Genomic DNA, 115343 nt, shown 5'->3' with positions numbered 1-115343 from the left:
CGACGACACCACTCAAGCAGGTGAAGCCCTTTCGCGGACGTGGGACTGAGATCTTCTTCAGGCCAGACAAAGAAATCTTCACTCGAACAGTCTTTAATAGCGAAACCATTCGCGCGCAGCTGGAAGACATTTCTTATATCCATGCTGGCTTGAAAATTGTATTTATTGATGAAGCCAAGAAAGAAACCCTGGTACTCCATCATCCCGATGGACTTCAGACCTATTTAGCTCGGCTGATGGGTGAAGGGCAGCGTAAGCCGATCCATGAGAATGTCTTTGCATTTTCCAAGGATGATGGCGCCTATAAAATTGAATGTGTTTTTCGCTGGACGGAATCAACCGACGAGCATATCCGCAGCTATGTCAACGGCATTCGGACTCACGCCGGGGGGACGCATGAAAGCGGATTAAAAGGGGCGATCGGGAAAGCGGTGCGGAACTACATGGAAGTCCATGATATTAAAATCAAAGGACTGACTATCCAGAATGATGATATTCGTGAAGGGATAGTAGGTTTGCTTTCGGTGTTTCTGGGAGAACCGATGTTCCAGGGACAGACCAAGGAAAAGCTGAATAACCCGGAAATGGTCAGTGTGGTGGAAGGGCAGGTTCGGCCCGCGATTGAAAACTGGCTCTCTGGTAATAAGACGACGGCAGATGCGATTGTGGGGCGGATTGTGCTGGCGGCCCGCGCGCGGCAGGCAAGCCGGGAGGCCGCGAGTGAAGTGCGCCGCAAGTCACCTGCGGCCCGCCGGCTCAGTCTGCCGGGAAAACTGCTTGATTGCCGGGCGACGAATGCTGCAGAGTCAGAACTGTTTATTGTCGAAGGATTGTCGGCCGGTGGCACCGCGGGCATGGGGCGCGATAGTCGGACTCAGGCTGTCTTGCCACTTCGCGGCAAAGTGCTAAATACCGAGAACCTGAGCACGGCGAGAATTCTCGATAATCAGGAAATTAAAGATCTCGTCGAGACGTTGGGGACAGGCATTGGCCCCAGTTTTGACGCTCATCGTTTGCGCTATGGAAAAATCATCCTGATGATGGATGCTGACTCCGACGGCTATCATATCAGTACATTACTGCTGACATTTTTCTTTCGGCATATGCCTCAATTGATTTCGCAAGGACGGCTCTATCTGGCGCAACCGCCGCTCTATCGCATTCAGTCGGGTAATCAGATTTTCTATGCCCGTGACGATCTCCATAAAGAAGAGATTCTTGAGTCGTTGCCGTCGAATCGTAATCCGGATGTTCTTCGCTTTAAGGGGCTGGGGGAAATGACACCTGCTCAATTGAAGGAGACAACGCTTCATCCCGGAACAAGGATCTTGTTGCGGATCGATGTTGAGAACGCTTTGGAAGCCGACCAGACCTTTCAAAAGCTTCTGGGGAAAGATCCTGCCGAACGATACAAACTGATCATGGAACAGGCGACACAGGTTGACGACCTCGATGTCTAATGTTTGAAGTCTGTTCTTACAAAAATCTCGCAGTAGAAATGATCCCGGCTTTATGTCGGGATCATTTCATAGATACGGTTAGAGAAAATCAGCAGCGTGATGATTAAGCCGCCAGCGATGGCCATGAAACTTGCCGCATAGCACAATGATTCACATTGTCGCACGATCATGTCGGCGTCGGAATGATCTTCGATTTTAAGGCGTTCGAGTGCTGCGAGATGTCGAATCGCCTGGCTGACCAATTCAATGCTCAGCACTGCTGACAGCGTGCCAATCAGCACAACCCATTGCCAGGTGTGCAGGCCAATGACAGCAGCGACGGCAAGAATCATGGAGTCGGCGAACAGGTGCATAAATAGCGTACTATCTGTGCGAAGGCCCGTCGCCAGCCCTTTCTCAATATCGACCAGCCATTGGCGCCATTCCGCCCGACTGGATGCAGGGCGGTGAATCCGGATCGTGGGTGAATCATGACCTGGTGCTTCGCTTTTCTCTGGATTGGCAGAGAGGACTGGCCGCTCGGAGAGTAGCAACAGATTCGGTGAATCGTTGGTGCATTCTTTGCTGGAGTCAAATCCCAGCGTGGCTGGTAATGGCGTCATCAATTCGTTTCCTGATGGCCCGGCACAAAGAGAGCGTGAGAAGTCGATGGGAGAGTGGAATCTTAGGAAGGTCGGTGCTGATGATAAAAGACAGGTGTTGCCAATGAGGTGAGATATGATTTTGCGAGATCGAAAGAATAAAGAAGACTATCTATTTAGAAGCCGGCTCCCATCAGTGGGCTGACCATGGTGGGGGATGTTTTGCGGTTGCCTAATTTCGGTTCAATGGAAATGGCGATGCCGGGATTGTTCTTACTGGCGTCGTAGCTGGCTCCGAAATGGAAGAGGAACGATTCCCCCACGCGGGTGACGGTGAGTGACTGGCCGCGATTCTGTCCTTCCCCGACATCGTAGGCTGTGCCAAAAGTCGAAATCCACTTGGGACTCATCTGATAGCTATAGCTGGCGGTCAGAATCTGACTGAGGAGCGGGCCACCTTCAATCTGGCGGAAGCCCAGGTAGGCGCTGCCTCTCACGCTTCGTTGAGTCAGCAGGCCAATGTTATAGATTTTCTGTCCTTCGTCGAAGAAGTCGAGCAGAGTGCTGGCATGAACGCTGGTGCGATCGCCAACATACCAGGCGTAGCGGGCGCTAAATAATCCGAAGCTTTCGCCGAAGTTGTCGCGGGAGGCTTCGGGGTAGTAATTGACTCCCAGATCAAGGGTCATCCAGTCTTTAATGCGTGTTCGTTCTGGTGGGCCGACTTTTGTTTGCAGGCGATGTGACCAGTTCAATGCTAACATCTGCTGATCATCGACGAGTTCATGATAAGGGTCGCTGACCCCTGTGGCTGCGCCAGATCGAACTGCGTAGTTTCTCGGTTCAAAGACGTTGGGAAGAATACCGCCGAAGGTGTTGACAACCAGTCGTTCGCGGAATCGTTCTTGTGAGTTGTCGTCGAACTCATTCCATTGCGAGATCTCGCTCAGATCGCGACTACTTGCTGCGTAACCATAGTCGGCCCCTAATGTCATTCGATGAGCCAGGCCATTCAGGTTGTAAAGGTCGCTTTGTACATAGGGGTAGACCTTCCACATCTGCACGCTGGCCCGAATGCCTGCTCGCCCGTAAAGACGATCAACAGATTCGTCAGTAAAGCTTTCGCTCCAGTAGGCCGCTTCGCCCATGGCATAGGGAGTGACTTTTACTTGTCCCAGATTAAATGGCATTTCGAGGGAGTGCCGAGTCATCGCAGCTAGTCCGTTGGAACTGGCGTAGTATGGCAGCGGTGTGAACAGATCATTGGGGTCTGTGGGTGGAGACGCCTGATTGACTTCTCCGTAGCCGACAGAAGTGTGCGAACTGTAGCTGAGCAGATTTGATAGAAGAGGCGTTCCAAGAATATAGAGGTCGCCTCGTGGCAGCCATTGTGTGGTATATTCAAAGTCGTTGACCTTGGGGCGACCGATGACCGACCAGGCCATCTGATCGTATTGCTGGGTCAGTGCGAGGTATGTTTCGAGGTCTTTGCCGCGATCAAACTGTTGTTCGTAATACTGTTCGCGGAAGTTTCGATCGCTGGCGTAACCGGCTTCTCCCTGAAGCTGCATGCCATTGAGAAACTGGTGTCGGTGGTGAGCATCAATGATTCCCCGATTGTCGTTAGGGAAAGTCAGATCACGGCGTCCCAAGCCCAGGTTGTCCAGGCCATGGTCGTTGATGTAAGAGGCCAGGCCGTCGCCGAAGAATGAGTTTCCGTATTGATCGATTCCTTTGTAATAGCCATCGGTTGCCAGAAATGCCCCTCGCGCAGAGAGATAATCGGCTTCCAATGTCCATTTGGTGTCGGCCGGCTTCTGGAGGCCAAAGATTTGAAACGCATCCCAGCGTGTGCGGATTTGTGAGCCGAAGATGGAATCCTGACTGAACGTCAAACCCTGCACGGGAATGTTGGGATCTTCTGCCGGCCCGGAAATGACTGGGGCATAAAAGAGGGGCACACTTCCGAACACAAAGGCGCTGTTCTGAGCAGTGATCCAGGGCGTGGTGCGGTATTTCGTTTGCCCGGTCTGAGGATCAATGGTGGGTTGTGACCAGGGAGACCAGGTTCGTTGATCAACGAAAATGTCGCTGGATTGAATTCGATAGATTGGCTCACCCATCTGGCTGGTGGTGACCCAGGCATTGCTGGCGTGAAATGAGTCACGCGATAGCTGACGAATGGCTTCAGCCCGGACGCGGACGGTCAAGCCATGTTGATCGGGGATGACGCTTCGCAGTTCGGCGTCGAGGATAATGGCCCGGTCTTCGCGCGCATCGTAGAAGGCTCGTGATGCCGTCACGACGTTTTCGCCCTGACGAATGACAATGTTTCCTTCGAGATAGACCTGATAAGGAGTGTCGCGTGTCTGGATTGATTCTGTGGAAAATTCACCGCTGCCCAGTGCTGTTGTCCAGATGACGGCACTGTCGGCAGAGAGGTCGACCACTCCCACTTGCTCGACGCCGTCCATGATAATGGTCACGCCACCGGTGAGTTGCACGACCTGCTCGGGAGGAAGCGTGTTTTCGTTGCGGAAGCTGCGGACGTCAAAGGGGAGGGCACTTCGCGGAAACACCCGGACACGCCGCATGGCGGCCGGCGGTGGAGATGCGGTGGGGTTAATTCCCGGCTGAGGATTGAATGTGCCCGGGAAATTTCCGGCAGGGGGGAAGGCCCCAGGATTTCCGGGATTGCCGGGTGGCAACATTAACGCTGGCTGGTCGATGGTCAGTTGGGTTTGAATTAATTCACTGCGGGTGCGGATGGTTTCTGAGCTTTGGGCGTGTCGCTGCTTGAGCGCTCTTAAATAGAAGGCATCCTGAGGCGAGGGCGAATCGCTGTCTCGACCACGGACTGAGAGATCGACCCCCTGAATGGTGGTCAATTTGAGAAGACGCGTGGAATCGGAGCGGTGGCCGGACTCCGAGGTTTCCTGGACGTTTCCTTCCATCCAGATGGTCAGGCGATCTTCGGTGGTGGTTACGTTGATATCAGCGCTCTCCACCCAGACCACCATTTTGTCAGCTTGCCAGGTTGTGGTTCCTTGGCGAATCCGGCAGGTTCCCCGGAAGAGGCCGATGTGTTCGCGACCCTGTTCCCATTCCTGAAGCCAATCGGCGGAGAGGCTGATGGCATTTTGAGGCAAGGAATTCTTGGCCAGCAGGCGCGCACCGCCCCCGAAGCTCGCGGCTGCTATCAGCAGTCCAACGAGTCCCAGAGAGACCCAGATAGTTGGTCTTTGGTAGCCCTTCACGGGCGCTCCTGTACTGTCACATTCATCATGAATGTGTCACCGAAAGAACTCGGCGATGACTGGCAAGAGCTGCCAGCCCATTACCTTCCTTGGAAATATTGCAGGGAATCGCTTCCGTCCCGAAGCCGGAGACTTCAAGATTTGGCAATGCTGCAACGTGCGGGAGTATATGTCTGGCTCAGAAAAAGGGTCAATCTGGGTTCCGGACAGGAAATCAGGTTGGAAAAAGATCTGAAAAAAGTTTGTAACCGACTGAAATGTCTGTGGTTACGAAACGGAACGTTTGCTGACTGCGACAGGAAACTGAGGCGAGATGGCGACCTCTTCTGGTGGAAACGAGGACAAATCTTCAATGAGTGACTTCCCGACGACCGGTTGTCTTCTCGGGGTCGACTATGGCCAGAAGCGGATTGGATTGGCCTTGACAACTTCTGAGCAGTCGATGGCCATGCCGCTGGAGGTCTATCTGCGGAGGAACGAGCGTCTCGACGCGCAGTGGTTGAAAGAACTGTGCGTCGACTACCGGATTGTGGGGTTGGTTGTGGGCTTGCCGCTGCATACCAGTGGAGAAGAAAGCGAACTGTCTGGCGAGGCCAGGGCATTCGGCAACTGGCTGGCAGAGCTGACCAGTCTGCCTGTTCGCTTCTGGGATGAGCGATACACCTCAGTCTCAGCCGAACTGTTGCTCTGGCAGGACGGCGTTCACCCACGTCCTGGACAAAGTGCGGCTTCCTCCAAAAGTTCAAAGAAGCCGAACTCATCGCCGAATCGTGCGAAGAAAAAAGCGGCGATCAGCCCGGTGGATAAGCTGGCCGCCCAGATGATCCTGCAGGCGTTTTTAGCGTCGGGGGATCGTGATCAATGGACGCCCCTTCGTCCGAAGAGTGACGAGCAATAATGCGATTTCGCGCAACAAAGGGCGTTAGGGTAGAGAGGCTTCGTTTTGGGTGCACCTCGCAGGTTGAGGTCTTTTTCGCCTGTGATTCCGGACAGAAGGCTCTCTCTCGGCTCGGTCAGGGCCACCCTTTGCCAATGGGGAGTCATTCCTATTGGCGGAAGCGCCGATTGTGGACGCTTCCCTCGAATTCGAGACTGACAAACAGTTCATCAAAGGTGAGTTGCTCACGCAAAACACTTCTGATCAAAACTGAATGTTTTTTATTGGCACTTATTCATTCGCCACTTCTTGTGACGGGGGAATGCCAACACAATCACGTTTGATTCAGCCAAACACTGAATCAGACAGGCCGACGGAATGTTTTTCAGCGAGGGTAACTTCGTGGAATGATGTTTCGTGGATTGGCCCTGATCGATGCTGGAATTTTCACGGCCCCCGACTGCTCGCAAGAGTAGTCGGGGGCCCCCTTACGGGGTTTGGGCCTATCGGCCGGGTCGTAGGCTAAAGATCCGCGGCCCCGTTGTGGCCGCTCTTTCCTTGCGCCTTATGGGGTTTGGGGCGGCGTATGAGGCCGGTTGTTGATATACGAATGGGTCTTACGCCGCCAGGGTGGTAGTGTTTTTTTGCGGGGGCGGTCGTGGTTGGTAGGTGTCTTAGTAGAGATGGTGGGTTGCGCAGAGCCTTAACCCACCCTACCGTTTAATAACGGTCTCTGGATACTTGAACATTGGGAGTTGGTGCATTGCGCTGCGCTTCATGCACCCTACGTAAATACATAAGATTTGATTTTCAGTAGATAGCTGGCGTGTGTTCGTAGTAGGTGCCGCTAATATCTTTTGAACGGCGGCTCGCCCTCACCCCAGCCCTCTCCCATCGGAATCCCCTTGCGGGGTTTGGGGCGGCGTATGAAGGCCGGTTGTTGATCCGAGTTTGGGGCTTACGCCGCCAGGGAGATGGTGTTTTTTTGCGGGGGCGGTTCGTGGTTGGTGGGTGTTTTAGTAGAGCTGGTGGGTTGCGCAGAGCCTTAACCCACCCTACTGTTTAATAGCGGTTGCTGGCTACTTGAACGTTGGGAGTTGGTGCATTGCGCTGCGCTTCATGCACCCTACGTAATTCAAATGCGTTTTCTGGGGTGGTTGATATTCCTGCTCTCCACCTTGCTATCGCTGGTCTTTCGGCTTAAACACCCACGGGAATCGCATGTCGGCCTGAGGAATTGCCAGCGGGTTTATCGCTCGTCTTGATGGGTTCCTGTGGCGCTTCTTCTCCCAGCACTCTCGCTACATGCTGCTCGCTGACGCCCATGGAAAGTGTCATGCCGTTGCCGCCAATGCCGGTGAGAATTTCGACGTGCGGCTCGGCTGAGGTTTCAAACCACAGCTTTTTCGGATGCTTCAAATAAACGCCAAACCAGCGCTGGGCGATTTCCAGATCCGGGGCGACCATGATGGTTCGCAGGTAGTCCATGATCAGTTGATCGATGAGCTGCGTATTAAAAGGAGAGATGGGGCCGAAGGGTTCTTCCGGCGGGTTGTATTCGTGAGAGTCTCCAATCGTCAGTTCGCCACGTCCATTTTGTGAAGCCATGACATGGATGCCGTAGGTATCCATCAATGGCATTGTGCGGCTGACTCGCTCCTTCAATGCCGCCAGTGTGGGGCAACTGGCGAATGAGGTGTAATGGCGAAGAGTCAATCCGCCAGCCAGATGTGGCCCGATCTTCCATCCTTCCGTCTGAGCCACGGTGCGCAGCATTTGAAGCTTGCAGGGAAACATCCCCTGCTGTGTCAGAATCTCGGGGTAGAGAATCTGGGTTTCATCGCCACTGCAAATCCACACCCGGCGAGCCGTCCATTCTCCGGCGGAAGTTGTGACGCGATGACCATCGATGCTGCGAACCATCTGGCCAAATTCAAAGCGAACGCCCCAGGCCTTTTGCAGATATGCCGGCAGTGTGGCGATGACTTCCCGGGGATCGACGGCTGCTTCATGGGAACTATAGAGCGAGGCTTGTAAGCCTGTTGCGTTGACGGCTGATGAGTGGCGGAGGGTTTCAGCGGCGTCGAGCATTTTCAGGTCATAACCCTGCTCGATCGCCTGTGCATGAAACTCCTTCAGAATCTGGGCTTCATCCTCATGATGAGCCACATGCAGCGAGCCGCCAGCATGGTGCCAGATGTCCGCGTTGCGGAGTAGCTCCAGCCAGATGTCCCGGCTGCGCATTCCGAGGTTCATATTGGTGCCGAGCGTCTGACCGATTGGCCAGATCATTCCGAAGTTCCGCACCGAGGCACCCAGCGCGCGGGCGTGCCGCTCACAGACAAGCACTTTACGACCACGTCTGGCCAGGGCATAGGCATGTGCCAGACCAATCACGCCCGCTCCCACAACGAGATCGTCGTATTGAGCCGACGCTGAAGAAGTCGCAGTTGGGGATGAGGACTGTTCTAAACGCTGGGGATCAAAAATCACAAGGTCACCTGTGCAAGAAAAGGATTCACAGTTTAATGCGATCAGTTCAATGCGATCTGGTCAATTGGCTCTGCCGGGAGCTGTTTCAGTCATTCATGCTAATTCCGTCATCTGGATTGATCATTGACGTAATGCGCAGTTTGGTTGACTGTGGCCGGAATTTTTTTGCTGGCCGGGAGGATCGCCTGCGTTGGTTAACCTCAGATTGTGAGAGAATGTCCGTCGGGAAATTGGCTCTGTGATTTTGTGCTGACGTTGTACTGCCTCCTTCCCAGGAGAGCCAGACTCGAATGAAGCGCATGGAACACCAGAGTTTCGTAGGATGAATAGGTGGGGCTGACGGCCAATTCACTCGATGGTTCATTCTGCGGTTGAGGTTTCCATGAGTTCACAAGGAGCCACCCGACTCACTAACACACGCCTGATTCGGGCCAGCATTGCTCACTATTGGCGCACGTCGCTGGCTGTCTGGCTGGGTGTCATTGTGGCGACCGCGGTGATTACCGGTGCCTTGTTGGTGGGAGATTCCATGCGTGGGAGTCTTCGGGCGATGACGCTCCGCCGGTTAGGACAGGTGGACGCGGTGATTACCGGGCCACGGTTTGTGCGCGAGCAATTAGCCGCCGGTCTGGAAATGGCGCTGACGTCTCAATCGTTGAGCGTGGCTCCGGCACTCGTTCTGCGGGGCGGTGTGGTGCGGGAAAGTTTTTCGGCCACCGGCACTTCTTTAGAGACGGCCACTTCTTTAGAGGCTGTGCAAAAACTCTCAAATCCTTCTCTCCTTTTGGGAGAAGGTGGCCGCAGGGCGGATGAGGGGTTGCAAGTTGCCGGAGGAAATACGGCTGGTTCATTGGCCCCCTCATCCCGGCCCTCTCCCACGAGGGGAGAGGGGGAGTTTCCGGACAAGCTTTTAGAGACTGCCACTTCTTTAGAGGCTGTGCAAAAACTCTCAAATCCATCTTCCCTTGTGGGGGAAGGTGGCCGAAGGCTGGATGAGGGGTCGCAAGTTTCCGGAGGAAATACGGCTGGTTCATTGGCCCCCTCACCCCGGCCCTCTCCCACGAGGGGAGAGGGGGAGTTTCCGGACAAGCTTTTAGAGACCGCCACTGCTTCGGATAGCTCCACGGTAACGGCCAGTTCCAGTTCCTCTTCCAGTTCCAGCCCGTCTGTCAGTTCCTCTTCAGTGTCCCGTTCTTCCGCACGTCGGGCGGGAAATGTGATGGCCTATGGGGTCGATGAGCGTCTGTGGAGTTGGCTCACCGTTCCCTCTGAGCCGCATCCTTCGACCTTTGAAACACTACCGGTCTTGCCGCCGCAAGGTCGTGAAGCACTACTGACACACGCCTTGGCGGACGCATTGGATGCACAGGCTGGTGATCAGATCACGCTCTGGATCGAACTGCCTTCCGCTGTTCCCCGTGATACGCTGCTGGGGCAAAAAGATCATGATTCGCAGGAGGTGACGCTCACCGTTCGTGAGGTTCTGGATGACCAACTGACAGCCGCACATTTTGGGCTGTCTCCCAGTCAGTTGGAACCGATGAGCCTGTTTGTGAATCTGCAAACGCTCCAGAGCGATTTGAATCTGGCCGAAGTCCGTCCCAACCGCCGGGATCCACGGGGTGCTCCCGCACGCGTGAATGCTCTCTTCTTTCATCAGTCGGGAACGGATCGATCCAACGCGGTTACTATGGAATCGATTCTGGCCAGTGATGATTCTCTTGAAGCTGTGAACGCGGCTCTGCGTGAGTCGCTCACGCTGGCTGATCTTCAACTGCGTCTTGTCCCTGATCCTGTGGTCAAAGGTCTTTCTCTTGATAGCGAGCGAATGCTGCTGGAACCTTCGCTGGTCACGGCGGCTACCAAAGCTAGTTCCGACCTTCAGGCTGCGGCCTCGCCTGTGATGGTCTATCTGGCCAATACGATTCGCAAAGCGGGGGGGACGCCCCAGCAGTATTCCATGTACTCGACGGTGGCGGGGATCGATCTGGAAGCGTTGTCGCCTCCTTTCGGCCCCTTCCCGGTGATGCCCCCTGAGTCAGAATCAGGGAAAGAAGTGTCGACTTCTCCGCTGAAATTGTCGCCGCGTGGGGTGATGATCAACGAGTATCTGGCGACTGACCTTGATGCCAAAGTCGGCGATGAACTGGAACTGACCTGGCACAAAGTGGGTTCTCATGGAGAGCTTCCTGAAGAGACGGGTCTTTTTCGAGTGGAAGCGATCACCCGGCTGGAAGGTGTCGCTGCGGATAAAGCTCTGACGCCGGAAGTCAAAGGGATCACCGATGTCGATTCGCTTTCGGATTGGGATCAGCCGTTCCCCATGAAGCTCAATCTGGTCACGACTCGCGATGATGAATATTGGGACGAATACAAAGCACTTCCAAAGCTCTTTCTGCCATTGAGCACGGCTCAGGAACTCTGGCCCAATCGGTATGGGACACTCACGTCGATTCGTCTGGCGCCGCCGGAAGGTGAGTCGCTGGAGAGTTTCAAAGAAGTCTTCGAACAGGGGTTGATCTCGCGGCTGGATCTCAGTGCGGCGGGGTTGTCGCTTCAGCCTCTGAAAGCTTATGGCTTGCGTGCGGCTGCCGGTGCCACCGACTTCAGCGGGCTGTTTGTGGGATTCAGTTTCTTCCTGATTCTGGCTGCCTTGATTCTGATCAGCCTGCTTTTTCGTCTGGGGGTTGAACAGAGAACGCGAGATCTGGGATTGCTGGCTGCGACCGGTTTCTCCCCCGTTTCCATTCGCTGGCTGTTGCTCAGTGAAGGGTTCTGGCTGGCGATTTCAGGATCGATCATCGGTGTGCTGCTGGGGATTGGCTATGCCCAGGGAATGATCTATGGGCTGACCAACTGGTGGCAGGCCGCCATTCAAACCACGGCTATTGAACTGTATGTCACGCCAACGAGCCTGGTACTGGGGGCCGGCATCGCGGTGTTCGGGGCGATGATCAGCGTCTGGTGGGCTTTGCGAGACCTTCGGCAATGGGAAATTCGCGAGCTGCTGGCTGGCCAATCCAACCTGCAGGAGAGCCAGCCTTCACGCTATCAATGGTCACGGGCCAAGGCCCTCTTCGGGGGAAGTGCCGCCCTTTTGTTCGTGGCATTGCTGGCCACGGGATGGGTTCCCGCCAGTGAAGCCTTTGGTGGTCTTTCATGGCAAATTGTGGGGTTCTTCCTTTCGGGGATCCTGTTGTTGATGACCTCGCTGTGGTCGCTCAGTGCGTGGCTGGAACGCCCTGTGATCAATGCTCTTGTGGGTCATGGGTTCGTGGCGACGACGCGGTTGGCAGAACGGAACGTGACACGTGCGCGCCGCCGCAGTGTGCTTACAGTGGGGATGATCGCCTCGGCGATGTTTGTAATCACAACGGTCGCTGCTGGCCAAAGAAACCCGGTGACTGATCGGCTCGACAAGTTCAGCGGCAACGGCGGCTTCACGCTGGTGGGGGAATCGGCCAGTCCCATTCTCTACGACTTCAATACCGTTGAAGGTCGCAACTCACTTCAACTGACGCCTCCCGCAGGTTCACCCGAGGCGGATCTTCTGGCCCAGACAAGGGTCTTTCAGTTTCGCATGAAGCCGGGCGAAGAAGCCAGTTGCGTCAATCTCTTCCAGACGACCGCTCCCACGATCCTTGGCGTCCCACGAGATTTCCTCGAACGGGGGGGATTCAAGTTTGCCGGGATGTCAGCGGCCAAGCCCTGGAGCCTGCTGGAAGCTCCCGCTGAAGACGGAACGATCCCGGTCTTTGGTGATGTCAACACGCTGATGTTCAGCCTGAAGAAAGGGCCAGGAGCGACATTGGCCGCTCCGCAAACTGCGGATGATGCACCACGTTTGAAGGTCGCCGGCATGCTCGACGGAGCCGTGCTCCAGGGGGTGCTCCTGATGTCCGAAGAGAACTTTCTTCGGCTCTACCCCGAACAGAAAGGGTTCCAGTATTTTCTGATGGAACTGCCGCTGGCTGACACGCAGGCCGCGATCGACTTCTTTGAATCCCGGCTTACGGAATACGGCCTCGACCTGGAACCGGTCGGCGTGCGGATCAGCCGGTTTCTTGCTGTCCAGAACACCTATCTGGCGGCCTTTCAGGCGTTGGGGGGATTGGGCCTGTTGTTGGGAACCATCGGTCTGGCCACCGTGATGCTGAGAAATATCTGGGAGCGGCAAGCCGAACTCTCGGTGATACGAGCCATCGGTTTTGGGAACCGGCAGATCACAGAAATGATTCTCTGTGAGAACGCGCTGCTGTTAGGGTGGGGGTTGTTCTTCGGCACAGTCTCGGCTCTCGTGTCGATGCTTCCGCAACTTCTCTCAACCGGGGCCGATGTCCCGTGGCTGGCAGGCGCCTTATGGCTGATGGTTGTCTTCGCTGGCGGGATGCTGTCTGCTGTCGCCGCAATTCGGCTGGCCCTTCGCTTGCCACTCCTCGTAAAGACGTGATCCACTGCCCCTCTCAAAAAATGGGGTGTTGAAGCCAGATGGTAAGTGGTACGTTGAATGTCAGATTCTTCTTGCCTTGGGAACGGGGTGCCTTGGGAACAGTGATCATGGCGATTGCAGAGCATCCTCAACGTCTCCAGAAACTGATGACGGCCGGTGAGTTCCTGGCTCTCCCGGAGGAGATGCGCTGCGAACTGGTGAAGGGAGAACTTATCGAAGTGAATCCACCATCTCCGCGCCATGGCATCGTTGTGTCAAATCTCTTTTTCCTGCTGAAGCTCTGGACTCGAGAGTTTCAGTGTGGGATTGCTGGTGGTCATGAGACGGCACTCCAGACGTCGTCCCATCCGGACAGCATTCGCGGTGTGGATGGTTACTATATCTCCTTCAAGCGGTTGGGAGGGGAAGTCTCTCCTGATGGCCCGTTGCTCCCCGTTCCGGAACTGTGTATTGAGGTGCGCTCGCCGGGTAACCGCTGGTTAGATCTTCTCGAAAAAGCGGTTGAGTATCTGAAGGCCGGAGCGGAGGAAGTCTGGCTGGTCGACCCGACGTTGCCTCCTGCGGAACGTTTCATTGAGTCGCATCGGCTGGATCGCGACCCGATCCGTTTTTTGCTTGGGGATGAAATCACATCGCCAAGTCTCCCCGGATTTCACGGGCAGGTCGCTGACGCATTCTTGGGAGTCTGACCACCTCTGTCTTGACGACGCCTTGACGACACAGACTTCCGCGGATCAGTTCCACGTGGAACTCATCCGCACAGGTTGGGGTTTCTAAACCCACTGGTCAGTGGTACGTTGAATGTCGGATTCTTCTTGCCTTGGGAACGGTGAGCCTTGGGAACAGTGATCATGGCGATTGCAGAGCATCCTCATACTCTCCAAAAACTGATGACTGCTGGCGAGTTCCTGGCTCTCCCGGAGGAGATGCGCTGTGAACTGGTGAAGGGAGAACTTGTCGCAGTGAATCCACCATCGCCGCGCCACGGCCGTGTCATTACCAATCTGATTATCTTGTTGGAAGCCTGGGCCGAGGCCCATCAGTGCGGAATGGCGGCAGCCTATGAGACGGCACTTCAGACCAGTACCAATCCGGACAGCATTCGCGGGGTGGATGGTTACTTCATCTCCTTCAAACGTCTGGGAGGGGATGTCTTTCCCGCGGGGCCGCTCCTCCCTGTCCCCGAGCTTTGCATTGAAGTCCGCTCGCCGGGTCATCGCTGGTTAGATCTTCTCGAAAAGGCGGTTGAGTACCTGAAGGCAGGAGCGGAGGAGGTCTGGCTGGTCGACCCCACGTTGGCTCCCACAGATCGTTTCATCGAGTCCCACAGGCAGGATCGCGACCCGATCCGTTTTTTGCTCGGGGATGAAATCACATCGCCAAGCCTCTCCGGATTTCACGCCGAGGTAGTGCGAGCTTTCCGTGGAATCTGATCTCGGCGTTCCACGTGGAACTGGCTTGGGGATGACGCCGGGCGTTTACTGTGCCTAGAATCTTCTGGTGGGGCTTCCATTCTCATCTGACGGGTTAAGTCATGATCCGCGAGCAGGCCAACGAGCCTGCGGGTGGGTTCAACAACCTGTCAGGACAGAGTGGTCGTACCACGGGTTGATTCAACGCAGGTACGAGAACACATCATGGTCAGTCATAATCAGCAAACGACAGCCCGCCCCGATGACCCACGGTTTCTTGAGATCGTCCGCAAGGTCAGGCAGAAAGAACGTCTGACTCTGGAGGATGGTCTCTTCCTCGACCGCGAGGCCGACCTGCTGGCCATGGGGCGATTGGCGAATGAAGTGCGCGAGCAGCGGCACGGGAACGCGACTTACTACAACACCAACATTCATCTGAACCCGACGAACGTCTGCGTCTACCGTTGCCGGTTCTGTGCCTTCCGATCTGATCTGCGGGAAGAAAAGGCGTATGCCGTTTCCGATGATCAGGCCCGCGAGCGGATCCTCGAAGCCCGTTCTCGGGGAGCCACCGAAATTCATGTTGTCGGTGGTCTGCACCATCAGAAGAAATTCGACTGGTATCTCAACCTCATCCGTGTGCTCCATGAGACCTGCCCCGAGATTCACATCAAGGCCTGGACCGCGGTGGAGATTGCGTGGTTCTCATTTCTCACCAAGCAGCCGGTCGACTGGGTGCTGTCCGAGATGAAGGCTGCGGGGCTGGGGAGTATGCCGGGCGGTGGAGCCGAGATCTTCCACGATGACGTCCGCCCGCAGATCTGCGAGCACAAGGCCGATGGCGAGAACTGGATTCACATCCATCGCGAGGCTCACAACCTGGGCTTGCGATCCAACGCCACCATGCTCTATGGCCATGTCGAGAAGGCCGAACATCGACTCGATCACATCCTCAGATTGCGGGCGCTTCAGGATGAAACGGGCGGCTTCCAGACCTTCATCCCGCTGGCCTTTCATCCTGACAACACGAAGCTGGCACACATCCCCAAGCCCACCGCACGGATGGATCTGCGGATCGTGGCCCTTGCCCGGCTGATGCTCGACAACTTCGACCACATCAAGGCTTACTGGATCATGCTGGGTGAAGAGACTGCTCAGGTGGCTCAGAGCTTCGGGGCCGATGACCTGGATGGCACCGTGGTGCATGAACTCATCTATCACGACGCGGGGGCCAAGACGCCTGAAGGGCTGACCGTTTCCAAACTCCACCGCCTGATTCAAGAGGCGGGGCGAGTGCCTGTTGAACGCGACACACTTTACCAGCGTGTCGTTCGGGAGGGAGCCAAATGGTGGGTGGAAGGAAATGTGTCCACACAGGTTGGTGCTTGAGAACTTGCGGATTCGCCCTCGCCGGTAAAAGCCGGAGAGACGCATCTCAGAGTCTATGCGGAAACTTTCCAATCCTTCTCCCTGAGGGAGAAGGTGGCCGAAGGCCGGATGAGGGGGAGTGGGTGACTATTGGTGAGAGGTTGTTGATGGCCTATAGAAAACGGCTGGTTCATCAGGCCCTCACCCCAACCCTCTCCCGCAGGCGGGCGAGGGAGCATTCTCAGGCAGGCTCTAACACCACCAATCCTCAACCTGCAACGGACAACTCCCAACCAACAACTGACCAATGACAACTGACCAATGAGAAACCCAACCTCCCCATTCCACGTGAAACAGATCGACCATGTCACCATCGTTGTGAGCGATCTGACAAAGAGCCGCCGGTTCTACCGCGACCTCCTCGGGATGCAGGAGGTCGCCCGGCCAAACTTTTCGTTTCAGGGGCAATGGTTCCAGGCCGGCTCCACTCTCATTCACACCATCCTTGAGTTTGAAGGTTCCGGGCCAGCCGGCCAAAGTGGGGGCTTCTCCTCCCGGGGACACCACATCGCCTTCACCGTTGAAGACGTCCGGGCAGCCGAAGAGTTTCTTCAGATGGAAGGAGTCCCTGTAGTCGTGCCCTGTAAGCTGCGGCCAGATGGGGCGCTACAGTCGTTCGTTCATGACCCCGACGGTCACCTGATTGAATTGACCTCCCCACCAACTTAACCGCATTCCACGAAAGTGTTGCGTCCTGGTGGCATAAGATCCCATACTCTTCAGGACAACTGACGCACCTTCGACACCACAATGTTCTACGCCACCAAGTGATCCGGAACCGGATCTGAAGGCCCTTCTCATGAGCAGTACGCCAGAAGAACCCATTGCGGAAACGGCCACTGCGTCCACTAAAACCGGGATTGTCGGGATCGTGGTCTCTGCGCTTCTTCTGGTGTTGTTGGCCGCAGTCTTCATTCAGACGGTCTTTATTGTGACCGCATTAACCGGCGGCCCCCTCGATCAAAGCTATCTGCTCCTGATCTCGACTCTGTCCCCGGTCGTTGTGGGTGTCTGCATTGTGACCTCACTGATCAGTTTCCTGCTCCCACCTTCGCGGCTCCGTTCCTACACGCCCAAGGCCTGTTCGGTTCTGGTCTTCATTCAGCTTGTCCTGGTTCTGGCGGGCTGACCCCGTGGTACGCCCCTCTCTCCTGACAGGTTGTTGAGCTTGTCCGCAGGCTCGTTGGCCTGCTCACAACTCTTTGCTGAACCTGTCAAATCAGAATTGAAACTCCACGAGCCATGAACGGCTCGTCATCAGATTCTTGTTGAAGGCATGTCCCCGGTCGGAGTAGTCTGAAGCTTCCATTCAGACGCCCACCTTGAAACACTGCCGACGAGATTCCGATGACGTTTCCGCACTTTCTGAAAATCTCCCCACTGATCACGGCCGCTCTGCTGCTGGTCGCATCCCCTTTAACCGCAGCCGATGCTCCCGCACCGAAAAGTATTTCCGGGATCTATCCGCACCTGACCATGTTCAACGATGAAGGGGAATGCGGCACCGGGGCCGTCGTTCCCTTCGCCGGAAAACTCTGGGTCATCACCTATGGCCCTCATCTCCCGTTGGCTTCATCCGATCGACTCTACGAAGTCACTCCCAACCTTCAGCAGATCATCCGGCCAGAAAGCGTCGGCGGTACGAACGCCAACCGCATGATTCATGAGCCAACCAACCAGCTGGTCATTGGCAGCCATGTGATCGACTCGGACGGGAAGGTTCGCACCATTCCGCGAAAAGCCATGCCCGGCCGCCTGACAGGAAACGCCACGCACCTCACTTGTCCCGATGGAAAAATCTACTTTGCGACCATGGAAGAGGGACTCTATGAAGTCGACCTCAAGACGCTGGATGTCAACTGCCTCATCCGCGATGGGAACAGTTTCAAACCGGAGCAGCTTGCCATTGACCTGACGAAAGCGGTTTCGTCAAAGCTCCCCGGCTATCACGGCAAAGGGTTATTCACGTCGCAGGGAATCGTCGTCTATGCCAACAACGGTGATCACGATCCACGCGTCGTCAAAGACCCCACAGTTCCCAGCGGCGCTTTGGGGTTCTTTAATGGTGAAGCCGGCACCGATTGGAAACTGATCCGCCGAAATCAGTTCACCGAAGTGACCGGGCCATCGGGCATTGTCTCAGCCGATCCGAATTCCAGACAACCCATCTGGAGTCTGGGCTGGGATGCCAAGTCGCTGCTGCTGATGGTTTACTACGAAGGGACGTGGCAGGCCTACCGTCTTCCCAAAGCCTCTCACAGTTACGATGGTGCCCATGGCTGGAACACCGAATGGCCACGTATTCGCGACATCGGCGAGGACTCATTGCTGGCCACCATGCACGGCACCTTCTGGAAATTCCCCAAAAACTTTTCTCCCAAATCTTCCGCCGGGATCTCGCCCCGTTCCAACTATCTCAAGGTCGTGGGTGACTTCTGCCAATGGAACGGTCAACTGGTGCTGGGTTGCGATGACACCGCCAAGAGCGAGTTTTTGAACCAGCGCAAAGCCAAAGGGAAAATTGCCGGCCCGGGTCAATCGCAGTCCAATCTCTGGTTTATTGATCCGGCACAGCTCGACCACTTCGGCCCTGTGATTGGCCGGGGTTCGGTCTGGCTCAATGAAGACGTGGCTGCCAACACCCCCAGCGACCCCTTCCTCTTCGCGGGTTACACTCACCGCCAACTGGTCGTCAAAGGGACGAGTTCTCAGCCTGCAAAGATCACCCTGCAAGTCGACAAGCTGGGTAATGGGGAATGGGCAACGCTCAAGGAGATCCCGCTTCCCGAATCTGGAATTCTCGTCGAGACCTTTTCCCCCGAAACTCAGGGCGTCTGGCTGCGGCTACTTTCCGATCAGAAACTGGCAGCCGCCACAGCCAGTCTGAATTTTTCCAACCCCTCTCCAGCCATTGATCCTGCCGCAGCCCAGATCTTCAGTGGGCTATCCCCCCAGGGAAATAACAAACGTGCGGGTGGCCTGATTCATTCCCGAGGAGGCCAGCTCAAGACGCTCAGGTATGTCGCGAAGACTTCAGACGGAGCCACGGGGTGCTATGACCTGACGACCAACCCCACGACTGGCAGCCTCACTCTGGCCAAGGTTGATGACCCCCATGGCCTGGAATGGACAGCCACGAATGTCGCCGTTCCCGAGAATGTGATCTCGCGAGATGATGCCTCAATTCTCTATGAGGATGGCTCAGGCCGATGGCGGCTCCCCGTAGGAGACTGGACGGTTCCTCTGGCTCAGGGGTCATTTGGCCCACAGCGTGTTTGCCGGGAAGTCTGCACTGAACGGGATCTGTTCCATGCCGGCCAGACCTTCTTTGAGCTTCCCGCTGAAAACGCCGCCGGGATCTCGAAGATCCGCCCGATCACTACGCACTCCTACAGCATTGACGACTACGCCAGCCATCGCGGCTTGCTGGTACTCACCGGCGTGCTGGATGGAACTGAAGGAGGGCACCACCTGATTCGCTCAACAGACAAGGCTTGCGCATTGTGGGTGGGCGCTGTTGACGACCTCTGGGCCATGGGCCGCCCTCACGGAACAGGCGGGCCATGGAAGAACACCGCCGTTGAGAAGGGCGTTCCCAGCGATCCTTATCTCTTCACGGGCTATACCAACAAAGTGGTGGAACTCTCCCACGATCAGCCACACGACGTGAAGATCACGCTGGAGATCGACGTGACGGGGACAGGAACCTGGGTGCCATACCACTTCACCGTACCGGCTGGAAAAACACTCCGTCACGAGTTCCCCGATGCAACCAGCGGCTACTGGATCCGTGCCACATCAGACAGCAATGGCCGGATGACCGCCTGGTTCACCTACGGCCCCTTTCGGGGTTTGGGCCTATCGGCCGGGTCGTAAACTAAAGATCCGCGGCCTCGTTGTGGCCTCTCCTACCAGCGGGTAGCCCAGGTTGCTTTGCAACCTGGGCCGGCAAAGCCGGTGAGAGGTCGCAGTTTGAGTCAACCTAGCGAGACCGTACCCGGTCAAACAAGAAACGTTCTGCCTCGCGCTAGCCTGGATGATTCATACTTCTCCGGAATTTCGACATAACCCCTTTGTTTCATTAACGCCTTCTGGAGACAACCTCCTACGGCAGTGCCAATTTCATGCTACGGTTCAGGTGGCAAAAAGTTGTGTGTAAAAGACAGCTCAAAGCCGCAAATATGGCACACAAAACGCCGTGAAATCATGGCTTCCTCTCACTCAACTCGCTCATCATTATGGGCGAGGAGAGGTTGGTCTTCGTCCGCCACCAGACTCGCGTTCTGATTTGGAAATCCCATGCACCTGATGATCGTCTTCCGGTGTTTTCCCCAGCACCATGTCAAACTTGGCGGCCAGTTCGCCAATCGGTGAATCCGGGATCCTGGCAAAATCGGCCATCAGCAATTCTCGTTCGGCTTCGTTGCGAACGCTACGGAACACGCCATCCCGATCATTCTGGGGATGTCCCTTGATCAGCAGTTGCGTTGTCAGCACTCGCTTGCCTCCCAGGCTGACACCGAAATGAATGTGCGGCGTACGGCCAGGGTAAGGGACAGGCTTGAGCGTACGGAAATAATAGCTTCCATCGCTGCCCGTCAAGAACCGGCCGTATCCCTGAAAATTCTTATCGTACGAACCATGACGGCTGTCGCCCGAATGGAGATAGGCCCCGTTGCCATCGACCTGCCAGATTTCAATGAACGCATTGCGGATGGGTTCGCCAGCAGCACTGAGCAGTTTGCCGGAAAGGTGCGTGATCTCGCCAATCGCGGGAGTCAACGAGTTGTTCATCACCAGCAGATCATTGTCGGTATCGAGTGGCAGTTTGTCGGGATAGAACGGCCCTTCGGTCAAGGCGGGCGTTCGCATCAGTTCTTCCGCCAACACTCCTGAAACTTGCATCGCAGCAGCAGCGAAGCCCGTTGCCCGTAAAAACGACCGTCGATTGATCACATGGCTCATCGGATGTCCTCTCGTGAATGCTGCCTGGAAGGTTGCGTCTGAGACAGATCCCAGGATCTAACGGCGCGTTGTGTGCCAGGCTTGCGGCTTTGAGCCAGCATCCTTTTCTCACCTCTCAACGCGCTGTTGATTTCTGGAAAGCGTCTTATTCCATTGAACACGAGCGGTCAGGAATTGCGTTCAAACTTCATCGGGAATTCAGGGAAATCTGAAAAGATTCGTCGTGTTAAGCTCCTGAAACTCAGCACGACGAATACCTTTTTTTAGAAGACCGATTGCGACAAAGTCGCTATTCACTGGCCCACGGACTGGACGGAAGTTCGATGCTTTGAGTCAGCCGGTCGATCATTTGAAGTTCTTCCCGGGTGAACGTGAGATTTTTCACGCAGGCGACGTTTTCCGTCACTTGTTGGGGAGAACTGGCCCCGATCAATGCCGTCGTCACCCGGTCATCGCGCAGAACCCATGACAGTGCCATCTGCGCCAATGTCTGACCACGTTCAGCAGCAATGCCGGCGAGCTGACGGACGACATCGATCACTTCCGGACGCAGGTCGCCTTCTCGCAATAATGACCCTTGCACAGTGGCCCGCGAACCCGCAGGAATCCCTTGAAGATACTTGTCGGTGAGAAGTCCCTGATACAGCGGACAGAAGGCAATCACGCCCAGTCCCTGTTCCCCCGTGACATTGAGCAACCGCTTTTCAATCCAGCGATTGAGCAGTGAGTAATTGGGCTGATGAATAATCAGCGGCTGAAAGTTTCTTGCGGTACACGTTTGGATCGCTGCGATGGTCTGATCGGAGGTGTAGCTGCTGATTCCTGTGTAAAGCGCTTTCCCCTGGCGGACGGCGGTTTCTAAAGCCCCCATGGTTTCTTCGAGGGGCGTCTGGCCATCGAAACGGTGACTGTAAAAGATATCAACATAGTCCATCCCCAGCCGTTTCAGGCTTTGATCCAGGCTGGCAAGGAGGTATTTGCGAGACCCATATTCGCCATAAGGCCCCGGCCACATGAGATAGCCCGCCTTGGATGACACGATGATTTCATCGCGAGGCAAGTCTTTCAGCAGTTTGCCAACGTTGGTTTCCGCAGAGCCTGGCGGTGGGCCATAATTGTTGGCCAGATCAAAATGAGTAATGCCCGCATCAAATGCGGCATGAATGATGGCCCGCTGAGTGGCGGTTGGTTGATCACCACCAAAGTTGTGCCAGCAGCCCAGAGTGATCGCCGGCAGCTTGAGTCCCCAGCGGCCACATTTACGATAAGGCATCCGTCCGTCGTAGCGATTCATTTCAGTCATCTCAGCAGCCTGTTCATGGAGAATGGACAAAGGGAATCTGGTTGATTCAAGGTGTTTTGATGGGAGCCAGTGTGCCGGCGCTTCCCGCTCCAGACCCCGGTGCATCAGGACGAAAACCGAGCGTGGCCCGTTCAATGCGTGAGCGAGTCCCCGCATCGCGCTGCATGCGTTCGGTGGCCAGTTCCAGCCCTCGCTCCATTTCCTGACGCAGGGTGAATCGTGCGTCACCCCAGGTCAATAAAATCACCACGAGACTTTTCGGCTGATCGATCGACTTGAAGAGACCATACAAATTCTCAGCAACCTGATCGGCGCTGGTGACACGAATCATCGACGGAGGCTGGCCCTGCCCGGTCTCCACACTCAACACGCCATCGCTGTTCATATGCAGTTGCCAGAGATCGATCCGCTTGCGCATTTCCTCATGAGTCAGCAAATGCCGGATGACACCTTCACGCAGGCGTTGTTCTTCACGGGGAGTCCGCGAGAGGGAATCGGTCAAGTCAATCAGCGGCTGAAGTTCAGGAGGAGCCAGCTTTTTCAGATCGTCAGGAGCAAGGTGAAAGATCTCCGAGACGATATTGACCAGCCGTTGAAACTGCTGCCGTGAGAGTGACGCTTCTGTGGAACGTTGCCAGATTTCCCGTTCAAAAGCCTGCTTCTGAGCGGACATCGACGCGACCAGCTCGTCTTCCTGAACACGCATTTCCAGATACTGGGCGAACATGACGATCAGCAGCAGGTCAAGCAAAGAGGCCAGTTGAAACACCATTCTCCGGGGAGTCATGACACCACTCCCGACGTTCCCGGTGTCTGCTTGATCTCTGCCATAGTGATGGGCCTGGCTGGCTCACCGGGAGAGATTGTCAGTTCGCGACGGGCCAATGCGACAGTTTCCCGAGCCGCCTCGCGATTTTCTGTCAGCCGACGAAATTTGGTTTCCAGCATGCTGTTGATAAACATCAGAATGATCGCGGCACTGAGACCGGCAAATGTGGCCCAGATGGAATTTCCAAAAAACTGGACAATCGCCTGGATCGTTTGTCGTCCATCGCCATTGGTGGTTTGTTGCAGAGCACAGCCAATCGCGATCACCGTCCCGAGAACACCCGCCATCGGATAGGCTTCGACCATGTTGCGAGCCACGTTATAGACAGTCTCAAAGCTCTGGGATTGGAGGTATTTACGATGTTCATCCAATGTCACCAGCCGATCGAGCAGCATTCGCCGCTCACCGGTTCGCGCAGGGTTTTCCAGCACATCGCGTACATCGGCCAGAAAGGCGTCGATCTGATCCGACAGACTCGAATAAGGTTCCAGAACACTGCGATGATTAAGCCCTCTCGTAAATCGATCAAACTCCGCCGTAATGCGACGAAGGTCACGATTCGACCAGGCATTGAGATAGAGGAACACCAGAAAATGCAGGACAGCGGCCCCACAGATAAACGGGGTCGATAACCGGGAAATTTCTTCCAGAACTTCAGTCGGGAACATTCAGGTGCCTTCGGAACTCTGCATTTCAAACGCGGCGTTCGGAGATCACGATCTGGCGAACAAATGACCAACGCCAGTCTATGCTTGCGGGACTCTTGAATCGAGAGTTGAAAGGATGTTCTTGGAGAGGATTGCCTTTCACACAAGAAATCAGCAACCTCGATCAATAAAAGATCATCAGGCTTTATTGCCCGGAATGTCACAGATCCCTGCGGAAAAAAGATCAAATACGCTCTCTTCGTGCCCTGCTCACGGCTCTGAGATGTCTTTTATACACAACTTTTTCGCCACCTGAACCGCACCATGAAATTGGCATGGGTGGCCCATAGCACCTTGCAGCCTTTACCTCAACATCTGGCACACAGCCCAGTGAATTCATGGGGTTGATACTGTCCAAAAGTCATAGGGCAGGCTTCCGCCCCATACCGTTCGTCTCCCTTCGATCTCTTCCGAATTCCTTCGCGCTCTTCTTTTCTTCGCGGTAAAAATTCTTTGACTCACCGCAAAGGCGCGAAGAACGCAAAGGAGTCATTCCGATGAGCAGGTTTATCCCAGGCCGGAACTCCCGTGGGTTGATCTGGTCATCACCCCTTGATGGTGTCAATGCCGTGCCGCTTGCTCAAAGGAATAAGAAATTTATGTATAAAAGACAGCGGCTCTGAGTGAGCATGTCGGATGTGCGTTTGACGCTCCTGTCAACCACAGAGCATGCTTGCCTCAAAGCCGCAAGCATGGCACGAAGGCCGCTTTGGGCAAGCATGTTTTTGAGATCATCAACGCGTCATTTCAAGTTGCGATTCGTCAAAGAGGGATTGATGACGACTTCGGAAAATTCACCCGCAGGCCTGATCTGGCGGATTGCCGTTACTTCGCTGCTCTGGCAGGCGGGCAGCACATTGACCAGTGGTGTCTTTTTCAATTGGTTTGTGCAGGAGGTCGGCGCGCAGGGACTTCTCTTTGGACTGATTCTGGCCCTGCCCGATCTTTGTGGAATTGCCGGCCTCTCGGCGAGAACAGCATTTTGTCATGGTCTGGGCCGCAAGCGAATCTGGTGGGTTGGCACACTCCTTTCCCGTGGTGCTTTTCTCGCCGTCCCGGCTATCGCCCTGAGCATGCACGCCTTTTCTCATGAGTCGTTAGCCCTCTGGCTGATTCTGTTGACAGTCTCATTAGCCAGCGCGTTTCAGGGAGTCGCGTTTGCGGCCTGGAGTGACTGGGTCAGCATCCTGGCTCCAGCGAAGGTCTGGGGACGCATGCTGGCCGTTCGTTCCATCGCCATGGTGGCCACACAACTTCTGGTGCCCATGGTTGCCGGTGCGATTCGTGATTATGCGCAGTTCCAATCCCGAACGACCGGCTCCAACCAATGGCTGATCACCATCTATGGTGGAGTCTTTATTGTGGGCGTGGGATTTCAACTGGCTTCGCTGCTCCCCATGATTTCCTTAAATGAGATCAAGCTTCCCCACGAGCGGCGAGGCCTTTCCCTGGGGCGGGTTCTGAGCGAGACGTTTCATCAGCCGGCATTTCGATGGCTGGTCGCCCATGCCTGGTGCCTGGGGGCTGCGAACGGACTGACACAAGCCGTCCTTTCGCAATATCAGTATCAAATTTTGAAGCTAAACATCGTGCCGATGCAGTTAATGTTCACCACGATGTATCTGGTGCAGATTCCTTCCGCCTGGCAGGGAGGCATGAACTCTACTCGTCGTCGCGAAGGACTGGTGCTGACGTTCGGAACCGCGATCACCGCGTGCTCAATGCTGTTTTTCTATGCCTCAACACCTTCCACCTGGTGGCTGCTGTTCGGAGCTTATCTTTGCTGGGGAGCCTTTGGTGGAGTGAATGTGGCAGGGCCGCATTTGGCTTTGCGATTAAGTCCTCACGATGACCGCAGTCTTCCCTTTGCCGTGTTCCGATTGGGCGGGGGTGTGGCAGCCGGCGTGGCGGGAATTGTCGGAGCATGGTGGTTGAGCCATCTGCTGGCAGGGCGTCCCGCTCAGGAAAATGTCTGGGCGTTTCAGTGGCTCTTTCTATTTTCATTCGCTGGCCGTCTGATGGCCTCGCTCCTGGCGGCAATGGCGTGGCGCGCCGATGCTTCCCGCGTTTGAATTATCTCTGCACCTCAACATGGCCGCGTTGCGAAACCGAGACGCCCCGGGAAGCTCCGTGGAATATTGGCCACATGAGGTTTTACGTCAACAATCCGCGTCGAGCAGATGCACCAGTGTCGTCACGACCCGACGATTTAACGCAAGGGAAAAATTTTTCCCGGCACATCCAGTTTGACTCTAGGAAAAACTGACTTAGGTTTCGGATGTAACCGTCAATCTGGCCGCTGAGCCAGTTGGGGGGGTGTGAATGCGACATCCAATGGCCAACTACAGATTGCCGTCTGGGTCTTTGGAGATTGCAAGCCGGTGGTGTGGGATCGAAGACTCTTTGGCTGTAACTCAGGTGAGTTCAGTGGGTCATCCGACTACATACCGGTCAATGTCATTCTTTCATAGGGTGTGTGGAAATGCAGATTCTCAACAGCGTTAAGAAATTCATCGTCTCGGAAGATGGCCCGACAGCCGTGGAATACGCGGTCATGCTGGCCCTGATCGTGATCGTTTGCCTCACCGCCGTGCAGGCCATCGGCACCAACGCCTCGACAAAGTTCCAGGAAGTTGCTGACAAGCTCGCCGAGTAATTTCAGCGAAATCCGATTTCATCGCCAGCCACCGCAAGGCCATCAAGGTCTTGCGGTGGCCTCGATGCGTGTCATGTCTTGTTCTTTTTTGACAGTATGAAACAGGCTTTCCTTCATGTTCCCATTCTGGATTGAGTTCACCGCTTCCGGAGCGACCGAAATCGTCACCACCGCCTTAGCTGGCCTGATGGTGGCCATCACCGTGCTGATGGGGCGATAAGAGTCTGTTCGGCAACTCTCAAACCATTTTCCCTGAGCGAGCAGACAGCGCGACAGGTCAGATGAGGTCGCGCATTCGTGCCAAGCTTGCGGCTCTGAGGCAGAGCATGCCTTGCACATCTCTCAACGCGCCGTTGTTTTCTGGAAAAACATAGTCAGGCAGATTGAGTCGCCCGCTTTTCTGTGCCCTGCATTTTCGCAGCCCCATAAATGGCAAGAAGCCCACATTTCCCGAAGGAGATGTCGGCTTCTTTGCAATGTTGTTTCGTCGACGGGGATCAGTGAATCAGCACTGATCGAGAGTTGAACCACCGGGGATCTGCCAATTGCACGAAGTCTGCCGCACGAGTCGGCAGCTTGCAACGACTGGAGCTTCCATTCTGTTTTAAGAGGTTAAGCAAAGCGTTGTGAGCAGACCAACGAGCCTGCCGACAAGCTCAACGACCTGTCAGGACAGAGTGGTCGCAACACTACTTGGCAGCCTTAGGGGCTGCTGGCTTGGCGGCCTTCGGAGCCTTGGCTGGCTTGGCAGCAGGGGCAGCCTTGGGCTTGGTGGACTTCGCTGGCTTCACAGCAGGTTCAGCCTTGGCAGCCTTTGGTGCTTTGACAGCTTTAGCAGCCTTAACAGCTGGCTCGGCCTTAACTGGCTTTTCAGCCTTGGGCTTAGTCGACTTCGCTGGCTTGGCTGCTGCGGTCTTGGCGGCGGCGGGAGCAGCCTTCTTTTCAACTGGCTTCTTCGCGGGAGCGGCCTTCGTCGTCGTTTTTGTCGCCATGCTCATTAACTCCTGAAACGTCTGGACGCCCTGATCTCACACATGGAGTTCGCTCTTGCGTCCCTGGAGCGAGTTTTGCGTCAAACAATCACACTCCATCCGAGGAGTGATGTTCATCCTTGAAAACTTAGAACGTACCGACAACTTCTTTTTTAGGATGCTTCGCGAAACAGGTCAATCGGAATCTGTTCCATTGCAAGACTTTGTTGCCAATAGACCGGCCGCAACTCCCTGATCAATCAACAATGCGGGTCGACGTAACTCAAACATCAACTTTCTTTGACCAGTTCTATCGGCTATTCTGGCTGGTGAGGATTGGGCGATCTGTAGGGGATTTACAGATTTTCCGGAAGATAGTTAGCTGAGAGCTTGCAGGGGGAGTATGGAATTAAGGCTCCATGGGCCTTTTCCCCCACAATGGCGCGAACATCTGGTCGCCAACAGCGTCCTGCTATAACCGTCCCGAATTCTTTTCTCAAAGATTCCCTCAGTGCATTGTCAAAGGATAAAATTCGGGTCTCTTCTGTTGTTAAGCCCGGCAACGACGGGCGCTTTCGTCACAACGTACCCGTGGATAAAGCCCTGACAGGGCACTTAGAAGCATTTGCAGCCAGAAATTGTCGCCATGAAACGCCTTTCCTTGACGCTGGCACTGACACGGCTGACAATTCCATTGAGTGCTAATTTTGATCGACCTATGGAAATATGCCTGCCATGCCTGCCATGACCTTGTCGCCGCTTGTTGAAGCCCTCAAGCCTTCTGCTACTTTGGCCGCCGCTGCAAAAGCGCGGGAGTTGAAGAATAAGGGAATCAAGGTTCTCGATTTCACACTGGGTGAACCCGACTTCAACACCCCCGAGCACATTCAGGCCGCCGCGATTACTGCCATGCAAGCGGGCAAAACGCATTACACACCATCTGGCGGTATTCCCGAGCTGAAAGAAGCCGTCTGCCGCGCGTACAAACGCGATTACAATCTCGACTACACCCCCGCCCAGGTTTTGATCTCCAACGGTGCCAAGCACTCCATTCATAACGTCCTCGCAACGCTCTGTGGCCCCGGCGATGAAATCATTATCCCCACACCCTACTGGGTCAGCTATGGGGCGCTGGTCGAACTCACTGGTGCCACGACGGTGCTCGTCGACACCACCGAAGCCAGCGGTTTTGTGATGACCCCCGAGCAGTTCCAGGCCGCCATTTCGCCGCGAACAAAACTGCTCCTCCTCAACAATCCCAGCAATCCCACAGGGGCCGCTTACACTCCCGCACAACTGGAAGCTTTGGCAAAGGTGGCCGTCGAGAACAACATCCCTGTCCTCTCCGACGAAATTTATGAAAAGCTGATCTATCCCGGCAGCGAATTCCGCTCCTTCGCCAGTTTTGGCTCTCAGGCCAAAGACCTGACCATCATCATCAGTGGTGTCAGTAAAGCCTATGCCATGACCGGCTGGCGAATCGGCTGGACAATCGGGCCGGCTCCGATCATCAAAGCCATGGATAACCTGCAAAGCCAGGAAACATCCAACCCCTGCAGCATCAGCCAGTACGCAGCTGTGGCGGCTCTCGATGGCCCGCAGGAATCCGTCGAAGCCATGCGGGTCGTGTTTGAACGACGCCGGGAATATGCGTTGAGCCGCTTGCGCCCTTGGCAGGAAAAATTTGGTGTCACCTGTGCCGAGCCAGGGGGCGCATTCTATCTCTTCTTCAATGTGTCATCAGTTCTCGGGAAGCAGCTTCCCGGCGGCACAGTCGCCAAAGACGCCTCCGAGTTCTGCACCATTCTGCTGGAACAGGCTCACGTGGCCCTCGTCACTGGTGATGCTTTTGGTGCTCCGGGCTTTGTTCGGCTTTCCTTTGCCACCGACGATACAACTCTCAAGCTGGGATTTGATGCCATAGAACAGTTTCTGGCCACGACCGTCTAACCAGTGCCGTCTAGCCACTGCCACTGACCAGACCCGTCTGAACAGGCATTGGCTTTCCAACGCCTGAGTGCCATGTAAGAATTAAGAAGACCCGCAACGGGTTAATCAATGGGCTTTTGCAGGGGATCTTGATGCTCCCGAACAAAAACCTGCCCCGATTCATGTCGGGGAAATCGAATTTCCTTAGTCGGGGTGATCAGCCCGGCGCAGTTGAAGATGTGGGGCGGTTTGCTCTGCATCAAAGAATGTCAACGTCATGCAACCGCTTCAAAACGTCAACATCCGGGATACTGTGCCATTGATTGCCCCCCGTTACCTCATGTCGGAAGAAACCATTTCCGACGCCGCCATGCGCACGGTGGTTGAAGGCCGTGAGACGATTAAGCGCATCCTCACGGGCGAAGACACGCGGCTGTTCGTCACCGTCGGCCCCTGCTCCATTCATGATCATGTGGCCGCTCTCGATTACGCACGCAAACTCCGTAGTCTGGCCGAGAAGGTCAAAAGCCACATCTTCATTGTTATGCGGGTTTACTTTGAAAAACCTCGCACAACCGTCGGCTGGAAAGGTCTCATCAACGATCCCCATCTCAACGAAACCTTCGACATCGCGACGGGTCTTCGGGCCGCACGCCGCATTCTGCTCGAAGTCAATGACATGGGCTTGCCAGCAGCGACCGAACTGCTGGAATCGATCACACCGCAATACATTTCAGATCTCATCTCATTCGCAGCAATTGGTGCCCGGACAACCGAATCACCCACACACCGCCAGATGGCCAGTGGGTTATCCATGCCCGTCGGTTACAAAAACGGCACCGACGGCAGCCTGCAAGTCGCTTTGGATGCCATGCAGGCGTCACGGGCATCGCATAGCTTCCTGGGGATTGATGCCGAAGGAAAAACCTGCATCATCAATACGGCAGGGAACTCGTGGGGCATGCTCATTCTTCGCGGCGGTCGCACAGGCCCGAACTACGCTTGTGAATACGTCGATGAGGCGGTCAATAAATTGCGAAAGCTCAACCTGAGTGACCGCCTGATGGTCGATTGCAGCCACGCCAATTCAAACAAGGATTTCACTAAGCAGCACATTGTCTGGAACGACATTATCGAACGGCGTTTAGCAGGGGAAACCGCGCTGGCCGGCGCCATGGTGGAAAGCAATCTGCTTCCCGGTGCCCAGCCACTGACAGATCCCACCCAGTTAAAATACGGCGTGTCAATTACCGATGGGTGCATCGGCTGGGAAGAAACTGAAGAACTCATCCTTTCCGCCTACGAAAAAATGAACCCCACCCCCGCCGAAACCCTCGCCTGAACCAACTCCCCATCATAACACACCCCATCTGCCAAGCAACCCGGTAGCTCGGCAACCCGGTAGGGTGCATGAAGCGCAGCGCAATGCACCAATTAATATGCCTAATTTAATATATATGATTGTTGTGTATTCGAGTGACTTTGTAGTCTCTGCGTAGGGTGAGCTAACACACCCAACTTCAAACATCTATATGTCTACGTGGTTATGATATATTCGCGTCTGTATGTAGTCTCTATGCAAGGTGGGTTAAGGCCCTGCGCAACCCACCAGCCTTGCTGTTTCAATAACCGAAGAGCCACTTGTGTCGCACTTTCTCTTTGACAATTGTCACCGAGAGCCATCGGCCATCCTGGCCACTGATACCGGCAGGCACTGCTGTCGCCAAGCCTCCGCAATGTTCAATAGAAGTAGCCTTCGTGCCATGCTCTCGGCTCTGAGTAAGTGGGCGGCCCAGATTCTGGGCTACCAACAATACCTATACGGAAAAACGCATCTAAATGGGATCGAGCTTCAGCTTGCGAATGGCGTGCATTGGCAGGAAGAGATGGCGGGGATCATCCAGGAGGGATTGAAACCCGAACTTCAAATAGAAGTTTCGGGCAATGTCATCCATTGCATCCACTTCCACAGCCCGAATTCCGATTTGTTCGGAAATATGTACTGATCTCCGCAAGGCGTCAATCAACAGTAACGCCCCCAACCCTTGCCCCTGTAAGTTCTGATCGACGGCCAACCGACCAATCAGCACCACAGGAACATCTATCCGAGGCAATCCCTTGGCCTCGACACCAGGCAGCGCATCGTAGGTGACTCGATGCGTGGAGATGGCATAATAACCAAGAACGGAGACTTCATTGGGGCGAGTGGCAACAAACGTGCGGGAGAGATCACGACGGTCGAACTGACCGGCCCGCTCCTTCAGCCACTCGTTTAAAATCGGTTGGCCGCAATTAAACGCCGAACGCTCATGGTTTTTATCCAACCGACAGATCGCCTCAGGTCATCATCAGTGAACCTGCTTCTTGTACCGCTTGGCCGCATTAATGAGAGCATCATTGGGCTTGATTGACTTGTTATCCACAATCGCCATGAACAGTTGCCTATCCTGTTCACTGAGTTGGGTGACTTGCTGCTCATGAAGAATCTTGCGAGCCGTCTGTACCAAGGTGGAAATGGCAAAATCACTGATAGATTGCCCCATTTCTGCAGCAGCGTCTTCAATCGTTTTTTTCAGGTCACTGCTGAGTCGAAAGTTGATCCGGGCGTCGCTATCGGTTGTTGCCACGACTTGGCCTCCTCACATGTGTGCGGCAGTATAACACAATATTGTACGTCATATTGCCACATTAAGAAAGACGGAATTTCGAGGGGCGTCACCTCATGGTCTGCTTTTTTGATCGGCAGCGAACCTTTGAAAGCTGGGTAGCCCCGGTTGAAATTCCGATTTCTACCGGGGTGGCAACGCCATGAGAGGTTTTTACCCCTTGGTCGACACCGATTCTGATTCAACCCGGTAGGGTGCATGCAGCGCAGCGCAATGCACCAACTAACACACCCATCTTTAAGCGTCTAGATGTCTGCGTGGCTATTATGTATTCGCGTCTCTATGTAGGGTGGGTTAAGGCCCTGCGCAACCCACCAGCTTTGCTATGCCAGTGACCGAAGAACCGCTAGTGTCGAACTTTCTCTTTGGCAGTTGCCACCGCTGGGTAGCCCCGGTTGAAATTCCGATTTCTACCGGGGTGGCAACGCCATAAGAGGTTTTTACTCCTTGCTCGACGCCGGTTCTGATTCAGTCTTGTGTAGGCTGGGTGATCCCGGATGGCTAGCTAGATCGCAAGTTTTCATTTACCTGTACGCATGTGCTTGCTTTTCACAAGCGTGCCCCAGGCAACGTCGCATATCTGGCCACAAACCACAACACCCTGTGCGATCCAAATGTAAATAATTAAAAACGCACCTTGAGCATCATGAAAAACCTGAGGCAACAATAATTCTCCTGCCCCAAGCAACGCCACAACAAAACACATAGTTGCCTGAGGAAGAACCGATCGCCTTATTGTAATAGAAGCCAGCAACATGATGAATGAGGCAACATACCGTCCACTATGATTGAATATCGCTGAAACGGTCAGATTGTCGGCATCTCCATATTCAATAATGGATATGGTTGATATAGAAATGTAAATAAATGCCACCACAAGTAGGGCAATCATTTTGTGAGCAAATTCGCTTGATTCATGGGCAGGCACACTGTTCCCTCTGAGAATCGTTCCATCTGGGTAGCCCCGGTTGAAATTCCGATTTCTACCGGGGTGGCAACGCCATAAGAGGTTTTTACGTCATGGTCGACACTGATTCTGATTCAACCCGGTAGGGTGCATGCAGCGCAGCGCAATGCACCAACTAACACACCCATCTTCAAGCGTCTATATATCTGCGTGGCTATTATGTATTCGCGTCTCTATGTAGGGTGGGTTAAGGCCCTGCGCAACCCACCAGCTTTGCTTGGGACAACGCCTGCCAATAGCCCGGAGACGGAACTCGCATCTCTAGCGAATGTGTAGAACTGTGTTTTTTCAGAATAGAGGTGGGTTGAGCAAAGCCCTTGCGCACCGTTGTCTACCTATTTGGTTTTCAGTGCAAAATCGACAGTGTTGGAGCCGCCTTTAATATCTGCGGTCAACTCTGTTTTAGCATGATACTTGGCGGGTAATAATTCTTTTCGCTCTTCGATTTTTGGCTGTGACCCCTCGCCGCCGCTTCCGAGCCGAGCAGACGTGATTCGTACTTTATGAGGGCCGATTTTGGCTCCATTTTCACTCATTGTATAAGCCAGTGTGTAGATCCCTCGAGAGTTTGTTATTCCTGAGGATGCTCGGCCGTCAGCAGGTTGAAAGATGACCTCAGCGCCTTCGAGTGGATTGCCGTCTATAGTGACTGTCCCTGAGACGGTACCTAACGGAGGAGAATTACTACCGCCACCACAGCCTGTGATCACTAGGAATACTGTGGAAAGGCAGCCCCAACTCAACCATGTTGCTGACAATTGACGGACGATTGATGCTTGTTTCATAATTACAGCCCTTGTCACTTGGTGGATAATAAATCCCGAACAGACCTGCGTGTTGTTGGCGTGCAGGTCTGGTCGGGAAGCGAGCACAGCGAACAGGGGTTTCTGAAAAGAAAAACCAACATGCTGGTGCTGACGAGGATGTTGAGTGTAGATGGCAACGCGTGTAGCCGAGGGCGTGTTCACGCTATCTCCTGCCTCCACATTCCCCGGAAATCACGATTAGTATTCACCAATCACGCCGCCATCTGAGATGGAGACTAATCGTTCCAGAGTGCTATCTGTGCCGTTTGACTGATCGTTATTGATGTTTTCACTGATAAACTTGACTGCCCCATCTGCCATTACAAAATGAGCACCTCCGGTATGTAAGCTGCTATATGACGGCATGCGATCATTGTTGTTGCTGGTTGTCAGTACGGCATTAATACCCCAATGACAACTGGCAGAAATAGTGTGAAGCCCGCGATCATAATAGCGGGTGGATGACGCGTGAACCTGATGCTCAGGCCCCAGCATATCACGATCCCGAACGGCATAAAGCGTACCAGCCCTTTGGATAAATCCATTCCGAATGTGCGCTTTCTCGCCAGCCAGAATGGTGTTGCTGGAACCATCTGTCAGGTCTGACATTGAGATACGACTGTCTCTAAAAAACATGCCCGTCGCTCCTGTCGTTCCATCCTGTGGATTCACCGCACGGTTTTGACGCACCTGCTTGGTGTTTCCTGAAACCAGATAGTTGGACAATGGAAGACCTCGCTCGGTACCGCCTGTGTCAGTAATACAATATCCCGCCGAATCTGTCGGATTATACAAGGTCGGCCCTGTGTCTGATGGACATCGAAATGCCGGCAAGCTGGTCTGCATGTTTGCCAGTTGATTAGTCATGGCTTGCGTGGCCGACTGCGGCCCGGGATTCAAGCGTGAGTAGAGAGGCGTTTGATCGACGAATGGCAACAGAAACACTGACCATGCCCAATGGCCATGAGTGTCGGCCAGTGTCGCTTGTGAACCAGTGTTTCCACGAAGATCAACATAAGCTGGCGGGAACACCCGATGAGTATCGAGATAGTTATGCATCGCCAAGCCAATCTGCTTGAGGTTGTTCCGGCATTGTGTCCGACGGGCAGCTTCTCGGGCCTGTTGAACAGCAGGAAGTAGCAACGCAATCAGAATGGCAATGATCGCAATCACCACCAGAAGCTCGATCAGTGTAAACCCTGGGCGACACATGTTTGGTTGCCGAGGCGCTGGAGATGGCATTGTTCAATTCCTTTAAACGTGGCGGAGAAAATTAGGAAAACTTGATTTGCCAATCCCGCCATGAGATGGGCTATATAATGATATGAGATTCCCTGGATGTTTCCATTGGTGGATCCCCCCCCTTTCCGTGAGTGCATGCACCTTTCTAAGGCTCTTGGAGCATGTCTGTTGGCATGATCATTGCCTATTGACAGCGATTTCTGCTTCCCAAATTTCAATGTGATTTCTCTGTTCACTTGGACGACCTGAAGACTGACGATTAGACTTCCGCTTAGTCTGTCGGGCGTTGTGGTTGCTTTCTCAAAGGAGCGACTGCAACAGGAAGCTGGTGAAATTCCGGCACGGGACCGCCGCTGTGAACAGGGAGGTCTTCGGACAGAGCACGTTCGCTCAAACATGAGTCGAAGGTGTTCAGCCACTGTGAAAGTTTCTTGCAGCCTTTAAGGGATGCGGGAAAGGATCGTGGGAAGGCGTCTGGAGACTGTTGATCTGTGAGTCAGAATACGGCCCGACATGACCATCCCATGATGCTTCGGCCTTAAAGCATCTCGGTGAGGCATGTTTCGGCGTCCGGTGTTGGTGCCGATGTCTTTCCGCGCGGCCGTCGCCATGGGCCAGCCCAGAAAGCCCGCCCAATGCCTTTGATCACACCCCGCCTTTGCCCGCTTCAGACTTCGCAGCGAACTTCTCGCAATGGCTTCACGCTCATTGAATTGCTGGTCGTTATCACGATCATCGCCATTCTGATCGGCCTGCTCCTCCCCGCCGTTCAACAAGCCCGCGAAGCCGCCCGCCGCACACAGTGTAAAAACAATCTCAAACAGATCGGGCTGGCCACCCACAATTATCATGACGTCTATCAGGTGTTCCCCAAAGGAGGACCGGGACTGGGCTCAGCCCCTATAGCTACGACCATTGCGATCGGTGGCAAATTGAGTTGGGGAGCTGCACTCCTTCCGTTCCTTGATCAAGCAGGCATGTACACAGCTTTTAATAAGGACGAGTGGTATACCTCTCCCACGAACATGCCCATTGCGCAAAAGAACCTTCCGTTTTTTGTTTGCCCCTCCAATCCGGATTCCTATTTGCCAAAGCCGGAAGGGATTTCCCCCACTGCCGCGACCCCTGCGACAGTCCTCTATGGTCGGAATGATTACGGAGCAAACTATGGGGATGAAGGACTCCGGTGCGACCCTTCTCCCGTAGGATCTACTAATCGTCCTTGTAGCAATAACCCACCCCGTGGGCCCGCCGTCATCGGCAATAGCAAATGCCTGGGGATGAAACACATCACTGACGGGACAACCAATACGATCTGGATTGGTGAAGCTCCTCGCGCCTGGTTTGGCCTGTGGGCTGGCGTCAAGAACATGCATGCCCAATCGGTGCCGCTAAATGCACGCCGGGGATTTATTGATATCCAGGCAGGACGTGCCTGGCAGGGGTGTGAGGTTCAAACCAATGCGGTCCAACTAAGAAATCTTCCCACTGGAATCGCAGCCTGTGACATCGGTGAACAGGAATTCCATTCTCACCATGAAGGCGGTGTCCACTTCCTCTTTCTGGATGGCAGCTCTCGTTTTGTTTCAGAAAACATTGACCACAAACTCTACGCCGCGATTCTCTCCTATCAGGGCGGAGAGGTTGTCGGAGAATTCTGATCGGTCTTGGCAGCTTGCCTTATGATTCAGCAGCGAATTTATGTAGGGCGGGTTAAGGCTTTGCGCAACCCGCCTGTTCACTAGCAACCGGGCCCTCAAAAACAGATTGTCTTTTATCTGTTCGCTGAGGCAGATGGCAATTGGGGATCGTAGCCATACTTGTCAAAGAAGAATTTCACCCGGTCATAGATCGTTTTCCGGGTCGCTTCATCGAGAGTAAATTTGTTCTTCTTATACTCAGACATCGCGATGGCTTCGTGTTCAAAAACCGGCTGCATGCGATCCCAACCCTCAAAGCCCAGTTCGTCATAGACCCGTTTCATTTGCTCGACCGGATTTTGTTCCAAGTCGGTGTAACGAATTTCGCAGAGTTGACCAGCAGGGATCAGACTTCGCGTTTCTTCGTAAGTTTTGAAGCAGACACCCAAAGTTTCCAGCGTGTCCTCATATAAAGACTTATCGCTGGGAGCAAGGAATGAATTCTCCATAAACATCGTTCGCCGGAGATGGAGGCTTGACGAATAGACCGCGTAAGGATCACGATGGATGTAAACAAACTTCGCGTTAGGGAATAACTCGAGAAGAGTCGCGATACGGAACGTGTGCGTCGGAGACTTCATCACGATCGGTTTGTTTGAGCGAACGGTCAGTTTCTTCATGAAGTTGACCAGGACTTTTTTCCACCGGGCCTGTTTCGGCGGCGACATGTCGCGAATATCGAAGGTTTCGCCGTAATACTCCCGTTCATTGGGAAACGCGACCATGAGATATGGCGAATCCAATGTTTCCAGCAGGAGAGCGACTTCATCTTCTTGTGGAAGCTTCCACCCCGCAGGCATATTGTCCATGGGACGGGTCTTTGGAAGAAAGGGTTCCATCAAGCCGGAAATCAATCGTTCCGTCAGGAGGAAATGCTGAGGATACATCACCTGATACAGATTCGGATAAGTGAACTGCGAATCCATGGTCATCAGGTTGTGAAGCAGCGTGGTTCCACTACGCCAATGGCCCAGAATAAACACCGGAGGGTGGGCGATCTCTGTCTGTCGAACTTTGCCACCAAAGATCAGACCAGACCAGAAGGCATAAAAGGAGTTAAATGGACAAATCACAAACAAAGACAGAATTCTTAATGTGCGCGAATAGTGCATTCGCGGACGCATCCACATCAGTCGCAACAACTGACCGAATGTCAGGCCGTGCCAGACGGTAAATAGACCTTGCCCGGTCGATTTCAGTTTGGTGGTCTCTGCTGGCTTGGAAGCCGCAAGCGGCGAACTGGTGGTGCTTTTTTCCACGCTCGAATTCAATGTTTGAGTCTCAGCGGAGAAGGCAGATTTCTGGCTCTCGTTGTTGCCAGAACCATCATGGGTGGTCGTTGAAAAAACACGAACCTGGGGAGTTGTCGTCACTCGTTCATGTCTCCTGGCCCTTGGGAAAAGAGGTTCCCACAGCTTCCGGTATCGTTCAAAAAAACTCGCTGATGTGGCCCACCATAAAAACTATCCAGCTTACGGTATAAGTCAGTTCTGCTCTCACCGCAACCGCAACTCAAGGGGCTTTTAGCAACGCAATGAAGACGGCATGCAACTTGCCATTAGGAGAATGACCGCCACACGAGGCGGACTCAGTTGCAAAAACACCTCATTTGAGGAATTAACGGCAACGACTGTTGTAAGGAGTCAACGTCATGTCCACGAAACATCCCTCTCTCAGTCAATCGCACACGCCGATTTTTCTTACCAGGAAAAAGAGCGCTCACTCGATTTCAGCAGGCAGACTGAAAAAGGATCGGGGAGGAATCTTCTCCCCGCAAAGCAAAATTTTGGGCCTCATCGCTCTGGTAGCCTTTTGCCTGATACAAAGCCAAACCGTAATGGCCGAAGACTGGATCTTCAAAAGGTCTTACTTCAGCCATACCCCACCGGAAGGCGCGGCTGCTGAACCATGGCTCCCCAAAAGCCGCTCAGCCTACCGCACGGCCTATTATGGGGAAATCCCCTCGCTGAGCTTCCGTAGCGAACTTCGGATCAACAATCGGGTTCTACGAAATGGCCCTCGAACAGATCATTCGATCCAGGCCGAGGGCTTTATTCAGTTCCAACCATAAGAGCGCGAGCACCGCATCCCGACGGGTTGTGTGTCCCGCCGGGTGGCTTGAACTCGTCCTCAGACGCTGGAATCAAAAGCGGCAGCCTTTTCACCAAAGCTGACAGGCCACCGCTGTTTCATTGAGATGCCAGAGTTTCGTTGAGATATCAGAGATTCGATTAGACACCTGAGAACGGGTGCTTGGCGGTATCCTTCTTGGCAATCATTTCATCCGCGCTGGGTTCATTCTTCATGGCGCGGGCAATAGCAAGCTTTGTCGCTTCGTAGTTGTACTCGACGATCTTCTTGTCGTCAGCAGCTTCCCAGTGAATAAACACGCCACAAACAATGACCAGCTTCTCAGCCTGATCCTTGGGAATCACGCCTTCAGCAACGGAGTCTGCCACAGCCTTGGCCACAGCATACTGGGCTGGGCCGAACATCTGCACCGCTTGACGGGCACCTTTGATCGTGACCTTGGTGATCATCACCGTCGCAGGTTTAACGGCCAGGTTCGGTGTAAGCACGGCCAGCAGATTGCTATGGCCAGCCTTCTGGTCAGCCAGCGCATTGGCAAAGGCAATCCCTACTGGGCCTGACTTCTCACCGATCATCAGATCGATGTGGGCAATTTCATTTCCTTCACCAGCCAGTGCTTCACCGATGTAGAACGACATATGACAAGCCTTTCGTCTCTTCAAATTTCCACAAGCATCAGGAAAGCAGGTCGGTTCCGGGGAGCTGGTCACATTCGCCCAAGCGGACATGCCGAGAATTCCGTTGCCGGAAACCTCCCGTCAATACAATTACAACCCGCCGTTGTGAATCTGATGCGTTGAGTTCAGTTGTACCAACCGAATTTCAAACGAACTCAGCACGAAAAATGCGTGCGAAATTCTTCTGATGATCCATCCGCTTTCTATCACAGCCCTCTGTTAAAAACCAGTGGGCACAAGTCGTGACCTTGCGACACAGCCTTCTCCAAGGGAGATCCAGCTTTCTCCAAGAGGAATGCACCGAGACCTTCTCACACCCCTGCTGATCGTGCCAATGAGATCGGCAGGGCTGTTTTGCTGGCCTGATGGGGCAAGATCAACGTCATTTACTTCCAGCGGATCTTGTCGAAATTCTCAGCAGCCGCCGTCATGGATGCCGCTTGTGACTGATGCCCCAGCACAATGAGATCGTGCTTTCTCAAAAATCGTGGAAAGCGGTGAAGAATGGTCACGTCCTGCGGCAGCGCCTCGATCATGCTTTCTAACCGATCAGCCCGCGTAATGAGATACGCCTCGGGTGACTTCTGAAAGAATTGAGTCACATCCTCTGGCGTCCTGAGACCTTCAATGCGTTGCTTCGCATAAAAAACCAGGTTTGGTGCAGAATAACTGTGAGTGGCAATCCGTACGGGGCGGTCGCCGGCCTGCAATCGAATCAGCTTTGCCAGATAAGGCGAATCCTGATAGCGACTGATCCGGGGAGCCGCAACGCCCATCATCCCTAGCGAAAGTAATAACGCGGCAGCACAACAGACCATAACTGCACGCCGCCGCTTGGCATTCTGGGCAGCACTGAATGCCAGAATCCCGCCAATCAATGGAATCAGCCCCAACCCACCCAGCCAGGTTTCATCCGGTAAATAGATGCTGGTGGCATAGAGGAACCCCGGAATCGCAATCGCACCGACAATTGCCAGCATACGGCAGGCATGGCGAAAGCCCAGTGACCGCAGGTTCGGTGCCTCGGCCATCCACTGACTTAAGTAGCTGGCAACCAGCAATGCCAACGCCGGATAACTGGGCAGGACATAGTTAGGCAGCTTCGTACTCGCCAGCGAGAAGAAACCGATCCAGACACAGGCCCAGGTCGCCAGAAACGTCGCGGCGGGTCGATCCGTCACACCAGGCCTCAGGCTTCGCATCACCTGAGCAATCCCGGCCGGCAAAAAGACTGACCAAGGAAAGAACCCCAATGCAATCACAGGAATGTAATAGATGAATGGCCCCGAGTGATTCTCCATCGGTCGCATGAAACGGTCGACATTGTGGCCACCCAGGAATCCGGCAAGCCACGCGCCGTTCGTCGCCACTCCCACCGTCACATACCAAGGCAGCGCAACGAGGGCGACGATCAGGATCCCCATCGGAAATCGCATTTCTCTCAATGCGGCCCAGAACGCTTGAGGATGATAGATATCCCAAAGTGTCAGAAAATAGCGACTCAGCCAGTGCTGAGCCGGATTCACCACGCTATTTCCCCGCTCGGTTCGATCACGATGCCGCTGGAGCAGCAGGAACTGACCCCAGATGGCGGTTGGCAACAGAAAACCAATCGGCCCTTTGGCCAGAACAGCCAGGCCCATCGCACCATAGATCGCAGCAAACCCCAGACGGGTCTGAGGGACATATTCACTCCAAAGCCGTTCGGCAACGGTGGTTCCCTCCATATCGGGCAGGCCGAAACGCCCGCCATGTCGACGAGCCACCGTCGTGACATAGGCAGTCATCGATAGCAGAATGCAGAAAATCAGCGTGGCATCAGGCGTGACGGATCGTCCCACTGCGGCAAACATCAGGCTGGTGCCAAGAATCAATCCCGCCAGCAGTCCGGTCTCCGCACGAAACAGCGATCGACCCATCTGCCAGACCAGCAGGACACTTCCCAGAGAAAGAATCGAAGAGTGCAGTCGGGCCGTCAGTTCCGACACGCCAAACAAGTGAAACGAGGTCAGCATCAACCAATAGATCAGGATCGGTTTGTCGGTTCGCAACTCTTCGTTGAATGTCGGTACGAGCCAGTCGCCGCGAACAAACATTTCGCGGCCGCACTCGGCATTCTTGGGTTCATCTTCATCAAATAGCCAGGGGCTGCCCAGACCGGCAAAAAAGACCAGGCCAACAGCCACCAGCAGCCCGAATTGTTGTCGTAATGTCAGCGTCATCAGGCAGAATCCATTCCGCGCAGACGGGAAAAAAAGCAGTCATGAGCAACAGAGCATCTTAAAGCCGTCATCTTCAAGGCACTCTGAGACTGAATAAGCCGCAGAATGTATCTCGACGCCCGCTTCAGGAGCAACGGCACTTTTCCTGAGGACTGCTTCTATTCCTGAGAGATACTCTCCGTGATCCCGCTTCTGGCATCCTGAAAGGCTGTCCGAAAACCATCAAATCCTTCTCCCTGAGGGAGAAGGTGGCCGAAGGCCGGATGAGGGGGGAACGCGTTGCTCCCGATGAGAGATCGTGCATTGCCATTGGAAACGCGGATGATTGATCAGCCCTCACCCCGACTCTCTCCCGCAAGCGTGTCTTCTGGCGGCGTAAGCCCTGTCTTTTATACACAACTTTTTCGCCACCTGAACCGCACCATGAAATTGGCATGGGTGGCCCATAGCACCTTGCGGCCGTTACCTCAATATCTGGCATACAGCCGAGGGAATTCAAGGGGTTGATGCTGTTCAAAAGTCATAGAGCAGGCTCCCGCCCCATACCGTTCGTCTCCCTTCGATCTCTTCCGAATTCCTTCGCGCTCTTCTTTTCTTCGCGGTAAAAATTCTTTGACTCACCGCAAAGGCGCGAAGAACGCAAAGGAGTCATTCCGATGAGCAGGTTTTTCCCCCAGGCCGGAACTCCCGTGGGTTGATCTGGTCATCACCCCTTGATGGTGTCAATGCCGTGCCGCTTGCTCAAAGGAATAAGAAATTTATGTATAAAAGACAGGGCGTAAGCCTCATTCGTGGATAAACAACTGACCTTCATACGCCGCCACGAACCCCGCAAGGGGGGCACGCCATCGACGAAGTGCTAATTGGTATCTCTCTGAAACACAGATGCCTCAATACCCCTCACCCCGATTCTCTCCTGCAAGCGTGTTTTCTGGCGGCGTAAGCCCCATTCGTGGATAAACAACTGACCTTCATACGCCGCCACAAACCCCGCAAGGGGGGCATTCACGAGATTGCGTCGATCAGCAATCTTTGCCGATATTTCTGCTCAAGTTCCTCTTGTCCGCAGCGTTCTGGTGAATTACATATCACTTTGAAGTCGGGTGATCTGATGAAAGAAAACCGGCTTCTCCTGCCTCACACCCCGCCCGTTTGCGACATTCGCTCGCACAAAGCCTTGCTGATCCCTTTCAGTGGCTTCTGTCCTGTCATTCCAGCCTTTCCATCTGCATCCCACCTCAACGCAGAGTTCTCCGGAGTTTTCCGATGCCAGTTCGTACCTTCAATGTACGCCGCTATGCGCTTGCGGCCGGTTTGGCCATGACTTTAGGCACAGCTGTGGGTTGTTCTCCCGTCCATGGCTGGGTCATGAACAGTTCAGGGGCGGCGTACTACCAGCGTGGCGAATTCGATATGGCTCGCAACGAGTTTGCTCGAGCCGTTTACGATGATCCCTCAAATCCCGACTACCGCTTTAACCTGGCTATTGCCCAGTCTCGCCTGGGGCAGACGGCCGAAGCTGAGCAGATTCTTCAGCACAATCTGACTATCGATCCCGCACACGAACCGACCTACGATGCCCTGGCACGACTGATGATCGACTCAGGCCGATCCGGTGAAGCCGTTGGAGCGATGCAAACCTGGGTGGGTTCACAGCCTTACAGCCCGGAAGCCTATGTCGGGTTAGCCAAAGCCCAGCGAAAAGCCGGCGATACCGCTGCCGCCGAACAGTCATTACAGCAGGCTCTGCGACTTCAGCCTCAACAGCCGAAAGCCCTGGCCCAACTGGGAGAAATTCATCAGGAACGAGGCAACATGACAGCTGCCACACAGATGTATCAGCAGTCGTTGGCCGCTCAAAGTCACCAGCCTGATGTCCAGGCCAGACTGGCATTGGCCAACAATCAGATTGGCCCCAAAGCCAACATGCAGAATCTCCTGAAGTCTGCTCCGCACACTCAGGCAACTCAGCTTCAGCCTCTGGCCGTTGCTGGTTCTCCTGCCGTCATCGCACGGAATGCACCACGACCGGTTCCTCAGAATGCTCATCAGGCCGTGGCGATGCACGCCGTCGCACCGCAGCAGCAAGTGGCTCAGCGGGCACCCGCTTTGCAGCCAATTCCTGCTCGCCAGCCAACACCACTGGCAGTTCCCCAGTCTGCACAGACCATCCAGCAGGTGGCCTATGCCCCTGTTCCAGCGGCACCAGCCCCACGTCCTGTTCAGTCAGTGCAGATGGTTGCCCAAGCCCCGGCTTATCAGTATGCCGTGGCTCCACAGCCCACACAGATGATGATGCCTCAGCAGTATGTTCGAGTCCAGCCAACGGCTCCTCAGCAGGTCATGACGTCGCAGCCTGTGGTCTATTACATGCCCGCTCCTCAGCCACAGGCCATTCCTCAACCACAAGTAGCTCCTCAGCAATACACCTGGGGGCCACCGGTTTATCAGGCACAGCCAGCTCAGCCTGTCACCGCTTATTCACAGCCAGTGCAACACATGTTGCAGCAGCCTGTGATACAACAGCAACCCATGATGCAGCAACAAGTCGTCATGCCACCAGTGCTCATGCAATCGGTGTCGGCTCAGCCAGCGGCGACTCAAAATCACGCCACCACATTCACACCGCCACTTTATCAGCAGCCAGCAGCTCCGGCCGCGATTCAAGCCGCATCGCAGGCCTCGACTGCCACCGTCTTCCCCATCAGCTATCAGCCACAAGCTGAGATGAGCGGACGCGGACGTCAGGTGGCCTCACCCGCATCAAATGTCGTCCAGGCTCCAGCTGTCTCGCCATCCGTCGCAAAATTCACACCACCGCTCACCGAGCCAACCATTGTCAGTGCGGCTCACACGTCCATGGCACCCGCCAATACGGTTGAGAAGTCACCCGCTTCCGTTCAGGTTCTCTCCGTCCCCACAGAAACTCTGGTTGTTCCTGGAATGATCGACGCCCTCCCTCCGGTCAATCCACCGCTGGAGACCAGCTCAAACAACACAGTCATTCCGCCCTCTCCCGTGAGTGCCTTGCAGCCTTCGCCAGTCCCACAGGCAGCGTCGCTGGTCAGCCAGACAAATACAGAACTTCCCGCAGGATTCTAATTCTCACAGAGCCTGCGACCGTCTCCAAAGACTCTGTTCTCCAAGGCTCTTTTTTGTAGGAACGGTTGATCCTGACCGTTCAAAAACTTGATAGCCCGTTCGATTGGCTCAAAGCCTTTTGAACGGGCTGTCTGCATTTTCTGTGAAGGTTTGATTATGCTCAGTTCAGGTTTTGTTTGAGGGAATGATGGACAAGAACGGAGAGAAACTTGTCGGCTGGCGAATTACCGAAATTGACTGTGTCGCAACTCTCTGATTGCCTGCGGGAAATTGTTGAGCTTTCGTTTCCTCGTTTGATTGTCACGGGGGAAATTTCAGGGTTAACCCGCGCCAGTTCCGGCCATCTCTATTTCACGCTCAAGGATGACGCGTCTCAGATCAAAGCCGTCATGTGGCGGTCTTCTGCACAGAAAATGCGGTTCGATCTCAAAGAAGGGTTAGCAGTCGACGCCATTGGCGGCGTCGAAGTTTATGCCCCGCGTGGTCAGTACCAGCTCATGGTCGAGCGGCTGATTCCCCAGGGGATTGGGCCACTCGAACTGGCGTTTCGTCAGTTGCAAACCAAACTGGCAACGGAAGGCCTTTTTGATCTGGCACGCAAACGGCCGTTGCCAGCCTTGCCAAGACGGATTGCCTTAGTCACCAGCCCGGCCGGTGCGGCTTTGCATGACATGCTGCAAATTCTTTTGAGGCGTTGGCCAGGCGTACGTGTGATCATTCTGCCTGTTCCCGTTCAGGGGTCAGAGGCAGCTCCAAAAATTGCTGCTGCTCTGAAAATGGTGCATCTGGTAGACGACGTGGATGTCGTCATTTGTGGTCGCGGTGGCGGGAGTCAGGAGGATCTCTGGGCGTTCAACGAAGAGGTTGTGGCCCGTGCGATTGCTGACTGCAAGGTTCCCGTCATCAGTGCCGTGGGACACGAGACCGATGTCACGATTGCCGATCTGGTGGCCGATCAGCGAGCTTTGACACCCAGCGAAGCGGCCGAACGGGTGGTTCCTGTCAAAGCCGAGTTGCGGGCACGCGTGGAACAGTTAAAGCAACGACTCTCCCTCAGTTTGACCGGACGAATCACACAAAGTCGAAAGGAGCTGGAACGCTGCGCCAAGCGGCGACCATTAGCCAAACCTCTGGAGACGATTCACCGCTTTTCCCGACAACTCGATGAACTGGAAGTCCGCTTAAGGCAAGGCTGGGGACGAAAGCTGGAGCGGTCTCAGGCCGGGCTGGAAAGCCTGGGACGGGCGCTCCAGGCCCTGAGTCCTCTGGCAGTTCTTGAACGTGGCTTCTCAATTTCCAAAAAAGTTCCTACAGGTGAATTGATCAAGTCGGCCTCTCAGCTGAAAGTGGGAGATCGTCTGGCCACCCTGCTGGCTGACGGTCAAGTTCTCAGCCAGGTCCTCGAAATCGATGACGGCAGTGATGACTCAATGTCAGACACACCACACGAGTAACAAAAGCAGCGATTTTAACGATTGTGCCGACGGAGCTTTCCCACCGGTGACAGGAAGAAGCGATTGAGCGTCGATCCGGGAAACCACCCTCTCCCGCTTGCGGGAGAGGGCCGGGGTGAGGGTCTGATGAATCACCAGCGTAATCCCTGGCAACGTTCGTCCCCACAACCGAAGAAAGATCGAGAGGTGGCGGATTTCACTACCAACCCGAGAAACACTTTGTCCACCTGATCCTTCGCCCCTCTTTTGCGTTTGCGCCTGGGAACACGGACTTCCCGTTGGACGACATCACAAACGTGACCTACGGTTCCATTGCTTCGAGAGTTGTTGCCTTTTTGCCACGAGCAAAGAGCAATGACATTGGAGCTTGAGCAACGTGGGTTTTGATTTGCATGAGGTTGTCCGATGTCGAACTCCAATCCCTCTCAGTCATCGACTCGCCTCCTGCAACTCATGCGGGGAGACCTTCCCGCGCTTGATGCTCGTCTCAATGCAATTTCGAGTGAAATCGATATCCCTCCCGAAAAGAAGCCCGGTTCACCCAGCCCGTCTGAAAAAGGGAAAGTGGCGCCGGCCCGAGCAGAATCTTCCTCTCGAACAGAAGCCGTTGCCTCAGAAAAAAAGCCCAGATCAAGTGCTGCCGTCGCGGCTCCGGCCAAATCGGATTCGACAATCAGTAAGTTGATTCCTCGTGATTACCAGGCTCATTATTCTGTCCTGCTGCCACTGATGATTCCGGTGGCAGTCTTTGGTCAGACTGCAGTTCTGCTCTGCATTCTGCTGTTTGGGACACCCATTAGTGCACTGATCGTCTTTTTCTGCTGTCTGGGTGGCGTGCTGATTAGCGCCATGATCGCGGCTCGCCACGAGGCGGATGCTGCCAGGCGTTTGGGACAACCCGAATCTCGCCATCAATTAACCGCAGACCTGGTTCTGTTCCGGAATATCATTTCCGAAGCCAATCATCTGCTTCAGCAGGCAGAAAAACGAACTGAAGAAGCCGTACATGCCCGGGCGACTGTCGAAGCGAGGTTCAAAGTTCAAAAGCGACATGTCCGCCGTCTGGAAATGGCGTTAGATGATGTCGAGCAACCGATTCTTGTGACAGATACCAACGGGCATGTGCTGTTTCAGAATGCTTTGGCAAAGCAGCTTTCCCAGAAAATGATCGCGAATCCAACGGTGGATGCGTCGGAATCGGGCCTGCTGGATTCATTGGAAGGAATCCGGTCGCTGCTCAACGAAACGTTGTCCCGCCGTGTGGCGAGTGACCGTCGGACGGCGGATGTTCCTTGCCTTGCCACCACTTACCGAATTCATGCACATAATTTGAAAGAAGGTGACAGCGTCCTTCTAGGGGCAACCCTCGTGCTTCAGGACGTGGGTCGGGAAGTTCAGGATCGCAGTCGACATGCGGAGTTTGTTTCCTCGGTCTGCCATGAGTTCAAAACTCCCATGTCGAGTATCAAAGCTTATGCCGAACTGCTCCGGGACGGGGAAATTGAAGAACCAGAAGAACAGCAGAAGGTGCTGACATTCATCGATGCTCAGGTCGATCGTCTGGTGCGACTGGTTGATAACATGCTCAATCTCGCCCGCATCGAAAGTGGCGTGATCCGGGTGCAGCGAAAAGATGTCGAAATCAACAAGCTCCTCAAAAGTGCGATGAAAGTCGTCACACCCCAGGCGGGAACCAAGTCACAGACCGTGATCTCGGAACTGAGCGATCTTTACATCCCTGGACATGTGGATGAGGATCTCTTCAGCCAGGCCATCGTGAATCTCTTGTCGAATGCCGTCAAGTACACACCTTCCGGCGGCAAGATCACCCTGAAAAGCCGCCTTGAAGAAGACCGCGTAATCATTGAAGTTCGGGATAATGGCATGGGGATTCCTGCCGCCAGTCTTCCCCGACTCTTTGAGCGATTCTATCGCGTGCCGGAAAACATGCAGGCTGCGGCTGGCACCGGGCTGGGTCTGGCCCTTGTGAAATACATCGTCTCCAGTATTCATGATGGATCGATCAGTGTCGCTTCGACACACGGACAGGGAAGTTGTTTCACGATCAGTATCCCCGCTGGCCACCGCGTTCGCAAATCGCAACGTGTTAATGACCATGTCCTGCTGGATCATTGAGAGTGGTTGCGTCTCAACACTTCTGCCTGTCCTTCTGTCGGATCTGATTTTCCATGACCTATCAAATTTTGCTTTGTGATGATGAACCCCACGTGCTTTTGCCACTGTCGTTGAAGTTCCGGAAATCGGGCTTTGATGTCATTCTGGCAGAACATGGGGCGGATGCCTGGGCAAAGATCATCGCATCAGTCCCCGATATGGTGATTACTGACTGCAATATGCCTCACATGAATGGGTTGGAACTCATTGAGAAAATTCGCACAACACCAGAAACAATGCACTTGCCAGCCATCCTGCTAACGGCCAAAGGCTATGAAATGGATGAACTCGACCTGCAGGAACGCCTGGGAGTTTCTGCTCTGGTGGTGAAACCCTTCAGTCCCAAAGAAGTCGTTCAGACCGCGCTGCGACTCCTGAATATTAACGAACATGATTCGGTAGAGGTTCAGGATCTGACGAACTACATCCGCCCTGAATAACCCGCCATCTGGAGAATTTGCGGCGTTCTTAATGGACTCTCTTCAAGTAGTCGATTTTCAGTAAACGGCAGACCATGCAAGTGAATACCGAGACCTTTGGTGACGTTCTGGTTGTCCACACTCCCGAGGATCTGACGGAAGAAACAACCCGCATGTTTCATGAAGCGATTGAGACGCACCTGGATACAGGCCTCAATCGCATCGTCCTGCAAATGGATCGCAGTGAAACGCTGGATGGAGCAGGTCTGACAGCACTGGTCGATCTCCATGAGAAGCTTCGCACACAGGGAGGCAATATCAAGATTTGCGGCTTAACCGATACTGGTCGGAAGATCTTCCGTGTCACCCGACTGGATGAAGAGTTTGATCTGTTTGATTCCATGATCGATGCGGTCGGCAGTTTTCAATAATCGTTCCAAGAGTCTGGCTTCTCCTATAAAGATTCATTCGTCATGGCTGGCCTCCTTCTCAATAAGCCCAAACTCGGTGACCTCCTGGTTCAGAAGGGATTTCTGACCGGAGAAGATCTGGATGAAGCCCTGGCCATGCAGCATGCCAGTGGTGGTGAGCAACTACTGGGCGAGATCGTTGTCGCGCGGGGATTATGCACCGAAGACCAGGTGCTGGAGTGCGTCGCCGCCGATTGCCAGATTCCCTACATCCGCCTCGACAGCCGCCTCTTTGATCCGCGTGCAGTCGAGCTCATTCCACGTGAGTTCCTGGAAAAAAACTGCGTCCTGCCACTCTTCAAAGTGCGGCAGACGCTGACAGTGGCCACGTCTGAACCATCGAACATTTTTGTCATCGACCAGTTGCGGCAGCTCTCGGGCTGTGAAGTGCAACTGGCAGTCGCGAACAGTCGCGATATTCGCCGCACGTTTCAGATGTATCTCCCGAACACCAAAGTGTTCGTCATTGATGACATCATCGACGATGTGAACACGGAAGCGGTCGAACTGATCGAGGAGTCGATCGACGACATTTCGTTTGACATTGATCTGGCCGGCCAGAGTCCGATTATCAAGCTGGTGAACTACATCATTTTCAGTGCCGTCCGCGATGGTGCCAGCGACGTGCATATTGAACCCACCGAGCGACAGATTCGCGTCCGTTACCGGGTGGATGGTGCGCTACATCAGGCCCTCGAACTCCCTCTGCACATTGCGCCCGCAATTTCTTCCCGCATTAAAATCATGGCCACGCTGGACATCAGCGAACGCCGCTTACCACAGGATGGGAGGATTCATGTGCTCATGGAAGGTCGGCCAATCGACCTCCGCGTCAGCACGCTTCCCTTACCCCACGGCGAGAAGGTCGTCATCCGGATTCTCGACAGCCAGAAGATCAACCTGACGCTTTCCCAGCTTGGTTTCAGTGCTGAAGTGCTGGATAAGTTTGTCGCCCAGATTCATCAGCCCAACGGGATTGCATTGGTTACTGGCCCGACAGGAAGCGGCAAGAGCACCACGCTATACTCAGCGATCAATGCGGTGACAACGATGGAAAAGAACGTCTGCACGGTCGAAGACCCTGTGGAATTTCAGTTGCCGCTGGTGAATCAGTTTCAGGTCAATGAAAAGATCGGACTATCGTTTGCCACGGTCTTAAGAAGCCTGTTGAGACAAGATCCCGACATCATCATGGTCGGGGAAATTCGAGACAACGAAACGGCTCGTATTGGTATTCAAGCCGCGTTGACAGGGCATCTGGTCTTCAGCACCCTCCATACCAACGATGCCTGCTCAGCGGTGACGCGTCTGATTAACATGGGGATTGAAAGTTATCTCCTGGCAGCCAGCTTGAATATGGTGCTTTCACAACGGCTTTGCCGCAGGATCTGCACGAAATGCCGGCAAGCGTATGAACCTCCCAAGGCGATGCAACTGGCCATGGGACGGATGGGCATGGAAGTCAAAGAATTTTTCCGGGGCGTAGGCTGTAAGAAGTGCCGCAACACAGGCTTTTCCGGGCGTGTGGCGATCCATGAACTGCTGGTGATTGATGATGGCCTGCGCGATCTGATTTCTCAGGAACCGGCTTTAGGTGAGTTGAAAACCTATGCCCAGAAACAGGGGATGATGCCCTTGCGTTACGATGGTTTTCGCAAAGTGCGCGAAGGCTTGACAACCATTGAAGAAGTCTTCCAGGCGAGCGACGAAGGCTGGATTCCTTTGCGGACATAAAGGGCAGTTCACAAGCACACGCAGGCGCCCTGACGCCATGAGATTGTCATAAGTCCCTCTAAAGAATTCCCCATGAGTCTGGTTCGATGAGCACGTTCACCTACACCGCACGAGACCTTCAGGGAAGTACCCATACGGGGAATTTGCAGGCCGAATCGTCGGCTATGGCAGTTCGCCAATTGCGTGCTGACGGGCTTTATCCCATCAATCTCATTGAAGCGGCGGTGAAGCATCCTTTTCAGGAATGGATGGTTCGTCAGCCCGGTCGTGCGGATGTTGTCAGCATCACCTGCCAACTGGCAGTCATGGTGGATGCCGGCGTCGCACTTTCTACCGCATTAGAAGGTCTGGTGCTGCAAGCCACATCACCCGTGTTAAAGAACATGCTGTCCTCCATTCAGGACAGCGTGCAGGGAGGAGACGATCTATCGACGGCACTGGCCCAGTTCCCCCGCACGTTCGACGCACGATTCATCAACTTGGTTAAAGCAGGAGAAGCGACCGGCGCCCTGGGGCCGATTCTCAGTCGTCTGGCAGAGCAGTTGCAGCAGGAAGCCGAAACACGCCAGCGCGTGCAGGGAGCCATGATGTATCCCGCCGCCATGTTGATCATGTGCGTGGGAGCCTGTGTTTTTCTGCTGGCCTATGTCTTTCCCAAAATCATGCCCATGTTTGCCGGTCGAGGGATTGAACTTCCAACCGCAACACGGATTCTCATGGCCGTATCAGCCTCTTTTACGGGATATTGGTGGGCCTGGATTCTCGGCGTCATCGCGCTGGGGGCCACCTATGTCTGGACAATGCAGCAGGAATGGGGACAGCGGGGAAAAGACCAGATTCTGCTGAAGCTCCCTGTCATTGGAACACTGGTTCAAAAGACCGTGCTCGCCCGCATTGCCAGAACACTCTCAGCCACAGTCACTGCCGGAGTCCCTGTCCTGTCATCACTGGAACTGGCTGCGAAAGTAGCGGGAAACCGGCTGTATCAGGAGGCCATGGAGGATGTGGCTCATCAGGTCACGTCGGGAAAAACCATCGCCAGCGTGATGGAAAGCAATCCCCTCTTTCCCCGCTCGGTCGTGCAGATGATTGGTGCTGGCGAACAGACAGGTCAATTAGGGCCGGTGCTCAAAAAGTTGAGTGACCATTACGACCGCGAAGTCGCCAATGCGATCAAGTCCGCAACCAGCCTGATTGAACCCGTGATGGTCGCCGTGATGGGACTGGTCATTGGCACCATTGCCCTGGGAATGCTGCTGCCAATCTTCAAACTCAGCACGCATCACTAAGACTCTCTCCAGAAAGACTCCCTCTCCCGCTCGCGGGAGAGGCCAAGAATGTGAAGGTGGGGTGAGGGTCTGATTAGCATTCGTGCCATGCTCACGGCTCTGAGAGTGAGCATGCCGGATGTTCATTTGACGCTCCTATCAATTCACATGCTTGCTCAAAGCCGCTGTCTTTTATACACAACTTTTTCGCCACCTGAACCGCACCATGAAATTGGCATGGGTGGCCCATAGCACCTTGCGGCCTTTACCTCAATATCTGGCATACAGCCGAGGGAATCCATGGGATTGATGCTATTCAAAAGTCACAGGGCAGGCTCCCACCCCATACCGTTCGTCTCCCTTCGATCTCTTCCGAATTCCTTCGCGTTCTTCTTTTCTTCGCGGTAAAAATTCTTTGACTCACCGCAAAGGCGCGAAGAACGCAAAGGAGTCATTCCGATGGGCAGGTTTTTCCCCCAGGCCGGAACTCCCGTGGGTTGATCTGGTCATCACCCCTTGATGGTGTCAATGCCGTGCCGCTTGCTCAAGGGAATGAGAAATTTATGTATAAAAGACAGCTCAGAGCCGTGAGCATGGCACGAAACTCCTGCATGCAGCGATTCAGGAAACGAAAAAGTTGTGCATAAAAGACAGCGGCTCTGAGCAAGCGTGCTTTATGAATCTCTCAACACGCCGTTGATTTCTGGATAACGTATTCTCAAGAGCAACGCCATTCCTCCTCATCCGGCCTCCGCCCACCTTCTCACTCAAGGAGAAGGGTTGGAGAGATTCCGGACAGGCAATGATACCGGTGATGCGGTCTGGATTAATGGCCGGATTCCGGTGTCCAATAGTCACCGGTCATCCACTGCACCAGCATTTCCAACTGTCGCGGGGGAAGATCATTGAAGGCCGGCATCGCGTTGTTCTCTCCAAAGAACTCTTCACCACCCGTGGCAACCAGAAAGCGTTTTAACCATTCAGTTCCCGCATAGCCCGTGAGTGTCGGAGCACCCGTCCCCGCATTATCGGCCAACGCCTCGGTTTCTCCGAGAACATGCATCGAATGGCAATCAATACAGCTTGAGGAGAGGCTCCCCTTGGCCAGTTCTCCCGTCGCAAAGACTTTTCTCCCAGCCGCTGCCAACTCGCTGTTAATCGGATTCAAATTCGCCCGGCCACTTTGCTGAGCCATGAACTCGACCAGTGCCTGCAGGCTTTGAGCATTCTCGGGGGCGAGCAGCAGTTCTCGATTTTCCTCTGACCAGCTGGCCATATCTCCTTCAAGAAAATGGGTCGCGACTTGAGGGTTGCCATGATTTTTTAACGGAGAGAAAACGGTGCCGTAATCGACCAGAATCGTTTTCATCCATTCGCGGGAACCAAAATTCGCCAGATCAGCCGCAGTATGTTTTGTCGCATGAGCAGCATCGGAATGAGCCGTTAAAGCGGGATCACTCCAGCCGTGACATGAGGCACAATGTCTGGCAAACAGCTTAGGCCCCTGCGTCATGGGATCATCAGCCAATAGCGAAACAATGCCGGTCGCAGGGATGCCTGAATGAGATGCCAGAGCCACCGCACGATGGCTCAGTTTTTCACTGGCATGTAACGCGGCTTGATGGGATGGATTAGCTGCATCATCTTGCAAGGTGGTAATCGTCAGGTAACTCACCACGCCCAGTACAACCGCCAGGAATCCCACGTTAAAGCGGTGTCCCCACAGCGTTCGGCCAGTCCAGGGCATGAGCGCGATGATCACACCGATTGCAGTGGGAACATAGATGGCTCCAAAGACCAGACCACCTAACTGCTGCACAAACTCGTACTTGAGAAACCGGAACAGAAACAGGAAATACCATTCAGGACGAGCGGCTGCAAAAGACTCAGCCGGGTTCATGGGAGCACCGAACTCAGCCGGAATCGTGAGCGTTAACCCCAGCACAACGCCCACAGCCAGCAACGAAAAAATCCCGTTACGAACAGCCTGTTGTGGCCAGAAAGCGGCACTCTGCAAAGGGTCGGGAATCTCGGCGCGAATCGCACGAGCCGTGGCACGGCGGACAAGTGCCTGGGCCAGCAATGTCCCCAGATAAGCCAGCGGCAGAATACCCACATGGAGCACAAACAGGCGGCTGAGTGTCAGATTTCCATAACGAGGGCCACCCTGAACCAGTTCCTGAAGAGATGGCCCCACCACGGGAGACGACGCCATAATATTCAGAAACACGCCCGATGCCGAGTAAGCACGTTGATCGCCCGGTAGTTGGTAACCCGTATGAGAAAGGCCAAGAATGCACAAGCCGCCCGCAAGAGTGATCCAGAAGCTCAGTTCCCGCGGCGCCGTATACCATCGATCCCAGACCAACTGCAAAACTTGCAAGACCAGCGCCACAATCATGGCCTGTGCCGCATAATGATGAATCCCGCGAACCAGCCAGCCCCAGGTCATCTGGTGCTGAATATAGAACGTGCTTTCCCAAGATGACAAACGGCCGGGGGAATAGGTTCCCGCCAGCGCCAGTCCTGTCACCATCTGCGTTAAAAACAGGATAACCAGCACCGTCCCCCAGGAGTATCGCCACTTTGGCCCGCCCGGAACAGGCCGTGAGCCGACTTCCCGAGCCATGGTGATCAGGCCCGTTCGATCATCGAACCATTGCTTCAATCGCTGCATGTTTCAGGCTGCCTCACGAGCACAACTCTGGGATGATCCGTGTCTGATTCACAGAGGGGCACACTTCATAAACTTCGATGATCATGAATCCATTCGAGAATGCTTCGCTGTGGCTTATACGGGAATCTGTTCGGCAATTCCCGTACGGAATTCCTGATAAAGCACCCAGACCAGCCCCTCAGCATCAATTCTAGCCTGAAGGCGATCCATCGCGCGGGGTGCCACCTTGCCCTCGACCGCTCCATCAAGTGAGAACGCACTCATGTGGCAAGGGCAGAAGAATCGGTGCTTGTCACCTTCGTACTCGACCTTACACCCCAGATGAGGGCAAATGTCACTGAAAACCACAACATTTCGATCCGGAAAACGTCGGAGATAGATCGTTCCCACAGGCTGATTTTTGAAAACCTGCCAGGCATCATGAACATCAGTACTCACCGTCACTCGCACGGGAGTCCCATCTTCAGGAAGTTCATCGAACGTGATGACCGGAAGGAATCCCGCAGGAATCGCGTCCTCATTTTCTGTCGATGGCGTGGAAGAAGCCCCACCGGATGATTTTCGCCTGCGAAGCAACGGATCCAGCGTCATGCCACTTCCCGCCGCCACAGGAATGGCTATGGCAGCCAGCATTGAACCACAAGCTGTGATGGCGGCCAGGGCGTGACGGCGATCGGTTTTGACCGGATGTTCCCCGACTGTTGCCGAAGGGGAGGGAGATGGCAAAGATGGACTGACAGCGGCTTCTGCGGGAACGCGGGGCGCTATCGGTGGAGTCGACATGTCGTTAATCACCAGGTGGGACGTGAGATCACGGAAGCCAGGTTGGTGCCAGGGCCGGGGAAAATAATTATACACCCCATAACGACAAGTCGACACTCTTTGATGGCTGATTGATCGGGAAAACGACACATCCCTGACAGTCACAACTCCTTAAGAGGTTCTAACACAACCTCTGTGCAGACAGATTTTGTCGAACATTCAGGGCGTTTTTAGCAGAGGCAGTCAGGATGTCAGGCATTCCAGAAACTCAGCTCTAAAGGGGAGTTGTCGCATCGGGAAGTGACGCTAATCCCTTGAGCATCGCTTCTTGAACCCGATTGCGGGCAACATCCAGTGGGCCGGGAAGCGTGGCACCCGCCGCCTGCTTGTGTCCGCCACCACCAAACTGCTCCGCAATGGCGGCGACATTCAACGCGCCCCGACTGCGGAAACTGAACTTGATCTGGCGATTCATTTGTTCGACACCGATATAAGCCGCACGTGTCCCCGCAATACGCAGGCATTCATTCACCAGATCTTCAGTGTCCGCAGGAACGGCACCCAGCTCGACAAAGTCTTCCCAGCCCACCGTTGTGGAAGCTAATAGACCTTCAGCGCTCAGTTCAACCCGTCCGAGCACCCGCCCACAAAGGTGAACACGCGAGAGAGTCGACTGTTCGTACAGTTGACGATAGATGTCGGTGGGATTGGCCCCACGTTCCATGAGCGCCCCGGCAATCTGCATGGTCTGTGCATTGGTGGCAGGAAAACGGAACCAGCCAGTATCGGTGGCAATCGCGGCATAGAGTGCTGTCGCTGCGACTGGCGTCAGCGGAGCATTCATGTATTCGCAAAGACGGAAAATCAAAGATCCCGTCGCTTCAGATTTCGTATCTTTGAGTTCCAAAGCTCCCAGATCGTCGCTGCTGACGTGATGGTCGATCACAACGCGGGGAATGGAAGTCGTTCGCATCCACTTGCCAATGTCGCCCAACTGCTGCCACGCGCTGGTATCGACAACAAAATGGAGATCTGTCTGGGCCAGATCGGCTCCAGTAACCTGACCGCCAAAAGTTTCGACCATTTGCTCGGGATCAATCCAGAGCAGGTTGGCGGGGGGGAACGACGGATTCACAATCCGCACAGACTTGCCGAGCGATGTCAGTAGACATGCCAAACCCAGCGCCGAACCGATGGCATCTGCATCGGGGCGGACATGGCTGGAAATCAGAAACCGCTGGTGTTTTTCAATCAGCGGAACAAGGGGTTGCCAGTCGATCGTGCTCATGGCGAGCATCATAAAACGCCAATAGGGCCTCTCACCAGTACAGACTGGTCAGAAATTGATCCTGCGAGAGTTTCTGAAACCACCCAAACGCACGATAGGCACAATCCCACACTTTATGTCGCGGGAAAAATCCCGATAACCCGACGGCCTGAAATTGTCTTTCCCTGTTTTCAGAAGGCCTCCTGTTCACTTGTGGGGAAATGATTGGCCCGGCGACGTTCCCGCTCAGCAGGTGACCATTCCGACTGAATCTGCTGACACATCAAAGAGATCGCTTCAGGAGAAGGGTCTGCCGTCAAAGGAGTTCGTGACGATTCATCGCAGCGTGACCGACGGGGAGATGCTTTTACTGCTGGCCTTTGGATGATGGGACGATCACCTTCTCTGCGATGGCAACCTTCTACAAAGGGCGTCACCTCATCTTCCGCTTGACGAGTCACCGACTCAAATGGGGCGTCGCGAAAGAAATCACGCGATTGAAGGCTTTGTCGACGCTTGCCGGACTTCCCGTCGTCGTAATGATCCTGACGAGCGGGACGCGATCCCTGACGGGTTGAAATCTGTCCTGGCTTTTTTGATCCACTCACAGCTGAAATCATGGGGGAGACCTTCCTGTTCACAATGACAAACGCGAGGGGTGCCAACCTGTTGGCTGGCCACGTGCCTGAATCAATCCCTCGCATGCCTGAATCAACCGAATAGGGAAGCAACCGCCGTGCCGTCACCCTTCACGGATTCTTTCGAGTCGCCATCCCGGATCTTCGTTATCACACGACAGATCAGAATATGCGTGTTTTCCCGCAGATTAAGGGGAGGGTTGATTCGCAGGGCTTATTATCGGGTGTCTGAAATCAGGTCGCGAAAATGTCGCCACCGGTTCAAGCTTCAAGTTTGATGGGTCATCAAGTTCGTGGATTGGTCGATCATCGCTCATTTTTTTACGAAACGTCTGCCAATCCTCCGAAATTCCGGCGGGTGATCGAACGTTTTAGATTCTCCACCCGTTTGGCACGATCCATGCGATAGAGGGATTTCACAAATCGGCAACAACCGTTGCTGAACCTTCCCTTAGAAGTGTTGGAGAGAATCATGTTAAGCTGGGCACTGACTTTTCTGATTGTGGCTTTGATTGCAGCGGCTTTGGGTTTTGGTGGGATCGCCGGTACTGCGGCCGGGATCGCCAAGCTGTTGTTTGTAGTGTTCATCGTGCTGTTTTTGATCAGCCTCGTGATGGGTGGTGTGCGTCGCCCATCGGTTTAGGCCGTGTCGCAGCAACTTGAACAGATCGGCTTCCGTCGTTCGTGTCCTGTGGGGTGCGCCGACGGCTTTCATGAAATCAAAACGGTCTCCGCTGGCTTTAAGTGTGGCTGCCAGACGATCGGAGATCACAAAAAAACAGGTTTGCCGGCGAGCAATATCTGCCCGTCCGACGAACTTAAATTCGAGGGAGCAGTTCAATGATTACTCGTGAAGAAATCCAAGGGAAATGGACACAACTTAAGGGCCAGATTCGTGAACGCTGGGGCCAGATCACAGAAGATGAACTGCAACAGGCTCATGGAAACACCGAACAATTGATCGGTCTTCTGGAGCAAAAGACGGGGGAATCCCGTCGACAGATCGAGCAATTCGTCAATAGCGCGGTGAAGGAAGGGCAAGGGGTACTCGACCGGGCTTCACAAGCTGCCCGTGGCTATGCCCAATCGGCTTCTCAAGTCGCGGGAGATCAGTACCACGCCATTGAGCAGGGACTCGAATCCGGGATCAATGAAGCTCAGAAGATGGTGAAAACTCGCCCCATGGAATCGATGGCCACGGCTTTCGGTGTGGGCTTGGTTGCCGGTGTCCTGGTAACGTTGTTGCTGCGTTCCGACCGGGCATAACTCAGGTTTGAGCCAATCGTTAGAATAATTTCAGAAGCTGAAACGCCTGGCAATTCATCCACTTGTCCAGGCGGGTTTCGACGAAAGCACAGGTTTCTATGTCGACCGAGTCCGAAAGCGAAGCAATTCGCCAGAAGATGCACCGATTGCGACGACGGATCGACCATGACGCCACCCGTTGGTCAGCAGATGCTCATCGCTGGCTGGATTGGAAGTACCATGTCCAACAGCATCCGTTTCTGACGGTGGCGGCTGCTGTCACGGTAGGGTATCTGCTGGTGCCGGGCAGACGGAAAACACCGTCAGTCCGACTGGATCCTCAAAGCCGTGAAGAACTCATCAAAGAACTGGGATCGCGTGAAGCGGCGGAAATTCCGCCTCAACCGTCGCTATTGAGTAACGCGATGAATCTGGCGACCAACCTGGCAATCCGCGCAGCGATCACATACGCGGGTCAACAGGTGGGGAAAGTCATCGGGAAATCCGCCTGGCTGGCCAGTTTTGACCACGAAAATGCGGCATCTCAGACAGCCAGACACAAGGGCGATTGGCATGGCTTGGCAGCCAGTGACCAACAGGTCGCGACGGAAATGCAGGAATCCCCCGGAACCCCTTTCGGGGTGTTTCGGGGTGATTCTTCCGAACGCTTAAAATCTTACGGTGAGTGATAAAGCCAGACTCGACTCGTTCAGGCAATTAGGGCTTCCGTTGAGTCACTTTAATGTCCAAATCGCGAGAAAGAGGGAGACAGTGTGATTAGTACGCAAACCAATGGCTATCGCCTGGTTCCTGAACAACGGCCTGCTGCCAATCGCCGGGATGGAGTTTTATCCGCTCCCTCTGAGATTGCTGCAAACTTACGCGGCCAGGTCTCTCCGCAAGAGGTAGAATCATGGATCTCGAACAACGCCGTACTGAGCGTGGGCCTGGCTTTAGCGATGGGAGTCGGAATCGGATGGATTTTCAAACGACACCTGTAATTGATCGCCAGCCAATGCCAGGATCAAAAGCGAAGCCGATTGATTATCAACGAACACCTTCGCTGGCGAATCTGACATTAGATGGTTTGAAGCTCGCCGATCTTCAATTGCAACTCCTTCAGATCGATGTTGTTGAGTTCTGGCATCGATCACAACTGGCACTGATGCTGCTCACAATTGGAGCGGTGCTGTTTGTCAGTGCCATGCCAGTCGCACTGCTGGGACTGGCAGGTTGGGTTGGTCAGCACACTTCTCTGACGCGTGATGGGGCCATGGTCGTCGTTGGTGGCGTGGTGATCGTCATCGCTTCCGGATTATTGGCTTGGGCGTGTCGGCGAATCGGACGTGCGATCAAGCCTTTAGGTCGCAGCCATGAAGAGTTGAGAGCAAACCTGGCCTGGATGCGACACCTGCTCCACAACCATGATTCAGAGTCCTGATCTGACAACTCAATCAATGAATCTGACGTACGTTCGCTGCGAGTAATCAACCTCATCTCGCGGACGATCTTCAGCAGAAGGTACTGCTGATCCTGCGTCACCAATTATCAATTATCCTGTGAATGAAAGGGAGTTTCTATGGTGACTTCTGCCCCACATGTCTCGTCTTCAGATCGTCAAACGTCATCACCCAACGCGACAGTAACGACACCTGTTGCTACTGAGGAATGCCTTCAGCCGATTGAAGACTTTGGCCAATATCTCAAGCAATATGCCCGTGAAAAGCCCGAAATGGCGGCCCTCTGCTGCCTGGGGATTGGCTTCTTCCTCGGCTGGAAACTACGTCTTTGGTAAGACCGTGATGACTGATACGCGTTTCAATCTGAGATGTCGTTCAGTGCGCCATGCTGATGTGGCACGAAGAGTCGTCATTCCCGAACATGCGACCCCGCCCAAAACCCCGCAAGTGGAGCAAGGAAACCCTCGCCCGCGCAGGCGGGAGAGGGTGGCACGCAGTGCCGGGTGAGGGATTTTCCAATGGACGTTCTCAATAGAGAAGTGTGTCTGGGACATCTATTCGCATCGCAGTGAGAATGATCGCTATTTAAGCATCGGCTCGCCCTCACCCAGCCTCTCCCATCGGAATGGGCGAGTGGCAAATCAATCAATCTCAACAAGAAACCCCGCCATCTGGCGGCGTAAGCCCCATTCGTGAACAAACAATTGACGTACATACGCCGCCCCAAACCCCGTAAGGGGGGGATTAGATGTTGCGAGGGGTCAGCGGGTGAGCGGCGATGACCCGATACATCGGCTTGCCTGTGCGATCTCGCAAATTGGGATCAACCACGCCTTCCACCTGCATTAAAGAACGATCATTCAGCTTGATGGTTTGCGGATCCATCACCAGCGACACACTGCCCCCCAGTTCGTCATCCTGTCCAGGCGCGAGGTTATAGATAATGTGCCAGCTCTGATCGCTCGGCTCATAATCCACGACCCCCCGTAGCCAACTGTATCCCTTGCGATCGAAGTCGTAAGGATGTGGCCGCGCCGGATCAACCACAGGTTGGGGAATCGCACGACTCTCCGAAGCCGCTCGCATCGCACCGCCGGGTGTTGCCGTAGCAGCCATGGTGGGGTTGCCTCTGCTGGCCTCGATTTCCTGACCCAAAGTGACCGGGGCACTTCCCGGAGCAGAACCAAACGCTGGCGGATTCTGAGGGAAAGGTTCTGCCGGCCGATTCAGTCCCGTCTTGGGAAACGGATCCTTACTGGCGCCAGGCGTAATATCGAAAGGCGTGTCAACAGGGTTCGGCACCAGTCGATCCGATGGAGGCGTATTCAACGTCGGATTCGGCTTATAAGGCTGGTTATTAAAGGTCGGCGCACTACCGCCTGCCGCAGGATCAGGCCGCCAGGTGGGCGTTTGATTCAATGGGGTGGGGCCATTCAGTGGAGTCGGGCCACCATTGGGAACCGTTCCTTCAGGGACATAAGTCCCCCCATTTTGAGGAACATACATCCCTCCCGGCGGCGCATAAGTTCCCGAGGGCGATCCAAAAGTCGTTCCCGGTTGAACATACCCTGAAGACGGCGTTCCACCGCTGAAACCCGGAGAATTGTAGTATTGAGGCTGAGGCCCGTAGTAAGGCGAAGAATGGCATCCCGCCAGCAGCGTGAGGCACCCCCCGGCGAATAAGCAAATAATTGTTTTCATGGGTGCCCTTGTCGGATGAAGCAGGAACCACACTGGGGAGGACCAGGACGGTTCATCGCAGCTTCGTCGGCTATTCTGGACGACGCTGGCGGGATTCTTAATCAAGTCGCCAAACGTGTCCAGCCCGAATTCTCTACATCACCCACACTCTATCAGAGCAGCATTTTCCTATAAAAAACGGCATTTTTCGCCATCTCTCGCTCCAGACACGCTGCTGAACGAAAGAAACTCCTGCAAAAAATGCGGCAATCAGAGATTTCCAACAGACCGATTGAGCGTGACACACCGCGCGCTCGCCTCCCATTAATGGGCGATCATTTTTTCGCTCACTCTTAAGCTGTCGGACGATAAACAGCATAGTTTTTGGCGGTCTCCCACAGCCCCACTTCCAGGACAGGAAGCCCTGCGGCAAATGTCTTCTCGTAAATTAAGCGAGCCAAGTTTTCTGCCGTGGGATTGAATGGGACAATATAAAGGGGTTCTCCCGCGTCCCGCAGCAGCTGCACCATGGGGTCGCGTTCACACAAGACCATACGATGATCCAGATTCTCATCGATCCAGGTGGCAACATCCCGCTTCAAATCCCCAAAATCCACCAACATGCCCCGATCATCCAGTTTGTCGCCCGTCAGTGTGATAATCGCCTTTCCGTTATGGCCATGCAGATGTCGGCATTTCCCGGAATAATTGAGCAAACGATGGCCATAACAAAATTGAATTTCTGAAGAGATCTGAAACATCGCTTGTGCCTCTGCTGGAGTGACAAAAAGTTCAAATTCGCTGGTAAGCAACGCGTCCATCGCGTTAGTGCCGTGTTGAGGCTTTTTTTAGAGGTTTGATGCGTAGTAACGTCCTTTATTGTCGGACTTTACAGCCTATTTGACCTGGCTTTTCAAGTGGCATGAACCACGAGTTTCTGAGAGCAATTCTACACTCGCTCTGGTTTGAACGTGAGGTGCCGAGAAATATCTCAATGAATTTGGTGCACACTCACAATTTAACCATTCGCACCAGACACCTCATTTCACGCTGAACACTTATTCCTCGGAAACCATTATCTCGTTGCTGTTCTTCCACGCGCTCGAACAGGGTCTGTGTGTGGGAAAACATGCCGGAATCTAAAACTGCCGATTCTCATTGTGTCTTTTGTTGAGTAGTCTTTGATGCAGGCAGAACTGTTCGCTGCTGATATTGTCTCGTGTGATTCACTTAAAGAGCTTAGTTGGAAAAGTCTCCGGCTGGTCTCCATCGCACCTGACAAGCATGACACCCTTCCGTCATCGCTGAGTTCGTTCCACTGGAGTGGGATCAGACATGAAACGCAGATCAGACTTGGGACAGGATTCCGTGGGTTGGGGCTGGATGAGAACAGCAGGTTGCTGGCTGGCCTGGGGCAGTCTGAGCAGTGCTGTGGTGCTCACTGGCCTGAATGTCACGCTGGCGGCCGGCCCACGAGCGGAAGCTCGCCGCCAGGCGCGTCTGGCGGCTCAAAACGCCGCCCCCGCCCCCTGGAGTTGGGGAGCACCCTACACTCCAGCGACTCCTGTTCCCTGGGGACAGACCATCAATGGACAGCCAATTTATGGACAACCGGTCGATCCTTACACCGGCTATCCTCTGGCACCCTATCCCGCTGGCACTGGCGGCATGATCGGCTCTCCCACAGGTTCCATTTCCGGCACCCAGTACCCGGTAACCCAATCCCCTGCCTCCCAGTATCCCGGCTCGCTTTATCCCCCTTCCGTTGATCCTGCCAATTCTTACACAACACCGGGGGCTGCCCCAGCAAATCCCTCCCCATCATCTGGAACAACGGCCTCGGGCTATCCCTCGCCTTACACGCAGCCAGTGATGATCGATCCCTACACGGGCCAGCCGATTCCAACACAGGTTCTGCCTGTTCAGGGGCAGGCACCAAGTCAGGCTTACGGTCAACGCCAGGGGCCAATCCCCCAAGGACAAATGCAGCCACAGGGACAACCGCCACTCACACCGATTCCTGAAAATCCCGGCTCACCTGCCACCGGACAATCGTCGAATAACAATCGACCGCTCACACCGGCTCAACGACGGCGTCGGGATCGCTTTGGCGATAATGCCAATTCCGACATCGCATCACGTTCAACGGGAGACGGCCTCCCTCCCTTTTCCGCCAATCGCAACTTGAATTCCGGCAATGCGGTCGATGACGGCCCGGCTCTGCCTGGTCTCACCCCAACAGCCAATGGCGGTGGCCTCCCTCCCTTCCCCGCGAATGGCTCATTGCCCGAAGGCGTGGCCAATGTCAACGTGCAAATTGGCCCGTCCGTAGCCGCTCCTTATCAGGTTTATGTACTGATGCAGGAAGGCTTCATCAACCGGTTTGTTTCACAGACCCGGAAAGAACCTGGCAAAGTTCGTGATTTCATCATGGGCGCAGATGTGGTCGGTGAGCGCGAAACCACGTCTCATGCCTGGTTGAATTTGCTGCCATCGGTCGAGACAGCCCGTGGTCAATTTGTGCTGGAAGGACGCGGCCAAAGCCGGACCACTGGCTATACCTCTCAAGCTGCTGTGAATACCCAGGGAGTGCAGGAGTTTCGCGGAACCAAAGATGTCCAATTCGATGGACTCAAGCTCGCCACCCGCGCGGCTGTCATTCAGGCTCGTGCCCGTAATGTGCCCATCAGCGCACAAACCACCTATAGCAACCGACCGTTCATTGGGCCGATTGCTGATCGCATTGCGATGAGCGTCGCGCAGCGGCATCAACCTCAAGCAGAAATCATTGCCCGTGACCGTGTGGCAGAACAGGTTTTTGAAAGCTTCAACAAAGAAGTTGATAATGAACTGGCGAGTGCCAATGCTGAACTTAAACAACTGAAAACCACTCTGGATGACCTGACCTTGATGCCGTCAGTCCAACGATGGTCATCGACCCACCAGCACCTGCAATTTGCCGGACAGTTTGGCAGCGATGCCCCCGTCCTTCAGCCCATGCCGGTGGAGGCACTGCAAGATCATGCCGCCACCCTGTTCCTGCACGAAACGGTACTCAATCGAGCGGCTGAGCGGGCCAATCTCAATGGGAAAGTCACTTCGGATAAGCAACTCAAACAGCTGGCCAAATGGCTGCATGAGATGGTTCCCGGTGCCGGGGAAGTGCCACTGCCTGCGGGAACCAAATTCCCCATGGCCAGTATTGAAACCAGGATCGTCTTTGATGACGAGGAACCCCTTCGATTCAAGATTGATGGCGACAGCTTGCTCATCATTTTGAAAGCGCAATTTCAACCAGGCGGCCAGGCTGTCCTCCCTCAGATGGAAGTCACGATCCCCGCTCATCTGGAAATTGATGAGCAAACGGTTCATCTGGTCTTCGACACTATTAAAGTCGTCTCGCTCACCGATGAAAGAACCGCCACGCTGGGAATGGCGGAAGGGATGGTGCAGCAGTCGATTCAAGCCAACTTCCCGCGACTCTCTCTCCCACGGCAATTACCACCCGAACTCTGGAATCGCAGTGGAACGCCACCATCCTTCAATTACGCCCGAGCTGCTGATGGCTGGCTGGGAATCGGCATCGATTAAAAGCGATCAGCCATTAACCCTCGCCCACGCAGGTGGAAAAGGGTGGCACGCAGTGCCGGGTGAGAGATTTTCCCGGTTGATTTTCTCAATGTCGTAGCATGCACGGCCATCTATCGGCGACATCAACCAGAAGACAAAGCCGTGACACGGCACATGTCTCGCAATTCTTGCGGCGTAAGACCCAAACGCAAATCAACAACCGCCCCTCATACGCCGCCTCTATAACCGCGATAATCACGATAACCGCTAAATAGCGGATTTCAGGCTTGATGAGTTCGGGATGACACCTGAATTTCTTCCGTTCACATGACCGCACCTGACGTAAGTTAGCCGTGTGAGAAAGTGTCGGTTGCTCCCCCTGCGCCGTCTCTGCTCTCCAAACCGGTATTGATCGACACCAGGATGTGTCAATCCTGATCCGGCAGATCGCGAGAGTTTGATAGATTGATTGCAAGGGGCTTTGATTGAAATCTGTTCTCCCATCGATGCCCCGCCACCGACACTCTGTACCTCACTTCCGACGTGGGGCTGCGACAATCGAGCTGGCGATTTGTCTGCCAATCATCATGTTGGTGGTCTTTGGGTCGATTGAATCCGCCAATGCGATTTTTCTGAAAACGACGCTGACACAGGCCAGCTACGAAGCGGCACGCACTGTTACCTCCACCGGAGGGACAATTGAGTCGGCCGAGGCCCGCGCTAAGGAAGTCCTGGCCAGCCGGAATGTGACCGGAGCCAGGATCCGATTTATCCCCACAGTCGATGTCAACACTGCCGCTGGCACGATGATTCGTGTGGAAGTGGAGTCCCCCGTCAGCAGCCTTTCCGGGATGTTTGACTGGTTCACAAAGTTAAACAAGCTTCAGGCTACCACCTCGATGGTCAAGACCTGACCAGAAGGGAAAACATGCGGGCATGTTCCTCAATAACCTCTGTGCTCCGTGTTCGATCAATGTCTGAATTTTCAATCGTTTGCTGATACCGTTTGCTGATACTGAGATCTTTGCCATGCGTCGCTCTTTACTCTCTGAATACCAGCGTTTTTTGATGGTGACAACTCACGGGAATGTCATTGGCAAGAGGAATCGCCGGGGCGCGATGCTGGTGCTGGTGGCTGTCGTCATTGTGGCCTTGCTGGCCATGACGATGTTCACCGTAGACGTGGCCTATATGCAATTGGTGAGGACAGAGCTTCGAGCCGCAACCGATGCGTCGGCCAAGGCCGGGATGGAAGCCCTGCGCCGTACCCAGGATCCCGATATGGCGGTCTCCGTTGCGATTTCCACTGCCGCTGCCAACTCGGTAGGAAGTAAGCCGCTGGCAATCACGGCTGACCAGGTCGAACTGGGGACTGCGGTACGAAACGCTGACAACTCCGTCTTATTTGCCAAAGACCAATTCCCTTACACCGCGGTTCGTGTGAACTCGGCCATGACGAACGATTCTGCCGCCGGCCCCGTCGCCCTCTTTTTTGGTGGTGTCTTCGGCATTAATCACTTTCAACCCACGCGTTCAGCAGTAGCAGCCAGCACCGAAGTCGAAATCTGCTTTGCTATCGACCGCTCGCACTCCATGTGTTTCGACCTCACCGGCATCGACTGGTCATATCCACCCGGAATCCCAAAGTTGCCCGATCCTATCATTTATCCGCCCCACCCCACGTTGAGTCGCTGGGCGTCATTGTCAAAAGCCATGCAATCGTTCGTAAATATCACAGCCACGCATGAACCTAAGCCGCGTGTGGCCATGGCAACCTGGGCTTCCAAAATCACACAAGCCAACTATGAAGGCAAGCTGACCAAAACCAACAGCCCGGAGGTCGCAATTGATCTCCCTCTCACCACGAATCTTGCGGCCCTCAACTCAGCCATCGTCGTTCGTTCTTCCAATGTCATGCTGGGGGCAACCAACATGTCTGCAGGAATTGACGAAGCAAGAAAGATCCTCGTCGCAACCAGAGCCACAAGGCCATATGCCCATCGCATTATTATCCTGATGACGGACGGCCTTTGGAATCAGGGACGCAATCCGTTGCTCGCCGCTGAGGATGCCCGAGCCGAAAATATCGTCATTCACTCCGTCAGCCTGTTGCCTCGTAAAGGTGACATCACGCCCCAAGTCTCGGCCATTACCGGAGGAACTAACTACCCCGCCACCAATGCGGCGGCTTTGGAAGCGGCCTTTGCAGAAATCGCCCGCACTTTGCCAATTGTGCTGACGGAATAGCACGATTTCTGTCTTTGATGGAATGCCGGAACAGGCCCAGACCTCTCAGGATCCTTCCCGAAAATCATGCGCCGCTCACGATTGAATTCAGTACGCACGTTTGAAAACTCACCCGCCCGGCAAGGAGCGCTTTCCGTAGAAATGGCGCTGACAATCCCCATTCTCTTTGCCATCTTCTTTGGATCCGTCGAGATCACACGCCTCAATATGCTCCGCCATACGATTGAGAACGCCGCCTACGAAGGAGCACGGCAGGGGATCGTTCCCGGCGCTTCAGCCGACTCCGCTCAAGCAGCAGCGTTATCCGCGCTCGCAGCCATTGATGTCCGTGGTGCTGTCGTCACGGTCGAACCATCGGAGATCCTGGCCACCACACAGCGGGTCACAGTCAGTATCGAGGTTCCCGTTAATCGCAACAGTTGGGGAACGTCATCGTTTGTTGGGCTGCATGAGTTGAATCGTTCCTGCACCCTCTCAAGAGAAGTTCTGGCTTTTTGATAAGACTCCCCATACTTCAAGCAGCGATTAATACGGCTCCCAGGTTTTAACGACGCGTTGTCTGCCATCGTTGCGGCCTTCGTGCCATGCTTGCGGCTCTGAGCAAGCATGCTTTACGCATCTCCCAACGCGATGTTGATTTCTGGAAATCGTATCGCCCTGCCCTTCTTTTTTACGGAGGTGTTGGCTGAGACGCGGGAGCCAGTGACGATGGCAGCCGTGACTTCTTGCGTGCTGCCAGGGGATGGGCCGAGAAAGGCGTATGATCGTCCAGCCCCATCACCTTTAAGCTCTTTCCCTGCTGTTCACAACTGGCCTCTAATTCTTGCAGTTTCTGCATCACGGAATGATCGACAAACGTCGTCTCGGTCATGTCAAGAATCACCAGATCCGCTGTCGCAAATTGTTCGTGAATGCGACGCTGAATTCGTAACCAGTTGCTGAAAACCACAGCTCCGCTCAAAGCCAGAGTCACCGTTTTTCCGTCACCACAATCGACTGAAAGCTGAGGACTCAGCAGGCTGCGCGGCGACCGGCTATGCCACAGATGCAGCATCAGCTCAAAGGCAATCCCCGTCGCAATCCCGATTAAAAGATCGGTCGCCAGTGTCGCGACAATCGTCACAATAAAGATCGCCAGCTGCTCGCTACCCACGCGATATGTCCGCATGAATGTGGCAGGCGATGCCAGGCGAAATCCCGTATAGATCAGCATCGCAGCCAGTGCGGCCAGCGGGATGCTATGGATCAATCCGGGAAACAACAGCACAAAGGCCAGCAGGAACAAGCCATGCCACATGTTCGCATAGCTCGATTTCGCGCCATTGGCAATGTTGGCAGAGGAACGCACAATTTCGGAAATCATCGGGAGGCCACCGATCAGCGCAGCCAACGTGTTAGCAACACCGACCGACAATAAATCCCGATTAAAGCTGGTCTTGCGCCGTTGAGGATCCAGCAGGTCGATGGCCTTCGCACTCAACACGGATTCCAGACTTCCAATCAGGGAAAACAGCAGCACATATTTCCAGCCGATAAAAGTTGTTAAGCCGCGAAAATCAGGGAAAACGATCGCTGAAAGCGGATCACTTAAAACATTGGGGATCGTCACGAGAAACATCGGCCCGACGACATATTCCTGAACGCTTCCTCCGGCAAACGCACTCAGCGGAAAGAGGTATTTGTGCTCGTGGCCCAAATCAAACCACAACCCCATACCCATCGCGATGACAATGACCACCAACTGGGCCGGAACCATTTTCAGCGGCTTCCAGATTGACCCCAGCAAAGGGAGCGAAAACATGATCAGCAGGCTCACCAGACCAATCAGCAGTATCTCAGGATTGGATTGAGCAATCGATACGGGAATACTGGCCAACAGAGCCAGAGGCGTAGCCGGTTCTCCGCCATGTCCAGCCGGCGCATCCACCCCCATGACGGAAAAAATCTGCTTGGCAATCACAATCAGACCGATTGAAGCCAGCATTCCATGCACTGGAGTGGAGGGAAACAGCTCAGACAATCTTCCCAATCTCAACATGCCAAAAAGAATCTGGATGACACCCGCCGCCACACCGATTCCCAGAGCCAGTTGATAACCCTGCATCAGTCCTTGCGGGCTGCGAATGTCTCCTCCAAAAGCCAGAGACAGTTCGGCAACAGCACCAGCCACAATGACAATCAAGCCAGCCGCAGGCCCTTTAATCGTCATCTGAGAATTGCTGATGAAAGAGCAGATCACCCCGCCGATCACAGCCGTCCAGATCCCCGAAATGGGAGGAAACTGACTCGCCTTGGCAATCGCCAGACAAAGTGGCAACGCGATCAGAAAAACCAGAAACCCCGAGAGAATATCGGCTCGTTGAAAAGGGCCGCCCGACGCGGAGAAATGCGGCTTCATTGCCGAAAAATTTTCATCCGGATTCGCAGGGACACTGGCCATTCCATCGATTCTCTTGATACCTGGGGCTGTCAAACTTGAAAACTGGGGTTAACGACGCCTCCCGATTTGAAGCAGCACTTTGTGTGCCAGCTTTGGGCAAGCATGTTCTGGTGACTTTCAAGGCGCCACCTCAGCACGAACTGTTGATAATGATCTTCAACAAACGCTGAGGACTCTGCGACCCCGCCAGATCAGACCTGACGAACCTTACAGGAATTTGATGTGGCAAATCACGTTAGCATCGCTAACAGTGGGCGCAATCTCGCCCCACATTCCTGCCAGCGGCACACAAGAGAAGGCCGCACTCAGATTTTCAACCAGTGATGAGTCGTTACTCGAGGACTCAATCGACCTTGGCTGATCGGGACTTGCCGGGAATCCACAGAACATCGGCCTTGCCTCCGTCATTGCACAGACGGGCCAGACAGAACAGCAGATCCGACAATCGATTCAAATAACAGACACAGTTAGGGCCGACTGTCTCCTGTTCTGCCAAATCAATCACGCCAATTTCGGCGCGACGGCAGACGGTTCTGGCCACATGCAACGCCGCTGCTGCGGCTGTTCCTCCAGGCAACACAAAACTGGTCAATGGAGAAAGCTGATCAACCGCCTCGTCAATCGCCAACTCCAGACGCTCCACTTGAGCCTCCTTCATCCGTAAAGCGGCTTCCGGTTCTTCCTGCTCCTGAGGAGGAACACACAGATCCGCCCCCAGATCAAACAGGTCGTGCTGGATCGACGTCAAGAGCGTCCGCATTTCCTGAGACATCTCGGAATTGAGTGCCACGCCGATTGTCGCATTCAATTCGTCCACGCCCCCATAGGCCACAATTCGGGGGCTGGTTTTGGAAACACGCTGACCATTACCCAAACTGGTCAGGCCACCATCCCCTGATTTGGTATAGATCCGATGGAGATAAACCATGGGGCAAGACACCTTTCTCTCCCACGATGCTCGCAATTTCTTCCAGAGAAGAAGTCACGTTGACCATGGGGAAATTCTTCAAAACAGGAGCACCACTCGAATCGCAGTAACGGATCATTGCCATCAATGGCGACGCCGGTACTCACCCGGAGTCACGCCCAGTTCCCGACGGAAAGTTCTCACGAGAACTTCCACATGATTAAAACCCGTCAACTGGGCAATGCGTGCCAGCGGAAGTGTTGTTTCACCGAGCAAACGCTTCACGTTTTGCAACCGCATTCGCCGCAGCACATTGGCAGGCGTGTCATCCAGCACCTTATGAAATCGATGCTCAAGAACGCGACGGGAAACATTCAACGCCTTTTCAACGTCGGCAATCTGAATCGGTTCCCCTAGATGGTCACGCATGAACCGGACAGCCAGATCCACCAGCGGATCATCCACCGCGGACGTCTCTGTGGAACGACGCTGCACCACACCCACGGGAGGAACCAGAATCGGTTCTTCAGGAACAGGCTCACCATTCATCAACTTGTCAAGTAACGTGGCCGCCTCATACCCCACACGCACCGGTGCCTGATCGATGTTGGAAAGGGGAACAGGAGCCAGTGCCGAAAGCAGCGGGTCGTTCTCACCAACCAGCAGGGCAATGTCGTCGGGAATCCGGAACCGGCTCAACCGCGCACAAGTCATCAATTCCCGACCGACTTCACCACTCCAGGTAAAAATGGCCGTCGGTTTGGGAAGCATCTTCAGCCACTGAAGAAAGCCCTTGCGCTGCGTCAATAAGTCAGGAACAGGAATCGGAACCGTCGGCTGATAAATACTGGTCTGATGACCGGCCTGCAAAAGAACGTTCACATAGTTCTTCCCCAGCAGATCCTCATACCCGCCACGATGAATCGGACCAATATAAGCAAAACTGCGAAAGGATTGTTCGAGGAAGTGTTCGGCTGCCAAACGCCCACACGCCCCTTCATCGGAAACCACCTTGGGAATACGAGTCGTATGCTGACCCATCCAGGAGACATTCACACAAGGAATGCCGCTCTTGAGGATCTGCTTTTCTAAAGCCGGGTGCGTCAGGCGGGCAATGATTCCATCACCGCTCCATCCCTTGGGAATCAGCAGCTTTTCATCGTGCCCGCGTGGCTCAATAAAGAAATCCCAAAACCCATGCTCACTGGCATATTGAGCAATCCCCCTCAGAACCTGTCGCGTCCAGTCAGAGGAGGTATGAACAATCAATGCCACACTGCGATGCACCGTGGGGGGCATTGATCCCGGAACCGCCAGGTGACGCGCGGGAGCCGAAGAAGAAGTGTCCGGCGAAGAGTTGTCGCTTGTCATGTCGCCTCGACTAAAGATCAACGAATGGAACTGCGTGTCAGTGATTCAGGAAACATTTTTAATTTACAAGGCTTTGTGAGCAGAGCTTCATAAATTCGTGCAAACAGTCAAAATAATTGCGCAAACACTCATTGGAGCAAATCGGCGAGAGGTGCACAATATTCCTCATTGAGACACCTGCGTCAGTGGCCACTGATTCACGCAGACCCTCATTTCTCTGGGAAAAATCGTCTTCTCCCGTCATCTCCCTTACTATTTTTGGGGCAGTGTACAATGAAAATGCGCATTCGCAAAGGGTTTACTCTGATTGAGCTTTTAGTCGTCATCGCAATTATCGCGATTTTGATCGCCTTGCTGCTTCCAGCGGTGCAACAAGCCCGGGAAGCCGCTCGAAGAACGCAGTGCCGCAACAATCTTAAGCAGTTGGGACTGGCGGTTCACAACTTCCACGACCAGTTCAGCAGCCTGCCCCCGGCACTTAACAGTGGCTCAAGTACCGGGGTTGCCCGGGGCGAAGCCTGGTCAGCCTTTCTGTTACCAATGCTTGACCAGGCCCCGCTCTATAACACGCTGGAAACCAGCGCACTGGGAACCAACTACAACAACGGAAATCAATGGGCCAATGGCTCGTCGACCTATGCCGCCACAGGGACATCGCAAACGGATAAGAATATCCGCGCCTGCCGGGCCGTCATCCCCGCCTTCCGTTGCCCTTCACTTCCCGGCCCAACCAACGCTCTCGATCGCAGCACCGACAACTGGTATGTCATCGATCGCTTTATTGCCACCTATATTGCCTGTGCTTCGGGAACCGAACTGAACGATGGCAACCGATTTCTTGATGGCAATGGCATGCTCTTTCCTCGTAACTGGATCACTCCCACAGGAGGCGGTGTCGAGCGAGTCCCAGTCAATAACTTTCGCGACATCACAGACGGACTCTCCAACACCGTTCTTATTGGTGAAACACGCCCGCAAACTGAAGATCTGACAGGCAGCTAGGAACCTGATGACGCGGCAATAACCGGACAGCGATACGATCACTGGATCATTGCTGGCGATGGCGTGGATGCTGGTGGTGTGAGAACCGATGCCTCCGAATTCTTCGGTTCCATGGGCGTGGGCATTAACCTCTGGGATCGTGCAGGCGCCGACAGCCGACAGGTTGAAGTCTCCTTCGGCAGCACACACGAAGGGGGTTGCCACATTCTCATGGGCGATGGCTCTGTCCGCTTTATCAGCGAAAACATCGACAGCGGCATTCGCACTGCCATCGGTACTCGGGCCAATTCGGAAGTCGTCAGTGAGTTCTAATCCCTAACTTCTTCAGCATGAAAAACAGTCGCAGCCATTGCCCGTTAATCTCAAACAGGCAACTGGCTGGCGACTTGCTGGGAAAGTTCAGGCACAACCGATTGCTGCAACGCCGTGCGGCAGATGCGAGAGAGCGGGTAATCATTACGAACACCCAGTCCCATCGCCTGATGGGCCTCATCCACTTTTTGAATAATCTCGGCCAACCGAAATGCCGGCCACTTGGTTTCCAATAGCACCAACTGATCCAGCCCCGAATACTGTTGACGAAGCTGATCTGGGAGCAGCGATGAGATCGCAATCGCCGCGACCGACGTGCGCCGCAAGACGGGATCCGCCAGAAGTCGCAATCCCTGATGATGCAGCAGGATGCCACAGATCAAGTCGTCAGGCAGTTTCCATTGATGAGCTAATCCCGCCGCGATCATGGCATGATCCCAGCCAAACTCCCGTTGTTCAAACTCGTGAAGACCGTCGGGTTGCGCCTTTCGATCATTGATGAAATAGGCATAACGATCGAACAGATCGTTCGTCAAAACGGGCAGCAGAAAATCCTGCATCACCGCGCCAGCAAACGCACCGTCTTCGTCAGTTCCCAGTAACCTGGCCACTTCTCGAGCAAAAAGTGCCCTTTGCAGGCTGGTGTTCCAGAAACTGGCCTGATGGATCAGCCTGGATTTGCGTGACCGGATCGCGGCTTGCGCTCCCGTGGTCAAAACAAACAACTTACTCTGTCGAAACCCTAGAAGTGACAACGCTTGCTCGGTCGACCGTACCTTTGATTTCAAGCCCATAAACGACGAATTGATGTATCGCAGCAACTCGACTGTCAGGCCAGAATCCGTTTCAATGATGGCTGCCAACTCGCGAAGCTCAACATGTTCATCACGAGTCTTTTCCAGAAAAGCAGCGACCGCATGCGGTAGCGCAGGCAACTGCAAAGTTGTGGGTAATACCGACAACCGAAACGGCCCCATCACCCGTTCACGAATGCCCGCCCAATCAATGTTCGACTTACTCATGATCTTATCCGAACACGGCAGTCACTGTCAGTTTTTCCAGACGCCGGGAGAGAGGAAATGGATTCTTCAAGCCCTGCCCCAGATCTGCAAACGATTTCTGCACCGCTTCCGCTGTTTCTTTTAATGAGAACTCAGGGATCAGGCCCTCAAGTTCCAACAATTGTGACACGCCTCCAGGCGATTGCTTCAAAGAATCGGGAATTAACGCAGCAGAAGCCACGACCGCACAGGCGGTTGACTTCAATTGCGGATGTTTGATCAGTGCCAGACCCGCATGGTGCAACAACACGGCACAAACCAGATCATCAGGAAAGTTCCACGCATGCATCATCTGGCCCATGGCCAGAGCATGATCCCAGCCAAATTGCTTTCGCTCGAACTGGATCAGCGGAAGCTGAGACACTTCGGGTAATTCCAAAAACTTGACGTAGGTATTAACCAGTTCATTGCTTAACGATGGTAAAAGAAAATCGGTCAGCATAGAGGCCGCAAAGGCAAGCTCCGCATCGGCTTCCAGCGTTCGCGCCAGTTCGCGGGAAAAAATCGCCCGTTCCAGATTCGCAGCCGAAAATGCTTGAAAGTTGACCAGTTTCGATTGAGACGCTTTCAACGCCCGCTCCACACCTGACGAAATCAGCAGCAGCTTGACGGCCCGAATCCCCAAGACCGAGAGCGCCTGTTTCGCCCCCGTCACTTTGCTCCGCAAGCCCACCGATGCAGAATTCACATGCCGGAGCAATTCACACGTCAACCCCGCATCCGCTTCAATAATGCGGGATAACTCCTGAGCACTGACATCCGGGTCATCCGCTTTACGGCCGAATTCAATCACCGCCGCAGGCAATACGGGCAATTTAATTTGAGGCGGCAAAACCGCTTTCGGTGCCCTACCCAAAAGTGACTGTCGCAGTTCCGTCCAATTCATGATGAATATCTGTCTTCCTGATGTACACCCAGAGAACGTACCGGAAAACTACTTCGCAGAAACAATCAATAACTGGATCACCTCACCTGAGAGATTGATTCTTGAGTGAAAAACCTTAAGAAAATGTTTTGTGACGGTCATAAGTGCTTGGTCACCCTTTTGCGACATGCTCGCTATGGCGGTTCAATGGGGATCTGGCCATTTTCAAGGCGTTGGAATTCGCGAAAAACTCCATCGAATCAATGAGTGAATGTCGTTTCCCGGCTCATCTCCTTGTGCAAAGCCGGTTCAAACACATGGTTTGTTGATGGCTCGCTGGAACGGCTATATTCCGCGTAATAACCCAGTTCTTCGCGATCGTTGGCTTCTACCCCGTTGGCCACAACACCCAGAATCGGGATGTTATGAGACACGAGCAGTTCGCGTGATTTGCGGAGCATCGGACGACGGTTCTTGCCCAACCGGACGGTCAGCAAGTAGCCATCCACATGTTTCCCAATGATGCAGGCATCACTGACAGCCAGAACGGGAGGTGCGTCGATAAGGACAATATCGACCATCTCTCGAGCCGTTCGCACCAGCTGACGCAAGACACCGCTTTCCAACAGTTCAGCCGGATTTTCGGGAGGCTGCCCTGAAGGAAGAATCGTTAATCCTGAAACCACCGTTTCGACAATCGCATTTTCGAGAGCCACGTCTCCTCGCAGAACGTCGACCAGCCCCACATTCTGCCGCATGCCAAACAGGCGCGTGGCCATCGGACGTCTCAGGTCAGCATCGATCAACAGAACCCGTTTCCCCGAACTCGCCAAAGCCAGCGCCAGATTGGAAATCAGCGTGGTTTTTCCATCGCCAGGCTCAGGACTCCCCACCTGAATCACCTGCATCTTGTGGGCATCAGCCGTGACCAGCAACGACGTGCGGATCGTGCGATAGTTTTCGGCTTCTGTCGAGGCCGGTGCACGCAGATATCTCAAGGACGGATTCACGTTTTGCACAGGATCGGTGTGGTTCTTCTCCGGGTTGAAAGTGACCACCGCTCCCAGATAAGCATCGGGAAGCAACTGCCGAACTTCACGCACAGTACGAACCTGATTACTGAGAAGTTCCTTCAGGAAGATCAGTCCCATCATCATGCCAATCCCGGCGGCAATCCCTGCACCAACAATTTTGAGCAGGCGTTTCATCACCCACTCGTCTTTGATCGGCCCGGTTTGTCGCAAGGTGTAGCCGCTCGATTCCTTATCGATTGTGAGCTGGCTCATGCGGTCGACCAGTTGTCCCCATAAAGCACGCAGGCGATTAAGCTCCGCCATCATGGCCTGATCTTCGGCTTGAAAACGGGCGTATTCTTTGGCTTTGGTTGATTCCAGATCAAACAGCACATTCAATTGCTGGGCGCGAATATCCAGTTCTTTCAGTTGCTGATTCAATGTTTCCATATAGTTCTGCACAAGATTGGCACGCTCCCGGTTGATGGGTTTGCCATCCGGCCCGGGAGTCATGTCATCTGGCATTCGCAGACCATGTTTGCGATAAAACTCCAGCGTGGTATCAATCGATTTACGAACCGCCAGCACATCGGGATGATCCGGGCCAAAGTCGCGCGACAGCTTCTCTTCTTCCAGAATCAAAGGGAGCAGGCGGTTTTCAAAAGCCGACATTTCCTGCTGCTGTTGCTGCAGTTCGGCACCTGAACCATCGTTCGCAATAAAACGACGGATCAGCATTTCCATGGTCGCCGTTGACTCCCCACTCTCGATGGCTTTCTGCAAAGCTTCGATGCGGGAGTTGATTTCGGTTTTTCGCAGCAGGTTCAGGCGACGCTGCTCTTCCACCGCAATCACTCGTTCCTGATGAACGTTCGTGGCGCCAGAGGTGCCATCAGCCGAGACCGCTCCAATCGGGGCACGCCATTGTAAAGGAGCCGATTCGCGAAACTTGAGATAGGCCTCTTCTTTCTCTCGTAGCGATTTTAATAACGTGTTATGTGCATCTTCAGCGGTCTTGAAGACCTCAGATGTCTTTTCGCTACGAGAATCACTCAGATAACCCGCATAGGCATCAATCACCGCCTTTACCACGCGGCGGGCGTCCTCGGCACTGGCACTTTGAAACGTGATATCCAGCACATTCAAGTAAGATCGATCCTGCCCCGCCACGCGTTTGACCTTTAAGTCATCCAGCACCATCTGGGTAGGGTCACTCTCACCGGCGAACGTCCTGAGCTTGTCGAGTTGACCAATCCGGACAGCTTCACTGGCAATCATCGGACTCATGATCAGGGCAAAGTGCTCGCTACGCTCACCCCAATCGCCGATGGCGCTTTGCTCTTTTAACGGAACCGCATTGCGACGGGAAACCATGATCTGGCCAATGGCCATGTACTCAGGCCCCAGCTTCCAATAGCCGGCAATCCCTAATCCTAGACCCAGGACAATCCCTGCGCAAAGATACCAGCGATATCGAAAGATCAGATTCATCCAGTCGATCGACAAGCCCCCTTCGGCCTCATTGTCGAACCCTGCTGATGCTCCCTGATCGGTTGGTTGATTCCGCATAATTTCGTCCTGCACGTTCAATGAGAACGCGATGATTCGTCAGTTCCAGTCGATCAATTCCAGTTCCGTCGCCACCATCCGATGGTCAGAACCGTTTCTTTGGCCAGTCACAAATTGCAAAAATCGCCAATCCGGTGAAGCACGGATATGATCCACACGCGACCACGGCCATGTGCCTGGCCAGAAGCTGATGGGACGGCAAGGAGCCGTATGCGAAGGGCCGATGGCACATGTTTCAAACGCCCCCGCCAGATCACCCCAGGCTTCGCGAAATAAATGGCTGCTGGCAGGAGTATTGAAATCCCCCATGACCAACAGCGGCAAGTCACCCCGATGCTGTTCAATAAAGAGCCGGAGTCGCTGCATTTCCTCGCCACGCAGCATGGTCTGGGCATTTAACTCAGCCGGCCCTTCACCAGAAAGAATGGAACCGGGGGACAGCAGTCTCAGGCTGGGCCGTGCTGTCATCAGATGGATATTCGCCAGCACAAACGGTTGTTCGGGATGTTCCACCCGCACCACCAGCCCCGAACTGCGCTCAAAAGGTGAGTCATCACAGTGGCCTAGCACGGTCAAAGGCCACCGGGAAGCCACAAAGAAATATTCAACCTGCACCTTATGCCACTCAGCGAAATAGCTTTCGCATTGCGGATTGATGGAGCGTGATTCCTGAAACGAGACCACATCAGGTGGCAGCAATTCCAGATCGCGAATCACATCACCAAACCGTGGTTGATAATCCTGAACATTGCAGGAAGCCACCCGCAACTTTCGCGGCGCCGTTGTACGGGAACCGGCGGGCAAATTGATCTCCTCACCGGTCGACAAGGTGCCAGCCTCGTCTTCTGTTGGCCCGTTGTCGGATGTCTCGCCCGGCATCAGCCAGGACATGAACCAGCCTGGCGCGCGGGAATCGAGTGCCGGGGCCAACGACCAGTCCACGACACCGACAATCACCCAGAGTACCGCAAAACCATGAAAAAACAGCGACGGACGATGCCACAGGAGGCTCGCCACAGCCAGAATCAATGTCGAAACCAATAACAACTCACGCGGTGCGAATGTGGCCACACTCCCCAGCCACCATGTCTCGGAAACACTCCAGACCAACCAACTGGTGAACACCACCGCCACAAGATTGAGAATCGCCAGAATGGCAACGATTCGCGTTGTCCAGGTCGGGGCAGGATCGGCTGTTGCTGCTCGATTTAACGACGAATGAGCTGCTCTGCGGGGTGAGGAACGGGACGCGTCCCCTTCAGCAATCAATGCCCCGGCAGTCCATGACTCTGTAATCAATGGCCAAACGACCGGAGACTTTCCAACCGGGGGCTGTCCAACCAGTTCTTGTCCAACCAGAGGCTGGACAAGAACTGGCGGGCTTTGCAGTCGTGGGGAATTGGCAACCGGCAACCTGCTCACGCGTAGGCCCAAGGGTGGAATTGTGGCAATCCCGATCCCTGGGAATCTTGCATTCATGTGTGCAGTTTCGCTCAGCAAACCTGCGTATCAGCTACCTTCGACCACTCGAAAATCTCGCTGAAGTGGAACCACCCCGTGTCAGCGATTCCTGCCGATCTCCTCATGGTTTCATCCTTCAGAACGATACGTCCGGAAATGTCTCTCTGCGGGGATGTTTTTGCGTACTCGTCACACTTTGCCTCAGTGTCATAAGCTTCACTGATGGCGCCATTGGCTGATCAAAGCCGCCCCCCTGGAAAAATCCCACTGGAAAAGTCCCCCTGAGATGCCACTCGATCATGGCCCAGACAGCGCATGTCTATCGGCACAGCAACGTCCCTGCGTCTGTCCAGCCATTTCGTACCCGACAGCTTCATGTTCGGTGAATGCAGGCTTTTTCTTGCCGCGTGCCAGTGTCCGCATTTCCCGAATTTGTTCGGTACTCGTCCATTCGGGATGCTTCTGGGCAATTCGCACCAGCAAGGCCATCTCCCAGGCCGTCACATAGTGCAATTGAACTTGCGGATTTTTCTGACAGTACCGTGCCAGGTCAGTATGAAACTGCACCACCTTTTCGCTAAGCCACATTTCCAGATTCACCGGCTTACAACCATGAGTATGAAGCTTGATGAATCGCCAGTTGGGCTTCCCTTCAATCGTCACTCCTGCCTTCATCCATTGCGGCAATCGACGGATCGACGGAGCATGACTGGAGAGAACATCTCCATTTTCGATCTTGGGGATGACACCGAATCTGGCGCGGGAAAAATCCGGCACCAGCGGCCCCTGAATCATCAGCAGGCTGTTCTCTGGTGAGGGTCTCCCGACAGCCGCACGCGTGCCCGTATTGTGGGAATTGCGTCCCGGTCGGTCGACTGCATGATAAATGCTGTTGATCGTCTTCGTTTGCGTATCACTCGGTGCACTGGGCATGGTGAAGTCGGCATAACAACCGGTTTCCAGCAGGATGGGGGTCTCATGATCCACCCCGCACCAGCGGCCATCGCGTCGACTGTTATTAAGACACCAGTTGCCATGGATAAACCCATAGACCGTCCGGCCAGTGTCGGGATCTTTGCGGAGAAGCCCGTGCTCATGCTCCAGACTCTCCCGGAACGAATTCAATTTTTCTCGCAATCCGTCCGGCGTGTCATGATCGTGATGGAGATGCACATCGACATCGCCAAACCCCTGATGGCACAAAGGAGCCAGAGCATCGAGATATTCCGGTCGATATTCATCCTGCGGAAAAAAGAATGTGTGCTGAGGCGCCACGCCATCAGCATCAGTAAACTGGCTAAAAAGCTGTGGATACCGCTCGACCCAGTGATGAACTCGCGACAAAGCATCACTCACGCTCGGCCGGCCCCATTGTGGCTCGTAATGATCACACACGGAAAGAAACAGATCGATCGGCTCATCAGGATGAATCACCGGCGTCTGATGGTTAAGCAGATAAGCGGGTAACCAGTTGGTCAGGCCGATGTTTTTCGCACGACGATAACCCACCATCGAGGCGGCGGCGGTCATCGCCAATGCACCGGTTGCCAGAGATTCCAGAAGCATCTTGCGCTACCCCACTCTCTTCCACGTCACCTGATAGCGATTGCGTAACGCATCCCATTCCGCCAGCAGCGTTGTCCAGTTAAGTGTGGCGAACATCAGGAACGGAGCGCAATAACGAAGCTGCCCACCCCATGTCTGCGCCATGGCTCCTGCCAAAGCCAGCAGCCAGGCCAGCATCTGAGCTGCAAAGATCCACGCATAGAGCGGCTGCTCAATCGCCAGCAACAGATTGGTTGTCATCGCGATCAACAACAGCCAGGGACTGGCAAGTCGCAGTAACTTATGAGAGACGAATTCAAACCACAGAGGATTGCGCCAGGGAAGAATCAACTCTGGTCGCAAGACCACCAGTTGCACGTTCCCGGCAATGGTTCGACGTTTCCTTGTCGATTCATGGTGTGTGGTCTTGGCGGGGGTGTCCCAGGCAGTGGCATTGGCTTCAAACACACAGCGGCCACCCTGCATCACAGCCTGCATGGGAATGAGCACATCATCAAGGATCGTCTCGGGAGGAATCGCTTGAAAAGCTGACCGACGCAGGGCGTAACACGCTCCCGTGGCTCCGGGGACACCACGAAACGCACTCTCTTGCCGGCGGATGAACTTTTCATATTTCCAATAGAAACCGACCCCTTCGCTGGCGGTGGTTTCCTCGCCGGAAGAACGAAACTTCAACTCTCCCGAAACAACCACAACCTGTGGATCATCAAAACGTCGCAACAGTTTTTCGATGGTGTCTGGTTCAAACGTCTGCCGGGCATCCACAAACAACAGGATCTCGCCGGTCGCTAGCCGGGCCAGATCATTCAGCACTGAGGGTTTCCCGCGACGCTCAAAAAACGGCACCACATGAAGCAGTGGATCCTGAATTTCATTGAGAGCAGCCTGTGTCGCTTCGTCGGCTCCATCCAATCCCACCAGAATCTGCACGATCGGCCCCGAGGTGCGGGACTCCAGCAGATTGCGGATCTTGAGTGGCAATGTGGTCGGTTCATGATGGGCCGCCAGCAAGACCGTGACAGTACGCGAGACTTCAGTTGTCTGAGCGGCTGAAAGAAGTCGTGAACGACGGTTCTTCCACCTGGCGCACAGGGCAATGAACAGCGGATAACCAGCATAGATGTATGCCAGTAACGCCATGCTGCTCCAGAACAAGATCGTCAAAATCAGCGAACTCATGAGGCACCTCGTGAGGAAGCGAAGGCCACGCGAGACAGAAGTTCGGCCAGTTGTATGGTCTGTGACCGACGACTGAAACGTTGTAACGGGTCATCAACTGATAAAGCTGTAGCCTGTGATGGCTCACTCTGCTCTGACGTTTCAAACTGGATGCGCGACAGATGTTCGCCCAGCCATTGGGCAATCCCAACGCGATCCCCAGGAACAAAGTGTCCCTCGGGATGAAACTCTTGAATGATGTCGGCAGTCTCACCGTTCGGTATCACCGCCAGAATTTCTTTGCGCGTGGCAAGGTATTCAAAGAGCTTTGCGGGAACAACACGTTCGGCTCCGGGAACATCGCTCAAGAGCAGCAGCAGGCTGTCGGCCCGCGATTGTTCATCCAGAACCTGCTCGTGCGGACAATAGTCCCTCAATGAAACGTGGCAAGGCAACGCCTCCAGTTCCTGAAGGACACGCAACTGGTCAGGTGTTTTGCGACCAATGACGACGAACTCCAGCCAGGGCATTAACTCGGGTGACTGTCGCCCGAGTTCCTGAATGGCCTGCACGACCGGGCTGATATCGGTGAGGTTCCAGAGTGTCCCCGTATAGACCAGGCGGAATCGCTTGAATGCCTGTCCGAGATTACACCCTCTCCCGCTTGCAGGAGAAAGCTGGGGTGAGAGAATCGATGATTCACAAGTGTTGCCACTGGCAATGCTCTCCCTCTCATCCTGCCTGCGGCCACTTTCTCCCTCAGGGAGAAGGATTTGAGAGCCGCTTACGGAGAAGGATTGGTGAGTTTCCGGACAGGCTCTTAAGGCCACAGGGCTTTCCGAAGTCGCAGAGACATGTTCTTTCAACTCAGCAGGTGATGTGGAAAAATCTTCGGTATCAAAACCGTTGTAAATGGTTTCCACAGGAGTCTGAAGCCCCAGCGCGTGCAATCGCTGCCTCAGAGCCTCGCTGCTCGCTTTAGTCGTGGCGATGACCGCGTCGGCTGCTCGCAGAACGCCCCGTTGCATCCGTTCCTGAATCGTGTGACTGAACCAGTGACCGCCCGAATTTTCCAGGTATTTGCTGCTCAGATCCCATTCATCGCGGTAATCCAGCACGAGCGGAATGCCGAATCGCGCCTTCAGTCGCCTGCCCAGCAGAAAACTGGAATAGGGTGGGGCTGTCACCAGAATGGCATCATGTGGTAACACGCTGAGAGTCTGACAAGCGGCTTTCCAGGCAGAAGGCAACCACAGACGCTGGGCATCAGGTTGTAGCAACGTCGTGGCAGCCGATCTGGCCATTTTTTTTGCCAGAGAAACCACGGGGGCAATGGCACCATGAAAGAGACGGCGAAGCATGTTGCCTCGCGAAGGTGCCGCTGTTTTTGCCGAACCCGTGACTGCTTGTTTGAAACGGTATCCTGGCTCGAATGTCTTGGCTTTGATGACGCGGATATGGCGAGGAATCTCTGAGAGAAGACTCTCATCAAGCAGAGGAACTGAAGGATTTTCCACCGTCAATACGGTGACCTCCCAACCCAATTGATCGAGATACTTCACCCACTTGGCGGGCCGCTGGACTCCCGCGCCACCGACTGGAGGAAAACTGTACGCCACCAGCAGAACTCGTGGCCGGACACTCTTTTCTTCTGGCGATGTCAGCGATGTGCGCTGAATGCCATAACCCGCCGCAAAACGCGGAGGTTCAGCCAGCGATTGTAACCATTCAGGTACAGGGCGAGCGGCCGTCACCACTGGATCTTCTCCGGATCAAGGGGGGATGAGTCGAACATGTCGATGGCGATCTGCTCCTCCACCAGTCGCTGATGAGACGCCCGACGTGCAGGTTGCTCGGCAGGCTCACGCCCCCCAAAACTGCTGACGGGGATTTCATCCAGACTGACAGTCTGAAGGATCAGATTGTCTGTCGATGCAGGAATGAAGGGGCGAGAGTCGGTCTCTGGTTGTTGCTGATTTTCATAGAACTCAGATTCTGTCTGTCGCGGAGAATTTGTTCGCGGCACAAGTTGACTGAGCGTCACCGCTTCCCATTCGCGGTACCAGCCTTCGCGTGCCCACAAACGGACAGCAATCCCGGCAAAGCGATGGACATCATGCAGCAGCACCACATCTCCCCGGCGGGGCATCGTGGCTTCGCTCCAACTGACAAGCTCATCAGCAGAGATCATCCGCCAGTCTTTGGGATCGAGCGACCATAAGGCGATGGAAAGTTGCTTTTGCACCAATCCTCGCCATTTGCCGATCGTCAGCGCACCTTTGGGAGGACGCATCCAGCGGGGACGAACCCGTGTCAATCGCTCCAGCCAGTCTTGAGTCTGCTCGACTTCATCCAGAAACTTCTGTGTCGAAGTCTGGGCCGGTTCGCTGTGTGTCCAGGTATGGTTTCCCAATTCATGCCCCTCGGCCACGATCCGTCGCACCAGATCGGGATACCGGGCGGCACGTTCTCCGACCACAAAGAATGTGGCCCGTGCTCCCACTTGATGGAGAGCATCCAGAACGAACGGCGTGTGAATCGGATCCGGGCCGTCGTCGAACGTCCAGGCAAACTGATTGGCATCAGCGCGCGCTTTCACCAGCCAGTCTTCGGGCGAAGAAAACTGCGTCATCACCATTTTGACAATTTGTTTCACAGGGTTCATCGCAGACCTCCTGCAATGCCCAGTGAAAGATAGGCGTATTCATCCGCGATGGACGTTTCGCTCGTGCGCAGCAGTTGTTGTAATTCGTCGTCAACCATGCCACGCACACAACCATCATGAGTGTGAAATCGCTCGATGCACGCCTGGAGTGTTTGCTCCAGGCGGCAGGTCGATTCCTCCAGCGAAAGAGGCCGCCAGCGACGCGGAATGTCAGACTCGACATCCGCGGCTTTCGCATGATTGAGCAGGTCTTCGATGGCGTTGGCCAATGAGAGAGGTTGTGCCGGAGGCACCAGACGATCCCGATGGGGATCAGCGATTTCCGGAATGCCGCCCACTTCACTGGCGACAAAGTTCGCTCCACAGGCCATGGCTTCCATCAGCACATTGGGCACCCCTTCAGAGATGCTGGGAAGCACCACGGCATCAGCCACACGGTACCAGTCTGCCAATCTTTCCTGAGAACAGGCACCCGCAAATGTCACCAGATGAGAAATCTGCAACTCTGCAGCCTCGGTTTCCAAAGCCTTCTGAAGTGGCCCTTTTCCCACGAAAACACACCGAAAACGCATACCGCGATCTGCCAATGAGCGGCAAGCCCGCAAGAGATATTCCCACCCTTTGACCGGTGCCAATCGACCAGGAGCCACCAGCAGTGGCACATCCTGCGGTTGCTGAAGCCTGGCACGCGCTTCACGTCTTGAACCGGGAGAAAAGAGCGAAGTGTCAACACCGCGACGGACAACATGCAGCTTCTGTTGAGGAACTCCATCTTCCATCAGAACACACGAGAGATCGCGACTGACAGTGATAACCATGTCGGCCTGATGTAATGCCGTGAGAATGGCCCGCCTTCGAGCGCCACGGCGCCCCAGCAGAAGCACATCGCTCCCCCCGGTCATGACGGCTGAAGGAATCCCCGCGCGGTGGGCGTATTCGTTGGCCACCGCACCATCGGGATGAGACCAGTAAGACAGAATAATCTCAGGCGAAAACTCGCGTATCACCTGCGGTAGCACCTTGCGGCACGACCACGAGAGGCACTGGTGATACTGTGATCGCAAAATTTTTGGCGGATAAAAAAAAGGGAGATAAGTCGTTTCCACCCCAGGGACTGCACAGAACTGGCTGGGCGAAATTTGAGGCCGACCACCCGGAAGAATACCCCGATACCACTGATTCCAGGGGACGGGACAAACGACACGAACTTGATGTTGGCGGGATAATTGTTCGACCGACGCGGACGCTGTCCTCGACTGATCACTCAATCCCGCTAACATCGTGCGGTTGAACGTTCCCAGTCCCGGATTCCACGGGTTCGGAAAATTGTGTGAGAAAAACAGGACTCTCATGCCGCCATTGTCCTTGCTACGGCCCGCAGCAAAGGGTGGAGAAACCACAAGTCAGGCCATTCGCTGCAACACGAACGCCCTGGGAAAAATATTGCAATTTGATTCAAACTCCCTCTTCCTCAGGGAGAGGCCCGGGGTGAAGGCGATCAATCACAGGTGAGGGCCTGATCAATCACCAGCGTTTCCACAAGCAACCTTCACTCCCTCATCCAAAGCAATCCCCCTGATCCGGCCTGCAGCCACCGTCTCCCACAGGGAGAGACGGATTTAATCGTCACAGGCAAACCTAGCTTGCGATTTGATCGGATGTCGGAGGTTTACCGTCCGCTGTGTCGACTTTTTGCAACCTCAATGTCCGTTCACGTTTCCAGCGGGTATAGCCATCTCGCAGTGCAGCCCCGTATCTCCGGGCGTGATTCATCAGGCAGGCACTTCCGAACAGGGCCGACGCCACACTCTGATTTGGCACGATCCAACTGGTTCCGCTACGGCTTTCTGACGTGCCGAAGATTCGTTTGTACTCGGCCTCTCCTCCTCCAAAGTCAAACCACCGGGGAGTATTCACCAGCAGCATGTCTTCCAGAACGTCAATCAGCATGAGCAGCCCGGGGGAATAGTCTCCAAAATCTTCATGGAACCCCACCTCTTCATAGTGGAACGTCTCACCAGCCTGATTCCCGACAAGGAACGCGACTGGTCGATCATCGAGCGACCACAAGTACGAGCGAAACATCCCCGCGTCGGCCATAGCCGTCATCAGTTCGCGATCCCGTTGATCGTTGCGTATCCGCAAACCCAGTTCATGAGTCTGCCACGTATGGCGGGAAATTTCTGAAGCGGCTTCCAGAAAGCGGGGAACATCGCGACGATCGGTGATGCACTCCAGCTTGCGGGAGCCGCACTTCTTTTGTTTGCGTTTGAAGCCGTTACGCGTCTTGCTGGAGAACTTGCTCCAATAGGCTGCGGCTCCTCCAGTCAGTTCAATGCGTCGTCGCGGGCGATATCCATAAGGAACCACGACGTGATAATCCGGGCCACTCATGGACTGAACCGCCCCGTAAAGAAGCGTGTCGACATCCAGATCTTCAATTTGCAGGAAGCCTCCGCGTGTTTGCTGCAAATGCGATAAAATCGCTGCAAACAGCTGCCGACACCGCCTGTTCGCTTCGTGAGATTCAGAGTGATGAGCGTTTGATTGAAGTAAGCTCCCCCCGACCAGATGCCAACCAGTCATCGTCAACGGAATTGGTAAATGGGTCAGTCGACGAGCCGTGACTTGCTTGGGCAAAAGGATCGCAAGGCTTTCCCAGTCTTCGCCGGAACTGAAAATGAAGACCTGTGGTTCCCAATCAGCACTGGTGGGTTTTTGTCCCCAGAACTTCCACTCTGCCGCCACATGCTGCGGATGAAGCACGGCATAGGCATTATCAGACCTGCTCAGCAGATCCTCCCATTGAGCAACCAGCCGGGGTTCCGCCAGCACCTGCTCCAGGGGGAATCTCTGCACCCGGCATTCTGGCAAGACCTCGTGGGCTGCCTGTGCCGATTTTTTGACAGATCCGTTACTGACAGACTGGTGATTCAGGTTCGATGGGAAATTCATCGTGACGGACATGAGGTCGCTCCTTCCCCATCGGCCACCGATTCGGCCGCAGATTTGGCCACAGATTCAGCAACAGGCTCGGCCACAGTGTGAGCGAGATGGTTGACGACCACTTTCAGTTTCCCTGCCTTGGTCAGAGGAATGTCATTCACCACTTCCAGCTTGATTCGCACGACAGGGCCAACACCTTCATGCAGGTCGCGCAGCAGGTTTTCTTCATCGGTTAGCGTCATACCACCATGAACCACCATGCGGATGACAATCTCGCTGAGTTCCGATTGAATCACCTGAAAACGGCGGATCGACCGATAGTCTTTCAACAGATGAGGGAAGAATTCGCCAGGGACTTTACGGCCATCAGGAGTGGATAAGACATCCAGTTGGCGGCCGGTCACTTTCCGCAACAGTGGCAATCCCCGACCACACGAACACTCCGTAAAGCCAGCCACAGCGCGGTCACCATTGACATAGCGAATGAACGGCAAGGCATCATTGAAAAGGTCAGTAATAACGACGTTCCCCACTTCTCCATCTGGCGTGGGGTTCCCCTCATCATCGAGCACTTCAACGAGCAGGTTTTCCATGCTCAAATGAAGTCCTTCGTGCTTTTCGCATTCGGCTCCGATCAGCATGAATTCGCGCGAGCCATAGGTTTCAAAGACCGGAGCACCGAACACCGCTTCCAGTTTAGTTCGCTGGAAGTCATGCAGTTTCTCCGCCCCGACCACAATCGATTGGGGCTTCCAGACTGAAAGCCCTTCCCGTTCAATAAAACAGGCGAATTCGTAAGCCGCATTGGTGTAAGCGACAATCACTTCCGGACGCCAGGCATTCAATCGCTGAAGCTGGCGGTGCATCATTTCCGGAGTGAATTCAAAGCAGCTCAACACGAGTTGATGATCAAAAGCATGATGCAGCGACATCTTCCATCGCTTCCAGGCCGCCAGACGCGAAGGGGGAGTTCCCCAGATATAAAGCTGGCGGGAACCCGGAGCCGCCTGCGCCCAGCCATAACCCCGATGCGTCATCGCCACACGACGATCATTGCTGTCGGCGCTGAGTTCAAAATGCAACGGTTCGCCGCTCGACCCACCGGTACTTTTCGTGATCCGTGGCATCTCGGTCGTGCTGCGCAGCTTTAAGCGATGCTGGTGAATCGTCTCGCGATGCAACAGCGGGATTTTCTGAAAGTCTGCCAGTGAGCGTATCGACTCTGCGTCAATGTCATGCAACTTGAAAAGCTGCTGATAATAGGGCGATGTCTTTTGCGCGGCGCTCAGTAAGCGACGCAGGTCAACAAGCTGCTGCCTCTCCAGTTCGGCTCGGGAGTGCCATTGCGTGGTTTCCGCCTGCGCCCAGTATTTCATGGTGTTGCGACGTTTAATCGCCCCATCAAACACCGGAAGCAGCAGATGACGATAGAGAGTCTGGTACATGGATGGCACTGCTTTTCCTGCAAGAGACGAAACCGATTGGCACGTGTTTGTTTTTTGTCAGCTGTCAGTTGTCAGCTTCCTCACCTCTTAACCTCTTCGCATTCCCTCTTCTTCGCTTTTCCGCTTCCCTGCTTTTCCGCTCTCCCCCTTTGCCTGAACGATCAGCTCATACAGCCCGGTGTAATCATCGATCATGCGGTCGATCTGGAAGAATTCATTCACGCGCTCACGGCCGGCTGTCCCCATCGCCATCCACTCGTTCCGGAGTTCACACATGCTCAACATCGCCTGAGCCAGTGCGGTGACATTCGCTGCCGGCGCCAATAGTCCGGTCACGCCTTCAAGAATGATTTCCGGATTCCCCCCAACTGATGTCGCAACGACAGGCAATCCCACAGCCATTGCTTCCAGCAGTGTCAGCGAGATTCCTTCACTCAAGGAGGAACTGACAAAGAAACCAGCTTGCCCCAACAATTCAGGAACATCGTGCCGCTCGCCCAGAAAGCGGACATTTCCCGTCAGATCCAACTCAGCCGCCAGTGCTTCCCAAGGTTTGCGTTCTGCTCCCTCCCCCACAATGACCAATCGAAACTCGGGATACTTGTCACAGACCAGCCGCACGGCTCGGAGCATCGTCCCCAGGTCTTTTTCTGCCGACAGTCGGCTGACGGTAATCGCCACCATCTCTTGTGACGAACCTTGCCAGCCGAATTGCTCCGGATCAATCCCGTTCCAGATCCGGGTCACAATGCCAGTTGGCAAACGGTCTTCGCGAATGCAGAGTCTGGCGGCATCGTCTGATACCGCCACAATGCGATCCACCAGATGGGATGTCAGACGATATTGAAGATTCGCCCGCCAGTTGTGACCCAGCCGCTGACCATGCCGGGTGTTGATGATCACTGGCACTCCCGACCAGCGAGCCGCCAGAGAAGCGTAGAGATGCGGGTAGGTATTGTGCGTGTGGATGACGTCGAATTGTTTCGACTGGAAGAACGCACTCATTTCGCGAAACTGGTTCCATCGTCCGCGTGTTTGCAGTTGATGAACGTCACATCCCGCCTCGCGGATCTTCTCAGCAAACGGGCCAATCTCACTCATGGCCAGGAAGGTCAGTTCAACGCGACTGCTGTCGTACTTACGGGCGAAATCAACCAGTAAACGTTCCAGCCCGCCCGTCTTAAGTGTCAGACTGACATGACAGACGCGCAGTGGTCGATGGGCTTCTTCTCTTGTGTTGCTTTCATTGGAATCCACTTCACGGATAACCGACGGGTAAGCACTCTTCGGTCTTTCCACAGCAACCGACATCGCTGCGACTGGCATCTCTGCAGTTGGCGTCGCTGCAGTTGGCGTCGGGGACAGAGCCATTGGTGACGTCTGTGGCGAACCCAGTGGCCTGTACCCAGGCGGAGCCAGGCAAGGAAGTGCGGTTAAAGGATGGAATGCTGTCGGGAAAGTGCTGATCGTCATTCGCTGGCCTTCTTTTCCTTCGGCGTTGATTCTGCGGCCGATGGCGATATTTCTGTGGAAGTTACTGATGATTGAACATGTCGCTGAAACTGAGACACCCACTGTCTGGAAAATTGCTTAACCTCACGGAGCCGTTCAATCACGGTTCGCTTCCAGGACGGCCTGATCCAGCGACCCCAGACAAGCTCACCAGTGTGTAATGTCAGGCGGCGCTTGTGGTATGTTTCGCCAGCCATAAAATCGAACGCCTCCAGGCCATGTTCTTTACAGGCCAGAAGTGTCAGCCAGTCGGTCAGCATCCCCGGACTGCGCTGTGATTCATGAGGAGCATGCCCGCTTTGGTAAAGCAGGCCGCGGCCCCGATCAATCAGCAGATGACTGCACCCGACGACTTCACCACCCTGCCTGATCCGTACGAAGACGGCCTTGCCCGCTGGCACCAGTTCATCCAGCAGATGGCGATGAAATTGAGTAAACGGCTCACTGGCATAGGCCCCCGGCCGCCCTTCAGCGATCCAGCGTGCCTGATGGAGCCGAATAAGATCGTCGAAAATATCTTGGGCATGTTCGACCGTGGTGGCCCATTCTGTGGAAGCTCCCTCATAGAGCCTGAGGTTGCGTCGTATGGCACGTCGGGATTGAGCCGTCAACTGCTCAATGATCGTTTCAGGAGCCTCTTCGGGATTAAATTGCGTCTGATAGCAAGGTCGCTGCCGCAAGAGAAATTGCGGAAAACTTTTGAGAACAGAGTCCAGATCGTGTGATGTAAAACCATCCAGCCGGAGTTCGTCCCAGCCGGATCTTTGGGAAAGAACAGCGACAACCTGATTCAAAAAGTGTTGGCGGTAAGGCTCAGCCACGCAGACCGTGTTGTATTCCACCACGACGCTATCGGTATCGGTTTCCCCCGCCGTTCCCAGATGCAGCGTGCGTAATCGAATGGGGCCTTCATACTGCAGCTCACTGGTCACCACCAGCAGAGCGCCCTGAACAATCCCGTTATCTTCCGCAATGACAATTTCTGGCGAAAGCCGGTCGCCATAATGCTTCAGCCAGGCACATGTCCAGGCGGTGGATGAGGTCAATCCCTGCCATCCCAGCCGGGTTTCCAACTCCTGCCATTGAGCCAGCGCTTCGGGGAATGTCTGGCGGCGGTGCCAGGTGAGGTGAAGTCCGTTTTTTGACTGACGGCATGTCGAGGCATCGGCTCCACCGCAGACACGGCTCGGGGGGAATTCAGGAATGGATTGAGTGATCGACAAGGGATCGCTTCCCAGAGTTAGAAGACCAGAACCAGGCAAACATCCTTCAGGCAAAGATCACCGTGAAGAGATACAAACCCACGAAAACAGCACCACTGGCCATCGTCAGTCGCAGAGCCTGTGGCAGATTCCAGACCACCAGCGGCGCCGGCTGCGATGACGATCTGGCGGCCAGATGCAGATAAGCCGCCGCTAGTCCCAGCACCATGTAAGTGGGCACGACATAACAACGGGAGAGCGAAAACATCGAAGTACACCACCCCGCCAGAAGTGCTCCCAGATAGGGCCTGAACCGCAATGCTTCTTTGTCGAAGTGGGGATACTGGCGGAAACCCATGCGATACAGCTGCACAAACGCGAAGAAAAACGCTCCAAAGAACAGCGTCCCTCCAAAGATTCCCAGCTCGACATAAGCGTGAATAAACGAGTTATGGGCTACCAGCCCAGCGACGTCGGGATACCCGCCATACCCAATTCCAAAGAGAAGATCGCTCGATTTGAGAGCATCAAAGCCATCGCGCCACAACTGGACTCGTTCGCCCCCCGTGCTGTCATTCAAATCGAGATTCGCCTGACGTCCTCCCACCACCGGCAAGGCACACAGTCCCAGCACTCCCAGCAAAACCGCCATCTTGATCCCGCCACGAAACACGGCCAGCGTCATGACGGCAGCAGCAGCAGCCAGCAGGCCGCCTCGCGAGCGGGTATCGACCAAACCGATCATCAAGACCACGATCGCGCCCAGCCAGCCAAATCGCAGGGGGCCAAAAGGCTTCGAGGTCAGGAAATACGTCGATAGCACACCGGCTGCCACAATCAGCATCGCCAGATCGTTAGGATCCTGAAAAATCCCCAGCCCCCGCATTCGCAGGACAAGAGAGACTTCGCCTTCGTCATCCACACCGTCAAAGTCGGCGAGATGTTCCACAAAGGTGAAGTCCACCAGTCCATGGAAGTCCGCCACACACATCGCGACGGCGATCACCGCACAAGATGTGACCGTCAAAAGGAATGCCCGCAAACGAGGGGCGCTATTCACATTCACTACCAGCAGGGCAAAGTACACCAGCACTTTGGCAAAAGCCGTAGAGGATTCGACCAGTCCCCCCACATAAGCATGTGAGGCATGGGACAGGGCAATCGCCACAAGTAATGCCAGGACACAGAGAATGACAGGTTGATATTTCAGCGTCGGCCAGCCAAATTTGGCCTGAAGTGCAGGAAATGAAAACACCAGACAGCCGCCAATCAGGGCTTCATAGATTGGCAATCCATCGAGCGCTTCAAAGATTTCTGCCGGGCGGAGAAACAGCGTGGCCGTCACTGCCAGAAGGAGAAGGAACGCCGGTTCTTGAACTCGCCCTCCCGCTTTTGTCACGTCTCAACCTTTGAAATCTTGATACACGCTTCGCCATCCCCACATCAGGTGGGCCGCCAGTAGTCAACATCTGGCGAGGCATTCAACGGACAATCCCTGAATGCGCTGACTTCTCGAAACATAGGTCACACTTGCGAATCATCCGGCTGAGGGATTAGTTGACGGGCGAAGTTCCTTCCGTAAGTGACGAATTTTCCGCCAATAACGATTCTCTGGCCGTGAGGTTTTCATCAAATATGATTGATGCGACTTGACCATTGGTTGTTGTCACTATGGGCGAACGATCAAATAGCGGTACGCAAGCCGGATGAGAGTCGATCTAGTCCGGCCAGCACCGTTGAGATGAATGTCATTAGATTTGGCCGAGAAATACGGAAAATACGGAGTTGGGGTGCAACAGCCGACGATCGGCTCGCCTCTCTCCCACTATGGAAAGTTGATTTTCATGAACGTCAAGACGTCCACTGCACCAGCAGCGACCTGGATGGGAAACTGGTTGATTGTTCCCGTGAGTGAATCCACTTCACTCAATATCCACCTGGAGGAACTGGATGTCGTAGCGGGTGGCCTGTTGACCCGATTGCGTGAAGCGGGTGATCTTCCCACCAAGTCGGCAAGCCTGTTGGCACTCAAAGGTGTCTCGGGACTGGGCGTCTCGCGCGTGTTGCTCGTCGGGTTAGGCTCTCCCGAACAAATCACTTCACAGTCGCTGGATCGGGCGTTAACAGCCGCATTCCGAAGCTTGTCAGACAAGCCGGGGCTTGATATTGGACTACTGGTTCCACCAGCGGCCATCCTCGGAAGCAAGACCGTTCCCGAGTACATTGCCAGTGGCGTCGCTGCCGGGGCCATTGGATCTTCCGGGCAAGATCTTTACCGGACAGAACGCACACGCTACGCTTTCAACAGTGTGCAGATTATTGCAAATGACAACTGGAATCAGGCCGTTGAACGTGGCCAGATTCTGGGCGAATCGATCAACCTGACACGCGAGTTGGTCAATCGTCCGCCACAAGATGTGAATCCCGTTACCGTCGCTGATCGTTGCTCGTCATTGGCGGCTGAGTATGGCCTGGCCTGCGAGATTTTTGATGTGCCTCGTCTCGAAGCCGAACGCATGCACTCACTGCTGGCTGTCGCTAAAGGGAGCAGCGTTCCCGCCAGAATGGTGAAACTTGATTACCGCGGTGCCAAGAATCAGACCAGCCACATAGCGTTTGTCGGGAAAGGCGTCACCTTCGATTCAGGTGGCCTTTCACTGAAACCCACGGATGGCATGCTTAATATGAAGTGCGATATGGCCGGGGCTGCCACAGTCCTGGGAGCCATTATCGCGATTGCCCGACTCAAGCTGCCGGTGAATGTGACGGCCTATCTCGGGCTGGTGGAAAACATGGTCAGCGGCGAGTGCTATAAGCTGGGCGACATTCTGACAGCACGTAATGGTGTCACGATTGAAGTTCTCAACACCGATGCCGAAGGACGTCTCGTGCTGGCCGATGTTCTCACCTATGCCGTTGATCAGGGAGCCGAAAAGGTCATTGATCTGGCAACACTCACGGGGGCCTGCGTGGTCGCGCTGGGAGAAGATGTTGCGGGTCTGTTCAGCAATCATGAAGAATGGAGCGGCCAAGTGGCCCAGGCGGCCAAGACTGTGGGCGAAGACATGTGGCCTCTCCCTACCTGGGATTGCTACGACGAACTGATCAAAGGGGACGTGGGAGATATTAAAAACACGGGGGGCCGCTGGGGTGGTGCTATTACTGCCGCCAAATTCCTGCAAAAATTCGTCGCCGGTAAGCCCTGGGTGCATCTCGACATCGCTGGCCCGGCGTATCTTTCCAGCGCGAAACCCTGGCGAGAAGCCGGCGCAACGGGCTTTGGTGTCCGCACACTGGTGCAGCTTGCCGAAGCCTCCAGCAACTCTGGGCAATAGGTTGAACTCAGCCAATCTTTGACCATGGCCATCGGAAATTCTTCAAGTTGAGGGATTTCACTGGATTTCACCTCGCCATGACCTAAGTTTTCATTTCAATGTGAACGCGAGGTCAGGCGAGGAGATGCCATGGAACGTCGACGGGAATTTGATCGCCGGGCGGTTGCGCGAAACATGGCAGGCGATATTCGCCTTTCCACAGGGCGACGTTTGCGCGATCGTCGCCAAGCCCGGCGTCATGCCTCTCCCGCTACGTTAAGGTTGATGCGACTGACGGATGGCCGCACAGTTCTCACACCCGGTCGAATCGTTGACAGTTCCTCGACCGGTGTGCGATTGCTGATGCCGACCCCCATTGATGGCCGCCATTGGCGTGTGGGAGAGCAACTGCTGATTGAACTGCAGGATCCGCTCCTACCGCCGACCACCATGGTGGTGGAGGTCATCTGGCATGAACCACTGGGTTGCGAAACGATTCTTGGCTGTCAGTTCCAGACAACTCTGGTTCTCAAACAACTGGCCGTTCTGCAACGCCTGAGCGAACCCTCCCAAGGTGCTTTTTCGATCAAGGCTTTGAAAACGGAAAAGCCCTAAAAGCTGGCGATGCGCCTCCCCATAGATACGCCCACAGAGATACGCTACAGAGATCATCGGCAGATCAAAAGTGGAGATTGTTGCTATGGAGCAGGCGGTGATTCCTGCTTGATTAGCTCTGGAGGAGTCAGCCCCTGCACCTGAAACTCGGTGGCTTCTTTGGATGTCAGATTGACCTTGAGAATCCGGTGATTGTTGGTATCTGCAATCAATAGAAAGTCACCCGCCACTGTCAGCCCTGCCGGCTCGGAGAGCTGCACAGGAGACAACGAATTCCCTGGTTTGCCTGTCCCCAGCCAGGTCTCACTGGTTTGGTTATCGGGATCGACCAGCTTGATTTTCTGATTGTAGCTATCGGCGACATACAGCTTCCCATCATGGAAGAGAATTCCCAGGGGATGTTGCAATCGCACTTTGGCCCCTTTCCCATCGACATCACCAAACTCAAACAGGCTCGCACCACGCGGAAGGTCGGATGCACCGACAACAGTGCTCACACGGCCTGTCGGACGAGCTAACGACTTTTCTTCGCTGGCGGTAATCTTCCGCACAGAAGAACCTTCGCTATCCACAATGAACAGGCTGGTTCCATCACTGGTGATTCCTGAAGGCTGTGCCAACGCCGCCTGAGCCAACCCCCCGTTGACAATGTCTTCACGTCCCGAACCTGCGTAGTTCTGGATCGTCTCACTTCCCAACTGATGTGACCAGAGTTGGTGCGGGCCGGCCATCGCGATATAGAGCACATTATTCAGAATGAAGAGATCCCAGGGACTGTTAAGTGCCGTCGTCTCGAGTTCGCCGCCGGTCTCTCGTCCCCGCGCCTGGACTCCGGTGCCGGCCAGTGTGTTGACGTCCCATGTTTCAAGATCAACCGTACGCAGCAGATGGTTCTCGGTATCAGCGACATAGAGCGTGTCACCCTTGAGAGCCATTCCCTGCGGATGATCAAATCTCGCAACCTCGGCAGGCCCATCCAAGGCGCCGATCTGACCATCACCAATCACTCTGACCAGTTGACCTTCCAGCGTCGCAACCACGATGCGATTGTGATTGCTATCAGAAATGTAGACCTGATTACGTGCCGGGTCGGCCAGGATTTTTCCGGGGAATCGTAACGGAGTGGCGGTCTCCTTCCCGCGTTCCAGATCGAAAGCGATCGGTTCTTCGTTCAATGTTCCTTTGGCGCGATGATAGTCTGCCAGCTTACCGACAACAGTATCGAGGAGTTCGCGATTTCCTTCACCGGAAGCGATGCCGCAAAATTGTCCTTCAGGATCGATCAGCACCACAGAAGGCCAGGAACGGATATTGAACTTCCGCCAGATCGTCATTGCGGCATCGTTGACAACAGGATGCTCAATTTCATATCGAAGAATGGCTTTACGGATGTTGCCAGTCTCTCTTTCGTTGTCAAACTTGGCCGAGTGGACACCGATGACCACCAGCTCTTTTCCGTACTTCTTTTCCAGATATTTGAGATCAGGCAGAACATGAATGCAGTTAATACAGCAGTAAGTCCAGAAATCCAGGATAACGACCTTCCCGCGAAGGTCTTTTAATGAGAGTGGGCCACTGGTATTCAGCCATTCGATACCACCATCGAGTGACGGGGCAGGTATCCGGTTGGGAAAGGGATTTTCCGGCTGGCCTTTTTCTGGCACAGCGGCACCACTGCCCGCTTCCTGAGCCACCGCCACGTGCGGCAAGCACATCAACCCCACGGCAACCAAGGCCATGATGCATCCCTTGATGAAAGGAAGACCATGGGCGGAACAGATCGATGGAGCAGTCAGGGCAGCGAAGGTCGCGTGCGTCGTTCGCCGGTGAATGAAGGTCAACATAAACCAACCTTTCCAGAGTCAATCATGTAATCAGGTCATTGGCAGAGACTGGCAACTGGTGGGTTCAAGATCGCCAAGCCTCGGAAAGCGTATTAAGGATACGCAAAGAGACATTGAAAATCTTCACCTCTCTTTCCAGATCATCGATATTTCTGGAAGGTGAAAGCCGTTTTGTGTTCTCAGTGATGCGAGAGTTGTAGTGGCAATGAGGTCTCCCTCTTTCAAAAAATTGCGAGAGTTTTGGCCCAAATTTGATATTGATGTCGTACAACACATTCCAACAGGTGTGGCGCTTGATTTCTGTGAATTCCCAAGCTTGACGAGATAGGCCGCAATGGGCAGTATGGCGATATGGCCATATCAGATAAACAACGAATCCGCTACGAGGCACGCGCCAGAATTGCCAAGGCAATGGCTCATCCGAGCCGCCTGCTGATGCTGGATCTACTTCAGAAAAAAGAGATGTGCGTTGGAGATCTGACCATCGCCGTCGGGGCTGACCAATCGACCGTATCCAAGCATCTGGCCATCCTCAAAGACGTCGGCCTGGTGACCCTCCGGAAAGATGGCTCAATGAATTACTACCAGCTCAAATGCGACTGTCTTGATCATTTCTTTTCTTGCCTGGAAGCCGTGCTGGTCTCTGATCTGTCTTGCCGGAAAAAAGCGGTTAACTGATTTTTTTGAAGATAATCATGGCGATATGGCGATGATGCCATGCAGTGGCGGAGTGAACGAGCAAGATGATTCAGAACAGCGATTGGCGAAAGTACATGGCAGAAGCCATGGGAACATTTGCCCTGGTCTTCGCAGGAACCGGGGCCATCGTGATCAATGATGTCAGCCAGGGGACTGTTTCGCATGTGGGCATTGCGATGACATTCGGACTCGCCGTGATGTCAATGATCTATGCTCTGGGAGACATTTCCGGTGCTCACATCAATCCTGCTGTCACGCTGGCCTTCTGGGTTGCAGGCCGATTTTCGCAGAAACAAGTCCTGCCTTACATTCTGAGCCAGTTAGCCGGTGCGTTGGTGGCGAGCGGGTTGTTGCGCCTTCTGTTTCTTGAGCATCCAGATCTTGGTGCGACATTGCCTTCCGGTTCATGGTGGCAGTCGTTCATTTTGGAAGTGGTGCTGACGTTTATGTTGATGTTCGTCATTCTCAACGTTTCGACCCAGGACAAAGAGAAAGGGATCATGGCGGGGGCCGCGATTGGAGGGGTGGTTGCCTTTGAAGCCATGTTCGCCGGCCCGATCAGTGGCGCTTCAATGAACCCCGCCCGTTCCCTCGCCCCGGCCGTTATCAGCGGGGAACTTCAAGACTTGTGGATCTACCTTCTCGCCCCTCCTCTGGGGGCATTGATCGCTGTGATCGGTTGCTGCTGTGTGCAGGGAACCGAGTGTTGCTCCTCTCAATCAACTCTTCCCAAGGACGTCATTGAATGCCACGTGTCTTAATTCTCTGTACGGGAAACTCATGCCGCTCTCAAATGGCGGAAGCTCTGTGGGAAACTCTGGGCGATGGTCAATGGGTCTCCGAGTCAGCGGGGTCGCGCCCTTCGGGATATGTGCATCCCCTCGCCATCCAGGCGATGAGTGAACTGGAGATCGACATTTCCAGCTACACCAGCAAATCACTCACTCAGTTTCAGAACGAAGCATTCGATCTCGTGGTCACTGTCTGCGATAACGCTAAAGAAGCATGCCCAGTGTTTCCCGGCGCAAAGGAAGTCCTTCACTGGCCATTTGAAGACCCCGCTGAAGCCACAGGCACAGAAGCGGAAAAAATGATCTTCTTCCGGCGCGTGCGAGACGAGATCAAAGACAAGATTTCCCATTACCTTAATACCGGCGCTTAAGAGACGGCGGGCAAAGAGACAGCAGGTGAAGAGGCCTTACGATGACCAACTGATCGGCTATCGATTTTCTGGGGAATCCTGTGTGAAGGTCGTGATCAGTTAACCCCCTTCTGTGGGAGGCATTCTTCTTAACAGGAGTGTCATGAACGAGGAGATTCGATTTTCAGCCAGGTGTCAGTAGTGGTTCGTGTGACTTCCACAGTGGGGGCAAGAATCGGTCAGTTGGCCATTTGCGAGGCGTTCAGTAATCAGCTAACTTCTCAACTCCGACTTAACCGATGGTATTTGGTGATTGTCAGGTCGGTGGCCCCATTCGGAAAGAGAACGTGGGACAATTTTTCCGTCCTGTTCTCTGAGAGGCTCTCACAAAACCTCGGCTGCCGCTGGATCTGACGAAGCTTTTGGCATTTCCAAACCAGCACCACCGGTTTTTTCAGGAGTGATTACTCTCAATTTTCGTGGAAGTCACATCATGACCCAATCGTATCGTCCGGAAACGCTTTGCCTGCATGCGGGCCAGTCGGTTGACCCCACGACGGGTTCACGCGCGGTGCCGCTGTATCAGACAACTTCATACGTGTTCAACAGCACGGATCACGCCGCCCGCCTGTTCGCACTTCAGGAATTCGGCAACATCTACACCCGGTTGATGAACCCGACCACCGATGTGCTGGAAAAGCGGCTGGCTGCTCTCGAAGGGGGCAGCGGGGCACTCTGCGTGGCTTCGGGACAGGCTGCAGAATCCATCGCATTGCTGAACCTCTGCACGGCTGGCGATAACTTTGTTTCCGGCACCAGCCTTTATGGCGGGACTTACAACCTGTTCCATTACACCTTCCCTCGTATGGGGATCAACGCCAAATTCGTTGATCAGAGCCAGCCCGAGAACTTTGCCCGGGCCATCGATGACAAGACGAAAGCGATCTATCTGGAAACTATTGGCAACCCGCGAGTCGATGTGCCTGACCTGGAAGCGATTGCTGATATTGCTCACAAGGCCGGCGTGCCGCTGATCGTCGATAACACGCTGGCTTCGCCCGTCCTCTGCCGTCCGTTTGATTTTGGCGCAGACATCATTGTGGAATCCTGCACCAAGTTCATCGGCGGGCATGGAACTTCCATCGGCGGCGTGATCATCGAAAAAGGTGGCTTCCCCTGGGATAACGGCCGCTTCCCCGAGTTCACCGAACCAGACCCCAGCTATCATGGCATGAAACTGTTTGAGACCTTTGGCCCGATGAATCTGGCTTATATTCTCAAATGCCGCGTGCAGGGACTCCGCGATCTCGGCCCCGCCATGAGTCCGTTCAACGCTTTCATGTTCTTGCAAGGTCTGGAAACGTTGCATCTCCGTATGGAACGCCACAGTTCCAACGCTCTGGCTGTGGCCAAGTTCCTGGAAGCCCATCCCAAGGTGAGCTGGGTGAACTATACCGGACTGGAGTCACATCCTTCTTATCAGCTGGGAAAGAAGTATCTGACGAAGGGCTGCGGAGCGATTCTGGGCTTCGGTATTAAGGGAGCCACCCCGAAGCAGCAGCAGGAAAACGGCATCAAGTTGATTAACAACGTCAAGCTGTTCTCGCACCTGGCGAACGTGGGTGACTCAAAGTCGCTGATCATTCACCCATCCAGCACCACTCACCAGCAACTAAACCCCGAAGAGCAGGCATCTACAGGGGTCACGCCAGACTTCATCCGCCTGTCGATCGGCACTGAAGCCATTGAAGACATCCTCGCCGACCTGACACAAGCTCTCGCTGCTGTGTGACCCCTTAATAGACAGAGCCGAAGGACCCTTTGGTACTTCTTAAAAAGGCACGGGCAATCGCATGGAAAATGTGGTTGCCCGTGTTACTTTTTGAGCGTTGGAAGGACTTTCGATATTAACGAAGCTTGATTAGGCGACTCGCGCAAAGGTGTAACTCGTCAGTATCTCTGTGCCCGAATCTGAAAATAGAATCCATTCATGCTAGCTGATAATGAAATCTCACACATAATAGAAAAACGCATTTCTGAAACTTCAGCCGTAAAAGGCTTTGTCCAAATCTGCAATTTTCTCATAGAGCATCCAGAGTTTCTTAGCTGGAGAGGGAAATCACCGAATTTAGCGACAACTGCGGGAGTGGACGCTCTTGCGCAGAAGTATGCGAGAGATTGGCTTCGTAATGATATTGCACCACCAAGTTCGACGACGGTGCCAGACGACATTGTGTCATTTCTGCTCAAAGTGGCACATGGATACGACGAATCTCAATTGAAAAACATCGAGATTGACCACAGACGCGCCATGATCGCTGAAAACTGTGTCGGCCATCTCCTTGAAAGATATATAGCGACCAGACTGCAATCTGAGGGGTGGAGTTGGTGTGCTGGCAGCTTTGTCAAAGCGATTGATTTGCTGAAAAGAAAGCCTGATGGAACATGGATCTTATTTCAGATAAAGAACCGGGATAATTCAGAAAACTCTTCCAGCAGAAAAATTCGTTCTGGAGCCGAAATCAAAAAGTGGTTTCGCAGCTTCAGTAAAACTGGCAAAACCAACTGGGGAGGTTTCCCGTTCCAAATTCAAGGCGATCCTTTAACGGAGGATGGATTCAAAGAGTTTGTTCGCCAGTATGTTGAAAAACACCAGGCACGATAGCTATCTGAAAAGAACCATTTGCTGGCCATTCATCTGCCGCCCGACTTGCTTTTTCCCAGAATGAAATTGTGATTCCCAGTCATGATCACGCGTGTTTCGATATCGAGAATACTGAAATTCTTCATATTGAATGACGGTTTGATTTTTCAGTAATTGCATAACCAGACTTCCCACGGCTGTCCCCAAACCAACGGGGACGGCATTTCCTATTTGCCGATATTGCTCTAGCAGTGATCCTGCGAGCTTCCAGGTCGGGGGGAATTCTTGGATACGGCGATATTCCTCAATCGATAACGGGCGATCTTCGACAGGGTGAGCTAAATCGGTGGCAGGCATTGCTGGATGCGTGACTAATGTCGGTGCCGGTTTATCCCAGGCCAATCGGCGGAGAAATCCAGTTTTTCCGCCACCTGCTAAATAGGATTTTCCAAGAGCTTCTTCCTGAAGTTTCACAGGCAGCGAACGCCAATTCTGCCCTTCTTTAAGAAGGCGATAGTAATGAAGTCGCTTTTCAGGGAAGTCGATATGACGATGCTCTATTAAGTCGCCGGTTGCTTCTCTAAAAGTCGTCCATTTCGGAAGGCCAAACGAACCAGTTTCGCTGTGAGTAGGCACTAAATATGGCGGTTTTTTACCATCGCGAGAACAAATCAACACGACTCTTTCTCGTATCTGCGGCGTCCCAAAGTTTGCAGAATTATAGAGATCAAAGCTGTAGCCGTAACCATTCTGCTTAAGCAGACTCAAAACAAACCTCAACGCACCACCGGGCATCTCATCTTTTGATAGCTCATCGAACTCGGGGCCACGGAATTGATGAGGACGATGTGTCATGGGGCATGACAGTAGTCCTCTTACATTCTCAATGACAAGAAATCTGGGCTTGATTTGAAACACCACTTCCAGGAATTTCAAAAAAACGTTTCCTCTGTCGTCCTTAAAGCCATTGCGCTTTCCCGCAGTGCTAAACGCTTGGCAAGGTGGCCCACCAACGACAAGGTCGATTTCTTCTGGCTTCTTTCCAACGAAATCTAATATTTCTTTAGCCGAATAACGATTTAGATCTTCAAGGACAGGGATAAATGGGCGGTTAAGAGCGATCGTTTCTCTGCAATAGCGGTCTGAATCACAGGCGAGAAGAACTTCAAATCCGGCATTTTCCAGCCCTTGATCCATCCCCATGGCGCCAGAGAAAAAACTCAGACAAGTCGCTTGATGTTTTTTTTTACTTTTTTGTGACTGCGTCATTTAAAGTTCTATTCCTGATCAATAGATATCATCAGTTTCGTTGATCAGCAGGCATCAGTTCAGCGAACATCACTCACGCATGTGCAAGCTTGGGCGTTTAATGGCAATTATCAATATCATTGGTACAAAAAGCCACCGCCGGATCAACCTGCGGTGGCTTTTTTGAGAAATGACGATGTCCGATCGATTCCAAGTCCGACCGATCCTATGAACACGCCTTACTTTGTCAAAGGTCGGATCGATACGTGGCGGAACGCGACGGGGTCGCCGTGGCCGGCGAATCCGAAGTGGCCTTTGGTCAGATCTTTGCCGGGATGAGGGGAGTTGGCCATGAATTCAGTGGCCTTGGAAAGGTCGGTATCCAGAATGACTGTTCCGTTAAGTTCCACCTTGATTGTGCTGCCGTTGACCGTCACTTCCTGAAAGTTCCATTCTCCCTGAGGACGGAGGTAACCACGAGTTGCCGCTGCCACACCATAGGCGGAGCCATGGTACTGGCGAACATCCAGCTTCTGGTATTGAGGAGCGTCATTATCGAGCACCTGGAGTTCGGTCATGCCGGTGTAGGCGGGATTGCCGTTACCGGGAAAACGAATGGCGAGACCATTATTTCCGCCGGGAGGAAGCTTGAATTCCACACGCGCCACGAAGTTGTCAAACTCCTTCTCTGTGAAAAGGTTGCCCCCTTTTCCTTTCTGGCAGCGAATGGCCCCATCGACCACTTCATATTGATCGGTGGCGCCGGCCCAGCCATCAAGGGACTTGCCGTCGAAGAGCGGTTCAAAACCCGCGTTATTTTTTGAAGCGAGAATCTGATTGGCTTCTTCGCTCCCGATTTTGCGAACAAAGATATTCTTCCAATGAATCTCACCGCCGTGGGTTTGCAACTGGATAAACCCATTGCGGCGAAGAGGCGCAGGCTTGTCCCAGTAGTTGTTCATGATGGCATGGTCGACGACAAGCTGATCGTTGAGATAAACCGTCGTACGAGCACCGACCTGAATAATGCGGAAGCGGTTCCATTCGCCAAAAGGCTTATCAGCCTTGACCAGTGGGTCTTTGCCGGGTTTTCCGGGAAGATTATTCCAAAGGCCACCCGAGCCTTTGTCAGCACCAATCGCGAACTTGGATGTTTCGGTCGTGTCCCAGATCTGAATTTGGGGGGTGGTTCGCAGATAAATGCCGCTGTCGGCTTTAGGAACAGTTTTATAGTCAACAAACAACTCGATATCGCCAAACGATTCATCGGTGGTCAGATATAACCCGTGACCATCGTTGGTGAGCACTCCGTCTTTGACCGACCAGTGCTGCGCAATGTCAGCCAGGCTTTTCTCTTTGAAGGCGGCGAACTCCTCAGGAGTCATCGCGTCGAGCTTACGGGGGTCAAATGTTCCCAGCCCCCACCAACCGGCGAGATCCTTGCCGTTAAACAGGGCGGTAAATCCCGCTGGCGGAACATTGTCCTCGGCAGCTGCGGGGAAGCCACTGGCGGCGACAATCGCAAGAACTGTAAAAACTTTGGCAAGCTGGCTGGTGCAGTGCTGAAGGCGGGGAAATAAGCGGAGAGCATGGGGCATTGATGAGTCCTCAGGCAGGGAAACAAAGACTTCAACTGAAGGACGTTGCTCGCGCCTGGCAACAATCCCGTCATGGAAGAATCATCAGCCTAATAGTTCATTTACGAAAACGCCAACGGTTTTATGTTTTGGCATACCAGGAATGGCAGACTCACCGGCAGGGACAGTCACCTGGATCGAAATGACTTTGCACGGGCTAATTGCTGGCTGGCCCATGGAGAGAGTTTTTCGCGGAAAATCTTGGAATTGTGCCGAGTGTCGACCGGGAAGGCGGGGTGCTCAAGAAAATGCTCAATCGCAGCGGTCTCTCGGCAGCCAATGGCTAATGACCGCAACTGTTCCTCCAGTTCGACAAAGGGAAGTCGGCTTCCGGACAAGCGTTCAATACACAGAACCGGAATCGTCTGGCCATTTCGATGTGCCCCGACCAATGCCGTGCGGGCGACGTCCGGATGCACGTTGAAAACGGCCTCACACTGATCGGCAAACAGCGTTTGCGCGGGTACTCCCAGGCTTTCTGGCAGCTCAACCCGCTGCGACTTTCGGCCACAAAACCAGAGTCGCCCTTCGTCATCCCGGTAACCAGCATCACCCATGCGATGCCAGACGTTTCCATTTCGAGGATCAACGATTTTTGCAAGGGCTGTCTGCTCGGGGCGAGCATCGTAAGCTTTTGTCACCACAGGGCCACACACCGCAATTTCGCCAATCACGCCGGGTTTGACCAACAGCTTTTCCGTCCACTCAGGGAGAGGTTCATCGGTCAAGCGAATAATCTCTGCCTGCATTCCTTCCACCACGTGTCCGATGCAGATCCCCGCCCCCTGTGCTGACTTTTGTTGTGTTTGGCCAAGAATCTCCTGGCTGGAAGTGATCGCGACAGGCAATGATTCCGTTGCACCATAGGGGGTAAAAATGGGTGTTCCTGATGGCAGCAGAGGCTGAAGCATTTCCAACACGCGCGGGCTGACAGGCGCCCCGGCAGAAACGGCCCGCCTGATTGTCGGAAACGTCTTGCCTTCTTTTATCGAAGCAGTGGCCAGACGGCGCATGAGGGCTGGCGAACCAAACAGATTCGTCACATTGAACTCTGCAATCGGCGTCCAGATTTCTGGCGGATTCACTTGAGCCGGGCGGGTAAAATTCATACGAGGAATGACGGCTGTCATTCCTAAGGCCGGTGCATAGAGCGCGAAAAGTGGAAAGGTGCAGAGATCCACCTCACCAGGTTGAATCCCGAGTCCCTTTTGCAGTAACGCCACCTGACTGAGAAAAATATGATGCGTATAGACGGCCCCTTTGGGAATACCCGTGCTGCCACTGGTGAAAAGGATCGCTGCGGTTACATCGGCATCCAGTTGCGCGATGGGTAAATGACCTGCCTTCTTTCCCAATTGACAAAGATCCTGAAAAGTCCGGCCCGGCCACCAGAGTTTTCGTCCCACAGTAATGTATTGCCGAAGGGTCTTTTTGGCCCAGCCGAACAAGCAGCGGGCGATGTGGGCCTTGGTCACGCCGATAAAGACCTCTGGGCGAGCTTCGCGAAAACATTGAGCCAGATTTTTTCGGCCCATGCCGGGATCAATCAGAATTGGTGTCGCGCCGCAACGAAACAGGGCGAAAGTCAAAGCAAAAAACTCGATCGAGGGAGGAACCAGCAACGCCACCCGGGTGCCGCGAGTCACGCCCATGGCATTCAGACCCGCCGCAACGTCACTGGCCAACTGATGCAGTTCGTCAAAAGTCAGCATTTGGTAACGGGAACGGTTTAATGTTCCTGAAGCCGGGGGCATGAAAATCGCGGGTTGCGTGGGCCATTGGGCCGCCGCTTCTTCCAACGTCCGGGCAATATTGACAGAGGGCATCCGGAAGAACCTATAGACGTTTGTTGATTTGTTCATCCCTGAGGATTGACTGCATGACACCGCTTTTTAGTTGACACTTCGATCTGTGGGGGGCAGGATATCAGAAGCAAATCATCAACGCCTATCTGCACAAAGAATTCTGAGTGAAGGGTGCGTGCATCACTGCCGCCGTGTTTCAGTGTCATTGTGTTTCAATGTCACTGAGCTTCTCTGTGGATTATTCACAGTGAGGGTCACAAGGTGCGGATCATTCACGAGGAATTTTTGTTGACGGAATGTCATTGAGCAACGATTTGGCTAAATTATGTTTCGGTTCAGCTTCCCGTTTCTCACCTGTCATCGCCAGCCACCCTTTAACGTGATGCTAGCCCGGCTTATCGCCTGTTGTTCTCAAACATTGCTCGCATCTCACTTTAACCACTCACGGAAAAGCCCCATCCTCGTAAAAATCACGACTGTTTATCGGGCATTGCCTGATTACTTTCTCTCTCCTGCCTTCCTGTCTTCTTTGAATTTCCAGGATATTCGTTGGTTGCCTGTATGATTCATACGGATGAAGACCTATCACAATTGATCTCCTCTCCGATTCCTACACGTCTTTAGCTCACTCTGCCGGTAACTATTCATGACATCGCACGTTGCGATTGAATCCACTCGAGTCCTTGTGGTTGGTGTGCTGGGCGGAATCGGCTCCGGCAAGAGTTTCGTTGCGCAGTCAGCGGCAACGGGCGTAACACCTCCCTGGCTTGTCCTGGATGCCGACAAAATCGGGCATCAAGTGCTGAAAAATCCCCCGATACTGGCTCAGCTGGTTCAGATCTTTGGGACAGAGATTCTGGCAGATGCCATTTCATCACAGAGTGAACAGCCTGGTCACGTGCTGAGTCATGGCCATCAATCCCTGGGAATTGTTAAGACCGAAATTGATCGCAAGCGACTGGCGCAACAGGTCTTTGGCGACTCCCCGGAGAAGTTGGCCGCTCGTCGACAACTGGAGCAGATCGTACAGCCGCAGATACGTCAGGCACTTCTGGATCGAATTGCTTCTGCTGCGAACGAAGGATATGCCGCGGTCTTGCTGGATGCCTCCGTCTTGCTGGAATCTGGCTGGAAGTCCCGTTGCGATTATCTGGTGTTTATTGAAACAGACGATGATGCTCGTCGCAGTCGAGTGGCTGAACGTGGCTGGTCGGAGCAGGATCTGGCCGCTCGTGAAGCCAGCCAGTGGCCGCTGGAAAAAAAACGAGCCTATGCAGACGCCGTCGTGGTTAATGATTACCTCAGTGATGCGGCTCCCCGGGCATTGCGGGAACTAATCCAAAACTGGCTGAGTCATAAAACCGTCTCTGACGACAGACAGCATGGCTCAACCCCTGTGACCACGACTGACCAGCCATCGGCCAATTTTTCTGCGTCAGATCCCTCTTCTGGAAACTTGCATCGATCAGCCAAAGAAGCCCGCTCCTTATTTTCTCGACGACTTCCGACTCATTCATTGCCAGTCATGATCTGGGCGTCACTTGCCACATGCTGGTCAACAACTGCTTCACGAATCAACAACCTGCTCACATTCTTCCCTCCGTTTGTCAGGCAGCCTTCGCCATGACCATGAAACCACGTGCTTCGTTCGGTCGCTCCAATGAGACCGCCATGTCCCCCGATGCTTCGCCGACTCCTCTGGGATCGCTGCGACGTGATGCCGGTACGTCACGCGCTTCGGGAACCTCCTCCTCGCTCCCTCCTCGAGAAGAAGACACATCGGCCAGCAGCGAGAAAATCGAACGAAATGAGGGAGAGCGGCCTTCCAGAAGCCGTGACGACAGAGGTCGTGACGATAGAGGTCGTGACGATAGAGGTCGTGACGACAGCGGGATGGGCGGAGGGGCGATCTCTGGTGACGACAGCCGGATTGATCAGCGACGGAATTCCGATAGTCGTTCCAATGCCGGGATTTCCACCCGTGTTTCCAGCGGTGCAGGAAGTGATGATGATCATCCGCTGCCGGGCGATGAGAAGTACGAGCTGGCCAAGAACGGTGAGAACGAAATTCATGTCGCCGAGCTTCAGCGGCTGACGATGAAGGAACTCATCGATATTGCTCGAGCCGAGAACATTACGGAATACACCGGTTTGAAGAAGCAGGATCTGATTTTCAAGATCCTGAAAGAACGAACCAAGATGAACGGCCTGATGTTCGGCGAAGGGACACTGGAGATTCTGCCGGACGGTTTTGGTTTTCTGCGCAGTCCAGACTATCACTATCTGCCGTGTCCGGACGATATTTATGTTTCTCCCAGCCAGATCCGCCGGTTCGGTTTAAGGAACGGAGCAACGGTCGCAGGACAGATTCGTCCCCCCAAAGAAAACGAACGTTATTTCGCGTTGCTGCGTGTCGAAGCCATTAACAACGAAGACCCCAACCTTCTCACCGAGAAGGTCTTCTTCGATGATCTCACGCCGCTGCATCCTGAACGACGATTACGACTCGCAGGCATCTCTTCTGACTACAGCTCGCGCGTGGTCGACATGATTGCTCCGATTGGGATGGGGCAACGTGGTCTCATTGTCTCGCCTCCCAAGGCCGGTAAGACGATTCTCTTGCAGAATCTGGCCAAAGCCGTGCTGGCCAACGAGCCGGATGTCTATGTCATCGTACTGCTGATCGATGAGCGGCCCGAAGAAGTCACCGACATGGAGCGGCAAGTTCAAGGCCCTAATTGCGAGGTGATCTCCAGCACTTTTGATGAGCCTCCCAGCCGGCATATTCAAGTTTCGGAAATGGTCATCGAAAAAGCCAAACGAATGGTGGAATATGGCCAGCACGTGGTCATTTTCCTCGACTCGATCACACGTCTGGCGCGCGCCTGGAACTCGGAAGTCCCTCACTCGGGAAAAATTCTGACCGGCGGTGTGGATGCCAATGCCCTTCAACATCCCAAGCGATTTTTCGGAGCCGCCCGCAACGTTGAAGAAGGAGGAAGCCTGACCATCATTGCGACAGCTCTCGTAGATACCGGCAGCAAGATGGACGACGTCATCTTTGAAGAGTTCAAAGGGACAGGCAATACGGAACTGCACCTTGACCGACGCATGGTCGAAAAACGTGTCTGGCCCGCGATTGATATCAACCGTTCGGGAACCCGTCGCGAAGAACTGCTGATGGGGGAAGAAGAACTCCGGAAAATCTGGATTCTTCGACGAGTTGTCGGCGATATGAATCCCGTGGAAGCCATGGACCTTTTGACCAGCCGACTCCGACGAACCAAAACCAACGAAGAGTTCTTGAATACCATGAACCTGAGTTGATGGAGAGCCAGGAAGCCAGAAGACAAAAAGCTGAAACGTCAGATAAAACACATGGCAAAAAAAGTGTGTGGTTCAATAAACTTCTCTGTCGTCTTGCTTCATGACTTTCAATGTTCTGTTCACCATTTGCTCTGAAATTATCGGTTTTTCTAATATCTCATTACCCAGAATCCCACAGCACCTCAGCCCTGAAGCCTCCCATGACTCAGATCATCGAAACCACACTGCTTGCCGCTCAAGAACCTGTTGCCATCGTTGTGTCACGATTCAATGAACTGGTGACCAACCGCCTGCTGGAAGGGGCGATCTCCACCTATCGCCGGCATGGCCTGGCAGACGACAAAATCACGGTGGTCTATGTCCCCGGCTCGTTTGAATTACCCATCGTGGCACAGAAGCTCGCACAGTCCGGGGCATATGGCGCTGTGGTTTGCCTGGGGGCCGTCATTCAGGGGGAAACCACCCACCACGAATACATCAATCAACAAGTGGCGGCGGGATTGCAGAAGATTGCCCTGGAAACAGGCATCCCTGTGGCTTTCGGCGTTTTAACCTGCCCAACGATGGATCACGCTCTGGATCGTTCTGGCGGAAAGGCCGGGAACAAAGGAGTGGAAGCTGTTCTGGCAGCTATCGAAACACGCAACGTCTTACTTGCACTGTCAGGCAGTTCCCAGTAATTCCTCTATGATCTCTTTGTCGTGCAGGTTCAGGCAGCAGCAGACGTCACCCCGATGGGGACGAATCGCATCTGCGAAATGTCCGAATGTTCCCGGTAGATAAACGCCTCGATTGGCTCTTTGGAATTCCACGCTCATGTCTCGTCGCCACAAGGCTCGCGAAGTTGTTTTGCAAATGCTGTATCTGAAGGATCTCAATCCCGATGTTGGATTTGAGCAGATCGGCAAAATGATTCAGAATGACCTGCCCGATGAAACGCTGGCACGGTTTGCGTGGAAGTTGTTTTCAGGAGTGATGGAGTTCCGCCCATCGCTTGATAAGAAAATTGAAGAAGCCGCCGTGAATTGGTCGCTGAGTCGTATGGCGCCCACCGATCGCAATGTTCTGCGTCTGGGAGCCTATGAACTGCTCCAGACTGACACACCGCATCGTGTGGTGATTGATGAATCATTAGAGTTGGCCAAGTCTTTTGGCGGTGCAAACAGCGGCTCATTTGTGAACGGTATTCTCGACCGCCTGCTCCCACCAGAAAAACGCACTCGTTCGGTCGCGAAGCCAGCGGATAGCACGTCTGAAAATCCGGCAGAAACTGTTGCTGTCAATCTCCCAGAAAATGAGAAACCCGCTCCCGAAGCCGGCGAAACCTCTTCGGAAATCAGCACTAATTCTGAAGCCAACACCGAAGAAATGACCTCGGTTTCCACCAGCCTTGATGACGATGCCAATGATTAACACCGCGGTTAACACCATGATGAGCACCGTTTGCGGGCCAGCATGGCATACCTGAGGCACTGAGTGGGCTGGCCTGGCTCACTCCACCAGAAGAAGCTCTTGCAATTCCGGCCACTGGCGCCTCCCACCGACGGAAAGCATGGTGGCACCCATTCCAGTGGCAAAGCCATGGTTCCCACATCGATTGGCTGGCAGAAGGAAGCATTCATCGGCAAGATGGTGTCGCTCGCACGCACATGGTTTACAAGGAATCACGTACGATGTTTGGATTGCGCTCAGCCAATGATCTGTTCTTTCGGATGCTCTGTACTCAGATCATCTCCATAATGGGAATCTTCATGGCGACGACATTTGGTGGGGCAGCAATGAGCAACGATCGAGGGCCGGGAAATACGGGAAGCGATCTTCTTATCGAAGATGTTATTCTCGGTGTCCATGGAGGAACCGGGATCGACAAAAAGGAAATGACTCCCGAACTCGACAAACAATTGCGTGCGGGTTTGAAAGCCGCTGTCGAAGCGGGGGCCAAACGCCTCAAAGAGGCGGGAGCCACACCGCTGGACGGCGTTGAAGCCGCCATTCGGACGCTCGAAGATGACCCGTTGTTCAACGCGGGACGTGGTGCCGTTTTCACCCACGAAGGTCGGAATGAACTTGATTCATCCATCATGGAAGGAACCACGAAAAAAGCGGGGGCCGTGGCGGGGGTGACCATCATTCGGAATCCCATTTCAGCGGCTCGGGCCGTGATGGATAAGTCCAAACATGTCATGATGATCGGCCGTGGAGCCGAAGTCTTTGCGACTCAGCAGGGGTTGGAAATCGTCGATCCTTCGTTCTTCTGGACGGAAAAGCGTTGGAACGACATCAAGCAAGCCTGGGACGCTGAAAAGGCCCGCGCAAAAACGGCGGGAGCGGAACTCCCTTCAAAAGCTTATTTTGGCACGGTCGGCGCTGTGGCACGTAACAGCCAGGGGCAACTTGCAGCTGGAACGTCGACAGGGGGAATGACCAACAAGATGTTTGGTCGCGTGGGTGATTCCCCAATCATTGGGGCGGGCACCTATGCCGAAGATGGGGCTGCTGCCGTCTCCTGCACAGGTCATGGAGAATTCTTCATTCGCTATGGAGTCTCGAAAGAGATTGTCTCTCTGGTGAAGTATAAGCAACTGAATATTCAGGAAGCCGCCCAAGAGGTGATCAATCGCCAGTTGAAAGAAGTCGAAGGTGAAGGGGCTGCTATTGTTCTAAACAGCAAAGGGCAATGGACAACCTCCCGCAACACTGAGGCACTCTATCGCGGCTGGATTAACTCCAAAGGGGAAATCACCGTCAGGCTCTATGAGGATTAAAACGCACCCGCTGGATATATAGTCAGCACGGCGCCTTATAACATAATAGCGAGTTCTATGCCCCTCTCCCATTCCGATGGGAGAGGCTGGGCGCGCGAGCTGAAGCTCAGGTAGCGATCAGTAGAGAGGGCGTATGAACAAGCAACCTCAGTTTGATCTGATACGTGTTTCAAGTTGCGATTCTTATCAGCCATTCTCAAGAACAAATTGACGTTCATTGATGATTGCCGCACAATGGCGGGACTGTCCAACAAGGAGTCTCTCAAACGCCTGTCGATTCAGGTGGCGGAGTGTCAACTGTGAGCAAATTGACGATCATCTATGGTGCCCTTCTTCTAGCGGGTTGCTGCCATTTCATTGTGAGCCAGCAAGAAGTGATCGCTGAGGATCAGCCGGCAAAAGTTCGAGAGTCTGCCGCCAAATTAAGATCTGCCCAGCGGGCTGCGATAGAAGCCGCTTTGCAAAGCCCGGCCCAGCTTGATTTTCATGACCAGAAGCACATTCGTCTCAGTGATCTTTTTCAACAGATCCGTGAGCAACATGGCATCTCTGTCAGGCTGGATCATGACCGCATCTTTCCTCTAGCTGTGGCCTTGAACCTCATTACGACCGATCAGGTTCAAGAGGAGATGTTACCGCCAGAGATTGCTCCTCAAACCACTTCACCCGAGGCGATTCAATCGACAAAAACCAGCACATCGACACCTGACCAAGTCCCTCCTGCGTCAGCTGCTGGCAGTTCTATTCCATCAGCACAGAAATCCCCGGCTGCCGGAGAAGCGCCGGATCTTATCGTAAATAAGACGGATTCAGCACCATCTCAACCGCCAGTTGTTTCGGCGTCGACCACTCCAGTGAAATCATCGCCAGCGAAGCCGGCAGTAGAACCGACTCCCGGTATGACCCTTCAATACATCCGGCGTTATATCGGCGAATTGACAGTGCCTGTCGACATGATCAACGACGATAGCCTCAGTGTAGAAGTTGTCTTGCTGAGAGCCGTGCAGGCAGCGTTGCCGATGAATTCCATCGTGAATGCCATGATGTCGTCAGACGAAATGGTGCTGCCGTTTTCTATTACGCAAGCCATTGACTGGGATTTGCTGATCGAAAACGGAGGTGTCTTGCTGACAACTCATATTCAGGCCAACCTTCACAAAGAGACGCGGGTCTATTCGATCAAAACGCTCGAAAAAAGCGGAAATTGGTCGGCTGAGGATCTTCGCCGAGTGATCGCGGCATCCATTCGCCCCTGGAGTTGGAAGCCCACTCACGAGAAGGCTTCCTCAAAACCAGCCACTGACGCGTCGGGAAAGGGAGGAGCAACGGGTGTGGAAAAACCATCACCTCACGCCTCCCCTGCGACGACTCAAAGTGCTGTGCCCGCTTTACAAAATCAGATGTTGCAAATGGCGGGTATAGACCCCAGCCAGGGAGGAATTCCCCTCGGCGACAACATCAAGATCAACCCTTCTGAACTGGATCTGGCAGAGTTTCAGAAGTTCGCGTCAGGAGCGCTGCAACTGTCGATCAGTGCCATTCAGATTTTATATCACGGGGAACCACCCACGGGCGTGATCGAAACTCTCCCGGGGATCTTGATTATCACTCAATCGCAGTCGGCTCATCGGGAAATTACAGAATTGCTCGATGCGCTGGAGCAAACTGTTAATCCGTGAGAATGCTCGCGATACCTGCTCAGGCAAGGTCAATTGCAAGCAAATGGCATGCTCCCCTCCAAAGCGGTGAGCATGCCATGATTTTGATCGAATGCGAATCTTTGAGATCACATTCTTAACGAGTCGGCATTTGCTTAAGCTGAGAAGCTACTGCCACAGCCACAGCTCTTAACAGCATTGGGGTTATCGAAAACAAATCCCCGGCGATCCAGTCCGGTGTAGAAATCGATGGTCGTGCCATCAAGGTAAAGGGCGCTCTTCTTATCGACAGCG

At 54.1% G+C, this 115343-nt stretch carries 91 protein-coding genes and 1 riboswitch (2 of these 92 running past the window's edge); of the genes, 46 read left to right on the top strand and 45 right to left on the bottom strand.

What is annotated here, in order from left to right; translation table 11 throughout:
• Positions 1-1460, top strand: partial view of a DNA gyrase/topoisomerase IV subunit B gene (locus SH287x_RS15470; RefSeq protein WP_479515275.1) — the 3' portion only. 448 nt of this gene lie to the left of the window's left edge; only the last 1460 of its 1908 coding nucleotides appear in the window; the start codon falls outside the window, past its left edge; its stop codon occupies positions 1458-1460.
• Between the two features lie 50 nt (positions 1461-1510).
• Here SH287x_RS15470 and SH287x_RS15465 read toward each other — a convergent pair whose 3' ends face one another.
• Together SH287x_RS15465 and SH287x_RS15460 are read right to left on the bottom strand one after the other, a co-directional pair.
• Positions 1511-2062 carry a diacylglycerol kinase gene (locus tag SH287x_RS15465; protein WP_479515274.1) on the bottom strand — a complete coding sequence of 184 codons (552 nt, stop codon included), beginning with the start codon at positions 2060-2062 and terminating at the stop codon, positions 1511-1513.
• A 155-nt stretch (positions 2063-2217) separates the two neighbouring features.
• Positions 2218-5298: a hypothetical protein gene (locus SH287x_RS15460; protein WP_479515273.1), complete on the bottom strand. Its 3081-nt coding sequence runs from the start codon at positions 5296-5298 to the stop codon at positions 2218-2220.
• Between the two features lie 313 nt (positions 5299-5611).
• Here SH287x_RS15460 and ruvX point away from each other — a divergent pair, with 313 nt between their 5' ends.
• Positions 5612-6196, top strand: coding sequence for a Holliday junction resolvase RuvX (gene ruvX, locus SH287x_RS15455; RefSeq protein WP_479515271.1), 585 nt, complete (start codon positions 5612-5614; stop codon positions 6194-6196).
• Between the two features lie 1179 nt (positions 6197-7375).
• On the opposite strand, the gene SH287x_RS15450 is transcribed toward ruvX, so the two are convergent.
• The gene (locus tag SH287x_RS15450; RefSeq protein ID WP_479515270.1) at positions 7376-8668 is read right to left on the bottom strand and encodes a TIGR03364 family FAD-dependent oxidoreductase; all 1293 of its coding nucleotides are present in this window, start codon (positions 8666-8668) and stop codon (positions 7376-7378) included.
• Between the two features lie 382 nt (positions 8669-9050).
• Here SH287x_RS15450 and SH287x_RS15445 point away from each other — a divergent pair, with 382 nt between their 5' ends.
• From SH287x_RS15445 to SH287x_RS15415, 7 genes are all read left to right on the top strand, one after another.
• A complete protein-coding gene (locus SH287x_RS15445; protein ID WP_479515269.1) occupies positions 9051-13118 on the top strand; it encodes an ABC transporter permease in 4068 nt (1355 codons plus the stop codon).
• 107 nt (positions 13119-13225) lie between these two features.
• Positions 13226-13807 (top strand): Uma2 family endonuclease, encoded by a 582-nt coding sequence (locus tag SH287x_RS15440; protein ID WP_479515268.1) that lies wholly within the window; start codon positions 13226-13228, stop codon positions 13805-13807.
• Positions 13808-13969: 162 nt separating this feature from the next.
• Positions 13970-14551, top strand: a complete 582-nt coding sequence (locus SH287x_RS15435) for a Uma2 family endonuclease (protein WP_479515266.1) — start codon at positions 13970-13972, stop codon at positions 14549-14551.
• Positions 14552-14755: 204 nt separating this feature from the next.
• Complete coding sequence (mqnE, locus tag SH287x_RS15430; RefSeq protein ID WP_479515264.1) at positions 14756-15919, top strand: aminofutalosine synthase MqnE; 1164 nt, start codon at positions 14756-14758, stop codon at positions 15917-15919.
• A gap of 300 nt (positions 15920-16219) precedes the next feature.
• Positions 16220-16627: a VOC family protein gene (locus tag SH287x_RS15425; protein ID WP_479515263.1), complete on the top strand. Its 408-nt coding sequence runs from the start codon at positions 16220-16222 to the stop codon at positions 16625-16627.
• Between the two features lie 130 nt (positions 16628-16757).
• Positions 16758-17087 (top strand): hypothetical protein, encoded by a 330-nt coding sequence (locus SH287x_RS15420; protein ID WP_479515262.1) that lies wholly within the window; start codon positions 16758-16760, stop codon positions 17085-17087.
• Between the two features lie 218 nt (positions 17088-17305).
• Positions 17306-19834, top strand: a complete 2529-nt coding sequence (locus tag SH287x_RS15415; RefSeq protein ID WP_479515261.1) for a hypothetical protein — start codon at positions 17306-17308, stop codon at positions 19832-19834.
• Between the two features lie 360 nt (positions 19835-20194).
• Here SH287x_RS15415 and SH287x_RS15410 read toward each other — a convergent pair whose 3' ends face one another.
• The 4 genes from SH287x_RS15410 to SH287x_RS15395 all read right to left on the bottom strand — a co-directional run bounded on the left by SH287x_RS15410 (position 20195) and on the right by SH287x_RS15395 (position 23723).
• A complete protein-coding gene (locus SH287x_RS15410; protein ID WP_479515260.1) occupies positions 20195-20923 on the bottom strand; it encodes a dioxygenase family protein in 729 nt (242 codons plus the stop codon).
• Positions 20924-21212: 289 nt separating this feature from the next.
• The gene (locus SH287x_RS15405; RefSeq protein WP_479515259.1) at positions 21213-22226 is read right to left on the bottom strand and encodes an aldo/keto reductase; all 1014 of its coding nucleotides are present in this window, start codon (positions 22224-22226) and stop codon (positions 21213-21215) included.
• 46 nt (positions 22227-22272) lie between these two features.
• Positions 22273-23013: a hypothetical protein gene (locus SH287x_RS15400; RefSeq protein ID WP_479515258.1), complete on the bottom strand. Its 741-nt coding sequence runs from the start codon at positions 23011-23013 to the stop codon at positions 22273-22275.
• Positions 23010-23723, bottom strand: a complete 714-nt coding sequence (locus tag SH287x_RS15395) for a MotA/TolQ/ExbB proton channel family protein (RefSeq protein WP_479515257.1) — start codon at positions 23721-23723, stop codon at positions 23010-23012. Before SH287x_RS15395 ends, SH287x_RS15400 begins: the two co-directional genes overlap by 4 nt.
• An 815-nt stretch (positions 23724-24538) precedes the next feature.
• On the opposite strand from SH287x_RS15395, the gene SH287x_RS15390 reads away from it, so the two are divergent.
• Positions 24539-25834, top strand: coding sequence for an MFS transporter (locus SH287x_RS15390; protein WP_479515256.1), 1296 nt, complete (start codon positions 24539-24541; stop codon positions 25832-25834).
• Between the two features lie 410 nt (positions 25835-26244).
• Positions 26245-26418, top strand: a complete 174-nt coding sequence (locus tag SH287x_RS15385) for a Flp family type IVb pilin (RefSeq protein ID WP_479515255.1) — start codon at positions 26245-26247, stop codon at positions 26416-26418.
• Positions 26419-27107: 689 nt separating this feature from the next.
• Here SH287x_RS15385 and SH287x_RS15380 read toward each other — a convergent pair.
• On the bottom strand, positions 27108-27410 hold the full coding sequence (locus SH287x_RS15380; RefSeq protein ID WP_479515254.1) for a hypothetical protein: 303 nt from the start codon (positions 27408-27410) through the stop codon (positions 27108-27110).
• 714 nt (positions 27411-28124) lie between these two features.
• Here SH287x_RS15380 and SH287x_RS15375 point away from each other — a divergent pair.
• Complete coding sequence (locus SH287x_RS15375) at positions 28125-29339, top strand: pyridoxal phosphate-dependent aminotransferase (RefSeq protein ID WP_479515253.1); 1215 nt, start codon at positions 28125-28127, stop codon at positions 29337-29339.
• A 256-nt stretch (positions 29340-29595) separates the two neighbouring features.
• A complete protein-coding gene (locus SH287x_RS15370) occupies positions 29596-30660 on the top strand; it encodes a 3-deoxy-7-phosphoheptulonate synthase (RefSeq protein ID WP_479515252.1) in 1065 nt (354 codons plus the stop codon).
• A gap of 493 nt (positions 30661-31153) precedes the next feature.
• Here SH287x_RS15370 and SH287x_RS15365 read toward each other — a convergent pair whose 3' ends face one another.
• From SH287x_RS15365 to SH287x_RS15345, 5 genes are all read right to left on the bottom strand, one after another.
• Positions 31154-31642: a GNAT family N-acetyltransferase gene (locus SH287x_RS15365; protein WP_479515251.1), complete on the bottom strand. Its 489-nt coding sequence runs from the start codon at positions 31640-31642 to the stop codon at positions 31154-31156.
• Between the two features lie 24 nt (positions 31643-31666).
• A complete protein-coding gene (locus SH287x_RS15360) occupies positions 31667-31945 on the bottom strand; it encodes a type II toxin-antitoxin system TacA family antitoxin (protein ID WP_479515250.1) in 279 nt (92 codons plus the stop codon).
• 559 nt (positions 31946-32504) lie between these two features.
• Positions 32505-32912 carry a hypothetical protein gene (locus SH287x_RS15355; protein WP_479515249.1) on the bottom strand — a complete coding sequence of 136 codons (408 nt, stop codon included), beginning with the start codon at positions 32910-32912 and terminating at the stop codon, positions 32505-32507.
• Positions 32913-33286: 374 nt separating this feature from the next.
• Positions 33287-33919 (bottom strand): carboxypeptidase-like regulatory domain-containing protein, encoded by a 633-nt coding sequence (locus SH287x_RS15350; RefSeq protein ID WP_479515248.1) that lies wholly within the window; start codon positions 33917-33919, stop codon positions 33287-33289.
• Positions 33920-33955: 36 nt separating this feature from the next.
• Complete coding sequence (locus tag SH287x_RS15345; RefSeq protein ID WP_479515247.1) at positions 33956-34999, bottom strand: DUF1559 domain-containing protein; 1044 nt, start codon at positions 34997-34999, stop codon at positions 33956-33958.
• 265 nt (positions 35000-35264) lie between these two features.
• Positions 35265-35525, top strand: a riboswitch (cobalamin riboswitch).
• A 109-nt stretch (positions 35526-35634) separates the two neighbouring features.
• Between SH287x_RS15345 and SH287x_RS15340 the strand changes: the two genes are divergently transcribed.
• Positions 35635-36660, top strand: a complete 1026-nt coding sequence (locus SH287x_RS15340; protein WP_479515246.1) for a DUF1559 domain-containing protein — start codon at positions 35635-35637, stop codon at positions 36658-36660.
• Between the two features lie 113 nt (positions 36661-36773).
• Here the strand turns inward: SH287x_RS15340 and SH287x_RS15335 are convergent, their stop codons facing one another.
• Positions 36774-38072 (bottom strand): sulfotransferase family protein, encoded by a 1299-nt coding sequence (locus SH287x_RS15335; protein WP_479515245.1) that lies wholly within the window; start codon positions 38070-38072, stop codon positions 36774-36776.
• A 464-nt stretch (positions 38073-38536) separates the two neighbouring features.
• Here SH287x_RS15335 and SH287x_RS15330 point away from each other — a divergent pair, with 464 nt between their 5' ends.
• The gene (locus SH287x_RS15330) at positions 38537-38770 is read left to right on the top strand and encodes a hypothetical protein (protein WP_479515244.1); all 234 of its coding nucleotides are present in this window, start codon (positions 38537-38539) and stop codon (positions 38768-38770) included.
• Positions 38771-38930: 160 nt separating this feature from the next.
• Here SH287x_RS15330 and fae read toward each other — a convergent pair whose 3' ends face one another.
• Positions 38931-39428 (bottom strand): formaldehyde-activating enzyme, encoded by a 498-nt coding sequence (fae, locus tag SH287x_RS15325; RefSeq protein WP_479515243.1) that lies wholly within the window; start codon positions 39426-39428, stop codon positions 38931-38933.
• A 425-nt stretch (positions 39429-39853) separates the two neighbouring features.
• Complete coding sequence (locus SH287x_RS15320) at positions 39854-41689, bottom strand: ArnT family glycosyltransferase (protein ID WP_479515242.1); 1836 nt, start codon at positions 41687-41689, stop codon at positions 39854-39856.
• Positions 41690-42955: 1266 nt separating this feature from the next.
• Here SH287x_RS15320 and SH287x_RS15315 point away from each other — a divergent pair.
• From SH287x_RS15315 to SH287x_RS15285, 7 genes are all read left to right on the top strand, one after another.
• Positions 42956-44791 (top strand): tetratricopeptide repeat protein, encoded by a 1836-nt coding sequence (locus SH287x_RS15315; RefSeq protein WP_479515241.1) that lies wholly within the window; start codon positions 42956-42958, stop codon positions 44789-44791.
• Between the two features lie 239 nt (positions 44792-45030).
• The gene (gene xseA, locus SH287x_RS15310; RefSeq protein WP_479515240.1) at positions 45031-46245 is read left to right on the top strand and encodes an exodeoxyribonuclease VII large subunit; all 1215 of its coding nucleotides are present in this window, start codon (positions 45031-45033) and stop codon (positions 46243-46245) included.
• Positions 46246-46650: 405 nt separating this feature from the next.
• Positions 46651-48381 carry a sensor histidine kinase gene (locus SH287x_RS15305; RefSeq protein WP_479515239.1) on the top strand — a complete coding sequence of 577 codons (1731 nt, stop codon included), beginning with the start codon at positions 46651-46653 and terminating at the stop codon, positions 48379-48381.
• Between the two features lie 53 nt (positions 48382-48434).
• Positions 48435-48860, top strand: coding sequence for a response regulator (locus SH287x_RS15300; RefSeq protein ID WP_479515238.1), 426 nt, complete (start codon positions 48435-48437; stop codon positions 48858-48860).
• 74 nt (positions 48861-48934) lie between these two features.
• Positions 48935-49270, top strand: coding sequence for an STAS domain-containing protein (locus SH287x_RS15295; protein ID WP_479515237.1), 336 nt, complete (start codon positions 48935-48937; stop codon positions 49268-49270).
• A gap of 42 nt (positions 49271-49312) precedes the next feature.
• A complete protein-coding gene (locus SH287x_RS15290; protein ID WP_479515236.1) occupies positions 49313-51043 on the top strand; it encodes a GspE/PulE family protein in 1731 nt (576 codons plus the stop codon).
• Positions 51044-51129: 86 nt separating this feature from the next.
• On the top strand, positions 51130-52332 hold the full coding sequence (locus SH287x_RS15285) for a type II secretion system F family protein (protein ID WP_479515234.1): 1203 nt from the start codon (positions 51130-51132) through the stop codon (positions 52330-52332).
• An 805-nt stretch (positions 52333-53137) separates the two neighbouring features.
• On the opposite strand, the gene SH287x_RS15280 is transcribed toward SH287x_RS15285, so the two are convergent.
• The 4 genes from SH287x_RS15280 to SH287x_RS15265 all read right to left on the bottom strand — a co-directional run bounded on the left by SH287x_RS15280 (position 53138) and on the right by SH287x_RS15265 (position 57637).
• Positions 53138-54988: a cytochrome b gene (locus tag SH287x_RS15280; RefSeq protein ID WP_479515233.1), complete on the bottom strand. Its 1851-nt coding sequence runs from the start codon at positions 54986-54988 to the stop codon at positions 53138-53140.
• A gap of 114 nt (positions 54989-55102) precedes the next feature.
• Positions 55103-55771, bottom strand: a complete 669-nt coding sequence (locus tag SH287x_RS15275; protein WP_479515232.1) for a QcrA and Rieske domain-containing protein — start codon at positions 55769-55771, stop codon at positions 55103-55105.
• 253 nt (positions 55772-56024) lie between these two features.
• Positions 56025-57038, bottom strand: coding sequence for a DHH family phosphoesterase (locus SH287x_RS15270; RefSeq protein ID WP_479515231.1), 1014 nt, complete (start codon positions 57036-57038; stop codon positions 56025-56027).
• Positions 57039-57208: 170 nt separating this feature from the next.
• Positions 57209-57637 (bottom strand): hypothetical protein, encoded by a 429-nt coding sequence (locus SH287x_RS15265; RefSeq protein WP_479515230.1) that lies wholly within the window; start codon positions 57635-57637, stop codon positions 57209-57211.
• Positions 57638-58127: 490 nt separating this feature from the next.
• On the opposite strand from SH287x_RS15265, the gene SH287x_RS15260 reads away from it, so the two are divergent.
• The 5 genes from SH287x_RS15260 to SH287x_RS15240 all read left to right on the top strand — a co-directional run bounded on the left by SH287x_RS15260 (position 58128) and on the right by SH287x_RS15240 (position 60695).
• Complete coding sequence (locus SH287x_RS15260) at positions 58128-58298, top strand: DUF1328 domain-containing protein (RefSeq protein WP_479515229.1); 171 nt, start codon at positions 58128-58130, stop codon at positions 58296-58298.
• Between the two features lie 197 nt (positions 58299-58495).
• A complete protein-coding gene (locus tag SH287x_RS15255) occupies positions 58496-58921 on the top strand; it encodes a CsbD family protein (RefSeq protein WP_479515228.1) in 426 nt (141 codons plus the stop codon).
• Positions 58922-59019: 98 nt separating this feature from the next.
• Complete coding sequence (locus tag SH287x_RS15250) at positions 59020-59589, top strand: hypothetical protein (protein WP_479515227.1); 570 nt, start codon at positions 59020-59022, stop codon at positions 59587-59589.
• Positions 59590-59813: 224 nt separating this feature from the next.
• Positions 59814-60341, top strand: a complete 528-nt coding sequence (locus tag SH287x_RS15245) for a phage holin family protein (protein WP_479515226.1) — start codon at positions 59814-59816, stop codon at positions 60339-60341.
• Positions 60342-60479: 138 nt separating this feature from the next.
• On the top strand, positions 60480-60695 hold the full coding sequence (locus SH287x_RS15240; protein ID WP_479515225.1) for a hypothetical protein: 216 nt from the start codon (positions 60480-60482) through the stop codon (positions 60693-60695).
• Positions 60696-61104: 409 nt separating this feature from the next.
• Here the strand turns inward: SH287x_RS15240 and SH287x_RS15235 are convergent, their stop codons facing one another.
• Complete coding sequence (locus SH287x_RS15235; RefSeq protein ID WP_479515224.1) at positions 61105-62061, bottom strand: DUF4106 domain-containing protein; 957 nt, start codon at positions 62059-62061, stop codon at positions 61105-61107.
• Positions 62062-62393: 332 nt separating this feature from the next.
• Positions 62394-62861 carry a 6-pyruvoyl trahydropterin synthase family protein gene (locus SH287x_RS15230; RefSeq protein ID WP_479515223.1) on the bottom strand — a complete coding sequence of 156 codons (468 nt, stop codon included), beginning with the start codon at positions 62859-62861 and terminating at the stop codon, positions 62394-62396.
• A gap of 514 nt (positions 62862-63375) precedes the next feature.
• Between SH287x_RS15230 and SH287x_RS15225 the strand changes: the two genes are divergently transcribed.
• The 4 genes from SH287x_RS15225 (at position 63376) to SH287x_RS15210 (ending at position 68355) form a co-directional block, all read left to right on the top strand.
• The gene (locus tag SH287x_RS15225) at positions 63376-65631 is read left to right on the top strand and encodes a hypothetical protein (protein ID WP_479515222.1); all 2256 of its coding nucleotides are present in this window, start codon (positions 63376-63378) and stop codon (positions 65629-65631) included.
• Between the two features lie 464 nt (positions 65632-66095).
• Positions 66096-66524, top strand: coding sequence for a TadE/TadG family type IV pilus assembly protein (locus SH287x_RS15220; protein ID WP_479515221.1), 429 nt, complete (start codon positions 66096-66098; stop codon positions 66522-66524).
• Between the two features lie 115 nt (positions 66525-66639).
• On the top strand, positions 66640-67857 hold the full coding sequence (locus SH287x_RS15215; RefSeq protein WP_479515219.1) for a vWA domain-containing protein: 1218 nt from the start codon (positions 66640-66642) through the stop codon (positions 67855-67857).
• A 66-nt stretch (positions 67858-67923) separates the two neighbouring features.
• A complete protein-coding gene (locus tag SH287x_RS15210) occupies positions 67924-68355 on the top strand; it encodes a TadE/TadG family type IV pilus assembly protein (protein WP_479515218.1) in 432 nt (143 codons plus the stop codon).
• 172 nt (positions 68356-68527) lie between these two features.
• On the opposite strand, the gene SH287x_RS15205 is transcribed toward SH287x_RS15210, so the two are convergent.
• The 3 genes from SH287x_RS15205 to SH287x_RS15195 form a co-directional block, all read right to left on the bottom strand.
• A complete protein-coding gene (locus SH287x_RS15205; RefSeq protein ID WP_479515217.1) occupies positions 68528-70297 on the bottom strand; it encodes a SulP family inorganic anion transporter in 1770 nt (589 codons plus the stop codon).
• A 343-nt stretch (positions 70298-70640) separates the two neighbouring features.
• Complete coding sequence (locus SH287x_RS15200) at positions 70641-71225, bottom strand: cob(I)yrinic acid a,c-diamide adenosyltransferase (protein ID WP_479515216.1); 585 nt, start codon at positions 71223-71225, stop codon at positions 70641-70643.
• 123 nt (positions 71226-71348) lie between these two features.
• A complete protein-coding gene (locus SH287x_RS15195; protein ID WP_479515215.1) occupies positions 71349-72575 on the bottom strand; it encodes a XylR family transcriptional regulator in 1227 nt (408 codons plus the stop codon).
• Positions 72576-72854: 279 nt separating this feature from the next.
• Between SH287x_RS15195 and SH287x_RS15190 the strand changes: the two genes are divergently transcribed.
• Together SH287x_RS15190 and SH287x_RS15185 are read left to right on the top strand one after the other, a co-directional pair.
• On the top strand, positions 72855-73577 hold the full coding sequence (locus SH287x_RS15190) for a DUF1559 family PulG-like putative transporter (protein ID WP_479518713.1): 723 nt from the start codon (positions 72855-72857) through the stop codon (positions 73575-73577).
• Between the two features lie 78 nt (positions 73578-73655).
• Positions 73656-73889 (top strand): DUF1559 family PulG-like putative transporter, encoded by a 234-nt coding sequence (locus SH287x_RS15185; RefSeq protein WP_479515214.1) that lies wholly within the window; start codon positions 73656-73658, stop codon positions 73887-73889.
• Positions 73890-73939: 50 nt separating this feature from the next.
• On the opposite strand, the gene SH287x_RS15180 is transcribed toward SH287x_RS15185, so the two are convergent.
• From SH287x_RS15180 to SH287x_RS15115, 14 genes are all read right to left on the bottom strand, one after another.
• On the bottom strand, positions 73940-74911 hold the full coding sequence (locus SH287x_RS15180) for an HDOD domain-containing protein (RefSeq protein ID WP_479515213.1): 972 nt from the start codon (positions 74909-74911) through the stop codon (positions 73940-73942).
• Positions 74912-74915: 4 nt separating this feature from the next.
• Positions 74916-75836, bottom strand: coding sequence for an HDOD domain-containing protein (locus SH287x_RS15175; protein WP_479515212.1), 921 nt, complete (start codon positions 75834-75836; stop codon positions 74916-74918).
• Positions 75837-76075: 239 nt separating this feature from the next.
• Complete coding sequence (locus SH287x_RS15170) at positions 76076-78397, bottom strand: polysaccharide biosynthesis tyrosine autokinase (protein ID WP_479515211.1); 2322 nt, start codon at positions 78395-78397, stop codon at positions 76076-76078.
• A gap of 39 nt (positions 78398-78436) precedes the next feature.
• Positions 78437-79876: an endonuclease/exonuclease/phosphatase family protein gene (locus SH287x_RS15165; protein WP_479515210.1), complete on the bottom strand. Its 1440-nt coding sequence runs from the start codon at positions 79874-79876 to the stop codon at positions 78437-78439.
• Between the two features lie 279 nt (positions 79877-80155).
• Positions 80156-81424: a hypothetical protein gene (locus SH287x_RS15160; RefSeq protein ID WP_479515209.1), complete on the bottom strand. Its 1269-nt coding sequence runs from the start codon at positions 81422-81424 to the stop codon at positions 80156-80158.
• 6 nt (positions 81425-81430) lie between these two features.
• Positions 81431-82603 carry a glycosyltransferase gene (locus SH287x_RS15155; RefSeq protein WP_479515208.1) on the bottom strand — a complete coding sequence of 391 codons (1173 nt, stop codon included), beginning with the start codon at positions 82601-82603 and terminating at the stop codon, positions 81431-81433.
• Positions 82600-84336, bottom strand: coding sequence for a glycosyltransferase (locus SH287x_RS15150; protein WP_479515207.1), 1737 nt, complete (start codon positions 84334-84336; stop codon positions 82600-82602). Before SH287x_RS15150 ends, SH287x_RS15155 begins: the two co-directional genes overlap by 4 nt.
• A complete protein-coding gene (locus SH287x_RS15145; RefSeq protein ID WP_479515206.1) occupies positions 84333-85247 on the bottom strand; it encodes a polysaccharide deacetylase family protein in 915 nt (304 codons plus the stop codon). The genes SH287x_RS15150 and SH287x_RS15145 overlap by 4 nt, the downstream gene beginning before the upstream one ends.
• Positions 85244-86599 (bottom strand): glycosyltransferase, encoded by a 1356-nt coding sequence (locus SH287x_RS15140; protein ID WP_479515205.1) that lies wholly within the window; start codon positions 86597-86599, stop codon positions 85244-85246. Before SH287x_RS15140 ends, SH287x_RS15145 begins: the two co-directional genes overlap by 4 nt.
• Before the next feature lie 286 nt (positions 86600-86885).
• Positions 86886-88214, bottom strand: coding sequence for a GNAT family N-acetyltransferase (locus SH287x_RS15135; protein WP_479515204.1), 1329 nt, complete (start codon positions 88212-88214; stop codon positions 86886-86888).
• The gene (locus SH287x_RS15130; RefSeq protein WP_479515203.1) at positions 88199-89638 is read right to left on the bottom strand and encodes a phenylacetate--CoA ligase family protein; all 1440 of its coding nucleotides are present in this window, start codon (positions 89636-89638) and stop codon (positions 88199-88201) included. Before SH287x_RS15130 ends, SH287x_RS15135 begins: the two co-directional genes overlap by 16 nt.
• Before the next feature lie 87 nt (positions 89639-89725).
• On the bottom strand, positions 89726-91111 hold the full coding sequence (locus SH287x_RS15125; RefSeq protein ID WP_479515202.1) for a glycosyltransferase: 1386 nt from the start codon (positions 91109-91111) through the stop codon (positions 89726-89728).
• Positions 91108-92373 (bottom strand): GNAT family N-acetyltransferase, encoded by a 1266-nt coding sequence (locus SH287x_RS15120; protein ID WP_479515201.1) that lies wholly within the window; start codon positions 92371-92373, stop codon positions 91108-91110. Before SH287x_RS15120 ends, SH287x_RS15125 begins: the two co-directional genes overlap by 4 nt.
• A 46-nt stretch (positions 92374-92419) precedes the next feature.
• Complete coding sequence (locus SH287x_RS15115) at positions 92420-93751, bottom strand: O-antigen ligase family protein (RefSeq protein ID WP_479515200.1); 1332 nt, start codon at positions 93749-93751, stop codon at positions 92420-92422.
• 445 nt (positions 93752-94196) lie between these two features.
• Here SH287x_RS15115 and SH287x_RS15110 point away from each other — a divergent pair, with 445 nt between their 5' ends.
• Together SH287x_RS15110 and SH287x_RS15105 are read left to right on the top strand one after the other, a co-directional pair.
• A complete protein-coding gene (locus SH287x_RS15110; RefSeq protein WP_479515199.1) occupies positions 94197-95687 on the top strand; it encodes a leucyl aminopeptidase in 1491 nt (496 codons plus the stop codon).
• 129 nt (positions 95688-95816) lie between these two features.
• Positions 95817-96281, top strand: a complete 465-nt coding sequence (locus tag SH287x_RS15105; RefSeq protein ID WP_479515198.1) for a PilZ domain-containing protein — start codon at positions 95817-95819, stop codon at positions 96279-96281.
• 83 nt (positions 96282-96364) lie between these two features.
• Here the strand turns inward: SH287x_RS15105 and SH287x_RS15100 are convergent, their stop codons facing one another.
• Positions 96365-98020, bottom strand: coding sequence for a thioredoxin-like domain-containing protein (locus SH287x_RS15100; protein WP_479515197.1), 1656 nt, complete (start codon positions 98018-98020; stop codon positions 96365-96367).
• Between the two features lie 456 nt (positions 98021-98476).
• Here SH287x_RS15100 and SH287x_RS15095 point away from each other — a divergent pair, with 456 nt between their 5' ends.
• The 5 genes from SH287x_RS15095 to SH287x_RS15075 all read left to right on the top strand — a co-directional run bounded on the left by SH287x_RS15095 (position 98477) and on the right by SH287x_RS15075 (position 102630).
• Positions 98477-98803, top strand: a complete 327-nt coding sequence (locus SH287x_RS15095) for an ArsR/SmtB family transcription factor (protein ID WP_479515196.1) — start codon at positions 98477-98479, stop codon at positions 98801-98803.
• 65 nt (positions 98804-98868) lie between these two features.
• On the top strand, positions 98869-99585 hold the full coding sequence (locus tag SH287x_RS15090) for an MIP/aquaporin family protein (protein WP_479515195.1): 717 nt from the start codon (positions 98869-98871) through the stop codon (positions 99583-99585).
• The gene (locus SH287x_RS15085) at positions 99570-99986 is read left to right on the top strand and encodes an arsenate reductase ArsC (RefSeq protein WP_479515194.1); all 417 of its coding nucleotides are present in this window, start codon (positions 99570-99572) and stop codon (positions 99984-99986) included. Before SH287x_RS15090 ends, SH287x_RS15085 begins: the two co-directional genes overlap by 16 nt.
• Positions 99987-100458: 472 nt before the next feature.
• Positions 100459-101757, top strand: a complete 1299-nt coding sequence (locus tag SH287x_RS15080) for an O-acetylhomoserine aminocarboxypropyltransferase/cysteine synthase family protein (RefSeq protein WP_479515192.1) — start codon at positions 100459-100461, stop codon at positions 101755-101757.
• A gap of 198 nt (positions 101758-101955) precedes the next feature.
• On the top strand, positions 101956-102630 hold the full coding sequence (locus SH287x_RS15075) for a SinI family restriction endonuclease (protein ID WP_479515191.1): 675 nt from the start codon (positions 101956-101958) through the stop codon (positions 102628-102630).
• Here SH287x_RS15075 and SH287x_RS15070 read toward each other — a convergent pair whose 3' ends face one another.
• The 3 genes from SH287x_RS15070 to SH287x_RS15060 form a co-directional block, all read right to left on the bottom strand.
• Complete coding sequence (locus SH287x_RS15070) at positions 102631-103878, bottom strand: DNA cytosine methyltransferase (protein WP_479515190.1); 1248 nt, start codon at positions 103876-103878, stop codon at positions 102631-102633.
• Between the two features lie 218 nt (positions 103879-104096).
• On the bottom strand, positions 104097-105455 hold the full coding sequence (locus SH287x_RS15065; protein WP_479515189.1) for a 3-keto-disaccharide hydrolase: 1359 nt from the start codon (positions 105453-105455) through the stop codon (positions 104097-104099).
• 167 nt (positions 105456-105622) lie between these two features.
• The gene (locus tag SH287x_RS15060; protein ID WP_479515187.1) at positions 105623-107320 is read right to left on the bottom strand and encodes a fatty acid CoA ligase family protein; all 1698 of its coding nucleotides are present in this window, start codon (positions 107318-107320) and stop codon (positions 105623-105625) included.
• A 625-nt stretch (positions 107321-107945) separates the two neighbouring features.
• On the opposite strand from SH287x_RS15060, the gene SH287x_RS15055 reads away from it, so the two are divergent.
• The 3 genes from SH287x_RS15055 (at position 107946) to ribH (ending at position 111306) form a co-directional block, all read left to right on the top strand.
• Entirely contained in the window at positions 107946-108926 is a 981-nt protein-coding gene (locus SH287x_RS15055; protein WP_479515186.1) for a dephospho-CoA kinase, read from the top strand.
• Complete coding sequence (rho, locus tag SH287x_RS15050; RefSeq protein ID WP_479515185.1) at positions 108923-110626, top strand: transcription termination factor Rho; 1704 nt, start codon at positions 108923-108925, stop codon at positions 110624-110626. Before SH287x_RS15055 ends, rho begins: the two co-directional genes overlap by 4 nt.
• 200 nt (positions 110627-110826) lie before the next feature.
• The gene (gene ribH / locus SH287x_RS15045) at positions 110827-111306 is read left to right on the top strand and encodes a 6,7-dimethyl-8-ribityllumazine synthase (protein WP_479515184.1); all 480 of its coding nucleotides are present in this window, start codon (positions 110827-110829) and stop codon (positions 111304-111306) included.
• Here ribH and SH287x_RS15040 read toward each other — a convergent pair.
• Entirely contained in the window at positions 111289-111444 is a 156-nt protein-coding gene (locus SH287x_RS15040; RefSeq protein ID WP_479515183.1) for a hypothetical protein, read from the bottom strand. The two genes, ribH and SH287x_RS15040, sit on opposite strands and share 18 nt — an antisense overlap.
• Here SH287x_RS15040 and nusB point away from each other — a divergent pair.
• The 3 genes from nusB (at position 111443) to SH287x_RS15025 (ending at position 115070) form a co-directional block, all read left to right on the top strand.
• Complete coding sequence (nusB, locus tag SH287x_RS15035; protein ID WP_479515181.1) at positions 111443-112039, top strand: transcription antitermination factor NusB; 597 nt, start codon at positions 111443-111445, stop codon at positions 112037-112039. The genes SH287x_RS15040 and nusB overlap by 2 nt on opposite strands.
• A gap of 338 nt (positions 112040-112377) precedes the next feature.
• A complete protein-coding gene (locus SH287x_RS15030; protein ID WP_479515180.1) occupies positions 112378-113391 on the top strand; it encodes an isoaspartyl peptidase/L-asparaginase family protein in 1014 nt (337 codons plus the stop codon).
• Positions 113392-113690: 299 nt separating this feature from the next.
• Positions 113691-115070 carry a hypothetical protein gene (locus SH287x_RS15025; RefSeq protein ID WP_479515179.1) on the top strand — a complete coding sequence of 460 codons (1380 nt, stop codon included), beginning with the start codon at positions 113691-113693 and terminating at the stop codon, positions 115068-115070.
• A gap of 134 nt (positions 115071-115204) precedes the next feature.
• Here the strand turns inward: SH287x_RS15025 and SH287x_RS15020 are convergent, their stop codons facing one another.
• Positions 115205-115343: the final stretch of a HesB/IscA family protein gene (locus SH287x_RS15020; protein WP_479515178.1), read on the bottom strand. 194 nt of this gene lie beyond the right edge of the window; the window shows 139 of its 333 coding nt (coding positions 195-333); its start codon lies beyond the right edge, outside the window; the stop codon is at positions 115205-115207.

The sequence above is a fragment of the Planctopirus sp. SH287 genome, assembly GCF_056500625.1.
Note: the sequence above shows the minus strand (reverse complement) of the source record. Positions and strands in the feature narration are given on the sequence as shown.

What these genes read in the sequence shown, in the direction of transcription:
- SH287x_RS15465 (WP_479515274.1), bottom strand. Translation starts at nt 2,062, where the DNA reads ATGACGCCATTACCAGCCACGCTGGGATTTGACTCCAGCAAAGAATGC.
- ruvX (WP_479515271.1), top strand. Translation starts at nt 5,612, where the DNA reads ATGGCGACCTCTTCTGGTGGAAACGAGGACAAATCTTCAATGAGTGAC.
- SH287x_RS15445 (WP_479515269.1), top strand. Translation starts at nt 9,051, where the DNA reads ATGAGTTCACAAGGAGCCACCCGACTCACTAACACACGCCTGATTCGG.
- SH287x_RS15440 (WP_479515268.1), top strand. Translation starts at nt 13,226, where the DNA reads ATGGCGATTGCAGAGCATCCTCAACGTCTCCAGAAACTGATGACGGCC.
- SH287x_RS15435 (WP_479515266.1), top strand. Translation starts at nt 13,970, where the DNA reads ATGGCGATTGCAGAGCATCCTCATACTCTCCAAAAACTGATGACTGCT.
- mqnE (WP_479515264.1), top strand. Translation starts at nt 14,756, where the DNA reads ATGGTCAGTCATAATCAGCAAACGACAGCCCGCCCCGATGACCCACGG.
- SH287x_RS15425 (WP_479515263.1), top strand. Translation starts at nt 16,220, where the DNA reads ATGAGAAACCCAACCTCCCCATTCCACGTGAAACAGATCGACCATGTC.
- SH287x_RS15420 (WP_479515262.1), top strand. Translation starts at nt 16,758, where the DNA reads ATGAGCAGTACGCCAGAAGAACCCATTGCGGAAACGGCCACTGCGTCC.
- SH287x_RS15415 (WP_479515261.1), top strand. Translation starts at nt 17,306, where the DNA reads ATGACGTTTCCGCACTTTCTGAAAATCTCCCCACTGATCACGGCCGCT.
- SH287x_RS15410 (WP_479515260.1), bottom strand. Translation starts at nt 20,923, where the DNA reads ATGAGCCATGTGATCAATCGACGGTCGTTTTTACGGGCAACGGGCTTC.
- SH287x_RS15405 (WP_479515259.1), bottom strand. Translation starts at nt 22,226, where the DNA reads ATGACTGAAATGAATCGCTACGACGGACGGATGCCTTATCGTAAATGT.
- SH287x_RS15400 (WP_479515258.1), bottom strand. Translation starts at nt 23,013, where the DNA reads ATGACTCCCCGGAGAATGGTGTTTCAACTGGCCTCTTTGCTTGACCTG.
- SH287x_RS15395 (WP_479515257.1), bottom strand. Translation starts at nt 23,723, where the DNA reads ATGTTCCCGACTGAAGTTCTGGAAGAAATTTCCCGGTTATCGACCCCG.
- SH287x_RS15390 (WP_479515256.1), top strand. Translation starts at nt 24,539, where the DNA reads ATGACGACTTCGGAAAATTCACCCGCAGGCCTGATCTGGCGGATTGCC.
- SH287x_RS15385 (WP_479515255.1), top strand. Translation starts at nt 26,245, where the DNA reads ATGCAGATTCTCAACAGCGTTAAGAAATTCATCGTCTCGGAAGATGGC.
- SH287x_RS15380 (WP_479515254.1), bottom strand. Translation starts at nt 27,410, where the DNA reads ATGGCGACAAAAACGACGACGAAGGCCGCTCCCGCGAAGAAGCCAGTT.
- SH287x_RS15375 (WP_479515253.1), top strand. Translation starts at nt 28,125, where the DNA reads ATGCCTGCCATGACCTTGTCGCCGCTTGTTGAAGCCCTCAAGCCTTCT.
- SH287x_RS15370 (WP_479515252.1), top strand. Translation starts at nt 29,596, where the DNA reads ATGCAACCGCTTCAAAACGTCAACATCCGGGATACTGTGCCATTGATT.
- SH287x_RS15345 (WP_479515247.1), bottom strand. Translation starts at nt 34,999, where the DNA reads ATGCCATCTCCAGCGCCTCGGCAACCAAACATGTGTCGCCCAGGGTTT.
- SH287x_RS15340 (WP_479515246.1), top strand. Translation starts at nt 35,635, where the DNA reads ATGCCTTTGATCACACCCCGCCTTTGCCCGCTTCAGACTTCGCAGCGA.
- SH287x_RS15330 (WP_479515244.1), top strand. Translation starts at nt 38,537, where the DNA reads ATGGCCGAAGACTGGATCTTCAAAAGGTCTTACTTCAGCCATACCCCA.
- fae (WP_479515243.1), bottom strand. Translation starts at nt 39,428, where the DNA reads ATGTCGTTCTACATCGGTGAAGCACTGGCTGGTGAAGGAAATGAAATT.
- SH287x_RS15320 (WP_479515242.1), bottom strand. Translation starts at nt 41,689, where the DNA reads ATGACGCTGACATTACGACAACAATTCGGGCTGCTGGTGGCTGTTGGC.
- SH287x_RS15315 (WP_479515241.1), top strand. Translation starts at nt 42,956, where the DNA reads ATGCCAGTTCGTACCTTCAATGTACGCCGCTATGCGCTTGCGGCCGGT.
- SH287x_RS15305 (WP_479515239.1), top strand. Translation starts at nt 46,651, where the DNA reads ATGTCGAACTCCAATCCCTCTCAGTCATCGACTCGCCTCCTGCAACTC.
- SH287x_RS15300 (WP_479515238.1), top strand. Translation starts at nt 48,435, where the DNA reads ATGACCTATCAAATTTTGCTTTGTGATGATGAACCCCACGTGCTTTTG.
- SH287x_RS15295 (WP_479515237.1), top strand. Translation starts at nt 48,935, where the DNA reads ATGCAAGTGAATACCGAGACCTTTGGTGACGTTCTGGTTGTCCACACT.
- SH287x_RS15290 (WP_479515236.1), top strand. Translation starts at nt 49,313, where the DNA reads ATGGCTGGCCTCCTTCTCAATAAGCCCAAACTCGGTGACCTCCTGGTT.
- SH287x_RS15285 (WP_479515234.1), top strand. Translation starts at nt 51,130, where the DNA reads ATGAGCACGTTCACCTACACCGCACGAGACCTTCAGGGAAGTACCCAT.
- SH287x_RS15280 (WP_479515233.1), bottom strand. Translation starts at nt 54,988, where the DNA reads ATGCAGCGATTGAAGCAATGGTTCGATGATCGAACGGGCCTGATCACC.
- SH287x_RS15275 (WP_479515232.1), bottom strand. Translation starts at nt 55,771, where the DNA reads ATGTCGACTCCACCGATAGCGCCCCGCGTTCCCGCAGAAGCCGCTGTC.
- SH287x_RS15270 (WP_479515231.1), bottom strand. Translation starts at nt 57,038, where the DNA reads ATGAGCACGATCGACTGGCAACCCCTTGTTCCGCTGATTGAAAAACAC.
- SH287x_RS15265 (WP_479515230.1), bottom strand. Translation starts at nt 57,637, where the DNA reads ATGATTTCAGCTGTGAGTGGATCAAAAAAGCCAGGACAGATTTCAACC.
- SH287x_RS15260 (WP_479515229.1), top strand. Translation starts at nt 58,128, where the DNA reads ATGTTAAGCTGGGCACTGACTTTTCTGATTGTGGCTTTGATTGCAGCG.
- SH287x_RS15255 (WP_479515228.1), top strand. Translation starts at nt 58,496, where the DNA reads ATGATTACTCGTGAAGAAATCCAAGGGAAATGGACACAACTTAAGGGC.
- SH287x_RS15250 (WP_479515227.1), top strand. Translation starts at nt 59,020, where the DNA reads ATGTCGACCGAGTCCGAAAGCGAAGCAATTCGCCAGAAGATGCACCGA.
- SH287x_RS15245 (WP_479515226.1), top strand. Translation starts at nt 59,814, where the DNA reads ATGGATCTCGAACAACGCCGTACTGAGCGTGGGCCTGGCTTTAGCGAT.
- SH287x_RS15240 (WP_479515225.1), top strand. Translation starts at nt 60,480, where the DNA reads ATGGTGACTTCTGCCCCACATGTCTCGTCTTCAGATCGTCAAACGTCA.
- SH287x_RS15235 (WP_479515224.1), bottom strand. Translation starts at nt 62,061, where the DNA reads ATGAAAACAATTATTTGCTTATTCGCCGGGGGGTGCCTCACGCTGCTG.
- SH287x_RS15230 (WP_479515223.1), bottom strand. Translation starts at nt 62,861, where the DNA reads ATGGACGCGTTGCTTACCAGCGAATTTGAACTTTTTGTCACTCCAGCA.
- SH287x_RS15225 (WP_479515222.1), top strand. Translation starts at nt 63,376, where the DNA reads ATGAAACGCAGATCAGACTTGGGACAGGATTCCGTGGGTTGGGGCTGG.
- SH287x_RS15215 (WP_479515219.1), top strand. Translation starts at nt 66,640, where the DNA reads ATGCGTCGCTCTTTACTCTCTGAATACCAGCGTTTTTTGATGGTGACA.
- SH287x_RS15210 (WP_479515218.1), top strand. Translation starts at nt 67,924, where the DNA reads ATGCGCCGCTCACGATTGAATTCAGTACGCACGTTTGAAAACTCACCC.
- SH287x_RS15205 (WP_479515217.1), bottom strand. Translation starts at nt 70,297, where the DNA reads ATGGCCAGTGTCCCTGCGAATCCGGATGAAAATTTTTCGGCAATGAAG.
- SH287x_RS15200 (WP_479515216.1), bottom strand. Translation starts at nt 71,225, where the DNA reads ATGGTTTATCTCCATCGGATCTATACCAAATCAGGGGATGGTGGCCTG.
- SH287x_RS15195 (WP_479515215.1), bottom strand. Translation starts at nt 72,575, where the DNA reads ATGACAAGCGACAACTCTTCGCCGGACACTTCTTCTTCGGCTCCCGCG.
- SH287x_RS15190 (WP_479518713.1), top strand. Translation starts at nt 72,855, where the DNA reads ATGCGCATTCGCAAAGGGTTTACTCTGATTGAGCTTTTAGTCGTCATC.
- SH287x_RS15180 (WP_479515213.1), bottom strand. Translation starts at nt 74,911, where the DNA reads ATGAGTAAGTCGAACATTGATTGGGCGGGCATTCGTGAACGGGTGATG.
- SH287x_RS15175 (WP_479515212.1), bottom strand. Translation starts at nt 75,836, where the DNA reads ATGAATTGGACGGAACTGCGACAGTCACTTTTGGGTAGGGCACCGAAA.
- SH287x_RS15170 (WP_479515211.1), bottom strand. Translation starts at nt 78,397, where the DNA reads ATGCGGAATCAACCAACCGATCAGGGAGCATCAGCAGGGTTCGACAAT.
- SH287x_RS15165 (WP_479515210.1), bottom strand. Translation starts at nt 79,876, where the DNA reads ATGAATGCAAGATTCCCAGGGATCGGGATTGCCACAATTCCACCCTTG.
- SH287x_RS15160 (WP_479515209.1), bottom strand. Translation starts at nt 81,424, where the DNA reads ATGCTTCTGGAATCTCTGGCAACCGGTGCATTGGCGATGACCGCCGCC.
- SH287x_RS15155 (WP_479515208.1), bottom strand. Translation starts at nt 82,603, where the DNA reads ATGAGTTCGCTGATTTTGACGATCTTGTTCTGGAGCAGCATGGCGTTA.
- SH287x_RS15145 (WP_479515206.1), bottom strand. Translation starts at nt 85,247, where the DNA reads ATGAACCCTGTGAAACAAATTGTCAAAATGGTGATGACGCAGTTTTCT.
- SH287x_RS15140 (WP_479515205.1), bottom strand. Translation starts at nt 86,599, where the DNA reads ATGAGAGTCCTGTTTTTCTCACACAATTTTCCGAACCCGTGGAATCCG.
- SH287x_RS15135 (WP_479515204.1), bottom strand. Translation starts at nt 88,214, where the DNA reads ATGTCCGTCACGATGAATTTCCCATCGAACCTGAATCACCAGTCTGTC.
- SH287x_RS15130 (WP_479515203.1), bottom strand. Translation starts at nt 89,638, where the DNA reads ATGTACCAGACTCTCTATCGTCATCTGCTGCTTCCGGTGTTTGATGGG.
- SH287x_RS15125 (WP_479515202.1), bottom strand. Translation starts at nt 91,111, where the DNA reads ATGACGATCAGCACTTTCCCGACAGCATTCCATCCTTTAACCGCACTT.
- SH287x_RS15110 (WP_479515199.1), top strand. Translation starts at nt 94,197, where the DNA reads ATGAACGTCAAGACGTCCACTGCACCAGCAGCGACCTGGATGGGAAAC.
- SH287x_RS15105 (WP_479515198.1), top strand. Translation starts at nt 95,817, where the DNA reads ATGGAACGTCGACGGGAATTTGATCGCCGGGCGGTTGCGCGAAACATG.
- SH287x_RS15100 (WP_479515197.1), bottom strand. Translation starts at nt 98,020, where the DNA reads ATGGCCTTGGTTGCCGTGGGGTTGATGTGCTTGCCGCACGTGGCGGTG.
- SH287x_RS15095 (WP_479515196.1), top strand. Translation starts at nt 98,477, where the DNA reads ATGGCCATATCAGATAAACAACGAATCCGCTACGAGGCACGCGCCAGA.
- SH287x_RS15090 (WP_479515195.1), top strand. Translation starts at nt 98,869, where the DNA reads ATGATTCAGAACAGCGATTGGCGAAAGTACATGGCAGAAGCCATGGGA.
- SH287x_RS15085 (WP_479515194.1), top strand. Translation starts at nt 99,570, where the DNA reads ATGCCACGTGTCTTAATTCTCTGTACGGGAAACTCATGCCGCTCTCAA.
- SH287x_RS15080 (WP_479515192.1), top strand. Translation starts at nt 100,459, where the DNA reads ATGACCCAATCGTATCGTCCGGAAACGCTTTGCCTGCATGCGGGCCAG.
- SH287x_RS15075 (WP_479515191.1), top strand. Translation starts at nt 101,956, where the DNA reads ATGCTAGCTGATAATGAAATCTCACACATAATAGAAAAACGCATTTCT.
- SH287x_RS15070 (WP_479515190.1), bottom strand. Translation starts at nt 103,878, where the DNA reads ATGACGCAGTCACAAAAAAGTAAAAAAAAACATCAAGCGACTTGTCTG.
- SH287x_RS15065 (WP_479515189.1), bottom strand. Translation starts at nt 105,455, where the DNA reads ATGCCCCATGCTCTCCGCTTATTTCCCCGCCTTCAGCACTGCACCAGC.
- SH287x_RS15060 (WP_479515187.1), bottom strand. Translation starts at nt 107,320, where the DNA reads ATGCCCTCTGTCAATATTGCCCGGACGTTGGAAGAAGCGGCGGCCCAA.
- SH287x_RS15055 (WP_479515186.1), top strand. Translation starts at nt 107,946, where the DNA reads ATGACATCGCACGTTGCGATTGAATCCACTCGAGTCCTTGTGGTTGGT.
- rho (WP_479515185.1), top strand. Translation starts at nt 108,923, where the DNA reads ATGACCATGAAACCACGTGCTTCGTTCGGTCGCTCCAATGAGACCGCC.
- ribH (WP_479515184.1), top strand. Translation starts at nt 110,827, where the DNA reads ATGACTCAGATCATCGAAACCACACTGCTTGCCGCTCAAGAACCTGTT.
- nusB (WP_479515181.1), top strand. Translation starts at nt 111,443, where the DNA reads ATGTCTCGTCGCCACAAGGCTCGCGAAGTTGTTTTGCAAATGCTGTAT.
- SH287x_RS15040 (WP_479515183.1), bottom strand. Translation starts at nt 111,444, where the DNA reads ATGAGCGTGGAATTCCAAAGAGCCAATCGAGGCGTTTATCTACCGGGA.
- SH287x_RS15030 (WP_479515180.1), top strand. Translation starts at nt 112,378, where the DNA reads ATGGCGACGACATTTGGTGGGGCAGCAATGAGCAACGATCGAGGGCCG.